Below are 115,001 nucleotides of genomic sequence, written 5' to 3' on the forward strand. Positions count from 1 at the left end.
AAATCACATCACAAATGGGGTTCTCAGAAATGAAACGGAATGCGAAAACGGTCATCGCAGGGGTCATTGCATTAGCGATATCGCATGCAGCAATGGCTGAGGATATTAAAGTGGCGGTCGTGGGGGCGATGTCCGGCCCGGTGGCGCAATGGGGAGACATGGAATTTAATGGTGCGCGTCAGGCCATTAAAGACATCAACGCCAAAGGCGGCATCAAAGGCGACAAGCTGGTTGGCGTTGAGTATGACGATGCCTGCGATCCGAAACAGGCCGTGGCGGTGGCGAATAAGATCGTCAACGACGGCATTCAGTATGTTATCGGCCACCTGTGTTCTTCTTCCACCCAGCCTGCATCTGACATCTATGAAGAAGAAGGTATTCTGATGATCACCCCGGGGGCGACGAACCCGGAGCTGACGCAGCGTGGCTATGAACACATTATGCGTACGGCAGGCCTGGACTCTTCTCAGGGACCGACCGCCGCCAAATACATTCTTGAAACCGTGAAACCGCAGCGTATCGCCATCATTCACGATAAGCAGCAATACGGCGAAGGGCTGGCGCGTTCGGTGCAGGACGGCCTGAAAGCGGGCAACGCCAATATCGTCTTTTTTGATGGGATCACGGCCGGAGAGAAAGATTTCTCTGCGCTGATCGCGCGTCTGCAAAAAGACAACATCGACTTCGTCTATTACGGCGGCTACTACCCGGAAATGGGCCAGATGCTGCGCCAGGCGCGTGCTGTCAGCCTGAAAACGCAGTTTATGGGACCGGAAGGCGTGGGTAATGCGTCATTGTCGAATATCGCGGGCGAGGCGGGGGAAGGCATGCTGGTGACGATGCCGAAACGCTATGACCAGGATCCGGCGAACAAAGCCATCGTGGATGAGCTGAAGGCAGAGAAAAAAGATCCGAGCGGCCCGTACGTGTGGATCACCTACGCTGCGGTTCAGTCGCTGGCGACGGCTCTGGAGCGTAGCGGCAGCAAAGCGCCGCTGGATTTGGTGAAAGATCTGAAAGCACACGGGGCTGATACCGTGATTGGGCCGCTGAAATGGGATGAAAAAGGCGATCTAAAGGGATTTGAATTTGGTGTCTTCCAGTGGCACGCCGACGGTTCTTCCTCGGTAGCCAAATAATCATCCCACCGCCCGGCGTTACCGGGCGGAATGAGAAAGGTAGTCTTATGTCCGAGCAGTTTCTCTATTTTCTGCAGCAGATGTTTAACGGCGTCACGCTGGGAAGCACCTACGCGCTGATCGCTATCGGTTACACGATGGTGTACGGCATTATCGGCATGATCAACTTCGCCCACGGCGAGGTGTACATGATCGGCAGCTATGTCTCTTTTATGATCATTGCCGCACTAATGATGATGGGCATTGATACCGGCTGGCTGCTGGTGGCCGCCGGGTTTGTTGGCGCCATTGTGATCGCCAGCGCCTATGGCTGGAGTATCGAGCGGGTGGCCTATCGGCCCGTACGCAGCTCCAAGCGCCTGATTGCGCTGATCTCCGCCATCGGGATGTCCATCTTTCTGCAAAACTACGTCAGCCTGACCGAAGGGTCGCGCGATGTGGCGCTGCCAAGCCTGTTCAACGGCCAGTGGGTTGTCGGGTCCAGCGAGAACTTCTCTGCCAGCATCACCACCATGCAGCTGGTTATCTGGATTGTCACCTTCGTGGCGATGCTGGCATTGACGCTGTTCATCCGTTATTCCCGTATGGGCCGCGCCTGTCGCGCCTGCGCAGAAGACCTGAAAATGGCGAGTCTGCTGGGGATTAATACTGACCGTGTGATTGCGCTGACCTTTGTGATCGGCGCGGCGATGGCGGCGGTGGCGGGTGTGCTGCTCGGACAATTTTACGGCGTCATCAACCCGTACATCGGCTTTATGGCCGGGATGAAAGCCTTCACCGCGGCGGTACTGGGCGGTATCGGCAGCATTCCAGGTGCCATGATCGGCGGCCTGATCCTCGGCGTTGCCGAAGCGCTCTCCTCTGCCTACCTGAGTACAGAATACAAAGATGTGGTGTCGTTTGCCCTGCTGATTCTGGTGCTGTTGGTGATGCCGACCGGTATTCTGGGTCGTCCGGAGGTAGAGAAAGTATGAAACCGATGCATTTTGCGATGGCGCTGCTCTCTGCCGCGATGTTCTTCGTGCTGGCGAGCGTTTTTATGGGCGTCCAGTTAGAGCTGGATGGCACTAAACTGGTGGTCGACACTGCGGGCGACATCCGCTGGCAGTGGGTGTTTATCGGCACGGCGGTGGTCTTTATCTTCCAGATGCTGCGCCCGACATTACAGAAGGGGCTGAAGAGCGTCTCCGGGCCGAAATTTATTCTGCCGGCCATTGACGGTTCAACCGCCAAACAGAAGCTGTTCCTTGTGGCATTGCTGGTTATCGCCGTGGCGTGGCCGTTTATGGTGTCGCGCGGGACGGTGGATATCGCCACCCTGACCATGATTTACATCATCCTTGGTCTCGGGTTGAACGTGGTGGTCGGGCTTTCTGGCCTGCTGGTGCTGGGTTATGGCGGCTTTTACGCTATCGGCGCTTACACCTTCGCGCTGCTGAACCACTATTACGGCCTCGGCTTCTGGACCTGTTTGCCGCTGGCGGGGCTGGTTTCTGCGGCGGCGGGCTTCCTGCTCGGTTTCCCGGTGCTGCGTCTGCGCGGCGACTATCTGGCGATTGTCACCCTGGGCTTTGGTGAAATCGTCCGTATTCTGCTGCTCAACAACACCGAAGTGACCGGCGGCCCGAACGGCATCAGCCAGATCCCGAAACCGACCTTTTTTGGTCTGGAGTTCAGTCGCACCGCCCGTGAAGGTGGCTGGGACACTTTCAGTAACTTCTTCGGCATGAAGTATGACCCGTCCGACCGCGTGATTTGGCTTTATCTGGTGGCGCTGTTGCTGGTGGTGTTCTCACTGTTCGTGATTAACCGTCTGCTGCGTATGCCGCTGGGCCGCGCATGGGAAGCGCTGCGTGAAGATGAAATCGCCTGTCGTTCATTGGGCTTAAACCCGACGCGTATCAAGCTGACGGCCTTTACCATCAGCGCCGCGTTTGCCGGTTTTGCCGGAACGCTGTTCGCCGCGCGCCAGGGCTTTGTCAGTCCGGAGTCGTTCACGTTTGCCGAATCGGCGTTTGTGCTGGCGATTGTGGTTCTGGGCGGCATGGGGTCGCAGTTTGCGGTGATCCTGGCGGCTATTCTGCTGGTGGTTTCGCGCGAGCTGATGCGTGACTTCAACGAATACAGCATGTTGATGCTGGGTGGCTTGATGGTACTGATGATGATCTGGCGTCCGCAGGGCTTGCTGCCGATGACCCGTCCACAGTTGAAACTGAAAAACGGGCAACCGAAAGGAGAGCAGGCATGAGTCAGCCATTATTATCTGTTAACGGTCTGATGATGCGCTTCGGCGGTTTGCTGGCGGTGAATAACGTCAACCTGGAGCTGCACCCGCAGGAAATCGTCTCCCTGATTGGTCCGAACGGTGCGGGCAAAACCACGGTCTTTAACTGTCTGACCGGTTTTTATAAACCCACGGGCGGCACCATCACATTACGTGACCAGCATCTGGAAGGGCTGCCGGGCCAGCAAATTGCCCGTATGGGCGTGGTGCGTACCTTCCAGCATGTGCGTTTGTTTCGTGAAATGACGGTGATTGAAAACCTGCTGGTAGCACAACATCAACAGCTGAAAACCGGCGTCTTTTCGGGGTTGTTCAAAACGCCATCCTTCCGCCGCGCCCAGAGCGAAGCGCTGGACCGCGCGGCGAGCTGGCTGGAGCGTATTGGTTTGCTGGAGCACGCCAACCGTCAGGCCAGTAACCTGGCGTACGGCGATCAGCGCCGTCTGGAGATCGCCCGCTGTATGGTAACGCAACCGGAGATCCTGATGCTTGACGAACCGGCGGCGGGTCTGAACCCGAAAGAGACCAAAGAGCTGGACGAGCTGATTGCTGAACTGCGTAACCATCACAACACCACGATTTTGCTGATTGAGCATGATATGAAGCTGGTGATGGGCATCTCTGATCGCATTTATGTGGTGAATCAGGGAACGCCGCTGGCGCACGGGACGCCGGAGCAAATTCGTAACAACCCGGACGTGATCCGCGCCTATTTAGGTGAAGCATAATGGTGGTGACGCATAAGATGGATAAAGTCATGTTGTCCTTTGACAAGGTCAGCGCCCACTACGGCAAAATTCAGGCGTTGCACGAGGTGAGCCTGCACATCAATCAGGGTGAAATCGTCACCCTGATTGGCGCGAACGGCGCAGGGAAAACCACCTTGCTGGGGACGCTGTGCGGCGATCCGCGTGCGACCAGCGGGCGGGTTGTGTTTGACGGCAAAGATATTACCGACTGGCAGACGGCGAAGATCATGCGCGAAGCGGTGGCGATTGTTCCGGAAGGGCGTCGCGTCTTCTCACGCATGACCGTGGAAGAGAACCTGGCGATGGGCGGCTTCTTTGCCGAACGCGACCAGTTCCAGCAGCGCATCAAGTGGGTGTACGAACTGTTCCCCCGTTTGCATGAGCGCCGCATTCAGCGTGCGGGCACCATGTCCGGCGGTGAACAGCAGATGCTGGCAATTGGTCGTGCGCTGATGAGCAACCCGCGCCTGCTGCTGCTGGACGAACCCTCGCTGGGTCTTGCGCCGATCATCATTCAGCAGATCTTCGACACCATCGAACAACTGCGCGAGCAGGGGATGACCATTTTCCTCGTTGAGCAGAACGCCAACCAGGCGCTGAAGCTTGCCGACCGCGGCTATGTGCTCGAAAACGGTCATGTGGTGCTATCCGATACCGGCGATGCGCTACTGGCGAATGAAGCGGTAAGAAGCGCCTATCTGGGCGGGTAATACCGCGATGTCATGAATCCCAGGCCGGGTAAGGTGATGCCACCACCCGGCTTTTTATTTGGCTTATACGTGCCTCAGCTCCCATTTTCCTGTCACCGTGCCTTCATCGTCTTGCCATCCCACTGACGCCTTACTATCTTTTTTTTGTAATCAAAACGTTATTTTTTTGTAATTCGAGCATGTCATGTTACTTCCGCGAACATAAAACGCGTGAAATCGCGCATTCGAAATAACAAGAGAGATAATCAATGAAACCGTTACGACATACAGCCTTAGGACTGGCGCTCAGCCTGGCATTGGCTGGCCAGGCACTGGCAGTGACTTCTATTCCATTCTGGCATTCAATGGAAGGGGAGTTAGGTAAAGAAGTTGATTCTCTGGCGCAACGTTTCAATGCCGCCAACCCGGATTACAAAGTGGTTCCCGTCTACAAGGGCAACTACGAACAGAACCTGAGTGCAGGTATTGCGGCATTCCGTACCGGTAACGCCCCGGCGATTTTGCAGGTCTATGAAGTCGGCACCGCCACCATGATGGCGTCGAAGGCGATTAAACCGGTCTATGAAGTGTTTAAAGATGCGGGCATCAGCTTTGATGAATCGCAGTTTGTGCCGACGGTTTCCGGTTATTACACCGATGGTAAAAGCGGGCACCTCCTTTCACAGCCGTTCAACAGTTCGACTCCGGTGCTCTACTACAACAAAGATGCCTTCAAAAAAGCGGGCTTAGATCCGGAGCAGCCGCCGAAAACCTGGCAGGATCTGGCGGCCTATACCGAGAAGCTGAAAGCGGCGGGTATGAAGTGTGGTTACGCCAGCGGCTGGCAGGGCTGGATCCAACTGGAAAACTTCAGCGCCTGGAACGGTTTACCCTTTGCGACTAAAAACAATGGTTTTGACGGCGCGGACGCGGTGCTGGAGTTCAACAAACCGGAGCAGGTGAAACATATTGCGCTGCTGCAGGAGATGAACAAGAAGGGCGATTTCAGCTACGTGGGTCGCAAAGATGAGTCCACCGAGAAGTTCTACAACGGGGATTGCGCCATTACGACGGCCTCGTCCGGATCGCTTGCCAACATTCGTCAATATGCCAAATTCAATTACGGCGTCGGCATGATGCCATACGATGGTGATGTGAAAGGCGCGCCGCAGAACGCCATCATTGGCGGGGCGAGCCTGTGGGTGATGCAGGGTAAAGACAAAGAGACCTACGCCGGTGTGGCGAAATTCCTCAACTTCCTGGCGCAGCCGGAAAATGCGGCTGAGTGGCACCAAAAGACCGGCTATCTGCCGATCACCACCGCAGCGTATGACCTGACCCGCGAACAGGGATACTACGATAAGAACCCTGGCTCAGATATCGCGACGCGTCAGATGCTGAACAAACCGCCGTTGCCGTACACCAAAGGGTTGCGTCTGGGCAATATGCCGCAAATCCGCACCATTGTGGATGAAGAGCTGGAAAGCGTGTGGACCGGCAAGAAAACCCCTCAGCAGGCGCTGGACTCCGCCGTTGAGCGCGGAAATCAGCTGTTGCGTCGTTTTGAACAGTCAACGAAATCTTAATGAGTGAAATGCCGGGTGGCGGCTTCGCCTTACCCGGCCTACACGAACCTGTAGGCCGGATAAGCGTAGCGTCATCCGGCGTTGTTCAGGAATCAACCCCTTATGTCTTCATCCCGTCCGGTGTTCCGCTCGCGTTGGTTGCCCTATTTGTTGGTCGCTCCGCAGTTGGTTATCACCCTTATTTTCTTTATCTGGCCTGCGGGTGAAGCGCTGTGGTATTCCCTACAAAGCGTCGATCCGTTTGGTTTCTCCAGCCGGTTCGTTGGGCTGGAGAACTTCGTCGCGCTGTTTCATGACAGCTACTATCTCGACTCCTTCTGGACGACGATAAAATTCAGCACCCTGGTCACCGTCAGCGGCCTGCTGGTCTCGCTGTTCTTCGCCGCGCTGGTGGAGTATATCGTGCGCGGTAGCCGTATTTATCAAACCTTGATGTTGCTGCCCTACGCTGTTGCGCCCGCAGTGGCCGCCGTGCTGTGGATCTTCCTGTTTAACCCCGGTCGCGGACTGATCACCCATTTTCTCGCCGAGTTTGGTTACGACTGGAACCACGCGCAATACAGCGGTCAGGCGATGTTCCTCGTGGTGTTCGCTTCTGTCTGGAAGCAGATTAGTTACAACTTCCTCTTCTTCTATGCCGCGCTGCAATCCATTCCTCGATCGCTTATCGAAGCGGCGGCCATTGATGGCGCAGGCCCGATTCGCCGCTTCTTTAAGCTCGCCCTGCCGCTGATTGCGCCGGTGAGTTTCTTCCTGCTGGTGGTCAATCTGGTGTACGCCTTCTTCGACACCTTCCCGGTGATCGACGCGGCCACCGCCGGGGGACCGGTGCAGGCGACGACGACGCTTATCTATAAGATCTACCGTGAAGGTTTTACCGGGCTGGATCTCTCAGCTTCCGCCGCGCAGTCGGTGGTGCTGATGTTCCTTGTCATTGTGCTGACGGTGGTGCAGTTCCGCTATGTCGAAAGTAAGGTGCGCTACCAATGATTGAGAACCGTCCGTGGCTGACAATATTCAGCCATACCATGTTGATTCTGGGGATCGCGGTGATCCTCTTCCCGCTGTATGTCGCGTTTGTGGCGGCGACGCTGGATGACCAGGCGGTGTTTGCCGCGCCGATGACGCTGATCCCCGGCAGGCATCTGTTGGAAAATATGCACACCATCTGGATCAACGGCGTCGGTGTGAACAGCGCGCCGTTCTGGCGGATGATGCTCAACAGCTTTGTGATGGCGTTCAGCATCACGGTGGGCAAAATCACGGTTTCGATGCTCTCGGCGTTCGCTATCGTCTGGTTCCGTTTTCCGCTGCGTAACCTGTTTTTCTGGATGATTTTTATCACCCTGATGCTGCCGGTTGAAGTGCGTATTTTCCCGACGGTGGAAGTGATCGCCAACCTGAAAATGCTCGACAGTTACGCCGGTCTGACGCTGCCGCTGATGGCGTCGGCCACCGCGACCTTTCTGTTCCGCCAGTTCTTTATGACGTTGCCGGATGAGCTGGTGGAAGCGGCGCGCATCGACGGCGCTTCGCCGATGCGCTTCTTTCGTGACATTGTCTTCCCGTTGTCGAAAACCAACCTCGCAGCGCTGTTCGTGATCACCTTTATCTACGGCTGGAACCAGTATCTGTGGCCGCTGCTGATTATCACCGATGTTGATCTCGGCACCGCCGTGGCGGGTATTAAGGGGATGATCGCCACCGGCGAAGGCACGACTCAATGGAATCATGTGATGGCGGCAATGTTGTTAACGCTTATCCCACCGGTGGTGGTTGTTTTAGTGATGCAGCGTGCCTTCGTACGCGGTTTAGTGGACAGTGAGAAATAAGATGGCTGGATTAACATTACAGGCAGTAACCAAAAGCTGGGATGGCAAAACCCAGGTCATTAAACCGCTGACGCTGGAAGTGGCAGACGGTGAATTTATCGTGATGGTGGGGCCTTCCGGCTGTGGGAAATCGACGCTGCTGCGAATGGTCGCCGGGCTGGAGCGGGCGACCAGCGGGGAGATCTGGATCGACGGCCAGTGTGTGACCGAACTGGAGCCGAAAGATCGCGGCATTGCGATGGTGTTCCAGAACTACGCGCTCTACCCCCATATGAGCGTGGAAGAGAACATGGCGTGGGGGCTGAAGATCCGTGGAATGGACAAAGGTCAGATTGCTGAACGCGTTAAAGAGGCCGCCCGCATTCTGGAACTGGACGGTTTGCTCAAACGTCGCCCGCGCGAGCTTTCCGGCGGCCAGCGCCAGCGTGTGGCGATGGGGCGCGCCATCGTGCGCGACCCGGCGGTGTTCCTGTTCGATGAACCGCTCTCTAACCTCGATGCCAAACTGCGCGTACAGATGCGTCTTGAACTGCAACAACTGCACCGCCGCCTGAAAACCACCTCACTGTACGTCACCCATGACCAGGTGGAAGCGATGACCCTCGCCCAGCGGGTGATGGTGATGAATAACGGTATTGCCGAGCAAATCGGTACGCCGGTGGAAGTCTACGAAAAACCCGCCAGCCTGTTTGTGGCGAGTTTTATCGGCAGCCCGGCGATGAATCTGCTGGCGGGGCGACTCAACAGCGAAGGCACTCACTTTGAGCTGGAAGGCGGCCTCGCACTGCCGCTTAACGGCGCGCATCGCCAACACGCCGGGCGTAAAATGACCCTCGGTATCCGCCCGGAGCATATTGCGCTAAGCTCGCAGGCAGAAGGCGGCGTGCCGCTGGTGGTGGAGACGCTGGAGATGCTGGGCGCGGATAACCTTGCGCACGGTCGCTGGGGCGAGCAGAAGCTGGTGGTGCGCCTCGCGCATCAGGAGCGTCCAACGGCTGGCAACACGCTGTGGCTCCATCTGCCGGACAATCATTTGCATCTTTTTGATGGTGAAACAGGACAACGACTATGAGTAACTGGCCTTACCCCCACGTTGCAGCCCATCGCGGCGGCGGCAAACTGGCTCCGGAAAACACCCTGGCGGCCATTGACGTGGGGGCGCGTTATGGGCACACCATGATCGAATTTGACGTTAAATTGTCGAAAGACGGCGAAATCTTCCTGCTGCATGATGACAATCTCGAGCGCACCAGCAACGGCTGGGGCGTGGCGGGGGAGCTGGCCTGGCTGGACCTCTTGCGCGTGGATGCGGGCGGCTGGTTCAGCGGCGAGTTCAAAGGCGAACCGTTACCGTTGCTCGCACAGGTGGCGGAGCGCTGCCGGAAATACGGCATGATGGCCAATATCGAAATTAAACCCACCACCGGCACCGGGCCGTTGACGGGAAAAGTGGTGGCGCTGGCAGCGCGCGCGCTGTGGGCGGATATGACGCCGCCGCTACTCTCTTCGTTTGAAATTGATGCGCTGGAAGCCGCGCAACGGGCCGCGCCGGAATTACCGCGTGGCCTGTTGCTGGATGAGTGGCGTGATAACTGGCGTGAACTGACCACGCGACTGGAGTGCGTCTCCATTCATCTTAATCATCATCTGCTGAATGAAGCGCGGGTCGAGAGCCTGCGCGAGGCGGGGCTGAAGATTCTGGTCTACACCGTCAACAAACCCCAGCGCGCCGCACAATTGCTGCGCTGGGGGGTGAACTGCATCTGCACCGATGCGATCGACGTTATTGGTCCGGACTTTACCGCTGCGAATTATTAAGCATATCGCCATTCTGACGCTGCGGCAGCATATGTTGCTGACCGCTGTCCTGAACTGTTCCGCCGTTCAGCATACCGCCGTTGGTATTCGGTAACGGTTGTTCGCGTACCTGACCTTGCTGGACTCGCTGGGTGTTATTGTTCATCTGCGTTTGCAGATGCTGTTGTTGAAGCTGAGTTTGTGTTTTCAACTGCTGGTTGAGCATCCCTTTCTGCTGGATTTGCTGCGACTGCATTTGCGTCTGCATGCGTTGCTGACTGGGTATCTGATAACCTTGCTGGTTCGGGTTATTCATGGTGTTGATGGGCTGTGCAAAAACAGCAAACGGCAGCAGCGCCGTTAAAATTAAGAACCGTTTCATCGTCTTTCCTCCTCTGGGGGGATCTCTTAAGTTTACTCCTTTCTTACCGTAACGATGGTTATTTCAGAGTTATGCACCAGGATTAGTGGGGGGCTGACCCCGGAACTTCTGGAGAATCATAATGATGAAACCGACGTTTTTTCGCCGGGTAGCGCTTGCTGCTCTGCTGTCAGGAAGCTGCTTTAGTGTTGTTGCTGCGCCGCCAGCGCCATCTCCGGTGTCATACGGCGTTGAAGAGGATGTGTTCCATCCTGTGCGGGCGACGCAGGGGATGGTGGCTTCAGTGGATGCGATGGCCACCCAGGTGGGGGTCGATATTCTTAAGCAGGGCGGTAACGCCGTGGATGCCGCAGTGGCGGTGGGCTACGCGCTGGCCGTCACCCATCCGCAGGCCGGTAATTTAGGTGGTGGCGGATTTATGCTGCTGCGCACCAAAGACGGTAATACCACGGCGATCGATTTTCGTGAAATGGCGCCTGCCGGTGCCACCCGTGACATGTTCCTCGATGATCAGGGCAATCCCGACAGCAATAAATCGCTGACCTCGCATCTGGCTTCCGGTACGCCGGGAACTGTCGCGGGCTTCTCGCTGGCGCTGGAGAAATACGGCACGATGCCGCTGAACAAAGTGGTGCGCCCGGCAATGAAACTGGCGGAAGAGGGGTTTATCGTTAACGATGCGCTGGCCGACGATCTGAAAACCTACGGCAGCGAAGTGATCCCTAATCATGAGAACAGTAAAGCGATTTTCTGGAAAGACGGCGAGCCGCTGAAAAAGGGTGACAAACTGGTGCAAAAAGATCTGGCGAAAAGTCTGGAACTGATTGCGGAAAACGGCCCGGATGCCTTTTATAAAGGGGCGATAGCAGACCAGATTGCACAAGAGATGCAGAAGAACGGCGGGTTGATGACCAAAGACGATCTGGCGGCCTATAAAGCGGTGGAACGCACGCCGATCGGCGGCGACTATCGTGGCTATCAGGTCTTCTCCATGCCGCCACCATCCTCCGGCGGTATTCATATCGTGCAGATCCTTAATATCCTTGAAAACTTCGATATGAAGAAATACGGATTCGGCAGCGCGGACGCCATGCAGGTGATGGCGGAAGCCGAGAAACATGCCTATGCCGATCGCTCGGAATATCTCGGCGACCCGGATTTTGTGAAGGTGCCGTGGCAGGCGTTGACGAATAAGGCGTATGCAAAATCCATTGCTGATCAGATAGATATCAATAAAGCTAAGCCGTCCAGCGAAATAAAACCGGGTAAACTTGCACCGTACGAAAGTAACCAGACCACTCACTTCTCAGTGGTGGATAAAGACGGTAACGCCGTGGCGGTGACCTACACCCTGAACACCACGTTTGGCACCGGGATTGTGGCCGGAAACAGCGGGATTCTGCTCAATAACGAGATGGACGACTTTTCTGCCAAACCGGGGGTGCCAAACGTCTACGGTCTGGTGGGCGGCGATGCCAATGCGGTGGGGCCGAAGAAACGCCCGCTGTCGTCCATGTCGCCAACCATCGTGGTGAAAGACGGCAAAACCTGGCTGGTGACCGGCAGCCCTGGCGGTAGCCGAATTATCACGACTGTGCTGCAAATGGTGGTCAACAGTGTCGATTTCGGAATGAACGTCGCTGAAGCAACCAATGCGCCGCGTTTCCATCATCAGTGGTTACCGGATGAGTTGCGCGTGGAGAAAGGGTTTAGCCCGGATACCGTCAAATTGCTGGAACAAAAGGGGCAGAAAGTCGTGCTGAAAGAGGCGATGGGCAGCACCCAGAGCATTATGGTGGGACCGGATGGCGCGTTGTATGGCGCGTCAGACCCGCGTTCAGTCGATGATTTAACGGCAGGATATTGATTTGAAATGCCCGGTGGCGCTACGCCTACCGGGCAAACATCATTTCACCCGCGCCATAAAATACGCATCCACATACTCACCATTGCGCAGACCGTATTTCTTCCCGGTGCCTTCAATCTCGAATCCCTGCTTTTTGTACACCGCGATCGCCGGGGCGTTATCGACAAACACCGTTAACTCGATGCGATCCACCCGCAGCCAGTTGTCGCACATGTCGATCATGGTACGGATCAGCGCACTGGCGACGCCGCGATTTTGCCACTGCGCACCGACGCAAATACCAAAATCGGCGACATGGCTACGGCGCGGGCGCTGGGCGACCGCAATGGAGAGATGCCCCACCACAATATCATCAATGCAGGCAACCAGTTGTTTGATGCCGGGGCGATCGGCTAGTCGCTCCTGCCACATTTCCATGGATGGATGAGGAACCTGTAGCGTGTTGTGATACACCTCTGGCTGGGCGTGGATTTGACGGATTGCGTCGTAATCTCTCGGTTCTGCATGGCGTATCACAATGTCACTCATTCCTTCGTCCTCTGTGGGGTAAATGTCCTGTTAAACATCATTGACTTTGAAATTTGAGTCAACCGTCTTTTTTTGCAAAAAGTATTGGACAAGTGCGAATGATAATGATTATTATTGCCGTGCGTTCAGGGAAACCCATGCGGAGAACCTGAAAGCACGACATTGCTCACATTGCTTCCAGTATTATTTTAGCCAGCGTATCGCTGGCTTTTTTTTTAGTGTGTTTCGGGCTAGTTTGCTTGCCAGCTTAATCCCGGGCTGTGCTCGCACAAAACGCATTGCGTTTTGAACGCACTTTAGTGCGGTCCCGAAGGGGTGAGCGAAGCGAATAATCCTCACGTACATTAAGTACGCTCCGGTTGCTGCGCGCAGGCTGTGAATAATCTGCCTGCGCCACTGACGCCCGAGGCGCGGGCATTTGTGAAAGTGGTGTGTGGGCATCTGTGTTTTGTAGGCCGGATAAGGTAACGCCGCCATCCGGCGCTGCACGGCTGTTGCCGGATGGCGCTGGCGCTTATCCGGCCTACAACGTTCAATGTTTTGTCCCTCTCCGCTTTGCGCTATGGTGTATGCAATCACCGTCAAAAGGACGCTTTCATGACCTTACACTGCGCATTCATCGGGTTCGGTAAAAGTACCACTCGCTACCACCTTCCGTATGTCCTCCATCGTAAAGACCGCTGGCACGTTGCACATATCTATCGTCGCAGCGCGAAGCCGGAGGAGCAGTATCCGCAGTACTCCCACATCCATTTCACCAGTGATCTCGATGACGTGTTTAACGATCCGCAGGTGACGTTGGTGATCGTATGTACCCATGCTGACAGCCACTTCGATTACGCCAGGCGCGCACTGGAAGCCGGGAAGAACGTGCTGGTTGAAAAACCGTTTACCCCGACGCTGGCGCAAGCGAAAGCGCTGTTTGAACTGGCGAAAAGCAAAGGGCTGACCATTACGCCGTACCAGAATCGTCGCTTTGATGCCTGTTTCCTGACCGCCAAAAAAGCGATCGAAAGCGACAAGCTGGGCGACATCGTGGAAATCGAAAGTCACTTTGACTACTATCGTCCGGTGGCGGAAACCAAACCCGGTTTACCGCAGGATGGTGCCTTTTACGGTCTTGGCGTGCATACCCTGGACCAAATCATCTCACTGTTTGGCCGACCGGATCATGTGGCCTACGACATCCGTAGCGTGCGCAACTGCGCTAACCCGGATGACACCTTTGAAGCGCACCTCTTTTACGGCAACCTCAAAGCCATCGTCAAAACCAGTCATCTGGTGAAAATAGAGTATCCGAAGTTTATCGTCCACGGGACGAAAGGCTCGTTTGTGAAATATGGTATCGACCAGCAGGAAACCAGCCTGAAGGCCAATATCATGCCCGGCGAACCCGGATTTGCGGCTGACGATTCGGTTGGTCGACTGGAGTATGTGAACGAAGACGGAATCACCGTAAGAGAAGAGATGACGCCAGAGCCCGGTGACTACGGGCGCGTCTATGATGCGTTGTATGAGACGTTAACCACCGGCAAACCGAACTACGTCAAGGAATCTGACGTTCTCACCAATCTGGAAATCCTCGAACGCGCATTCGAACAGGCTTCTCCAGCGACGATTACCCTCGCCAGATAAGTAAAATCGGCTCCTCTGTATTTGTTCATAATTTTTGAACAGAGGAGTCAATTTTCACCCTCTATGATCGCAGAAGGATTGGGTCCACACTGAGTCCATCGAAAACATCTGGGGGTGAATACAATGATCTACTTACGTAAAGCAAACGACCGTGGCCATGCCAATCATGGTTGGCTGGATTCCTGGCATACCTTCTCGTTTGCCAACTATTACGACGCGAACTTTATGGGATTCTCGGCGCTGCGTGTCATCAACGATGACGTGATTGAAGCCGGTCAGGGCTTTGGAACTCACCCCCATAAAGACATGGAAATCCTGACGTATGTTCTGGAAGGCGCGGTTGAACATCAGGACAGTATGGGCAATAAAGAGCAGGTTCCGGCGGGCGAATTTCAGATCATGAGCGCCGGGACGGGGATCCGTCACTCGGAGTACAACCCGAGCGACACTGAGAAGCTGCATCTGTATCAGATCTGGATCATGCCGCAGGAAAACGGGATTACGCCACGCTACGAACAGCGTCGTTTTGATGCCGTACAGGGCAAGCAACTGGTGCTGTCGCCGGATGCGCGTGACGGTTCGCTGAAGGTGTATCAGGATATGGAGCTGTATCGCTGGGCGTTGCTGAAAGATGAGCAGTCAGTGCATCAGATCTCCGCAGAGCGCCGCGTCTGGATCCAGGTGGTGAAAGGTAATGTCACCATTAACGGCACTCAGGCGTCGACCAGTGACGGTCTGGCAATCTGGGATGAGCAGGCAATCTCTATTCATGCCGACAGCGACAGCGAAGTGTTGTTGTTTGATCTGCCGCCAGTATAAAAATACACGTCATCACTTTACCTGGGCCGGATAAGACGCGTGAGCGTTGCCATCCGGCCTTCATCGTTTGTCATTAATTTTGCAAGTCCGTGATAAACTCAGGGGAATGATCCCCTTTTTGTACCTTTCAGGACGATGAAAAAGAAAAGACCCGTACTTCAGGATGTGGCCGACCGCGTGGGCGTGACCAAAATGACGGTCAGCCGTTTTTTGCGTAATCCAGAGCAGGTCTCTGTTGCGCTGCGGGGCAAGATTGCTGCTGCACTTGATGAACTGGGTTATATTCCCAATCGTGCTCCTGATATCCTTTCTAACGCCACCAGCCGTGCAATCGGCGTGCTGTTACCCTCTCTCACCAACCAGGTTTTTGCTGAAGTATTACGCGGAATTGAAAGCGTTACTGATGCTCACGGTTATCAGACAATGCTGGCGCACTATGGCTATAAACCTGAGATGGAACAGGAGCGTCTGGAATCGATGCTGTCGTGGAACATCGATGGCCTGATCCTCACTGAGCGTACCCACACGGCGCGTACCCTGAAGATGATTGAGGTGGCGGGTATTCCGGTTGTCGAACTGATGGACAGCCAGTCTCCGTGCCTGGACATTGCGGTGGGTTTTGACAACTTTGAAGCCGGGCGCCAGATGACTGCCGCGATTATCGCGCGGGGGCATCGCCATATCGCCTATCTGGGGGCGCGTCTCGACGAACGTACTATCATCAAACAGAAGGGCTACGAACAGGCGATGCTGGATGCTGGTCTGGTGCCTTACAGCGTGATGGTGGAACAGTCTTCCTCTTACTCTGCCGGTATTGAGCTGATTCGTCAGGCAAGACGCGAATATCCGCAACTGGATGGCGTGTTCTGTACCAACGATGACCTGGCTGTCGGTGCGGCGTTTGAGTGCCAGCGTTTAGGCCTCAAAATTCCTGATGATATAGCGATCGCCGGTTTCCACGGACATGATATCGGTCAGGTGATGGAACCCCGTCTGGCCAGCGTACTCACGCCACGTGAGCGAATGGGCAGCATTGGTGCAGAACGTCTGCTGGCGCGCATTCGTGGCGAAACAGTGACACCTAAAATGTTAGATTTAGGTTTCACCTTGTCACCGGGCGGATCTATTTAGCCCAACAAGTTTGAAGTAGCTCACACTTATTCACTTCTGGCACGAATGGATATTGCTTCTCTATTTGTCCGGCCGGACAATGTTACCGATAACAGTTACCCGTAACAATTCTCTGAACCTTGTACTGTGGGGGCCCACTTTGAGCACGACTAACCATGATCACCACGTTTACGTTCTGATGGGCGTATCAGGCAGCGGCAAATCCGCTGTCGCCAGCGAAGTGGCGCATCAACTGAATGCCGCGTTTCTTGATGGCGATTTTCTCCATCCGCGCTGCAACATCACGAAAATGGCGTCCGGCGAGCCGCTGAATGACGACGACCGTAAACCGTGGTTACAGGCGCTGAATGATGCTGCGTTCGCGATGCAGCGCACCAACAAGGTTTCGCTGATCGTCTGTTCCGCCTTGAAAAAACATTACCGTGACCTGCTGCGCGACGGTAACCCGAACCTCTCTTTCATCTATCTGAAAGGGGACTTTGACGTGATCGAAAACCGCCTGAAGGCGCGTAAAGGCCACTTCTTTAAAACGCAGATGTTGGTGACCCAGTTTGAAACACTGGAAGAACCGGGCGCTGACGAGAGCGATGTCCTGGTGGTAAATATCGATCAGCCACTGGAAGGTGTTGTCGCAAGCACCGTTGAGGTTATTAACAAAGGCAGTAAGTAGTGAGTACATTAACGCTTGTTTTAACAGCAGTAGGGTCTGTTTTACTGCTGTTGTTTTTAGTGATGAAGGCGCGTATGCACGCCTTCGTTGCTTTGATGGTGGTGTCTATTGGTGCAGGTCTCTTTTCCGGAATGCCGCTCGACAAAATCGCAGCGACGATGGAAAAGGGAATGGGGGGAACCCTGGGCTTCCTGGCGATTGTGGTCGCCCTGGGAGCCATGTTCGGCAAGATTTTGCATGAAACCGGGGCAGTCGATCAGATCGCCGTCAAAATGCTCAAATCTTTCGGCCACAGCCGGGCGCATTATGCGATTGGTCTGGCGGGTCTGATTTGCGCGCTGCCGCTATTCTTTGAGGTGGCGATCGTCCTGCTGATTAGCGTTGCGTTCTCTATGGCGCGTCACACCGGCACCAACCTTGTGAAGCTGGTGATCCCGCTGTTTGCGGGTGTGGCTGCCGCCGCCGCATTTCTGTTGCCAGGGCCTGCGCCGATGCTGCTGGCTTCTCAAATGCACGCCGATTTTGGCTGGATGATCCTGATTGGCCTGTGCGCGGCAATCCCCGGCATGATTATCGCCGGGCCGCTGTGGGGCAATTTCATCAGCCGTTATGTCGAGCTGAATATTCCTGATGACATTACCGAACCGCATCTGGGCGAGGGCAAAATGCCGTCCTTCGGCTTTAGCCTGTCGCTGATCCTGCTGCCGCTGGTGCTGGTCGGGTTTAAAACTATCGCGGCACGCTTTGTGCCGGTCGGGTCCGACGCTTACCAATGGTTTGAATTTATTGGTCATCCGTTCACCGCGATTCTGGTGGCGTGTCTGGTGGCGATTTACGGCCTGGCAATGCGTCAGGGCATGCCGAAAGACAAAGTGATGGAAATTTGCGGCCATGCGCTGCAACCGGCGGGGATTATCCTGCTGGTGATTGGTGCAGGCGGCGTGTTCAAACAGGTACTGGTCGATTCTGGCGTGGGTCCTGCTTTGGGCGAAGCGTTGACCGGTATGGGCTTACCGATTGCCATTACCTGCTTCGTGCTGGCGGCGGCGGTCCGTATCATTCAGGGTTCTGCTACCGTAGCCTGCCTAACGGCGGTGGGTCTGGTGATGCCGGTGATTGAACAACTGAATTTCTCTGGTGCGCAGATGGCGGCTCTGTCTATCTGCATCGCGGGTGGTTCAATCGTGGTCAGTCACGTTAACGACGCCGGTTTCTGGCTGTTCGGTAAGTTTACCGGTGCGACCGAAGCACAAACGTTGAAGACCTGGACGATGATGGAAACCATCCTCGGCACCGTCGGCGCGATTGTCGGTATGATTGCGTTCCAGCTTCTGAGCTGAGTCCGATGCCCGGTGGCGCTTGCGCTTACCGGGCCTGGATTCGTGCATATATTCAGACCGTAAGCCGGGTAAGCGCGAGCGCCACCCGGCTTTTTTACAGCATCACCACACCATTCTCGGTTTTCAACCAACGCGGCGCTTTCAGCGTATCGGCGAAATACCCCACCAGATCCTGTAGCAAATCACCTGCAACCCGTTCCATATCATCAGAAAGCGTTTTGCTCATCAGTAAGAGAGTTAATAACTGGCAGTAACGTCCCATTTGATCGGGTTCAGGCTCGAATAGGGGAGAACGGGTCGGTAATGTTTCCACCGTCAGGCTGGCTTGCAGGTGTTGCGGTACGGGTTCCGTCAGCGTCGGTTGCAATAACGCGAGACAGGCCGACAGACGCGCGCAAATCGCCAGTTTTTCAACCGGGTCATGACATTCTACAAGCCCTTCGACAAAACGCTCGCAGTTATCCGCCAGCTCGGTGAAATCCGTGGCATGGCTAAAGGGCAGGGTAAATAAAGCGTGTGAAAAGAGAGGGGTAGTAGCCATAAGGCAGCCTCCAGTATGTTTTATTTAAACCACCACCGGAGAGGCTAATCTCGCGGGTGGCGGAACCGAGCGGAGTTAGCCTTACCGGTCATACTGGATACCGGCGCGTCTTACGACGCCCCCGCCCGGTCCGCCATTGAGACGAAACCGGTCGCACGACATAGGAGTATATGTCGCCAGTATGATTTTCAGAAGGCTAATTCTGGCACCTGATTTTGCAGGTGCAGCGAGAAGATAATGCTTATCCGCGAGGCTGACAAGAGGGTATTCCGGAAGGCGCTTCGCAGAAATGAAAATACGTTTTTTCAGCGACTTAAATGCTTGAGGTGTTTCTTAAAAACACATTCACGTTGTTGATTGCCCGGTGGCGCTACGCTTACCGGGCCTACACACGAGCACATATCGACACCGTAGGCCGGGTAAGCGCAAGCGCCACCCGGCACAATGTTACCCCTTCATCCACATCCGAACGCCATCCAGGAACATCTGGGTCGCCATCATCACCAGAATCAGCCCCATCAGACGCTCCAGCGCGTTAACCCCTTTCTCGCCCAGCAGGCGCAAAAACAGCGACGATTGCAGCAAAATCACAAATGTTCCGCCCCAGGCGATCAGCAGGGCAATCACCAGATGCCCCATCTGATTCGGGTATTGGTGCGATAACAGCATCAACGATGCCAGGATCGTCGGGCCTGCAACCAGCGGGATCGCCAGCGGCACGATAAACGGCTCTTCACCCGCCGGAAGCCCGGCGCTGTTGCCTGACGCGCTGGGGAAAATCATCTTGATGGCGATCAGGAACAGAATGATGCCCCCGGAAATTGACACGGTTTCTGCACGCAGGTTAAGAAATGCCAGAATTTTCTCGCCCGCAAACAGGAATATCAGCATCACCAACAGCGCAATGAACAGCTCGCGAACCATAATTGCGCGTCGGCGTTTGGGTTCGGTATGTTTCAGTACGGACATAAAAATGGGCAGATTTCCGAGCGGATCCATAATCAAGATCAACAAAACTGCCGCCGAAATGATTTCATTCATAAGTCAAATTCCCAGATAATCAATACGGACTTTCTGCTTGTTTGCGCAGCGGGATAAGTCGCATTACTGATGGCTTCGCTATCATTGATTAATTTCACTTGCGACTTTGGCTGCTTTTTGTATGGTGAAGGATGTGCCGCAGGATACTGGCACACATACACAGCACACATCTCTGCAGGAAAAAAACGCTATGAAAAATGTTGGTTTTATCGGCTGGCGCGGTATGGTCGGCTCTGTACTCATGCAACGCATGGTTGAAGAGCGCGACTTCGACGCCATTCGCCCTGTTTTCTTTTCTACTTCCCAGCTCGGGCAGGCGGCACCGACGTTTGGTGCGACCTCCACCGGCATGCTTCAGGACGCGTTTGATCTGGAAGCGCTGAAGGCGCTCGACATCATTGTGACCTGTCAGGGCGGCGATTATACCAACGAAATCTATCCAAAGCTTCGTGAAAGCGGTTGGCAGGGTTACTGGATTGATGCCGCTTCCTCACTGCGTATGAAAGACGACGCCATCATCATTCTCGACCCGGTTAACCAGGATGTCATCACCGACGGCTTAAACAAAGGCATTAAGACCTTCGTCGGCGGCAACTGCACCGTGAGTCTGATGCTGATGTCGCTTGGCGGCCTGTTCGCCAACGATCTGGTTGACTGGGTTTCTGTCGCGACCTACCAGGCCGCTTCTGGCGGCGGCGCACGTCATATGCGCGAACTGCTGAGCCAGATGGGCCATTTGTATGGTCATGTGGCCGAGGAACTGGCGACCCCTTCTTCTGCGATCCTCGATATCGAACGTAAAGTCACCACCCTGAGCCGTAGCGGCGATCTGCCGGTGGATAACTTTGGCGTACCGCTGGCGGGCAGCCTGATCCCGTGGATCGACAAACAGCTTGATAACGGCCAGAGCCGTGAAGAGTGGAAGGGACAAGCGGAAACCAACAAGATCCTCAACACCGCTTCTGTGATCCCGGTTGATGGCCTGTGCGTGCGCGTGGGCGCGCTGCGCTGCCACAGCCAGGCGTTCACCATTAAACTCAAAAAAGATGTGTCTATTCCGACCGTGGAAGAACTGCTGGCGGCCCATAACCCGTGGGCGAAAGTAGTACCTAACGATCGTGAAATTACCATGCGTGAGTTAACCCCGGCGGCCGTTACCGGCACGCTAACCACACCAGTAGGGCGTCTGCGTAAGCTGAACATGGGACCCGAGTTCCTGTCAGCCTTTACCGTCGGCGATCAACTGCTGTGGGGCGCTGCAGAACCGCTGCGCAGAATGCTGCGTCAGTTGGCCTAACAGTGTGTTAAATATACAGGGGTGCTGAGTCACCCCTTTTTTGCGTAATACAGGAGTAAGCGCGATGTTTCATTATTTACCAGGAGTTAGATAAAGCATTGGCTATTCTTTAAGGGTGGCTAAATACGGTGCGTATTTAGACCTTGCCTGGAGGTAGGACGGAGCAGAAAGGATGCACATTGTGCTGCGCCGTTCAGGTCAAAGAAGTGTCGCTACCTGATGTCGAAGATCAGTTGGAAGGGGCGATACCATAAAACAGGATGACAACCATGTCCGTTCGTATCGATAGAGACGTGATTAATGCGCTTATTGCAGGCCACTTTGCGGATCCTTTTTCCGTACTCGGTATGCATCAAACTGACGCTGGCCTTGAAGTTCGGGCCCTATTACCTGACGCCACCGAAGTGTGGGTGATCGAACCTAAAACCGGGCGTAAAGTCGGCAATCTGGAATGCCTCGACTCACGGGGTTTCTTTTGCGGCGTAATGCCCCGGCGTAAAAATGTCTTCCGCTATCAACTCGCTGTTGTCTGGCATGGGCAACAGAATCTGATTGATGATCCTTATCGCTTTGGCCCTCTAATCCAGGAAATGGATGCCTGGTTATTATCTGAAGGCACCCATCTGCGTCCGTATGAAACCCTGGGGGCGCATGCAGATACGATGGACGGCGTTACCGGTACGCGTTTCTCCGTCTGGGCGCCTAACGCCCGGCGCGTCTCGGTGGTCGGGCAGTTCAACTACTGGGATGGTCGTCGCCACCCAATGCGTCTGCGCAAAGAGAGCGGCATCTGGGAGCTGTTTATCCCCGGTGCGCAAAATGGTCAGCTGTATAAATACGAAATGATCGACGCACATGGCCGCCTGCGCGTTAAAGCTGACCCCTATGCGTTTGAGGCGCAAATGCGCCCGGAGACGGCGTCGCTCATTTGCGGTTTGCCGGAAAAGGTCGTCCAGAGCGAGGCGCGCAAACAGGCCAATCAATTCGACGCGCCCATCTCCATTTATGAGGTGCATCTCGGCTCCTGGCGCCGTCACACCGACAATAATTTCTGGCTCAGTTATCGTGAGCTGGCAGATCAGTTGATTCCTTACGTGAAGTGGATGGGCTTCACGCATATTGAGTTACTGCCGATTAATGAACACCCGTTTGACGGCAGTTGGGGCTACCAGCCTACCGGCCTGTATGCGCCGACGCGTCGTTTTGGTACGCGCGACGACTTCCGTTACTTCGTCAATGCCGCGCATCAGGCGGGGCTGAACGTCATCCTCGACTGGGTGCCGGGGCATTTCCCGTCAGACGACTTTGGCCTGGCAGAGTTTGACGGCACCGACCTGTACGAACACAGCGACCCGCGCGAAGGCTACCATCAGGACTGGAACACGCTGATCTACAACTACGGTCGCCGCGAAGTCAGTAACTATCTGGTCGGTAACGCCTTGTACTGGATTGAACGTTTCGGGATTGATGCGCTGCGCGTGGATGCCGTCGCGTCGATGATTTATCGCGACTACAGCCGCAAAGAAGGCGAGTGGATCCCCAACGAATATGGCGGTCGCGAAAACCTCGAAGCGATCGAATTTTTACGCAATACCAACCGTATTCTGGGCGAACAGGTGCCCGGCGCGGTCAGTATGGCGGAAGAGTCTACGGATTTTCCGGGGGTTTCTCGCCCGCAGGACATGGGGGGGCTGGGCTTCTGGTTCAAATGGAACCTCGGCTGGATGCATGACACGCTGGACTATATGAAGCTGGATCCGGTCCATCGTCAGTATCATCACGATAAGCTGACCTTCGGCATGCTGTACAACTACACCGAAAACTTTGTTCTGCCACTGTCGCATGACGAAGTGGTCCACGGCAAAAAATCCATTCTTGATCGCATGCCTGGCGACGCCTGGCAGAAATTTGCCAACCTGCGTGCCTATTACGGCTGGATGTGGGCTTTCCCTGGCAAGAAACTGCTGTTTATGGGTAATGAGTTTGCCCAGGGTCGCGAATGGAACCACGACGCCAGCCTTGACTGGCATTTGCTGGAAGGCGGCGACAACTGGCACCACGGCGTCCAGCGCCTGGTCCGCGATCTGAACCACACCTACCGTCACCATAAAGCGCTGCATGAGGTTGATTTTGATGGGTATGGATTCGAATGGCTGGTGGTGGACGACAACGAACGTTCGGTGCTGATTTTTGCCCGTCGGGACAAAGCCGGTAACGAAATTATTGTCGCCAGCAACTTTACGCCGGTCCCACGTCCTGGCTATCGCTTCGGCATTAATCAGCCGGGGAAATGGCGCGAGATAGTGAATACCGACTCCATGCACTATCACGGCAGTAATACCGGCAATGGCGGAGCCGTACAAAGCGATGAAATTGCCAGTCACGGTCGCCAGCACTCACTGAGCCTAACCTTGCCGCCGTTAGCCACCATCTGGCTGATGCGGGAGGGGGAATGAGCCAACTGGCCATCGGTAACGCCACGCCGAATGGCGCAACCTACGACGGTCATGGCGTTAACTTTACGCTCTTTTCGGTGAATGCCGCGCGCGTAGAACTGTGCGTTTTCGATGCGCAGGGGAGCGAGAAGCGCTATGAACTACCGGGGCGGAGCGGTGACGTATGGCATGGTTATCTGGCCGATGCCAGGCCCGGTCTGCGTTACGGTTATCGAGTGTACGGTCCGTGGCAGCCTGAACAGGGGTTGCTTTTCAATCCGGCGAAATTGCTGATTGACCCTTATGCCCGCCGGGTGGAAGGCGATCTGAAAGATCATCCCGAGTTGCATGGCGGATATGACGCACCGGATCGCCGTGACAGCGCCGCCTTCGCGCCAAAATGCGTGGTGGTGGCCGACCATTATGACTGGGAAGACGATGCCCCGCCGCGCACGCCGTGGGGCAATTCGGTGATCTACGAGGCGCACGTGAAGGGGCTGACGTATCTGCATCCGGGGATCCCGGAGGAGATTCGCGGCACCTACAAGGCGCTCGGTCATCCGGTGATGGTGGCGTATTTCAAACAGTTGGGGATAACCGCGCTGGAATTGTTGCCAGTGGTGCATTTCGCCAGTGAACCGCGTTTACAACGGCTGGGGCTGTCGAACTACTGGGGCTATAACCCCATGGCGATGTTCTCGCTTCATCCGGCATATGCCTGCTCCCCGGAGACTGCGCTCGATGAATTTCGCGACGCGGTGAAAGCGCTGCATAAAGCCGGTATTGAAGTCATTCTCGACATTGTTCTCAATCATAGTGCGGAGTTGGATCTCGACGGTCCGTTCTTCTCTCTGCGCGGAATCGACAACCGTAGCTATTATTGGATTAAGGAGGATGGTGATTACCACAACTGGACCGGCTGTGGTAATACGCTCAATTTAAGCCATCCCGGCGTGGTGGAGTATGCGTGCGAGTGCCTACGTTACTGGGTTGAGACGTGCCATGTTGATGGTTTTCGTTTTGATCTGGCCTCCGTCATGGGGCGTACGCCTGAGTTTCGTCAGGATGCGCCGCTGTTTAACGCCATCAAAAACTGCCCGTTGCTTTCAAATATTAAGCTGATTGCTGAGCCATGGGATATTGGTGAAGGGGGATATCAGGTCGGTAATTTCCCGCCACCGTTTGCCGAGTGGAACGATCATTTCCGCGACGCGGCCCGGCGTTTTTGGTTGCAACGCAATTTGTCTCCGGGTGATTTTGCGCAGCGTTTTGCCGCCTCCAGCGATGTATTTAAACGCAATGGCCGTAAACCCAGCGCAACAGTAAATCTGGTTACGGCCCATGATGGATTTACGCTCAGAGACTGTGTTTGTTTCAATCAGAAACATAATGAGGCAAACGGTGAGGAAAATCGCGACGGCACCAACAACAATTATAGTAACAATCATGGTAAAGAAGGATTAGGCGGTACGTTAGACCTGATTGAACGGCGGCGCGACAGTATTCATGCCCTGTTGACGACGTTACTGCTCTCTCAGGGGACGCCGATGTTGCTTGCGGGCGATGAGCATGGTCACAGCCAGCATGGCAACAACAACGCTTACTGCCAGGATAATGCCTTAACCTGGCTGGACTGGCAGCAGGCGAACAGTGGGTTAACTCTGTTCACTGCCGCGTTGATTCATCTTCGCCAGAAGATCCCTGCGTTAACTCAGGATCGCTGGTGGGAAGAGAACGACGGCAATGTTCAGTGGCTTAATCAGTACGCACAACCCTTGAGTGCGGATGAGTGGCAAAACGGACCGAAACAGATGCAAATCTTGCTGTCGGGTCGTTTTCTGATCGCAATAAACGCCACGCTTGAGGTAACAGATATCGTTTTACCTGAAGGGGAATGGCGCGCTATTCCTCCATTTGCTGGAGAGGATAATCCAGTGATTACGGCTGTCTGGCAGGGACCTGCGCACGGACTGTGTGTGTTCCAAAGATGATAAAAAAGGAGTTAGTCATGGTGAGTTTAGATAAAAACGATCGTTTAATGTTGGCGCGCCAGCTGCCATTGAAATCTGTTGCCCTGATCCTGGCCGGTGGCCGTGGTACCCGTCTAAAAGACTTAACCAACAAACGCGCCAAGCCAGCCGTTCACTTTGGCGGCAAGTTCCGCATTATCGATTTTGCGTTATCCAATTGCATTAACTCTGGGATCCGCCGTATCGGCGTCATCACGCAGTATCAGTCCCATACCCTGGTGCAGCATATTCAACGCGGCTGGTCATTCTTCAGTGAAGAGATGAATGAGTTTGTTGACTTGCTGCCCGCCCAGCAAAGGATGCAGGGCGAAAACTGGTATCGCGGCACCGCAGATGCCGTCACCCAAAACCTGGACATCATTCGTCGCTATAAAGCGGAATATGTGGTGATCCTCGCGGGCGATCACATCTATAAGCAAGATTACTCTCGCATGCTGATAGACCATGTTGAGAAAGGGGCGCGTTGTACCGTGGCATGTATGCCGGTGCCTATCGAAGAAGCCAGCGCGTTTGGCGTGATGGCTGTTGATGAGACCGACAAAATTATCGAGTTCGTGGAAAAACCGGCGAACCCGCCAGCAATGCCAAACGATCCGACGAAGTCCCTCGCCAGTATGGGCATCTATGTTTTTGATGCTGATTACCTCTACGAACTGCTGGCAGAAGATGATGAGAATGACGCGTCCAGCCATGACTTCGGCAAAGATATTATTCCGAAAATTACCGAAGCTGGTCTGGCTTATGCGCATCCATTCCCATTGTCCTGCGTGCAGTCTGACGCGGATGCCGAGCCGTACTGGCGCGATGTCGGAACCCTGGAAGCGTACTGGAAAGCCAACCTCGATCTGGCCTCTGTCACGCCTGAGCTTGATATGTACGACCAGGAATGGCCAATCCGTACGCATATGGAACCGTTGCCGCCCGCGAAATTTGTGCAGGACCGCTCCGGCAGCCACGGGATGACGCTCAACTCGCTGGTTTCCGGCGGCTGTATTATTTCCGGTTCGGTGGTGGTGCAGTCGGTTCTGTTCCCACGGGTAAGGGTGAATTCGTTCTGTAACATTGATTCGGCAGTCTTGTTGCCAGAAGTTTGGGTCGGGCGTTCCTGCCGTTTGCGCCGTTGCATCGTCGATCGCGCTTGTGTGATCCCGGAAGGCATGGTGATTGGTGAAAACGCGGAAGAGGATGCGCGTCGTTTTTACCGTTCAGAAGAAGGCATTGTGCTGGTCACGCGTGAGATGCTGCGCAAACTGCAGGTCAACCAGGAGCGATAATGCAGGTTATACATGTATGTTCAGAGATGTTCCCTCTGTTGAAAACCGGGGGGCTGGCGGATGTGATTGGCGCATTGCCGGCGGCACAAATTGCGGATGGCGTGGATGCCCGTGTATTGCTTCCTGCATTTCCTGACATTCGTCGGGGGGTAACCGATGCAAAGGTGGTTACCCGACGCGACACCTTCGCAGGAAGGATCACGCTGTTGTTCGGTCATTACAACGGTGTCGGTATCTACCTGATTGATGCTCCCCATTTGTATGACCGTCCGGGTAGCCCGTATCACGACACCAACTTATTTGCGTACACCGATAACGTGCTGCGTTTTGCGTTGCTGGGGTGGGTCGGATGTGAAATGGCCTGCGGCCTTGATCCATTCTGGCGCCCGGATGTGGTGCATGCGCACGACTGGCATGCAGGTCTGGCACCGGCCTATCTGGCGGCGCGCGGCCATCCGGCGAAATCGGTGTTCACCGTACACAACCTGGCATATCAAGGCATGTTTTATGCAAAGCATATGGATGACATCCAATTGCCATGGTCGTTCTTTAATGTGCACGGACTGGAGTTTAACGGACAGATTTCATTCCTGAAGGCGGGGCTGTACTACGCCGACCATATCACGGCGGTCAGCCCGACCTATGCGCGTGAAATCACGGAAGCGCAGTTTGCCTACGGGATGGAAGGTTTGCTGCAGCAACGGCACCGTGAAGGACGTCTTTCCGGCGTGCTGAACGGTGTGGACGAAAATATCTGGAGCCCGGAAACCGATCTCCTGCTGGCGTCACGCTACACGCGTGATTCGCTGGAAGAGAAAGCGGAAAACAAACGGCAGTTGCAGATAGCGATGGGCTTAAAGGTCAATGACAAAGCCCCGTTGTTTGCGGTCGTCAGCCGCCTGACCAGCCAGAAAGGGCTGGATCTGGTGCTGGAAGCCTTACCGGGTTTGTTAGAGCAGGGCGGGCAACTGGCGTTACTCGGCGCAGGTGACCCCATCTTGCAGGAAGGGTTTCTTGCCGCCGCTGCAGAGCACCCGGGTCAGGTCGGCGTGCAGATCGGCTATCACGAGGCGTTCTCACATCGCATTATGGGTGGCGCGGATGTGATTTTGGTGCCCAGCCGCTTTGAACCTTGCGGCTTAACGCAATTATATGGACTGAAGTACGGCACGCTGCCGCTAGTGCGGCGCACCGGTGGGCTGGCTGATACGGTGTCTGATAGTTCGCTGGAAAACCTGGCGGACGGTATCGCCAGTGGGTTTGTATTTGAAGATAGTAACGCCTGGTCGCTATTAAGAGCGATTAGACGGGCTTTCGTGTTGTGGTCCCGGCCTTCGCTCTGGCGTTTTGTCCAACGACAGGCAATGGCTATGGATTTTAGCTGGCACGTCGCGGCGAAGTCGTACCGCGAGCTTTACTATCGTTTGAAATAGTTATCCAGGAATCACTTATATGAATGCTCCATTTTCTTATGCATCGCCCACACTCAGCGTAGAGGCCCTTAAGCATTCTATTGCCTATAAGCTGATGTTTACGATTGGCAAAGATCCGGTCATTGCCAACAAACATGAGTGGCTGAACGCCACATTGTTCGCGGTGCGCGATCGTCTCGTGGAGCGCTGGCTGCGTTCTAACCGTGCTCAACTGTCACAGGAAACCCGTCAGGTGTACTACCTGTCGATGGAGTTTCTGATTGGCCGCACCCTTTCCAATGCGCTGTTATCGTTAGGTATTTATGACGATGTCAAAGGTGCGCTGGAAGGCATGGGGCTAGACCTTGAGGAATTGATTGATGAAGAGAACGACCCGGGCCTCGGTAACGGCGGTCTGGGGCGTCTGGCGGCGTGTTTCCTCGACTCGCTGGCAACGTTAGGTCTGCCGGGTCGTGGGTACGGTATCCGCTACGACTACGGCATGTTCCGGCAGAATATTGTCGACGGGCGGCAGAAAGAGTCTCCGGACTACTGGCTGGAGTACGGTAACCCGTGGGAGTTCAAACGCCATAACAAACGCTATAAAGTGCGTTTTGGCGGACGTATTCAGCAGGAAGGCAAGAAGACGCGCTGGATTGAAACTGAAGAGATTCTGGCCGTCGCCTATGACCAGATCATTCCGGGTTACGACACCGATGCCACCAACACGTTACGTTTGTGGAATGCGCAGGCCAGCAGTGAAATCAACCTCGGTAAATTTAACCAGGGTGACTACTTCGCGGCAGTGGAAGACAAAAACCATTCCGAGAACGTTTCCCGCGTCCTCTATCCGGACGATTCGACTTACTCGGGGCGTGAGCTGCGTTTGCGCCAGGAGTACTTCCTGGTCTCTTCGACGATACAGGACATCCTGAGTCGCCACTACCAACTGCACAAAACCTACGACAATCTGGCGGATAAAATTGCTATCCACCTCAACGACACCCACCCGGTGCTGTCGATTCCTGAAATGATGCGTCTGCTTATCGACGACCATAAGTTCAGTTGGGATGATGCGTTTGAAGTGTGCTGCCAGGTCTTCTCCTACACCAACCACACGTTGATGAGTGAGGCGCTGGAAACCTGGCCGGTCGATATGCTGGGTAAAATTCTGCCGCGTCATTTGCAGATAATCTTTGAGATCAACGACTACTTCCTGAAAACCTTGCAGGAACAGTACCCCAACGATACTGCGCTGCTGGGACGCGCGTCGATCATTGACGAGTCCAACGGTCGTCGCGTGCGCATGGCGTGGCTGGCGGTGGTGGTGAGCCACAAAGTTAACGGCGTCTCCGAACTGCACTCCAACCTGATGGTACAGTCGCTGTTTGCCGATTTTGCGAAGATCTTCCCGACGCGATTCTGCAATGTCACTAACGGTGTGACGCCGCGCCGCTGGTTGGCGCTGGCGAACCCGCCGCTCTCCGACGTGCTGGATGAGAACATTGGCCGCACCTGGCGTACCGATCTCAGCCAGTTGAGCGAGCTTGAACAGCACTGCGATTTCCCGCTGGTCAACCATGCGGTGCGTCAGGCGAAGCTGGAGAACAAAAAACGTCTGGCGCTGCTTATCGCTCAGAACCTGAATGTGGTGGTGAATCCGAAAGCGCTGTTTGATGTGCAGATCAAACGTATTCACGAGTACAAACGCCAGTTGATGAACGTGCTGCATGTGATCACCCGTTACAACCGTATCAAGGCTGAGCCTGATGCCGAGTGGGTGCCGCGTGTGAATATTTTCGCGGGGAAAGCGGCTTCCGCTTACTACATGGCGAAACACATCATTCACTTGATCAACGATGTCGCGAAGGTGATCAACAACGATCCGCAGATTGGCGACAAGCTGAAGGTGGTCTTTATCCCTAACTACAGCGTCAGCCTGGCGCAGGTGATCGTTCCTGCCGCCGACCTGTCTGAGCAGATTTCACTGGCAGGAACAGAAGCGTCCGGCACCAGTAATATGAAATTTGCCCTCAACGGCGCGCTGACGATCGGTACGCTGGACGGTGCCAACGTCGAGATGCTGGAGCATGTGGGTGCGGAAAATATCTTTATCTTTGGTAATACGGCGGAAGAGGTCGAGGCGCTGCGCAGTAAGGGCTACAAACCTCGCGAGTATTACGAGAAAGACGAAGAGCTGCACCAGGTACTGACGCAAATTGGCAGCGGCGTGTTCAGTCCGGACGAACCAGGCCGTTATCGTGACCTGGTGGACTCGCTGATTAACTTTGGCGACCACTATCAGGTGCTGGCGGATTATCGCAGCTATGTTGACTGTCAGGATAAGGTCGACGAACTGTATCTGCGTCCGGAAGAGTGGACCGCTAAGACCATGCTCAACATCGCCAATATGGGGTATTTCTCCTCCGACAGGACGATCAAAGAGTATGCCGACACCATCTGGCATATTGATTCGGTGCGGTTGTAATGAAGAAAGGCCCGGTAGTTTTACCGGGCCTGCGGGTTAATGCCGTTCTGTAGGCCGGAAAAGCGAAGTCGCCATCCGGCCTTTTTATTAAGACGCTAACGACAGTTGGCGTTTATCCAGGTATTCCGCCAGCCAGTGGGTGATGCGGGACTGCTGTTCGGCGTTGAGCCACATCCCTTCTTTGGTGCGACGCCACAGCGCATCGTCTGCGCGGCGTACCCACTCGTGCTCGACCAGATACTTCAGCTCCGCTTCGTAGAATTCGTGACCAAAATCTTCACCTAAGTCTGCAATCGAGGTGGCGTCACCCAGGATCCATTCCGTGTTGCTGCCATAGGTGCGCGAGTAGTGGCGCGCCAGCGATTCCGTCAGGAAAGGGTAACGGCGGCGCAGTTTTGCCGCATAATCTTCACGATCATTGCCAATTTCGCCGCCTGGCAGGATGCACTCTTTGGTCCAGGCCGGGCCAATACCCTGATAGTAAGATGACAGTTTTTCCACTGCGTGTTCGGCCAGCTTACGGTAGGTGGTCAGCTTGCCGCCAAACACAGACAGCAGCGGGGCTTTGCCGTTTTCGTCGTGAATATCCAGCGTGTAGTCACGCGTGATGGCCTGTGGCGAATCGGATTCGTCATCACACAGCGGGCGTACGCCAGAGTAAGTCCAGACGATATCGTCGCGTCCCAGTTGTTTCTTAAAGTGCGCGTTGTAAACCTTCAGCAGGTAATTGATTTCACTTTCGTCAATTTTCACCGCTTTCGGGTCGCCATTATATTCAACGTCGGTGGTGCCGATTATTGAGAACTCATCCATCCACGGGATCACAAACACAATGCGTTTGTCTTCGTTTTGCAGGATGTAAGCCTGCTTCTGCGTGTGGACGCGCGGCACCACGATGTGGCTGCCTTTGATCAGGCGGATACCGTACGGTGAAGGCAGATGCATGCCGTCGTCGAAGAACTGTTTCACCCACGGGCCCGTCGCGTTGACCAGACCACGCGCCTGCCAGCTGTATTTTTTGCCGGTATCGATGTCTTCCGCTTCTACGATCCACAACCCGTTTTCGCGGCGGGCGGAGGTTGCACGGGTACGGGTTAATACTTCCCCCCCTTTGCGGACCACCATTTGGGCGTTTGCCAGAACCAGTCGCGCATCGTCTACCCAGCAGTCAGAATATTCGAAACCGCGCACAATCTCGGGTTTCAGCACAGAATCTGCGCCAAAACGCAAACCGGTTGAACCAGGTAAACTGGTGCGTTTGCCCAGGTGATCGTACATAAAAAGACCTACACGAATCATCCATGCCGGACGCAGGTGCGGGCGGTGAGGTAGACGAAAACGCATCGGGAAGGCGATATGTGGCGCCATTTTCAACAGCACTTCACGCTCGGCCAGCGCTTCGCTGACCAGGCGGAATTCGTAGTGTTCCAGGTAGCGCAAGCCACCGTGGATGAGTTTAGAACTTGCAGAGGAGGTGGCGCAGGCTAAATCCTGCGCTTCCAGCATCAGCACGGATAAACCACGTCCAGCGGCGTCTGCCGCGATACCGGCACCGTTAATGCCCCCGCCTATCACAATCAGATCTTTGGTTTCCATGCTGCCCTCTTGCGCTTTCGTTATAGCTCATAAATGTTCGTTATCGAACATAATAGCAAAGAAACGCGCCATTGGTAACATCGAAAAAACATTTTAGAGTGATACATATAACATTATGGTGTTTACCTGCCGTCTGAACGTACACTGGGCGTTACTATGGCTTACCGGCAATAAAAGAAAGAGAGTCTATGGATCAGTTTGAATGTATTAACGTAGAAGAAGCTCACCAGAAACTGCATCACGGAAAAGCGGTACTGGTCGATATCCGCGATCCGCAAAGCTATGCAATGGGGCATGCGCCGCAAGCGTTTCATTTGACCAATGACACGCTGGGAACGTTTATGCGCGAACATGACTTCGATAGCGTGGTGATGGTGATGTGCTACCACGGAAATAGCAGCAAAGGGGCGGCGCAGTATCTTCTCCAGCAAGGCTATGACGCGGTCTACAGTATTGATGGCGGCTTTGATGCATGGCACCGCCATTTCCCCTCAGAGGTGGCATACGGCTCGTAAGCCTTTATACTGTTCTCTTTTGTGTGGACTAAGCGACAGCAACGATGTTGATGATTACCTCTTTTGCTAACCCCCGCGTGGCGCAGGCATTTGTTGATTATATGGCGACGCAGGGCGTTATCCTGACGATTCAACAACATGACCAAAGCGACGTCTGGCTGGCGGATGAATCCCAGGCCGAGCGCGTCCAGGCGGAGCTGGCGCGATTCCTCGAAAACCCGGGCGATCCGCGTTATCTGGCGGCGAGCTGGCAGTCCGGTCATACCGACAGCGGACTCCACTATCGCCGTTTCCCGTTTATTGCCACGCTGCGTGAACGGGCAGGTCCCGTTACCTGGCTTGTCATGGCGGCATGCATCCTGGTGTTTCTCGCGATGAACATCATGGGCGATCAGAACGTGATGCTTTGGCTGGCCTGGCCGTTTGACCCGTCGCTGAAATATGAGTTCTGGCGCTATTTCACCCATGCGTTTATGCACTTCTCGCTGATGCACATTCTCTTTAACCTGCTGTGGTGGTGGTACCTTGGCGGGGCGGTCGAAAAACGTCTGGGCAGCGGCAAACTGGTCGTCATTACGGTGATCAGCGCACTGCTGAGTGGCTATGTGCAGCAGAAATTTAGCGGTCCGTGGTTTGGCGGGCTTTCGGGTGTTGTTTACGCATTGATGGGTTATGTCTGGCTGCGCGGTGAACGCGATCCGCAAAGTGGTATATACCTTCAGCGTGGTTTGATTATTTTTGCGTTGATTTGGATAGTAGCCGGCTGGTTTGACATGTTTGGGATGTCGATGGCGAATGGCGCACACATCGCCGGGCTGGCGGTAGGTTTGGCAATGGCATTGGCTGATACGGTTAATGTGCGAAAACGAACATAGAAATTCCAGGGAATCAGAATGAAACAAACACAACGACATGACGCGATCATTGAACTGGTAAAAAAACAGGGATACGTCAGCACCGAGGAGCTGGTGGAGCATTTCTCCGTCAGCCCGCAGACGATTCGCCGCGATCTCAACGAACTGGCCGATCAGAATATGATTCTGCGCCACCACGGTGGTGCGGCGCTGCCTTCCAGTTCCGTGAACACGCCGTGGCACGATCGAAAAGCAACGCAAACGGCGGAAAAAGAGCGTATCGCGCGTAAAGTCGCCACGCAAATACCGAATGGTTCCACGCTGTTTATCGACATCGGTACAACGCCGGAAGCGGTCGCGCATGCGCTGCTGGACCACAGCAATCTTCGCATTGTGACCAACAACCTCAACGTGGCGAACACGCTGATGGTGAAAGAGGATTTTCGCATTATTCTGGCCGGCGGTGAGCTTCGCAGCCGTGATGGCGGGATCATTGGCGAAGCAACGCTCGATTTTATCTCCCAGTTCCGCCTCGACTTTGGCATTTTGGGGATAAGCGGCATCGACAGCGATGGCTCATTGCTGGAGTTTGATTATCACGAAGTGCGTACCAAGCGCGCGATCATTGAAAATTCACGCCACGTCATGCTGGTGGTGGATCACTCGAAGTTTGGTCGTAATGCGATGGTGAACATGGGCAGCATTAGTCTGGTCGATGCGGTCTATACCGATACCATGCCACCCGCTGGCGTGATGCAGGTGATTGCCGAGCACCACATTCAGCTGGAGCTGTGCTAATGACGTTTGCCGGATGACGGCTAACGCTGGATCCGGCCTACAAAATCACCCGCCCTCGTAGGCCCGGTAAGCGTTAGCGCCACCGGGCAAAATCACACCCCATAACCCATCATCTTCAACAATTGCTGCGCGTGCTGCACCGCATCCTGCCGGTGCGCGACGCCAAGTTTCTGATACAGGTTGCGAATGTGCGTTTTGATGGTGGTTGCGGCGACTGCCAGCTCGCCCGCGATCTGTTCATTGCTGTAACCAGAATAGATAAGCCCCAGAACCTGCCATTCGCGTTGCGTGAGCGGGCTGGTGCGGATCAGTTCCGGCACTTCCGGGTGCGTGAGCAGACGCTCAACGAAACCCTCGTCAAAATGGGCGAACTTATGTCGGTGGTGCTGGTTAATCTCCCGCAGGATACGCTGTGCCCGGTGTTGATCGAGTTCCGGTAACGTGTTGAGCTGAAGCAGTTGGCGAAGTTGCTGCGCCATCGCTTCCCCTTCAATCACAAAGTGGCTGATGAAACCGGTACGATTCGCCAGTTGCAGCGCCTCAAGCAGCACGCGCTGGGCATCGTTTTTACGTCCTGCCTGCCAGTACAGTTGATTGAGCAGCAGCAGGTTGCGGTTCAGGTCGCTCATCAGACGTAGACTACGTGCATTTTCGTTCAGCTCTTCCAGCACAATTTCTGCGGGTTCGAACTCGCCTAACAGGATCTGCACCCTGGCGATGTTGCGCCACTGGCTTTGCAGGAAGTGGTTGTTGGCAAACGCCGGTTTTGGTGTGTGTCGCAGCCAGTGAGCGGCCGATTTTTTATCGCCGGTCATCTGCCAGTAAATCACCCGGACTTTATCCGCATTGGAGATCCAGTCACTGTGATATTGGCCGTTGCCCAGCAGGTTTTCCAGCCGGTTCAACTGGCTACGGGCATTATCCAGATCGCCACGCGCCAGCGAGCATTGCACAAGGAGCGCCAGACACTGCAACTGCTGTTGCGGCTGGAAGCCAGAGAGCACATCAATGCCGCTACGGGCTGAGGCTTCAGCCTCATCCAGACGCGCCCACGCCCACAGGAGCTGCGCGCGAATGCGTACCAGGAATTCGTGCATCGGTAACTGTTCCAGGTGTTGATCTTTGATCAACTGGAACGCTTTCTCTTGCGTTTCCCAGGCCGCTTGCAGGAAGCCCTGGGCAAACAGAATTTCGCTTTGTTGGATAAGGCTCCACAGCGCGTAGTGCCAGACATCATGGTGGCGCGCCATTTGCTCCGTTTGCTGCATTAATGACAGCGATTGGGCAAGATCGCCTTTACAGTGCAGAACTTCACCGTGTACGGACGTGGCGACAATCCGGCTATAGAACCAGGCAATCGGCAGTTCGTCCAGCGCCAGTTTTGCCAGCCGCTCTGCTTCATCCGGGTTGCCGTCGTTGATCGCCACCTGTGCGCGCAATGCGTTAAATTCCGCATGCAGTGTTCCGTCCATCACGCCGTTGATCTCTTGCTCGGCGCGCGCCAGCAGGGTGTTGACCTCGCTGTAACGGTGTTGGCTCTGCATCAGCCAGGCTTGCAGCAGCACCAGTCGTGGATTTTCCAGCAGGCTTTCCCACGGCAGCGCTTTCAGTGACTCTTCCAGTAACGCCAGTTCGCTGTGGTTGAACAGACCCCACGCATGGTTAAGCAGGATGTCGCGCAGCATATGCGCGTCGCCAGCCGCCAGCGCATGGTGAATGGCCTCGCTGGGGAACCCTTGCGCCATCCAGCTTTCGGCGGCGGCGCGGTGAATTTCCGGCAGTTCGGTTGCCAGTTCCCACTGGCAACGCTGACGTAAAAAGTTGCCGAACAGCGGGTGATAACTAAACCATTCGCCGGTGTCATCCATCCGTTGCAGGAACAAGCCCTGGCGCTCAATCTCTTCCAGGCGCATTTGGCCGTTTTCTTCGCCGGTAACACGGGCGATGAGAGCGTCGTTCATGGAGCGTAAAACAGCGCTTTTTAACAGGAAGTGACGGGTGGCGACATCGACGCTGTCCAGCACTTCATCCACCAGATAATCAGACAAGTGGCTGGCGTTGATCCCCGCCAGACGGCGTGCCGACTGGTGAGCGGGGCTATTGTTCTGGCGGGCGGAAAGGGCGATAAGCTGTAGCGCCGTTGCCCAGCCTGCAACGTCGTCACACATCCGACTGCTTTCAGCGGCTTCAATCGGGGAGGATAAACGACGGTCAAAAAACTGTTTGGCTTCCTGGTGGTTGAAGGCTAATTGCTGACTGCCTATTTCCAGGAGCTGATCGCGTACGCGCAGATTAGCGATGCCCAACTGCGGTAAGTTGCGCGACAGAACCACCAGCGTGAGGTTTTCTGGCTGATGGCGCAGGAAGAAGCGCATCGACTCATGGATAACCGGGTTGGAGATCAGGTGGTAATCGTCAATGACCAGATACAGCGGACGATGCCACTCTGCCAGTTCAATAAACAGCTGGGCAAACAGTGACGTCAGGCTGGCGTATTGGCGCTTTTGCACCATCACTTCACTGGTCGAGCAATGCCCGCCAGTGGCTTGCTGGATGGCGGCAATCAGATAGCTGGCAAATCGCTCTTGCTGATTGTCACCTTCATCCAGTGAGAACCAACCTAACTCATTTTTTCCGGCTGCCCATTGTGAAATGAGCGTGGTTTTCCCGTAACCAGCAGGACTTGTGATTAGGGCTAACCTGAAATTGTTCGCGCCGGAAAGTTTAGCCAACAGGCGCTCACGAACCACTGTATGGTCGAGTCGAACCGGACGACTTAATTTAGACGGAATCAACATAGTTAATCACTTCACTGTGAGGAAATGGGGAAAAACGATTTTTTTTGCGCTTCGTAATTAATAGATATAAGGTCGGACAGAAACCGGTTTAATGCAAGTTAAGCGGACTTTTTGTGCTTCTGAATTTGCACTCTGTCACAAATATAAATATATCTGGTTGGAAACTCACTTTTATCGTCTGAATGTGCGTGGGGACTGGATTGGCACCTCATTCTGGCTGTTTCAGAGCATGTCATAAGCGCTGTATGGCGACTGCGGTTTTAATGAAAATCGTCATTTTCCCTGCATGAAAAATAAACATTTACGAAAGAGTGATAAATCAGGGAGTTATTTTAGGTTAGAAACTATTTCCGTATTTACATGTTCTTTCTAAATGATATTCCACAATTTTTCCTGGCCTCTGTTTATTCCCTTCGATAATGCGTAAAACAATATATGGCTTGCAGGGATCTGTGTGGTCATTCTGAGCATTGACGGGTCATCGCACTATCATTAAGTGGTGGCGATCACACTTTTATGCTCATCCCCACTACTCCTCCCCGCCTAATCCCCGGTGGGAGGAGGAAGGTCAACAACGAGCCAGGCAAACTAGCAATAACGTTGTTTTATTACCTGAGGACCCGGAATTCCTATGTCACAGCCTACCTTTAATAAAGAGCAATTTCAGGCTGCCCTGACGCGTCAGTGGCAGCGTTTCGGTTTACTGTCGGCTGCCGAGATGACCTCTCGTCAATGGTGGCAGGCTGTTAGCGGCGCACTGGCTGAGTTACTCAGCGCACAACCCGCGGCAAAACCGGCGAAAAATCAGCGCCATGTTAACTACATCTCGATGGAGTTTCTGATTGGCCGTCTGACAGGTAACAACCTGCTTAACCTGGGCTGGTATCAGGAGGTGAGCGACGCGTTGAAAGCACATGACATCAACCTGAGCGACCTGCTGGAAGAAGAAGTCGATCCGGCGCTGGGTAACGGCGGTCTGGGACGTCTGGCTGCATGCTTCCTTGACTCGATGGCCACCGTGGGGCAGTCCGCGACAGGCTATGGCCTGAATTACCAGTACGGCCTGTTCCGTCAGTCTTTTGCCGATGGGCAGCAAATGGAAGCGCCAGATGACTGGCATCGCGGCAGCTACCCGTGGTTTCGCCATAACGAAGCACTGGATGTCCAGGTCGGCATTGGCGGCAAGGTGAGTAAAGACGGCCACTGGGAACCGGGCTTTGTGATCACCGGTCAGGCGTGGGATCTGCCGGTGCTTGGCTATCGCAATGGGATGGCGCAACCGCTACGTCTGTGGCAGGCGACCCATGCACATCCGTTCAATCTGACCAAATTTAACGATGGCGATTTCTTGCGGGCGGAACAGCAGGGCATCGACGCGGAAAAACTGACGAAAGTGCTGTATCCGAATGACAACCACACCGCAGGCAAAAAGCTGCGCCTGATGCAGCAATACTTCCAGTGTGCGTGCTCGGTGGCTGACATTCTGCGTCGCCATCACCTGGCGGGTCGCAAGCTGCATGAGCTGGCCGATTTCGAAGTGATTCAACTGAACGACACCCACCCGACTATCGCCATTCCTGAACTGCTGCGCGTGCTGCTCGACGAGCACCAGATGAGCTGGGACGAGGCGTGGGCGATCACCAGCAAAACCTTCGCTTACACCAACCACACGCTGATGCCGGAAGCGCTCGAGTGCTGGGATGAAAAACTGGTGAAAGTGCTGCTGCCGCGTCATATGCAGATCATCAAAGAGATTAACGACCGCTTTAAGACGCTGGTGGATAAGACCTGGCCGGGCGACAAAGCGGTGTGGGCGAAGCTGGCGGTGGTCCACGACAAACAGGTGCGCATGGCAAACATGTGTGTGGTGAGTGGCTTTGCGGTCAACGGCGTGGCCGCGCTGCACTCGGATCTGGTAGTGAAAGATCTCTTCCCGGAATATCACCAGCTGTGGCCGAATAAATTCCATAACGTGACCAACGGTATTACGCCGCGTCGCTGGATCAAACAGTGCAACCCTCAACTTGCCGCGCTGCTCGACAAGTCGCTGAAGAAAGAGTGGGCCAACGATCTCGATCAACTGATCAATCTGGAGAAATTTGCCGACGACGCAAAATTCCGTCAGACGTATCGCGAGATTAAACAGGCGAACAAAGACCGTCTGGCCGAGTTTGTGAAGGCGCGGACCGGGATTGAAATTAACCCGCAGGCGATTTTTGATATCCAGATTAAGCGCCTGCACGAATACAAACGCCAGCATCTGAACCTGCTGCATATTCTGGCCCTCTACAAAGAAATCCGTGAGAACCCGAAAGCAGACCGTGTGCCGCGCGTGTTCCTGTTTGGCGCGAAAGCGGCGCCGGGTTATTACCTGGCGAAGAACATTATCTTTGCGATCAATAAGGTGGCGGAAGCTGTCAATAACGATCCAAAAGTGGGTGACAAACTGAAAGTGGTCTTCCTGCCGGATTACTGTGTCTCGGCGGCGGAAATGCTGATCCCGGCGGCGGATATCTCCGAGCAGATCTCGACGGCCGGTAAGGAAGCGTCTGGCACCGGTAATATGAAGCTGGCGCTGAACGGTGCGCTGACCGTTGGTACGCTGGACGGGGCAAACGTCGAAATCGCCGAGAAAGTGGGCGATGAGAACATCTTTATTTTTGGTCATACCGTGGAAGAGGTGAAAGCGCTGAAAGCCAAAGGTTACGACCCGGTGAAATGGCGTAAAAAAGACAAAGTGCTGGATGCGGTACTCAAAGAGCTGGAAAGCGGGAAGTACAGCGGTGGTGATAAACACGCGTTTGACCAGATGCTGCACAGCATGGGCAAGCAGGGTGGTGACCCGTATCTGGTAATGGCGGACTTTGCTGCCTACGTTGAGGCGCAAAAGCAGGTCGATGTGCTGTATCGCGACCAGGAAGCCTGGACCCGTGCGGCGATTCTGAATACGGCGCGTTGCGGCATGTTCAGCTCGGATCGTTCCATCCGTGATTATCAGACCCGTATCTGGCAGGCAAAGCGCTAAGGAAACGCGATGGAAAGCAAACGTCTGGATAATGCCGCGTTAGCGGCGGGGATCAGCCCCAATTATATCAATGCCCACGGTAAACCGCAGTCGATTGGCGCCGAAACCAAACGGCGTTTGCTTGACGCCATGCATCGCACCACCGCCGCCACGAAGGTGGCGGTGACACCCGTGCCAAATGTGATGGTGTATACCGCAGGCAAAAAGATGCCGCTGGCGGTCGAAGGGAGTGGGGAGTTTACCTGGATACTGACCACCGAAGAGGGGGCGCAGCACAAAGGGCACGCTACGGGCGGCAAAGCATTTCATCTTCCGGCAAAGCTGCCGGAGGGCTATCACACGCTGACATTAACCCAGGGCGAACAGCGTTCGCACTGCCGGATCATTGTGGCGCCGAAGCGCTGCTACGAACCGCAGGCGCTGCTGACGGGCCAAAAGCTGTGGGGTGCATGTGTACAGCTCTACACCCTGCGTTCAGAGCTTAACTGGGGGATTGGCGATTTTGGCGATCTCAAGGCCATGCTGGTAGACGTGGCGAAACGCGGTGGTTCCTTCATTGGATTGAATCCCATTCATGCGCTCTATCCTGCGAATCCCGAGAGCGCCAGTCCGTACAGCCCTTCTTCACGCCGCTGGCTGAATGTTATTTACATTGATGTGAACGCAGTAGAAGACTTCCGCCAGAGCGAAGAGGCGCAGGCATGGTGGCAGAAGCCCGCTACGCAGAAAGCGCTGAAACAGGCGCGGGACGCCGAATGGGTGGATTACACAACTGTGACGGCGCTGAAAATGACGGCGCTGCGTATGGCATGGCGTGGTTTCGCCGTTCGTGATGACGAGCAGATGGCTGAGTTTCGTCACTTTGTCGAACAGGAAGGCGAAAGCCTGTACTGGCAGGCCGCGTTCGACGCGCTGCATGCTTATCAGGTGAAAGAGGACGCATTGCGCTGGGGCTGGCCGGTGTGGCCGAAGGCATATCAGTCGGTGGATTCTCCACAGGTCAAACAGTTCTGCGAACAGCATCAGGATGAGGTGGATTTCTATCTCTGGCTACAGTGGCTGGCGTATACCCAATTCGCCGCCTGTTGGCAAACCAGTCAGGGATTCGACATGCCGATCGGTCTGTATCGTGATCTGGCTGTGGGCGTCGCGGAAGGCGGTGCGGAAACCTGGTGTGACCGGGAGCTGTATTGCCTGAAAGCCTCTGTCGGCGCGCCGCCGGATATCCTCGGCCCGCTCGGTCAGAACTGGGGATTGCCGCCAATGGATCCCCACATTATCACCGCGCGTGCCTATGAGCCGTTTATCGAGCTACTGCGCGCCAATATGCAAAACTGCGGCGCGCTGCGTATCGACCATGTGATGTCGATGCTGCGTTTGTGGTGGATCCCCTACGGTGAAACGGCGGATCATGGCGCTTATGTCCATTATCCGGTGGACGATCTGCTCTCCATTCTGGCGCTGGAAAGTCAACGTAATCACTGTATGGTGATTGGCGAAGATTTGGGTACCGTGCCGGTGGAGATCGTCAGCAAACTGCGTAATAGCGGCGTCTATTCTTACAAAGTCCTCTATTTTGAAAATGACCATGAGAAGACCTTCCGTGCACCGAAAGCGTACCCGGAACAATCAATGGCTGTCGCGACGACGCATGACCTTCCTACGCTGCGTGGCTATTGGGACAGCGGCGATCTGACGCTCGGCAAAACGCTGGGGCTTTACCCGGATGAGGCGGTTCTGCGTGAGTTGTATCAGGATCGCGAGCAGGCGAAACAAGGTCTGCTGGATGCGTTGCACAAGTATGGCTGTTTGCCAAAACGCGCAGGGCATAAGGCATCGCTGATGTCGATGACGTCGACGCTTAATCGCGGCCTTCAGCGTTATATTGCAGACAGTAATAGCGCTTTACTGGGGTTGCAGCCGGAAGACTGGCTGGACATGGCTGAGCCGGTCAACATTCCGGGCACCAGCGAACAGTACAAGAACTGGCGGCGTAAACTGGCTATCCCTCTTGAACAGATGTTTGCCGATGATGAGGTGAACAAGTTGATTAAGGATTTGGATAAGCGGCGAAAAGCGGCAACGAAGAAGAAGTAAAAACCAAAACGCCGGGACAAGCCCCGGCGTTTTCTTATCTGTAGCGCGGGCCGATCGACATCGTTGTAGGCCGGATAAGGCAAAGCCGCCATCCGGCAATGTTCCGTATCACGTCTGATGGTGCTTCGTTTATCAGGCCGACACGGTGAACGCTAAGCATAAAAAAAGCCGGGGAAATCCCCGGCTTTTTAGTCTGGAACGTGCGGTGTTAAACCACCATACCCAGCAGCAGACACCCGACCAGGCCGCAGACAGAGATAATGGTTTCCAGCATGGACCATGATTTGATGGTCTCGCCGATGGTCAGGTTGAAATACTCTTTGAACAGCCAGAAGCCCGGATCGTTCACGTGGGAGAAAATCACGCTACCAGAACCTACGGCAATAACCATCAGCTCAGGGCTGACGCCAGTGGTGGCAATCAGCGGTGCCACGATACCACCCGCAGTAATGGCGGCAACTGTTGCTGAACCCAGCGCGATACGCAGGACGGCAGCGATAGACCACGCCATCAGAATCGGGGAGATGTTGGTTTCGTGCATCATGGAAGCGATGTACTTATCAACGCCGCTATCAACCAGAACCTGTTTGAACGCACCGCCACCGCCGATGATCAACAGCATCATGGCAATGATTTTGATGGAAGAGGACAGGGTCTCGTTAATCTGATCCATAGAGCGACCACGGTTCAGACCGAAGGTGAACATCGCAATCAGGACCGCAATCAGCGTCGCCATTACCGGGTCGCCGAGGAATTCTGCGACAGCCAGGAAAGGGTGACCTTTCGGCAGGCTCATCTCTGCAACGGCGCGGAACGCCATCAGGATCACTGGCACCAGGGAAGTCCAGACGCTGACGCCGAAGCCAGGCATCTCTTCTTCAGTAAAGGTTTTGGCGCTGTACAGACCTTCCGGAATTGGTTTGTCGATACCTTTCAGGCAGCGAGCAAAAACAGGACCGGCCAGAATAACGGTTGGGATTGCCAGAATGGTACCGAACAGCAGGGTTTTACCCATATCTGCATGGAAAATGGTCGCAATCGCAGTTGGGCCCGGGTGCGGCGGCAGGAAGCCGTGGGTCACGGAAAGCGCGGCCGCCATCGGTACACCGACAAACAGCAGCGGGATATTGGCAGCAGCAGCGATGGTGAACACCAGCGGCAGCATCAGCACGAAGCCCACTTCGTAGAACAGGGCAAAACCCACGGTGAAGCCGGTTAACACGACAGCCCACTGGATGTGTTTTTTACCAAATTTGGCAATCAACGTGGTGGCGATACGCTGCGCGCCGCCACAATCTGCCAGCATTTTGCCCAACATGGCGCCGAAACCCATAATCAGGGCGAGGCTGCCCAGGGTTCCACCAACACCAGCCTTGATGGAGCTAATCACTTTAACCAACGGCATGCCTTGCATCAGACCGACTGCAAGCGCTACCAGGACGAGAGCGATAAATCCGTTCATTTTGAAGCGGATCATCAGAAGAAGTAACAAGATGACACCGATAGCAACGATGACTAATGGCATGATTTACCTGGCCTTTACTTTGTTATGGGTAACGTCAGTGTTTAGATGACAAAATCCGGTTTTCCCAACGGGGAACAGAACCGTAGCGGCACCAGTACTGAGTGCCTTCGAAACTCTTTAGTTTAGTCGGCTGTTATGGGGTGGTTAGGTGCCCATACGAATGATACGGGTAACATGTATGGGTTGAGAATCACCCAGGCAGGCAAAATTTGAATTATGAGACGCAGGTCATGTTATGAGGTCGGATCTTTCAGGAAGGAGAAGGCAAATACAGGCCCGGTGAGCATGGTGTCACCGGGCAAAGGCAGGCTCTTAGTAGTAAGAGTGCTCACCGCGCTGGTGTTCGGTCAGATCGCGAACGCCTTTCAGTTCAGGGAACTCGTTCAGCAGCTGTTTTTCGATGCCTTCTTTCAGGGTGACATCGACCATAGAACAGCCGTTACAGCCGCCGCCAAACTGCAGAATGGCGTAGCCTTCGTCGGTTATCTCCATCAGCGTCACGCGGCCGCCGTGGCCCGCCAGCTGTGGGTTGATCTGCGACTGGATTGCGTATTCCACGCGCTCCATCAGCGGCGCATCATCAGCGACTTTACGCATTTTCGCGTTTGGCGCTTTCAGCGTCAGCTGAGAACCTAACTGGTCGGTCACAAAATCAATTTCGGCATCTTCCAGATACGGCGCGCTCAGCTCATCGACATAGGCGGTGAGCAAGTCAAATTTGATGGGCGTGTCGGTTGCTTCCACGGCGTCCGGCGGACAATAAGAAACGCCACACTCAGCGTTAGGCGTACCGGGATTGATCACAAATACGCGGATTTGTGTCCCTTCTTCCTGATTTGCCAGCAGTTTGGCAAAGTGCGCTTGTGCAGCCTCGGAAATATGGATCATAGTAATGGCCTAATAGTTGACTATTTTAGTTGGTTATAATACGCCCATCATCGAGGCTCTACAAGGTTCGACACAGGCACCATACCTGGACAGTCGCTGCGCCGTTGCGTAAAAGCAGTTGCGCGATCTCCGCGACGGTACTTCCGGTAGTGACGACATCATCCACAATAACCATATGGAGTCCCCGCACCGGCAATTCAAGGCGAAATGCGTTTTTCAGGTTACGTTTGCGTAATCTGGCGCTGAGATGGTGCTGGGTGGCCGTCGCCCGGACCCGCGTCACGGACTGACTATCCCAGGCGCATCCCAGCCAACGCGCCAGCGGGCGGCATAAGAGATCGCTTTGGTTAAATCCCCTGCGCCAGTGGCGGCGCTGCCAAAGCGGTACGCTGACTATCCGGTCAGGTAACCGGAGACCAGTGGCGCGGCGAGCCAGTAATACCTCTTGCAATAGCAGTCGCGAAAGGGCGAGGGCGATTTCACAGCGGCGGGAAAATTTAAGCTGGTGGATGAGCGAACTCAGCGGCGGGGTATAGTCGCTAACGGTGACCAGTCGTTGCCAGGGGGGCGATTTTTGCAGACAACGTCCGCAGGGGAGAGTGGCATGTGTGGCCGGTAAACCGCACTGCGGACACAGGCAAACGCGGCAGCGTACCGACTGCGCGCATACCGAACAAATTCCCCAATGACCGAGCGCCAGCGGCATTCGGCATAGCCAGCATAAACCCGGTACTGTTAGCATATGCGCATCCTTGTTGGCTAAAAGAGAACAGTAACTGATGAATGACATCTGGTGGCAGACCGAAGGTCAGGGAAATTGTCATCTTGTGCTGCTGCACGGATGGGGATTGAACGCAGAAGTCTGGCATTGCATAAGCGCGGAACTGGCTTCGCATTTCACCCTGCATCTCGTTGACTTACCGGGTTTTGGCCGGAGTCAGGGATTTGGCGCAATGACGCTCGAGGCGATGGCGGAATGCGTACTGAAACAGGCGCCGGATAAAGCCGTTTGGCTCGGTTGGAGTCTGGGCGGGCTGGTCGCCAGTCAGGTGGCGCTAACGCATCCTGAACGCGTTCAGGCGTTGGTCACCGTGGCCTCATCACCACGCTTTAGCGCCCATGAAGAGTGGCCGGGCATCAAACCGGAAATTTTAGCCGGTTTTCAACAGCAACTGAGTGAAGACTTCCAGCGTACGGTGGAACGTTTTCTGGCGCTGCAAACGCTGGGAACGGAGACGGCGCGTCAGGATGCGCGGGCATTGAAAAAAGCCGTACTGGCGCTGCCGATGCCGGAGGTCGAAGTGCTGAACGGCGGTCTGGAAATCCTCAAAACTGCCGATCTCCGTGAGCCACTAAAAGCACTGACCATGCCGTTTTTGCGTCTGTACGGTTATCTGGATGGTCTGGTGCCGCGTAAAGTGGTGCCGATGCTGGATGCGTTATGGCCGGAAAGTGAGTCTGAAGTTTTTGCGAAAGCGGCACATGCGCCGTTTATCTCGCATCCTGATGCGTTTTGTCAGGTGCTAATCGCCGTGAAGGATAAGCTGTAACAGCGGCGTGCCGCCCGGCGATGTGATTTTCGCCGGGCCGTGTGCGGTGAACTACCGTAACGTCCACCACTCGCGCAGGCACGCTTTCCCCTCCGGGCAGCTCTTACAACTTCCGGAGAGACACCCGTCGGTGTCCTCCTGAATGCGCACGGCTTTACCCATGTTCTCTAGCTGACTCAGCATCGCATCAATCATAGGCTGCGGAGTATGAAGTGTGTGGCTAATTTGTTTAGCCTCCATCCGTCCCCGCAGCGCCAGTAAATCACGAACCTGAATAAGTGAAGCCATTATTTGCAGCCTTAGTGGCAGTCGCCCGTTGAGCTGGCGCAGCAGGAACTTGCCGTTTTACGCGTGGCCAGCAATTCGATATCCACGCGGCTACGGGCGCGACGCAGCAGACCCAGAACCACAATGTTGAACAGGATGACGGCCAGAATGCAGACCAGACTGTAGGTCGGGTGCTGGCTGTAGCTGGCCACCTGATAAAACAACGTCGACAGTGAGTAGGCGATGTTCAGACCCCACAGAATGGAGAAGCCCATCCAGCCGCGACTGGATTCACGAGAAATAGCGCCCATCACCGAGATGCACGGTACATACAGCAGGACGAAAATCAGATAGCTGTAGGCTGCCGCCGCGCTACCGAATTTGGCACCCATCACGCCCATTGCGCCTGTCGCCATTTCGCCGTCGCCTTTGCTGGCTTCAATCGGGTTCGCCAGTACGCTGAGGCTGAAGGTATCTTTCAGGCTCTGCCAGGTTTCGTCTACCGCGCCCATCAACTCGTCACCGAGGTTGAACTCTGCGGGGTTGAACTCCTCTTCCTGGATGTTTTCTGCGGTATAGAGCGTGTTGAGCGTACCGACCACGACCTCTTTCGCCATTGCACCGGTAAACAGCCCTACCGTTGCCTGCCAGTTATCTTCATGAACGCCAATCGGTTTAAAGATGGGGGTGATCACGCGGCTCACGGAGGCGAGGGCAGAGTCGTTGATGTTGTCGACGATTTTCCCGCTCAGGGAGAAGCTGTTAAAGGCACTGAGGAAAATACTGACGATGATGATCACTTTACCGGCGCGCAGGACGAAGCCTTTCAGGCGCTGCCAGGTTTGAATGACCAGACTCTTAATGTGCGGAACATGATAGACCGGCAGTTCCATAACAAACGGAGAGGCTTCGCCACGCATGATGGTGTGTTTGAGCATCAGACCGGTCAACACCGCCATCACAATACCGAGCACGTAAAGTGAGAAGACCGCCAGCGCACCATTCTGCCCAAAGAAGGCAGCAGCAAACACCGCAAAAATCGCCAGGCGTGCGCCGCAGGACATAAACGGCGCCATCATGATGGTCATCAGACGTTCACGTGGTGCATCCAGAGTACGCGCGCCCATCACCGAGGGGACGTTGCAACCAAAGCCCACAATCAGCGGCACGAATGACTTACCCGGCAGCCCCAGTGCTTGCATCAACCGGTCCATCACAAACGCTGCGCGCGCCATGTAACCGGAGTCTTCAAGGAAGGAGAGGAACAAGTACATCATCCCGATCTGCGGCACCAGCGGCAGAACGGTGTTGATCCCACCGCCAAGGCCCTGGGCCAGGAAAATAGTTAACCACTCCGGGAAGTGAAGGGTGTAGCCAATCCACTGGATACCATGCACAAACAGTGCGACCGAGCCGACGTCAAACAGCGGCTGTAAAGCACCACCGATGTTAATGGCAAGCAGGAACATCAGGTACATGACGAACAGGAAAATCGGCAGACCGAGGAAGCGGTTAAGGATGATTTTATCCACTGCCGTGGTGAAACGGCTGGGTTCGGCGGTCAGCGTATTGCTCACCACGTCGCAGATGGCGGCGATACACTGGTAACGCGCGTCGGCGATGTGCAGCGCCGGATCATCCATCGTCTCGCTTAAGCGCGCTATTGAGGCGTCAAGACGTTGCGCGGCGTCACCGGCATACGCGCGGCTATAGATATCGCCTTCCAACATTTGCAGACCAAGCCAGCGGCGCTGTTGCAACGGCATATCCGTAGACATCGCGTCAGCCAGCGAATGGGCTTCACGTAAAAGCGGCTGGGCATAATGCACCAGCTCAACGCTGTCATTTGCCTGATGGCGGTCGATGGCTAATTTCAGCGCTTCAATCCCACGACCCCGTGTGGAAACCAGCGGGACCACAGGACAGCCAAGGCGTGCGGACAGGGCATCAATATCAATACGGATCTGCTGTTTTTCAGCAATATCCAGCATGTTGAGCGCCACAATGCAGGGAATGCCTAATTCAAGCAGTTGTAACGTCAGGTAGAGGTTGCGCTCGAGGTTAGAGGCATCGACCACGTTGATCAGCAGGTCTGCGTCGCCGCTCAGAATGTAATGGCAGGCAATTTGCTCATCAAGCGAGGTTTGCGACGAAATGGTGGTTAGCGAATAGGTGCCGGGTAAATCGACCAGCGTGACCTGATTATCGGTCGTGGCGAACTGACCCTCTTTACGTTCGACGGTAACGCCAGCCCAGTTGCCCACACGCTGACGCGCACCGGTGAGCTGGTTAAATAAGGTTGTCTTGCCGGAATTTGGATTGCCAATTAAACCAATGGTTAATTTTTTCATTTTTATAGACTCACTGTATTAACAGGAAACCGCTTCCACTTCTAATAAGGCCAGATCTTTTTTACGCAATACCAGGCTAACACGACGCGTTTCGATATGAATGGGGTCGCCTAAGGGCGCAACGCGCACCACATTAAAAGAAGAGCCGGGCAGCATGCCGAGGGAAAGCAGTTTCTGACGGTACGCCGGACTGATTTCACGGGCAAAACCGGTAATTTTCCACGCAGTGTCTGGAGTGAATTGCATAGGGACCTACTTTGTTTCTCGCTAACTGGATGTTTACCTCATGCGGTGCGCCAGAGCGGAGGGCATGAGACCAGATGATTAGCCAACGAAGGAAAGATTAAATAATCAACAGTACAATGATAATGAGAATAGTTTCTATCATCAATACTTAAAATGTGACCGAATGTGGTTTTGTATAATAAATTGAACCAATCTTGATATGGCTCAACATTTATTCCCCTTACGGACAGGTAATACTCTTCGGCAATAATTACCCATTCTTAATGTTTAATTAACGTTTTATATGTTAACAGTGTGATAATTAATGGTGTCATCCTCACCTGATGAAATTAATTAACAGATTCATTCTGCAGACGTTAATTGTTAAACCGTAAATGGATTTGCTTGTCGGGAAGAAAGGGGGAAAAGCTTGGGGATCCAAAAAAAACGGAAGGCTGCTTCTGGCACGAGAGCCGTGCCAGAAGCAGGAAGACGCAAACAAAACCGGCGTTAGCGTTTTTTACCCATCGCTGCGGCCAGTGCGTCCATCATGGCGCTGTTACCGGCAGGTTGAGCGTCGCGACCGCGTGGTTTTGCCGCTTTTGCCGCCGGGCGATTGCCCTGGGCACGTTCGTTACTGCCGCTACTGCGACGGGCGTTCGTTTCACCGGGCTGTTCGTCCAGACGCATGGTCAGGGCAATACGCTTACGTTGCAGATCCACTTCCAGCACCTTCACTTTAACGATGTCGCCCGCTTTCACCACGGTATGAGGATCTTCGACGAACTTGTTCGACAGGGAAGAGATATGCACCAGACCGTCCTGATGGACGCCGATATCCACAAATGCGCCAAAGTTGGTCACGTTGGTGACTGCGCCTTCCAGGATCATGCCAGGCAGCAGATCGTTCATGGTCTCCACACCATCGGCAAACTGAGCGGTTTTAAACTCCGGACGCGGGTCGCGACCCGGTTTTTCCAGCTCTTTGATGATATCGGTGACGGTCGGCACCCCGAAGCGTTCGTCAGTAAAGTCAGACGCTTTCAGGTTACGCAACTCGCTGCTGTTGCCCATCAGGTCGCGCAAGGACTGTTCGGTGGCCGCCAGAATGCGTTCGACGATAGGGTACGCTTCCGGGTGAACCGTGGACGCATCCAGTGGGTTATCGCCATGGTTGATACGCAGGAAGCCCGCGCACTGTTCAAAGGCTTTTGGCCCCAGACGGCTTACCTTCAGCAACTGTTGGCGGTTCTGGAACTGGCCGTTCTCATCACGCCAGCTCACGATATTCTGCGCCATCATCCGGGTCAGACCTGCCACGCGGGTTAACAGCGGCACGGAAGCCGTGTTCAGATCGACGCCAACGGCGTTTACGCAGTCTTCGACCACGGCGTCCAGTTTACGGGCGAGCTGAGTCTGGCTGACGTCATGCTGGTACTGGCCCACACCAATGGATTTCGGATCGATTTTTACCAGTTCGGCCAGCGGATCTTGCAGACGTCGGGCGATAGAAACCGCACCGCGCAGCGAAACGTCGAGGTCCGGGAACTCCAGTGCCGCCAGTTCGGAAGCTGAGTAAACGGATGCGCCGGCTTCGCTGACGATCACCTTCTGCGCGGTCACTTTCGGGAACTGTTTCTGTACGTCGAGGAAGAAACGCTCCGTTTCGCGCGATGCGGTACCGTTGCCGATGGCGACCAGCTCAACGTTGTATTTTTCGCACAGCGCGGCAACCGCGACGGCGGCTTTGGCTGCCTGACCGGTATGCGGATAAATGGTGTCGGTGGCGACCAGTTTACCGGTACCGTCAACAACGGCGACCTTCACGCCGGTACGCAGACCCGGATCGAGACCCATGGTGGCGCGCAGACCGGCTGGCGCTGCCATCAGCAGATCGTGCAGGTTACGGGCGAAGACGTTAATTGCTTCATCCTCTGCGCGCTCGCGCACGGTTCCCATCAATTCGGTTTCGAGGTGCATCAGCACTTTAATACGCCATGTCCAGCTCACTACGCCTTTACGCCAGCTGTCCGCCGGGGCGTTGTTCAGGCGCAGGCCGAGGTGGTCCTGGATAATCTGTTCGCCGTGGCTCTCTTTCGGCGGCTCATCGAACTGCGGATCGGCATTCAGCGAGAGCTGTAATATGCCTTCGTTACGACCGCGGAACATCGCCAGTGCGCGGTGAGACGGAACGGAGGAGATCGGTTCGTGATGGTCGAAGTAGTCGCGGAATTTCGCGCCTTCTTCCTCTTTGCCTGCCACCACGGTCGCCACGATGTGGGCGTTTTTCCACAGATAATCACGTACTTTCGCCAGCAGGGCGGCGTCTTCGGCAAAACGCTCCATCAGGATGTAGCGCGCTCCGTCGAGTGCCGCTTTGGTGTCAGCCACGCCTTTTTCGGCGTCGATGTATTTGGCGGCTTCTGCTTCCGGGTCGTTGGACGGGTCGGTCCACAGCAGATCGGCCAGCGGCTCAAGGCCTGCTTCGATAGCTATTTGTCCACGGGTACGGCGCTTCGGTTTATAAGGCAGGTAGAGGTCTTCGAGTTCGGTCTTACTTAACGTACCGTTGATGGCATTTGCCAGCTCATCGGTCAGTTTGCCTTGCTCGGAAATAGATTTGAGGATCGACTGACGTCTGTCTTCCAGTTCGCGTAAATACCCCAGACGCGTTTCCAGGTTACGCAGTTGCGTATCATCCAGACCGCCGGTGATTTCCTTACGATAACGTGCGATAAACGGCACGGTGTTCCCTTCGTCAAGCAGGCGAACGGCAGCTTCTACCTGTTCGGCGCGTGCCTGAATTTCGCCCGCAATAATGCGGCAGAAAGAATCATTCATCATGGATTGGCTTCATCTACTGAGTAAAAATCAGGGAATAGTTATACGGACAGACTGGCAAAAATGCCAGTCATCCACAGGGGCTTCGGATTGTTCCTGCTCATTTTACGTATTCGATCGTATTAACGTACCAGCTCGCTTCTCCCGCAGGCGTGTTCACCACGGCGAGATCGCCCACCTCTTTTTTCAACAACGCGCGTGCCATCGGCGAGTCGATAGAGATGTAATCCTTACGGCCGAAAATTTCATCATAACCGACGATACGAAAGCGACGGGTATCACCGTCGTCGTTTTCGATTTCCACCCACGCGCCGAAGAACACTTTGCCTTCCTGCTGCGGGGAGTAGTCGACAATTTTGAGATTTTCCATGCATTTGGTGAGATAACGGACGCGGCGGTCGATCTCACGCAGTCGCTTTTTATTATACTGGTAGTCGGCATTCTCGCTGCGGTCGCCAAGACTTGCGGCCCAGGTCACTTTTTTGGTGACTTCAGGGCGCTCTTCACGCCAGAGATAATTTAGCTCTTGTTTGAGTTTTTCGTACCCTTCCCGGGTAATCAGGGGCGTTTTCATCTTATTGATTTACCTTCGACGCTGTGATTATGCGCACAATTAGTATTACGCGACGTAATCAACAGAATAAATAATGTGCCGCAAGTTTCATTGTATACTTAAGCTGCTGTTAAATATGCTTTGTAACAATTTAGCCTGGAATTCATACCAGAATTCACTGGTGACGAACGTGAGCTTTCTTAAGAATACACACTTACAATTGTTGCGAACCTTTGGGAGTACAAACAATGCAAGAGAATTATAAGATTCTGGTGGTAGATGACGACATGCGTTTGCGCGCGCTTCTGGAGCGTTATCTGACCGAGCAGGGCTTCCAGGTTCGAAGCGTCGCCAACGCTGAGCAGATGGATCGTCTGCTAACCCGCGAATCCTTCCATCTCATGGTACTGGATTTAATGTTGCCAGGTGAAGATGGCCTGTCAATTTGCCGTCGTCTGCGTAGCCAGAGCAACCCGATGCCGATCATCATGGTGACCGCCAAAGGTGAGGAAGTTGACCGCATTGTGGGGCTGGAAATCGGTGCTGACGACTATATTCCTAAACCGTTTAACCCGCGTGAACTGCTGGCGCGTATTCGCGCAGTGCTGCGTCGTCAGGCGAACGAGTTGCCTGGCGCCCCTTCTCAGGAAGAAGCGGTCATTGCTTTCGGTAAGTTCAAACTGAATCTGGGCACCCGCGAAATGTTCCGCGAAGATGAGCCGATGCCGCTGACCAGCGGTGAGTTTGCGGTTCTTAAGGCGCTGGTGAGCCACCCGCGTGAGCCGCTGTCGCGCGACAAACTGATGAACCTGGCGCGTGGTCGTGAATACTCCGCAATGGAACGTTCCATCGATGTGCAGATTTCGCGTTTGCGTCGCATGGTGGAAGAAGATCCGGCGCACCCACGTTATATTCAGACCGTTTGGGGTCTGGGCTATGTCTTTGTGCCGGACGGTTCTAAAGCATGAGGCGAATGCGCTTCTCGCCACGAAGTTCATTTGCCCGCACGTTGCTACTCATCGTCACTTTGCTGTTTGTCAGCCTGGTGACGACCTATCTGGTGGTGCTGAACTTTGCGATTCTGCCGAGCCTCCAGCAGTTTAATAAGGTCCTGGCCTACGAAGTTCGTATGCTGATGACGGATAAACTGCAACTGGAGGACGGCACGCAGCTCGTTGTGCCTCCCGCGTTCCGCCGGGAAATTTACCGTGAGCTGGGCATTTCTCTTTACTCCAACGAAGCCGCCGAAGAGGCTGGCCTTCGTTGGGCGCAACACTATGAATTCTTAAGCCATCAGATGGCGCAGCAGTTGGGTGGCCCCACGGAAGTACGCGTCGAGGTCAACAAAAGCTCGCCCGTCGTTTGGCTAAAAACCTGGCTATCGCCCAACATTTGGGTGCGTGTGCCGCTGACTGAAATCCATCAGGGCGATTTCTCCCCACTGTTTCGCTATACGCTGGCGATAATGCTCATGGCGATAGGTGGCGCATGGCTGTTTATTCGTATCCAGAACCGACCGCTGGTGGATCTCGAACATGCGGCGTTGCAGGTCGGGAAGGGCATTATTCCACCGCCGCTGCGTGAGTATGGCGCGTCGGAGGTGCGCTCCGTGACCCGAGCCTTTAACCATATGGCGGCGGGCGTGAAGCAACTGGCCGATGACCGCACGTTGCTGATGGCGGGGGTGAGTCACGATCTGCGTACACCGCTGACGCGTATTCGTCTGGCCACTGAGATGATGGGCGAAGAGGACGGTTACCTCGCGGAGTCCATCAACAAAGATATCGAAGAGTGCAACGCCATTATCGAGCAGTTTATCGACTACCTGCGTACCGGGCAGGAAATGCCGATGGAGATGGCCGATCTTAATGCCGTGCTGGGCGAAGTCATTGCCGCGGAAAGCGGTTACGAGCGCGAAATCGACACTGGGTTACAGCCAGGCACTATTCTGGTGAAGATGCATCCGCTGTCGATTAAGCGTGCGGTCGCCAATATGGTGGTCAACGCGGCACGCTATGGTAATGGCTGGATTAAAGTCAGTAGCGGGACGGAACCTCATCGCGCCTGGTTCCAGGTTGAGGATGACGGTCCGGGGATTAAGCCGGAGCAGCGCAAACACCTGTTCCAGCCGTTTGTACGCGGCGATAGCGCCCGCAGCACCAGCGGTACCGGGTTGGGTCTGGCGATTGTGCAGCGTATCGTTGATAACCATAACGGCATGCTGGAGATTGGCACCAGTGAGCGGGGCGGACTCTCTATTCGCGCCTGGCTGCCGGTTCCGATGGCTCGCATTCCGGCGTCAATCAAGGATGTGTAGAACTGACGTGTAAAAAAGGGAGGCTAAATGCCTCCCTTTGTTTATTGCTGAACATTAAATCTCATGTTTTAAATCATCTTTAATTGATTGATGATAAAAGGATTAGCCTGGAGCAGAAGGAGTAGTTTTCTCGGGGCCCCGGTAGGTTGACGTCGTTTTGTTTCCCAGCTTTTAACCAGGTCATAACTCACGCCAACGGCGACGGCAAAATCTTGCTGACGTAATCCGGTTGCTTCACGGATGGCTTTGACATCAATCTCACTAAAGGTATGCACACATTCCGGTTTGGGGGTTTCTTCGCCCTTTTCGATACGTACCATTTCTTCTGCACTGGCCAGCAGATCGGCAAATAATTCGTCTTTCATCTGTCTCTCATTGCCCTTGTTGACACCACACTCAGGACTTTTCCCATGGTGGGAGTAACAGAACCTCTGCGTTAAAGCAGCATATCGGATAGTTGCTTCAGAATTTTTTTCTGTTCTGCGGTTAAATCATCCTGCTCATTTTTGGGGTAGACCAGTGCCAGATAAATTCGACCGTTGCGCATCACGTTATAATAGATTATCCGAACACCGCCACGCTTACCCATACCAGAACGGCTCCAGCGGATTTTTCTAAATCCTCCTGTATCGGCGATGGTATCTCCAGTTTCAGGATCTTCAATGAGCATCTCCTGGAAAGCGCGGAACTCATCATCAGGTAACAGTATCTGACGTCGCTTACTGAATCCATGTAGTTCGATAAAAGTGAACATGACGCTTCCTGCGTATAGTGATGCTCACCAGGATTATAGGTGTACAGTGTACATTTCAAAAGGGTTCTCGCAATAAAAAAGCCCCTAATCCTGAAGGAAAAGGGGCTGGGTCATTATCTTAAAAATTTACAGCTTCGGACCGGCGCTCACCAGCGCTGCACCTGCTGGGGTATCGGTGTATTTCTCGAAGTTTTCAATGAACAGTTTTGCCAGCGCGGATGCTTTTTCCTGCCACTGTTCTGGTGACGCGTAGGTATTACGTGGATCAAGAATGCGCGTGTCCACGCCCGGCAGTTCGGTAGGGATTGCCAGGTCAAACATCGGCAGACTGAAGGTTTCCGCGTCGTCCAGGGAACCATTCAGGATGGCATCGATGATGGCGCGAGTATCTTTGATGGAGATACGTTTGCCGGTACCGTTCCAGCCGGTGTTCACCAGGTATGCCTGTGCACCTGAGGCTTGCATACGTTTTACCAGCACTTCTGCGTACTGTGTCGGGTGCAGCGACAGGAATGCTGCGCCGAAGCAGGCGGAGAAGGTCGGCGTGGGTTCAGTAACGCCGCGCTCAGTCCCTGCCAGCTTAGCGGTAAAGCCAGACAGGAAGTGGTACTGCGTCTGGTTTGCAGTCAGACGGGAAACCGGCGGCAGCACGCCGAACGCATCAGCGGTCAGGAAGATAACTTTAGTGGCATGACCCGCTTTGGAGATTGGCTTGACGATGTTATCGATGTGATAGATCGGGTAAGAAACGCGGGTGTTCTCGGTTTTGGAACCATCATCAAAATCAATGGTGCCGTCGTTGCGGACCGTCACGTTTTCCAGCAGCGCATCACGGCGGATTGCGTTATAGATCTCCGGTTCAGCGTCTTTAGACAGCTTGATGGTCTTCGCGTAGCAACCGCCTTCAAAGTTAAACACGCCGTCGTCATCCCAGCCGTGTTCGTCATCGCCAATCAGACGACGTTTCGGGTCGGTAGAGAGGGTGGTTTTGCCAGTGCCGGAAAGACCAAAGAAGACCGCGACATCGCCTTTCTCGCCCACGTTGGCGGAGCAGTGCATGGACGCAATGCCTTTCAGCGGCAGCAGGTAGTTCATCACTGAGAACATCCCTTTCTTCATTTCACCGCCGTACCAGGTACCGCCAATCAACTGAATGCGTTCGGTCAGGTTGAATGCCACGAAGTTCTCAGAGTTTAATCCCTGTTCTTTCCATTGCGAGTTGGTGCATTTCGCGCCGTTCATCACGATAAAGTCAGGTTTGAAGCTGACCAGTTCTTCATCGCTCGGGCGGATAAACATGTTTTTGACGAAGTGAGCCTGCCAGGCAACTTCCGTAATAAAGCGCACAGAAAGGCGGGTATCGGCGTTGGCACCGCAGAAGGCATCAACGATGAACAGACGCTTGCCAGAGAGTTGTTGGGTCACCAGACCTTTCAGATGCTGCCAGGTTTCCTGAGCGAGCGGTTTGTTGTCGTTCTTCCCTTTGCCTTTGTCGGACCACCAGAGCGTATCACGCGTGGTGTCATCACGAACAATGTACTTATCCTTTGGCGAACGTCCGGTAAAGATACCGGTATCAACAGCAACGGCGCCGAGGTTCGTTAGCACACCACGCTCATAGCCTTCCAGGGAAGGGTCGAGCTCTTCCTGGTAAAGCGTTTCGTAGCTTGGGTTGTAAACGATATCCTGAACGTCATTGATACCATAAGCCTTGAGATCTTGCGGGGTTAAACTGTTCACACGCATTTCACTGCTCCTTAGCCAAGATGTATTACCTGAAATATTAAGGTTTTTTAGGGTTTATTTAACGCGACAAGGCTCATAGATTTACGCATCTGGAAAAAATCACGAGTGACTGAAAACGCTGCAACTCCTGTCACGAAGCGGCGATTATTATGGCAGGAAACACTTTTTTGTTGTGGAAAATGTTCTTAAAACGTTAAACAGAAGTGTATTTGGCGGGAATATTGTGACTGTAATCGCATTCATAGAAGAAAATTACGTAACAACAAAATTTAAATTATCGATTCACGTCGAAATAATAGGTGAGAGGCAGCGAGAAAAATGTGAGGAATGCCGGGCGATGTTACCGCACACCCGGCCTTTAAGAGACTCTGTCGCGTCGCCAACCGGCGTTTTACACGCGATTAATGGACTTGCGGATCGGCAGGAGAGGCGTTGTTGCGGATCTCAGTAATGTCCATCGCGTTGAACAGATAGTGGCTGCCGCAATAATCGCAGTGCATATCGATCTCGCCTTCTTCAGAAATGATGCTGTCGACCTCTTCATCCGGCAGTGTTCTCAGCGCGCCCGCACAACGTTCACGTGAACAGGTGCATTTGAACTCAACGTCCTGCGGATCGTAGAGCGTGACCTCTTCTTCGTGATACAGACGCCACAGTATTTCGGTTGCAGGCAGCGTCAATAACTCTTCAGTTTTGATGGTTTCCGTCAGCGTCGCCAGATGATCAAAATCAGTCGTTTGGGCATTCTGTGCTGGCATCACCTGCAACAGCATACCGCCCGCCGCCGGTTTACCTTCGATGTCGCCCGTGCGAATAAACAGGCGTGTGGGTAACTGCTCCGAGCGCTGGAAATAGTCTTCCAGGCATGCCGCCAGCGTGTCGCCTTCCAGACCAACCACGCCCTGGTAACGTTCGCCTTCTTCTGGCGTGATGGTGATGACCAGATAACCGTTGCCGACCAATGTTTTCAGATCAGCATTTTCAGGAATGTCGCCCTGAATGCGGGCGACGCCACGCATCTGTTGGTTGTTGTTTCCGTTGATCACCGCCAGGCTCATCGGACCGTCACCCTGCAGTTGCACGGTGATATCACCTGCAAATTTCAGCGTTGCGGTGAGCAGGCTGGTCGCAACCAGCAGTTCGGCCAGCACGGTTTTCACCGGCTGCGGATAACTATGATTCTCGAGGATCTGTTGCAGGGTTTCCGATACGGTCACCAGCTCGCCGCGTACGGCAAAGTTTTCAAACAGATAACGGTGTAATTGGTCATGTTGCGGCATAATCATCTCTCTTGCAGGTGACAGTCACTCACTGTCGCCGTGTTTAAATCGTAACAGGTCGCGGCGTTCTTTTTTATCCGGGCGCCTGTCCGGGTGCGGCATGGTCAACGCATTAAGCTTACGCGCCAGCGCGACTTTTTCGCGTTTTTCTACGCTTTCTGCCGTCTCTTCGTACAGCGCGACGGCTTCGCTTGCCGGGCGGCGTTGCTCGGTAATCGCTTTGATGATGACCGTGCGCGCGTCATTACCCTGGCGCAGCGTCAGGGTGGCATTCAGCTCGACAATTTTACTCGGCTTACTGCGCTGCCCGTTATAGTGCACCTTACCGCCTTCCACCATTTCACGAGCGATGGCGCGGGTTTTATAAAAACGGGCAGCCCACAGCCATTTATCCAGCCTGACCTCAACAGAGGGCTTCTCTTTCATGGCGACTCCTTCACATCAGCGAGGGGATCAATCGGCGGTAGTCATTCAGTGACGGATGGCGAGTATACTGCTTTTCCGCGATGCCGGAGTCGGGATTGGTCACACCGAGGCAGTAACGAATGCCAAATTGGGCGGCGGCGTCGAGAATCGGCTCGCTGTCATCGATAAACAACGTTTTCTCCGCGTTCATTCCCGTCTCTTCAGCCACAGCGTGCCATAACCGCTGATCCTCTTTGGGATAACCAAATGTGTGGGTGGAAAGTAATAAATCAAGGTGTGAGGCCAGACCGGTATGCTCAAGCTTCACCGCCAGGTTGTGTGGATGCGCATTGGTGAGCAAAATACGGCGTTTACCGCTTGCTTTTAACGCATCCAAAAACGGAACGGTATCATCGCGCAGAACGGCGCGCGGTCCCTGTTCCGTCGTCATGGCGCAGATATCCAGCCCCAGCCGTTCGCTCCAGTAATCCAGGCAGTACCAGTTTAACGTATGCTGTACGTCTTGATACTGCTGGCGAATAAATTGCTGGGCTTCTTGTGGAGAGATTCCGTGCTGTGCGCCGTAGGTTTCCGGCACTAGTTTTTGCCAGAAATAGTTATCGAACGCGAGATCAAGCAGCGTGCCGTCCATATCCAACAAAACGGTGTCCACGTCCTGCCAGGCGATATCAATGTGCATGGGTTCTCTCCTGAGTGAAGCAATTTGCGCGACAGGGTAGCATACCCTGCCGCACGGGCGTGTTATCAGATGAGGCTTTCAGGGGAAGCGATCAGTTTCGGGTTCAGGCAGCTTTCGTAGTATTGCTGAATTTCGGTCATGCGGGTGCGATTACGCTGATAGCGTCTGAATGCCTGTATGCCGTTGTATATCGCGCTGCCCAGCATACCCAGCATCAGCAGCGTCGTACCGAGGTAGCGCCACAGGCCTGAACGGTCTGGAATACGGTGCAGGCTGATGTGCTTCGTTCCGTTGGCGTCGGTATAAATACTGGTGACAATCCCTTCAGCGCTAAACGGCGTTTGCATGAGCATTTGGGCCAACCGCTGGAAGGCACCCCATTGCTCCTGAGCCGGGTGGTCATACAGTGAAACGGCGGGGTAAGTCTGGTCGACCAGATCGCTACCTTCGTCACTGATAATCAGGAATCCTCCCGGCGCGGGGCTGTTTAGCGACTGGGCAGCACGCGCGGTTTCACGCGAAATAAACGGCGCTGTCGAGGTGGTCACCAGATTATCCAGCGACTCTGCGCTGACAGGGCGCAGCAGAACATTGACTCCATTGAGCTTACCGGCGTTGGCGCGTTTAACCAGCGCATTCCAGTCTTTGCTATTGCCGAGGTTCACCAGGGCATTTTTAAGGCGTATGCACTCATCATCAGCAGAGCACAGGTCAGCCGTTTTCAGCACGATGTCACCGAAGTCATCCAATAATACCATGCCAGATTTTTGAATCGCCGAGCGTAACGAGGCGCTGACACGCGAATCATCTTCGGGTTTGGGGTGCAATTGCCGGCTGATGGCTTGATTTAGCGCTGTCGCTTTATTGACAAGTTCGGACTCTGGCAGCGGCAGAGCCTTGGCGTCATTCCAGATAATTTGCGAGCAATCAAAGGGCATGAACGGGGAACCCGGCTGCGCGGTCCAGCTTCCGGGCGTATGGATATTACACATGCCTTTACCGCTCAGATGCAGGGTATCACCAACGCGAACCCCGGCTTCTTCGAGTTTTTTCACACTGGTGGCTTCAATGGTTTGGGCACCTTTCATCCACGACAGCGTGAATTTGATGGGCATATCCAGCGGGATCCAAAACAGCAGCATCAGCAGCACCAGCAGAGACCCTCCGGAGATGATCATACTGCGCAACCAGTGCTGTAGCGGGAAGTTTTTGACTTCGTCATGCAGGGATAAAAAGCGGCCCTGGCGTACAACGTGGCGATCCAGATAGATATCAATATCGGTTTGCTGACCGAGATCCTGCGCGATGTAAGGCTGCCAGTGAGCAGGGTAAATCAGGTCAATGATCCCCAGCGAGATGTTGTTGATTTGCTCCTGGTTATTTTCACCGAACAGCCCCCAGCGACGCGGGGTGCCTCTCAGGCAGTGGATTTCCCGTAACGCGGTTTTCGATGGCGGCGCAAGCAATCCCCAGAGCCCCGCGGCCGACAACAAAATAGCCCCACCGGCCATCCAGGGAACAAAGACATCTGGCGTTATCAGGCAGAAGAAAAACAACAGGAAAGAGGCGACAATCAGCAACGCCTCACGAAGACCCGCAGGACGGCTCAACGCATACTCTTCATGCGTTTCCTGGCGAATGTTCAGCAGTTCAATTTGTTCACTCTCTTCACCGCGGATCGATGCCTGAGTGGAGGCGGTGTGCTGCAAGGCATAGCCACGCGTCTCTTGCATATACTCCTGCAGCGTGTGACCGTTCAGTGAGATAACCAAAGGCAGCTTGTCGGTATGGATCAGTTCAACGTTATTTTCGTCATTGATGTACTGTTCCCAGAAAGGCGGCAGATGAACCTCAACCGAGTCGAGATAGTATCGCCATTTGTTGGGATCGTCGGTGGTAATGCCGTAACGCGTAATCGAATGCGTCAAAACGATAACGTTGTTGCTCTCAGCATTGAGTGTGAGTGACACAGGCGCGGCGCTGGCGCCTGTGGGTCCTGGCACTTGTTGGATTTGGCTGAGATTGTCGAGATAGTTCTCAACGGCGCTGCGCTCTTCGGGCGTCAGCTTACGCGTGGCTGCCTCCGGGAAAGCATTGATCCAGGGCAGGCTTCGCCGCCTGGCGCGTGTCCTGAGTAGCCATCCTGCCAGTAGACAGCAGGCCAGCAAAGCAGCTACAAAAATCAAAATGGTGCTCATGCTTTCCCCATCTTACTAAGTCTGTCAGGCGTGGTCAGTCGCACCCTGTCCAATAAACGTGATTTTGCGGTTGGCTATCGGCAAGTGTGGAGTTGAACTTGAGCATTTTTAAGCGCATCCCATTGAATGCAAATCATAGCAAAACCACCAAATGCGGAATATCAGCAAATTCCTGGAGTTATTTCAACCTATTGACTTTTAATTTGAAATAAGAATTAATTTTAAGTGCGTTGCATAAATGTAAATAAATGGCAATTCACATTGCCGAAACCGTGCTGCATATCGCACAATGGCGTCAGATTTCACTGCAAAGACTCTCACGATGAGCAAATCATTACAAAAACCCACCATTTTGAAAGTAGAAACTGTCGCACAATCGCGCCTGTTCAACGTTGAAAGCGTGGACCTTGAGTTCAGCAATGGTGTGCGACGTGTCTATGAGCGTATGCGTCCGTCCACCCGCGAAGCGGTAATGATTGTACCTATCGTTGACGATCACCTGATTCTTATCCGTGAATATGCGGTGGGAACGGAGTCCTACGAACTGGGTTTTTCCAAAGGGCTGATCGATCCCGGAGAGAGTGTGTTTGAGGCAGCGAACCGCGAATTAAAAGAAGAGGTTGGCTTTGGTGCGCAGGATCTGACGTTTTTAAAGAAACTGAGCATGGCGCCTTCCTATTTTTCAAGCAAAATGAACATCGTGGTGGCTGAAGGCCTCTATCCGGAATCGCTGGAAGGCGACGAGCCCGAACCCCTGCCGCAGGTACGCTGGCCGCTGCTGTATTTGATGGACCTGCTGGAAGAGCCAGACTTTAATGAGGCGCGTAACGTGAGCGCTTTGTTTCTGGTACGCGAGTGGCTGAAAGGGCAGGGACGACTGTAGGTCGTCACCCGGCAGCGCAACGCAGTAAAAACAAAAAAGGCGCCGAAGCGCCTTTTTTTGATCAGAACAGTTCCTGCGACTCACCATTGTCGATAATGGTTGTTCCCACCTCATGCACCGCGTGCTGTGTTGGCTGGGTGCCTTCGATGAAATACTCTTCGCGACTGTTACCGCCACTGGCCAGTTGACCGGTACTGCGATCGATATTGACCGTCACAATCCCTGGCGGCGGCGTCAGCGGTTGCTCAGGTACGCCTTCCAGAACGGACTTCATATACGCGTCCCATGCCGGTTGCGCACTCTTCGCTCCGCCTTCATAGCCGGAGACCTGATCTTTGATCGCCCCGGATGCCGTCGTGCGTCCCAGATCGCGGCGGTGATCGTCAAAACCAATCCACACCGACGTTACCACGCCAGGACCGTATCCGGAGAACCAGGCATCTTTCGAGCTGTTGGTGGTACCGGTTTTACCGCCGATGTCCCGACGCTGCAGGTCGCGGCCCGCTCGCCAACCGGTGCCCATCCAGCCGGGTTCGCCGAAGATATTGGTGTTCAGCGCGCTTTTCATCAGGAACGCCAGCGGCGTGTTAATCACGTGCGGGGCATACTCCTGTGTACCGCTTTGGGCAACCAGCGCCTGGTTTGCCTGTTCAAGCTGTGGCATCGGCACAGTGGCGTTTTGCTGCTCCTGAGAAATGGCGACATCTTCGACGTTGCTGTTCTCCAGGACGTTCGATTTTTGCGTATCGCCATAAATGACTGGAATATCACACTCCGGGCAGGCAATTTTCGGCTTCGCTTCAAATATGACGCCGCCCTGGTCGGTTTCAATCTTACTGATGAACCAGGGATCGACCAGGAAGCCGCCATTTGCCATAACGGCATAGCCCCGCGCTACCTGCATTGGCGTGAAGGATGCGGAACCCAGCGCCAGCGATTCAGTATGCACAATGTTTTGCGCCGGGAAGCCAAAGCGTTGCAGATATTCTGCTGCGTAATCGACGCCCATTGCGCGCATGGCACGCACCATAACCACGTTCTTCGACTGACCGAGACCCTGACGTAAACGGATCGGACCGGCGTACTGCGGCGGTGAGTTTTTGGGGCGCCAGTCAGAACCGGCACCGGCATCCCAGCGTGAAATGGGCACGTCGTTCAACATGCTCGCCAGGGTTAAACCTTTATCCATCGCGGCAGTATAGAGGAACGGCTTGATATTCGATCCCACCTGACGCAGCGCCTGGGTGGCACGGTTAAATTTGCTCTGATTGAAGTCAAAACCACCGACCAGCGCCATTACCGCACCATTTTGCGGATTAATGGAAACCAGCGCGGAGTTAACGTCCGGCACCTGCGCCAGCCACCAGGCATCGCCTACCTGACGAACCCAGACTTGCTGGCCTGCTTGTACTGCATCAGTCACTTTACGCGGCGTGGGGCCCTGCTGTGTATCTGAGCGGTACGGACGCGCCCAACGAATGCCTTCCATACGCAGTGATACCGACGTACCGTCCGCCAGCGTTGCCGTGGCTTCTTGCACAGTGGCGCTGGTGATCGCGGCCGGGAGCAAGGGTCCGTAGGTCGGCAGCGCTTTCAGCGTGTCAGTAATTTTTTTGCTGTCCCAGGCGGTTTCACCCACTTTCCACAAAACACTCGACGGGCCGCGATAGCCGTGGCGCATGTCGTAGTCCAGTACGTTGTTGCGGACAGCTTGTTGAGCCGCCTGTTGGACTTTGCGGGTGATGGTGGTGTAAATGCGATAGCCATCTTCATAGGCATTTTCACCGTACCGGCTGTACATTTCCTGGCGCACCATTTCTGACAAATAGGGGGCAGAAAACGCGATTTCCGGCGCATGGTAATTCGCATCAATGGCTTCGTTACGCGCCTGATCGTACTGATTCTGGGTGATATACCCTTCGCTCAACATACGCGACAGAACCACGTTACGTCGCGCTGTGGCGCGATCCATGGAATAAAGCGGGTTAAACGTAGAAGGGGCTTTTGGCAGGCCGGCAATGACCGCCATTTCACTCAGACTAAGCTGGTCAACGGTTTTACCAAAATAGACCTGTGCTGCGGCACCTACGCCGTAGGCACGGTAACCGAGGTAGATTTTGTTCAGATAGAGTTCGAGGATTTCGTCTTTACTCAGAAGTTGCTCAATGCGGATGGCAAGGAACACTTCCTTGATTTTACGCATTAGCGTCCGTTCCGGACTGAGGAAGAAGTTTCTCGCCAACTGCTGAGTAATGGTGCTCGCCCCCTGCGACGCATGGCCAGAGAACAGCGCGACGCTTGCCGCACGGAAGATCCCGACAGGGTCAACACCGTGGTGCTCATAAAAGCGGCTGTCTTCCGTGGCGATGAAGGCTTTCACCATGACGGGCGGCATTTGGTTGAGCGTGACCGGAATTCGACGTTTCTCGCCATACTGCGCGATCAGTTCACCCTCCGCGCTATAAACCTGCATCGGAATCTGCAAACGCACGTCTTTTAACGTCGCGACGTCAGGTAGTTGCGGCTCGATATAGCGATAGAGACCATAAATCGAGCCTGCTCCCAGCAGGATGCAACATACTGCAAGGATCAATAAATACTTTACGAACTTCACTGGAGATTTCCCATTTAGTGTCATTTGGGCAGTTTATAAACAAACGCGCGGTAGTATAAAGGCAAGCCAGACGCATTGATATACCCGTTAGAGTGACGGGTGATAAGGAGATCATCAGCTATGGCTTTCCGGTTCTGGCAAATAGGCCTTCATATTCAACCGCATGAGGTACTGGCGGTTGCCGTTGTTCGCGGCGCATCGGGCTGGCTTTTACAGCGCTGGTGGCGTATGCCGCTCGACCAGCTAGTCCTCAAAGAGGGTTACATTTGCAATCCTGAACAGCTTGCTGCGGTACTTCAACCGTGGAGCCGGGAGCTTCCTCATCAGCACGCCATCCACCTTTCATTTCCCTCCAGCAGAACACTGCAAAGACGCTTTCCGCGCCCTGCGATGGCGCTGCGGGAACGCGAACAGACAGCATGGTTAACCGGTTCGATGGCGCGTGATCTGGACATGGATCCCGACTCCCTACGTTTTGACTATAGCGAGGATACGTTAAGTTCGTCGTTCAATGTGACTGCCGCGCAAAGCAAGGAGGTCTCGACGTTGCTGACACTCATGCAAACGCTAAAGGTGCGGGTGACGGCTGTCACGCCGGATGCCTGTGCATTACAACGATTTATTCCGTATTTAGCCTCGGGCCAGCAGTGTCTGGTGTGGCGCGATGACGTGCAGTGGTTGTGGGCGACACGTTATGCCTGGGGGCGTAAAACCGCCGAAGAAATTAGCCGTCTTGATGATCTCGCTGCGGCCTTGTCCATGCCTCCCGACACGCTGGTGATGTGCGGCGAAGATGGCTTTGATCCCTGGGAAGCCGTTTCCGTGCGCCAGCCCCCTATTCCGCCGCAAGGGCATGCTTTTGCGATCGCCCTCGGTCTTGCGATGGGGGAGATACGTTGATGAGCCCACCAATCAATTTTATGCCCTGGCGTTGTTCACGACGGATGGCGTGCCTGCGATGTTGGGCTGTTATGTTTGGCGGTTCACTGTTCTTATTCATCGTTATTGCGCTGAGTGTTTGCAGTGTTACGGGGCAGGAAGCCCGAACCAACACGGTTCTGCTGGAGGCTGAACAAACAAGGGCCGCCGCGCTGATGGCGAGAAAACGGGGGCTGGAACAACAGCACCAGCAGCGCCAGCAAGCGTTGCAGAGACAAATGCTGCGTGCCCAGATGCGTCGCTGGCAGTCGGTGCTGGACGTGATTTCGCACCAGATGCCTGATCAGGCATGGTTCACCAGGATGGCCTACCAACAGGAGACGCTTGAACTGGAAGGAAATGCGCTGAGCTTTACCGCGTTACGTTCGCTGGAAGCGATGTTGCGTCATTTGCCGATGTTCGAGCTAAGCAACACCGGCGCAACCCGGCAGGACGCAGAGGGGCGCTGGCAGTTTCACTATCAGTTAAAAAAGAGCGTGATGCATGAACGCCCTCTTTGATATCTGGTGCGCGTTAACGCCCCGAACCCGAATTCTCTGCTGGAGTGCCGGAAACGTCTGTCTGGGGATCCTGCTCCTTATTTGTCTGTTTTATCTGGGCGGGCCAGCGCTTCGCGTACAGCGAGAAGCATTGGTTGTGCAGCGGGCAACCGTGCAGCAGCAGTGGCGTGCGCAGTACCGGCTGATGGTATCGGCCGGTGAAGCCCACATTGCTCCAGATGAAAAGCGTCTTCCCTTTTCTCCGCTGGAATTTCAGACGTCACATCGACGTCTTGTTCACTGGTTGCCTTCTGCCGAAGGCGGTGAGATGGCGTTGGCCTCGGTCTGGGAGGCAGTTCCTGACGTCTTTGTTCGACTGGCGGCATGTGGGATGAACGTACGTCGGTTTTCACTGAGCGTGGAAATGTCGGAGTTACTCCTGACGCTGGAACTGGAGCGTCTGAATGAGGGGTAAACGCTGGCTGTTGGTTTGTTTTTCTCTGTTGACGCTGACCGGTATGCGCGATCCTTTCAAACCACCAGAAGACCGCTGCAAGACAGGCGAGCTCTTGCAATGGCGCTTTCAGGGGGCGGTAAGTCGGGGCGAAAAGCTGATCGGCATCGTCAAAGACAGTCAGCAGAAATGGCGTCGGGTGGAACCTCTCGAGCCACTGGATAACGGGTGGAGAGTCGCCCAACTGACCACGCAAACGTTAACGCTCGAGCTCGGTGAAAACTGTGAGCCATTACAGTGGCAGTGGCAACGACAAGGAGAAAAGGATGAAGCTATGGATAGCCGCGACGCTGATGATTATCATGCAGACAGCGCAGGCGGGAAAAGCGCAAAACGTCACGCTAATGGTGGATGACGTTCCGGTGGCTCAGGTATTGCAGGCGCTTGCTGAACAGGAGCGGAAAAATATGGTGATCTCACCGGATGTGAGTGGCTCGGTGTCACTCCATCTGACGGATGTACCGTGGATGCTAGCTCTGCAAACCGTTGCGAAAAGCGCCGGACTGGTATTACGCCAGGAAGGGGCGATTTTGCATGTTCAGACGGCGGCCTGGCAGCAAGAAATGATGACGCGTCAGGAGGCTGAACGGGCGCAGCAGCAGGCAACAATGCCACTGGAAAACCGCAATATTTCTTTGCAATACGCCGATGCGGCAGAGTTGGCGAAAGTCGGTGAAAAACTGCTGAGTGCAAAAGGCAGCATCACGGTGGATAAGCGTACCAACAGGCTATTGCTTCGCGATAACACTGTTGCGTTGGCCACGTTAGAGAAATGGGTGGAACAGATGGACTTGCCCGTCGCGCAGGTTGAACTGGCTGCGCATATTGTCACCATTAACGAAAAAAGTTTACGTGAGCTGGGCGTTAAATGGACGCTTGCGGATGCCCAGCAGGCAGGAGGCGTGGGAGATGTGACCACGATGACCACCGATCTCTCCGTTGCCACGGCGACGACGCGCGTGGGATTTAACATCGGACGCATTAACGGGCGACTGTTGGATCTTGAGCTTTCGGCGCTGGAGCAAAAACAGCAACTCGATATTATCGCCAGCCCACGTCTGCTCGCTTCGCATTTACAACCGGCCAGTATCAAGCAGGGGAGTGAGATCCCCTATCAGGTTTCCAGCGGTGAAAGCGGCGCGACCTCTGTGGAATTTAAAGAAGCGGTGTTGGGGATGGAGGTAACGCCGACGGTGTTACAGAAAGGGCGCATTCGTTTGAAGTTACGGATTAGTCAGAATATGCCCGGCCAGGTGTTGCAACAGGCGGATGGCGAAGTGTTGGCTATCGATAAGCAGGAGATCGAAACCCAGGTCGAGGTGAAAAACGGTGAAACGTTGGCGCTGGGCGGTATTTTTTCTCAAAAGAAAAAATCAGGCAAGGATAGTGTCCCGCTGTTAGGGGATATTCCCTGGCTCGGCCATTTTTTTAGCCACGATGGTAAAGAAGATGAGCGACGTGAACTGGTGGTGTTCATCACGCCCAGGCTGGTATCGACCGAGTGATTTATGCATAAAATACCGTTGTTTTTACGCTGAACACGTTTCAGGGATTTGACGTGGGGGTGTATTTAGCATACAAGGAGTACCGATTTGAGAGTCAGTACTTTTCGTTGCTTACGCACCCGTGATTACTCTTCGCCTTTCAAGCGGCAAAATAGTTGGCTGGTTTCGTGTTATCTGACTTCGCGATGCGTCGCTGGGTCTGGTGTTTATGAGACTGCTGGTTTGTCGCGACCGGAAATGCACGGGGTTTGGTAATTTATTCAGTTGCCAAACCTGCTTGAGTATTGAGATAATTTTCAACCTGACTCTCGCAATATCTTATGAGGTTTCAGTTCATGTCCTGCTGCGCTGGGTATCTGCGAAGCGGGTTTATCATTAACGAATAGTCTTAGTAGTACCGAAAAAATGGCAGAGAAACGCAATATCTTTCTGGTTGGGCCTATGGGTGCCGGAAAAAGCACTATTGGGCGCCAGTTAGCTCAACAACTCAATATGGAATTTTACGATTCTGATCAAGAGATTGAGAAACGAACCGGAGCTGATGTGGGCTGGGTCTTCGATGTAGAAGGTGAAGACGGCTTCCGCGATCGTGAAGAGAAAGTCATCAACGAGTTGACGGAAAAGCAGGGTATTGTGCTGGCAACCGGCGGTGGCTCTGTAAAATCACGTGAAACCCGTAATCGTCTCTCCGCGCGTGGCGTCGTGGTCTATCTTGAAACGACGATCGAAAAACAACTTGCGCGTACGCAGCGCGATAAAAAACGTCCGCTGTTGCAGGTCGAAGCTCCGCCTCGTGAAGTTCTGGAAGCGTTGGCCGACGAACGCAATCCTCTGTATGAAGAGATTGCAGACGTGACCATTCGTACCGACGATCAGAGCGCCAAAGTCGTAGCAAACCAGATTATTCACATGCTGGAAAGCAACTGATTCTGGCTTAATACACACTTGCCTGCGGGTACAAGCCATTAAGGTGGATATCGCGTCATGGAGAGGATTACAGTCACTCTCGGGGAACGTAGTTACCCTATCACCATCGCGGCTGGTTTGTTTAACGAACCAGCTTCATTCTTACCGCTGAAATCGGGCGAGCAGGTTATGTTGGTGACCAACGAAACCCTGGCTCCTCTTTATCTTGATAAGATTCGCGACGTACTTGAACAGGCGGGTGTTAACGTTGATAGCGTTATTCTTCCCGATGGCGAGCAGTATAAAAGCCTGACGGTGCTTGATACGGTCTTTACGGCCCTGCTGCAAAAACCGCACGGTCGCGATACCACGCTTGTAGCCCTCGGTGGCGGCGTGATTGGCGATCTGACCGGTTTTGCGGCGGCGAGCTATCAGCGCGGCGTTCGTTTTATCCAGGTTCCAACAACCCTGTTGTCTCAGGTTGACTCCTCCGTTGGCGGGAAAACCGCTGTAAACCATCCCCTCGGTAAAAACATGATTGGCGCGTTCTACCAGCCTGCTTCCGTGGTGGTGGATCTCGACTGTCTGAAAACGCTTCCTGCGCGTGAGCTGGCTTCGGGTCTGGCGGAAGTGATCAAATACGGCATCATTCTGGATGGGGCGTTCTTTACCTGGCTGGAGGAAAATCTGGATGCGCTGTTGCGTCTGGATGGCACGGCGATGGCGTACTGTATTCGCCGTTGTTGTGAGCTGAAAGCAGAAGTTGTTGCCGCAGACGAGCGAGAAATGGGCTTACGTGCTTTACTGAATCTGGGGCACACGTTTGGCCATGCTATCGAAGCCGAAATGGGTTATGGCAATTGGTTACACGGTGAAGCGGTCGCTGCAGGTATGGTGATGGCTGCTCGCACGTCAGAACGTCTGGGTCAGTTTAATGCAACTGACACACAGCGTATTATTACGCTGCTTGCGCGTGCTGGCTTACCTGTTAACGGACCCCGCGAGATGTCCGCGCAGGCTTATTTGCCGCACATGCTGCGTGATAAAAAAGTGTTGGCGGGTGAAATGCGTTTAATTCTCCCGTTGGCAATAGGGAAGAGTGAAGTTCGCGGCGGAGTGTCGCACGAGGTGGTTCTTAGCGCGATTGCTGATTGTCAGCAGGCGTAACAACAAGAAAGGTCAGACCGCAATTATTGGGTCTTTTAGCTTCAGGTTAACTGCAACGTTGTAAGCATTAACCTTTGAGTGGGGTGTTAAATGGATGAATTCAAACCAGAAGACGAGCTGAAACCCGATCCCAGCGATCGTCGTACTGGTCGTTCTCGTCAATCTTCTGAACGTGGTGAGCCGCAGATCAACTTTGATGATGTTGATCTGGATGCGGACGATCATCGCCCGACACGTGCGCGTAAAGACCGCAATGAGGAGCAAGATGTCGAGCCTGAAGAAGATTACGAATCCGATGATGATGCGGTGGATGATGACGAAGAACGTGTAGAGCGTCGTCCGCGCAAGCGCAAAAAAGCGGTCAGTAAACCGGCTTCCCGTCAGTACATGATGATGGGTGTTGGTGTTCTTGTGCTGCTGCTGCTGATTATCGGAATCGGCTCCGCGCTGAAGGCACCTTCAACCTCCTCTTCAAGCGAGCAAACTGCTTCTGGCGAGAAGAGTATCGATCTTTCAGGCAATACCGCCGATCAAGCGAATGCAACCCAGCCTGCGCCGGGTGCAACATCTGCTGAGCAAACCGCCGGTACTGCACCGCAGCAAGAAGTTTCCTTGCCGCCAATTTCGTCCACGCCGACCGAAGGACAAGCGCCTGCAGCGACCGAAGGTCAGCAACGTGTTGAAGTTCAGGGCGACCTGAACAATGCGCTCTCGCAGCCGCAAAATCAGAGCCAGGTTAACAATGTGGTGGTTAACTCCACACTGCCGACTGAACCGGCCACGGTTGCGCCAATCCGCAACGGTAATGCGTCGCGTCAGGAGACAAAGGAACCTGCGGCTCCTGCCACAACCACTCGTCCGGAACGCAAACAGGCTGTGATTGAGCCGAAGAAACCGCAGACGACAGCGAAATCGACGGTAACTGAGCCGAAACCTGTCGCTCAGGCAAAACGTACGGAACCAACGGCTCCGGCGACAACCGCGAAAGCCCCTGCAGCAACATCTGCACCGACAACAACGGTAGCCCCGAAAGCAACCGCCAGCACGACGTCTGCGCCTGCTCAAACGACACAGCCTGCGCAAACTGCGCCGACGGCTGCAGCGACACCAGGCGCGGCCGGTGGGAAAAGTGCAGGCAACGTTGGGTCGTTAAAATCTGCACCGGGCAGCCATTACACCCTGCAGCTCAGCAGTTCTTCTAACTACGACAACCTGAACAGTTGGGCGAAGAAAGAGAACCTGAAAAACTTTGTTGTGTATCAGACGACGCGTAACGGCCAACCGTGGTATGTTCTGGTCACGGGCGTGTATGCCTCGAAAGACGATGCGAAACGTGCGGTGTCTACGCTGCCAGCCGATGTGCAGGCGAAAAACCCGTGGGCAAAACCGTTGCATCAGGTTCAGGCCGATCTGAAGTAATGTTATTAAAGCGCAGGATGCTGTCGGAGCTTTCTCCACAGCCGGAGAAGGTGTAATTAGTTAGTCAGCATGAAAAAAAATCGCGCTTTTTTGAAGTGGGCAGGGGGAAAATACCCCCTGCTTGAAGATATAAAACGGCATTTGCCACCGGGTGAGTGTCTGGTTGAACCCTTCGTGGGTGCCGGGTCGGTGTTTCTCAACACCGACTTTTCTCGTTATATCCTCGCCGATATCAACAGCGACCTCATCAGTCTCTATAACATCGTGAAGTCACGTACCGATGCGTATGTGCAGGCTTCCCGTGAGCTGTTTACCCCTGAGACAAATCAGGCTGAGGTTTACTATCAGTTCCGCGAGGAATTCAACGCGTGTCAGGATCCGTTCCGCCGTGCGGTACTGTTTTTGTATCTGAACCGTTTTGGCTACAACGGACTGTGCCGCTATAACCTGCGCGGGGAATTTAACGTGCCGTTTGGCCGTTACAAAAAGCCCTACTTCCCGGAAGCGGAGTTGTATCACTTTGCCGAAAAAGCGCAGAATGCAGAGTTCCATTGCCTCTCCTATGAAGAGTGTATGGATCGTGCGGATGCAGACTCTGTGGTCTATTGTGACCCGCCTTATGCGCCGCTTTCTGCGACGGCGAATTTTACCGCTTATCATACCAACAGCTTCAGCCCCAGAGAGCAGGCGCATCTGGCAGAGATGGCAGAAAAGCTGGTCAGTAAGCGGATCCCAGTGTTAATTTCAAACCATGACACGCCCGATACCCGTGAGTGGTACAAAGCGGCGAAACATTTTCAGGTTAAAGTGCGGCGCAGTATAAGCAGCAACGGCGGCACACGAAAAAAGGTGGACGAACTGCTGGCTCTGTACCAACCAGGAGTCGTTTCGCCCGCGAAAAAATAATTCTCAAGGAGAAGCGGATGAAACAGTATTTGATTGCCCCCTCAATTCTGTCGGCTGATTTTGCTCGCCTGGGTGAGGACACCGCGAAAGCACTGACTGCCGGTGCTGATGTCGTGCATTTTGACGTCATGGACAACCACTATGTGCCGAACCTGACGATCGGACCGATGGTGCTGAAATCCCTGCGTAAATACGGTATTACCGCACCTATCGACGTGCATCTGATGGTGAAGCCGGTTGACCGTATTGTGCCGGATTTCGCCGCCGCAGGCGCCAACATCATTACTTTTCATCCGGAAGCCTCCGAACACGTCGACCGCACCTTGCAACTGATTAAAGAGCACGGCTGCAAAGCCGGCCTGGTATTCAACCCGGCCACGCCGCTTAGCTATCTGGACTATGTAATGGACAAGCTGGATGTGATCCTGTTGATGTCCGTTAACCCGGGCTTCGGCGGTCAGTCCTTCATTCCACAGACGCTTGAGAAACTGCGCGAAGTGCGTCGTCGTATCGATGAATCCGGCTACGACATCCGTCTGGAAGTGGATGGCGGCGTCAAGGTGGACAACATCGGTGAAATCGCCTCGGCTGGCGCGGATATGTTTGTGGCAGGCTCTGCCATCTTTGACCAGCCAGACTACAAAAAAGTGATAGATGAAATGCGCCGTGAACTGGCGAAGGTAAGTCATGGATAAATTGCAGAATATTCGAGGCGTTGCATTTGACCTCGACGGGACGCTGGTCGACAGCGCACCGGGATTAAGCGCTGCGGTAGATATGGCGTTGTATGCGCTGGAACTGCCGACGGCAGGCGAAGAGCGTGTTATTACCTGGATTGGTAACGGCGCAGATGTGCTGATGGAACGCGCACTGACCTGGTCTCGCCAGGAACGTGCGATGCAGCGTAAAACAATGGGCAAACCGCCTGTTGATGACGACATCCCTGCTGAAGAACAGGTGCGTATTTTGCGTAAGCTGTTCGACCGTTATTATGCGGATGTGGCGCAAGAGGGGACGTTCCTGTTCCCCAACGTAGTGGATACGCTGGGTGCGCTACACGCCAACGGGTTGCCGTTAGGTCTGGTCACCAACAAGCCGACGCCGTTTGTTGCGCCTCTGCTGGAAGCGCTGGATATCGCCAAATATTTTAGCGTGGTCATCGGTGGTGACGACGTGCAAAACAAAAAACCGCATCCGGACCCGCTACTGCTTGTCGCGAGCCGCATGGGTATTGCGCCTGAGCAAATGCTTTTCGTGGGTGATTCACGAAATGACATTCAGGCCGCGGTTGCCGCAGGCTGTCCGTCTGTGGGACTTACCTATGGCTATAACTACGGTGAAGCGATTGACCTTAGCCAGCCAGACGTTGTTTACGACAGTATTAATGACCTTCTGCCCGCTCTCGGGCTTTTGCAAAGCGAAAATCAGGAATTGAAAAATGACTAAGCCCATCGTTTTTAGTGGCGCACAGCCCTCAGGTGAATTGACCATTGGCAACTACATGGGTGCGCTGCGTCAGTGGGTGAACATGCAAGATGATTTCCACTGCATCTACTGCATCGTTGACCAGCATGCCATCACCGTGCGTCAGGATGCGCAGCAGTTGCGTAAAGCGACGCTGGATACGCTGGCGCTCTACCTTGCGTGCGGTATCGATCCTGAGAAAAGCACCATCTTCGTTCAGTCCCACGTGCCGGAACATGCACAACTGGGTTGGGCATTGAACTGCTACACCTATTTCGGCGAACTGAGCCGTATGACGCAGTTCAAAGATAAATCTGCGCGTTATGCAGAAAACATTAACGCCGGTCTTTTTGATTATCCGGTTCTGATGGCGGCGGACATTCTGCTGTACCAAACCAACCAGGTTCCGGTCGGTGAAGATCAGAAACAGCACCTGGAGCTGAGCCGCGACATCGCGCAGCGTTTTAACGCCATCTACGGCGATATCTTCAAAGTGCCAGAGCCGTTCATTCCGAAATCTGGCGCGCGCGTGATGTCGCTGCTGGAGCCGACCAAAAAGATGTCTAAGTCGGACGACAACCGCAACAATGTGATCGGCCTGCTGGAAGACCCGAAATCCGTCGTGAAGAAAATCAAACGCGCGATGACCGACTCCGAAGAGCCGCCGGTTGTGCGTTACGATGTGAAAGAAAAAGCGGGCGTGTCCAACCTGCTGGATATCCTCTCTGCAGTGACCGGCGAGAGCATTCCTGAACTGGAACAACGCTTTGAAGGCAAAATGTACGGTCATCTGAAAGGTGAAGTAGCGGACGCGGTTTCCGGCATGCTGACCGAGTTGCAGGAGCGTTATCACCGTTACCGCAATGATGAAGCATTCCTGCAGAAAGTGATGAAAGAGGGTGCCGAAAAAGCCAGCGCCCGCGCTTCTGTCACCCTGAAAGCGGTGTACGAAGCGATCGGCTTTGTCGCGAAACCGTAATTCAACGATGTCGCTAAAAACCGGGTAAATCCCGGTTTTTTTTCGCCTGTCTTTTATGTGACCAATAAAAAGTGTGAAGCGCCTCGCCGTTTGCACATCTCGCCATTGCGCTATATATTCAATTTAATGAAGATATAAATATTCAATTTACTGAAAATATATGATGCGTCGGACATTTATCAAGAAAGAAGGGGTTGTCTTAACAACTCTGGCCCGTTACCTGTTGGGTGAAAAGTGTGGTAACCGTTTGAAAACCATAGATGAACTGGCAAGTGAATGCCACTCATCTGTCGGATTAACGCAGGCCGCGCTGAAAACGCTGGAATCCTCAGGGGCAATCCGCATTGAGCGTCGCGGGCGTAATGGTAGTTTCCTGGTAGAAATGGATAACAAAACGCTGTTGACGCATGTGGATATCAACAACGTGGTATGTGCCATGCCGTTGCCTTATACCCGTCTGTACGAAGGGTTGGCGAGCGGTCTGAAAGCGCAATTTGAGGGGATCCCCTTTTATTACGCGCACATGCGTGGGGCAGATATTCGTGTGGAATGTTTACTGAACGGCGTCTATGACATGGCGGTGGTCTCCCGTCTGGCGGCAGACAGTTATCTGGCGCAGAACGGGTTGCGCATCGCGCTGGAGCTGGGGCCACATACTTATGTGGGCGAGCATCAGCTCATTTGTCGCAAAGGTGAGGCTGAAAATGTGAAACGCGTGGGTCTGGATAACCGCTCGGCGGATCAGAAAATCATGACGGAAGCCTGTTTTGGCGACAGCGACGTGGAGTTGGTAGACCTTTCCTACCACGAAAGCCTTCAGCGTATTGTGAAAGGGGACGTGGATGCGGTGATCTGGAACGTCGTGGCGGATGCTGAACTGGCGATGCTGGGATTAGAAGCGACCCCGCTCACCCGCGATCCCCGATTCTTACAGGCAACGGAAGCCGTCGTACTGACGCGCGCGGATGATTATCCGATGCAGCAATTACTGCGTGCGGTGGTGGACAAACAGGCGCTGCTCGCCCACCAGCAACGGGTGGTTAAAGGTGAGCAGGAACCCAGCTATTAAGTTAAGGGCATTTTGATGGAATACCGACTGAACCTGCTATGCGAAGCGGGTGTGATTGATAAGGATATCTGCAGCGGCATGCTGCAGGTTGTTGAACGGTTGAGCAATGAGTGGCATCTGCCGGTTCACTCCGAGCAAGGGACGATGGCGATGACGCACATGGCGAGCGCGTTAATGCGCAGCCGCCGGGGGGAAGTGATTGGGCCGCTGGATGACGAATTATTGGCTGAAATGGCGCAATCAAATCTCTGGCCAACCATTTTGCTGGTACACCAGACATTGCTGAAAGAGTTTGCGGTGACGCTTCATGCAAATGAAGAGGGGTATCTGCTGGCGAACCTGTACGGATTGTGGATGGCGGCAGAAGAAGGCGTTTGAAAGAGATGGAATAGCAATGTCCTTCACCTTAAATATTCAAAAAAATGAATATTTAAATCAGGGATTGGAAACGAGGCTAAAAGATGTTTATACACGCACTGAAACGGCAGAACCCTGCGCTTATTACCGCCGCGCTCCGGCTATGGCAACAGGGGAAGATTGTCCCCGATAGCTGGGTGATTGATGTTGACCAGGTTCTGGAAAATGGTAAGCGGCTGATTGAGGTCGCGCAGCAACACGGCATCACGTTGTATCTGATGACCAAGCAGGTTGGGCGAAATCCCTGGCTGGCGGAAAAGCTGTTGGCGCTGGGTTATGCCGGGATTGTCGTGGTGGACTATAAAGAGGGCCGAACCCTGCGCCGCGCCGGATTACCGATTGCGCATCAGGGGCATTTGGTGCAGATCCCGTCTCGACTCGTTGATGCAGCAGTAGAACAAAATACGGATGTCATCACGCTGTTTTCGTTAGAGAAAGCGCGGGAAGTTTCTGCGGCCGCAGTGAAAGCCGGGCAGACGCAGGCGGTGATGCTCAAGGTGTATGGCGAAAACGACTTTCTTTATCCCGGGCAGGAAAGCGGCTTCCCACTGGCCGATCTGGATGAGGTTGTTGCACAGGTTCAACGGTTACCGGGTCTGCATCTGAGCGGATTAACGCATTTTCCTTGTCTGCTCTGGGATGAGGCGGCAGGTGAAACCGTTCCGACGCCCAATCTGCACACGCTGGTCGATGCGCGACGCCAGGTGGAAGCGTCGGGCGTCGCTATCGAACAGTTGAATGCCCCATCTGCGACCAGCTGCGCCTCTTTGCCGCTGCTGGCAACGTACGGCGTTACTCACGCAGAGCCTGGTCATGCGTTGACGGGCACGATTCCTTCTAATCAACAGGGCGACCAACCTGAGCGCATTGCGATGCTTTGGCTGAGCGAGATCTCCCACCATTTTCACGGCGACAGCTATTGCTATGGCGGCGGTTATTACCGTCGCGGGCATGCGCGTAATGCGCTGGTGTTTACCCATGAAAATGACGCGCCGGTTGAGACGCAACTGAAACCTGTCGATGACAGCAGTATTGATTATTACCTGCCGCTTGCAGGGGAATTCCCGGTAAGCAGTGCCGTTGTGCTCTGTTTTCGCACGCAAATCTTTGTGACGCGCAGTGACGTTGTGCTGGTGTCCGGTATTCAGCGCGGCGCGCCTGAGATTGTCGCCCGTTATGACAGCCTCGGAAACCTTCTGGAGGACTAATGGCTCGTTTCGTGGTGGTAGTGATCGATAGCTTCGGCGTCGGGGCAATGAAGGATGTCGCGCAGATCCGACCGCAGGATGCTGGCGCGAATACCTGCGGGCATATCCTGAGTCAGCAGCCGCAGCTGCGTTTGCCAACGCTGGAAAAGCTGGGGTTGATGAATGCGCTGGGGTACACGCCGGGCGTGATGAAACCGTCCGCATCAGCGGTATGGGGCGTCGCGGAATTGCAACATGAAGGGGGCGATACCTTCATGGGGCATCAGGAAATTTTAGGCTCGCGACCCCAGGCGCCGCTACGCATGCCGTTTAGCGAGGTGATTGGGCGCGTTGAACAGGCGCTGAAAGCCGCAGGTTTGCAGGTGGAGCGGCGTGGCGATGGGCTGGCGTTTCTGTGGGTGAATCAGGCGGTCGCCATTGGCGATAACCTCGAAGCGGATTTGGGGCAGGTCTACAACATTACCGCCAACCTTTCCGTCATTGACTTCGATGAGGTGGTGAAAATTGGCCGCATCGTGCGTGAGCATGCGCAGGTTGGGCGGGTCATTGCTTTTGGCGGCACGCTGAAAGACAGCCAACAGATTCTGGATGCCGTTGAGACAAAAGCGGAACGCTTCATCGGCATCAATGCGCCGCGCTCGGGGGCGTATGAAAACGGTTTTCAGGTGGTTCACATGGGCTATGGCGTTGATGCGCAGGTTCAGGTTCCGCAGAAGCTGCATGAGGTCGGCGTGCCAACCGTACTGGTCGGAAAAGTAGCTGATATTGTCAGCAACCCACATGGTCGCAGCTGGCAAAACCTGGTCGATAGCCAGCGCATTATGGATATCACTCGAGATGAATTTAACGCCGAACGGACCGTGTTTATTTGCGCCAACATCCAGGAAACCGATCTCGCTGGTCATGCCGAGGATGTCGCACGTTATGCGGAACGCCTGCAGGTCGTCGACAGTAATCTAACGCGCCTTCTTTCTGATATGGGTCCGGATGATTACCTGGTCGTCATGGCCGATCACGGCAACGACCCCACGATTGGTCACAGTCACCACACCCGTGAAGTGGTGCCGGTGCTGGTATATCGACAGGGGCTGGAACCCGCTCAGTTAGGCGTTCGCGCCACGCTGTCAGATGTGGGCGCCACAGTATGCGAATTCTTTGGCGCTGCAGCCCCGCAAAACGGCACCTCTTTTCTTTCGGCATTACGGCTCACAGGAGACGCGTTATGAGCATTGATACTTCAGGCTACACCTACGCCCACGAGCATCTGCATATCGATCTCTCCGGGTTCAAAAACAACCTCGACTGCCGGTTCGATCAGTACGATCTCATCTGCCAGGAGATGAACGTTCTGATGGCGTTGGGCGTGCGCAACATCATTGAGATGACCAACCGTTACATGGGGCGTAACCCACAATTTATGCTCGATCTAATGCGTGATACGGGAATGAATGTGGTGGCCTGCACGGGGTATTACCAGAATCAGTTTTTCCCGGAACATGTCGCGACCCGCAGCGTGGAGCAACTGGCCCAGGAGATGGTCGATGAAATTGTCGGCGGAATCGATGGCACTGAACTGAAAGCCGGGATCATCGCTGAAATCGGCTCCAGCGAAGGCGTAATCACGCCGCTGGAAGAAAAGGTCTTTATTGCTGCCGCACGTGCCCACAATGAAACCGGGCGCCCGATCTCGACGCACACCTCGTTCGGCACCATGGGCCTGGAACAGTTGGCCTTACTGAAAACGCAGGGCGTCTCCCTCTCGCGAGTGGTGATTGGTCACTGCGATCTCAAAGATAATCTCGACAATATCTTGCGCATGATCGATCTCGGCGCGTATGTGCAGTTCGATACTATCGGTAAAAACAGCTACTACCCGGACGAGAAACGTATTGGGATGCTGCATATGCTTCGCGATCGCGGTTTGCTCAACCGCGTGATGCTCTCAATGGATATTACCCGCCGGTCACATTTGAAAGCGAACGGCGGTAATGGCTACGACTACCTGTTAACCACCTTTGTCCCACAACTGCGCCAGTCAGGGTTCAGTCAGGTCGATGTGGACATGATGCTGCGTGATAACCCTGCTCGTTTCTTCCAGTAGGTCGGTTTGATTGAGACAGCGCGCGTTGAGGGTAGGCGTTTTTAATAACGTATTAGCGATAGAAATAAATCAATAAGGAAACAGACAATGAAAATCGTGATTGGTGGTCAGATTGAGAAAGACAAAATAGCTGAAACAGTCCGCCGTGAAGCGGGCGATCGTGCCACCTCAGTCACTGTCATGGGGGACATTGAAGCGGCCATGGCATTAAAAAGCGGAGCGGCAGACTACTATTTCGGCGCGTGCAATACCGGTGGCGGTGGGGCGCTGGCAATGGCGATTGCGATTGCGGGGGCCAGCCAATGTATTACCGTCGGCATGCCGGGAAAAATTCTGTCAAATGAAGAGATTATTGCAGGCGTAAACGCAGGGAAAAAAGCCTTCGGTTTCACGGGGCAGGACACTGAAATCGTTGTCCCGGTAATTATCAAGGCAATCCTGGGCGCATAGGAGGAAAAATGGAACATGAGTTTCTGATGCGCCTGTTAACCATCGATCCCATGAAGGCAGGATTAATCGCGCTCATTGGCGGGCTGTCTGCCATGATGGCCAACCGGGGGATTGCGGTTTTTCATGATGGCCTGCGGCCATTGATGCCTGAATATCTCGAAGGGAGAATGGATCACAAAACGCTGGCGGCAACCAGCTTTGCACTGAGCTTCGGGTTGGTCATCGGATTTGGACTGCCATTTTCACTGACCGCGCCGATTATTCTGGTGCATAGCCTGCTGCTGGGAACTGATGTGGTGGGCACATGGTGTAACAATAGCCGCCGTGGCTTCCTGCTCTCCGGCGTCATTGGTGCCCTTTATGGTGTGGCGCTGATGGTTGGACTGCGTTCAGTGGTTGATCTGTTCAACATGATGCCCGTAAATTTTATGAATAACCTCAGCCAGGTGGGAGACCCGATTATTGTCTGTTTCGCCCTCTTTCCTGCATTGGTTGTCGGTTATCAGTACGGATACAAAAAAGGGATGTGGGTGCTGGTCGCGACACTGGTGGGGTATCTGGTCGCGCACTCTTTTGGCAGCATCAGTTTTGGCGGACGCATTGAAAAACCCGTCAAGCTTGACCCGAACGGAATTGCGCTATTGCTCGCGATGATCGCGATGTTCTATTTCACCATGCAAGAGCGTCCTGCGACGTCAGAAAATGCGGATGGGGTAAAGACGAAAGGCGCGAATGAGATGCTGGTGGGCCTCTTTTCGGCACGTATAGAACGCATTCAGAAGAACAAATGGCTGTTGGTGTTCAGCGGTGGCTTATGCGCGATGGCCGGTTCGATGTCATTCAGTTTGCTGGCAGAAGGCCCTGTTTCGCTGCAACTGATGGCGCAGGGAGAGCAAACAAGTGCCATGCTGGTGGCACTGGCGCGAGCGATCAGCTTTATCCCTCTGGTCGGTATGACGGCCATTGCGACAGGTGTCTATAGCCCGGAAGGCATGAAGTTTGTTTTTGTTGCAGGCCTGGCGACCAATAACCCTTTGATAGCGTTCATTGCGGGCGGCGTCATTATGTTCCTGGAGATTAGACTGCTCGCCAGAACGGCGATCTGGCTGGACAAATATCCTGGCGTCAAAGCGTGTGGTGATCATATCCGTACCGCGATCACACGAATGCTGGAAGTGTCGCTGCTGGTGGGTGGGATGATTGCGTCTAACGCCATTTTGCCGGGTATGGGATTCATGATCGTCGCAGGAATTTATCTGCTTAACCGAACCTCCCGTAGACCGCTGGTGGAGATGTCTATTGGCCCGGTTGCCACGATTGCCGTCGGGATACTGGCTAACCTCTTCTACTTTATCGGGATTGTGTAACCCTAAGGTCATCGCCATGGAAACCTATCCATTACAAAGCCTGACGCTGATGGAGGCTCAGGAGAAGCAATTTGCGCTGGTGGACACACTGTGCCGCCATTTTCCCGGTGCTGATTTTTTGGCGGGCGGCGATTTAGGGCTTGTGCCGGGGCTAAACCAGCCCCGGGTAACGCAGCGTGTCGAGCAGGTCCTGGCCGATGCGTTTCACGCCGAGGCGGCCGTGTTGGTGCAGGGCGCGGGTACCGGTGCTATTCGCGCAGGGTTGTGCGCGTTGCTCAAACCCGGTCAGCGGCTACTGGTACATGATGCGCCGGTGTATCCGACCACTGCGTGCATCATAGAACAGATGGGCGTTGAACTCATTCGCGCCGATTTCAATACTCCCGGCGCGATAACGCAGGCCATTGAACAGCACCGTCCTCAGGCGGCGCTGGTTCAGCACACACGCCAGCAGCCCCGGGACAGCTACTCGCTGACGGTGGTGCTGGAGGAAATCGCGCACAGCGGGGTTCCTACGCTGACTGATGACAACTATGCGGTCATGAAAGTGGGCAGCATCGGGTGTGAATGCGGGGCCACGCTCTCTACGTTCTCCTGCTTTAAACTCTTCGGGCCTGAAGGTGTGGGGGCGGTTGTTGGGGAGGCCGACGCTATCGCTAAAATCCGGTCTACTCTGTATTCCGGCGGTAGCCAGATCCAGGGCGCGCAAGCGCTGGAAGTGCTGCGTGGACTGGTTTTTGCGCCCGTGATGCATGCCGTGCAGGCTGGGGTATCCGAGCGTATACTCGCGCGGCTCAATGGAGGGAGTCTGCCGGAGGTGAAGCAGGCGGTGATTGCCAACGCGCAGTCGAAAGTATTGATCGTGGAGTTCAATCACCCGATTGCCGGGAGAGTGCTGGAAGAAGCGCACAAACGCGGGGCGCTGCCTTACCCGGTGGGGGCGGAATCAAAATATGAGATCCCACCTCTGTTTTATCGCCTCTCCGGGACGTTTCGCGAAGCCGCTCCGGGTCTGGAACAGTACGCGATCCGTATTAATCCAAACCGTAGCGGCGAGGAGACGGTGCTGCGTATATTGCAGGAAAGCATCGGGCAGGTCATGGCTGGCTAGCGCCCGGCGACGACAGGCATAAAAAAACCGGGAAATTCCCGGTTTTTTTACATTAATGGTTCGAGAACCAGTTCAGCTTATCGCGCAGAGCAACCACTCTACCGACAATAATTAACGCCGGGCTCTCAACACGCTGCGCCAGGTCGCCTAACTGCGACAGCTCCCCGTTAACCACGCGTTGTTTCACGGCAGTTCCATTCTCAACCAGCGCAACCGGCATATCAGCCTGCATGCCGAACTCAATCAGTTTTTCCTGGATAGTCGCCGCCTGATTCAGCCCCATGTAGAACACCAGCGTCTGCTTCTCGGCCGCCAGGTTCTCCCAGTCAAGCTCGCCACCGGTTTTCAAATGCCCGGTGACCAGACGGACGCTTTGCGCGTAGTCGCGGTGGGTCAGTGGGATCCCGGAGTACGCTGAACAGCCTGAAGCCGCCGTAATCCCCGGCACCACAGAGAATGGGATCCCTGCGTGGCATAAGGTTTCCAGCTCCTCGCCGCCGCGACCAAAAATAAACGGATCGCCGCCTTTCAGACGCACGACGCGTTTACCCTGCTGGGCTTCACGCAGCAGGATCTGGTTAATCTCTTCCTGCGGTACGCAGTGATATCCCGCCCGTTTGCCCACAAAAACGCGGTCAGCATCGCGGCGGACCAGGTTCATGATGTCGTCGGAAACCAGGCGGTCATACACCACCACATCGGCCTGTTGAATTTGCTGCAATCCTTTCAGGGTGAGCAGACCGGCGTCGCCAGGTCCGGCACCAACCAGCACCACTTCACCACGGTGATCCAGCGGTTCGCTGAGCATTTGTTCCGTGGTTTGTTCAATGGCCTGGCGATCGTCGTTGGCGAGCGACTGCGCCAGACGGTCGTTGACAAAGAGTTTCTCCCAGAAACGACGGCGTTCGCCCATCGTGGCGAATTGTTGTTTCACCCGGGAACGAAGTTGTCCGGCGTACTGCGCAACCTGGCCTAAATGCTGGGGCAACATCGCCTCAAGCTTCTCACGCAGTAAGCGTGCGAGAACCGGCGATGTGCCGCCCGAGGAGACGGCTACCATCAGCGGCGAACGGTCAATAATCGAGGGCATAATAAAGCTGGCGGCTTTCGGCGCATCGACCACATTGCAGAAAATGCGGCGAGTTTCGGCAGCGCGGCTAACGCGTTGATTCACTTCATCGTCATCGGTTGCCGCGATGGCCAGCCAGCAGGGGTCGAGGAGCGCTTCGTCGAACGGCCCCTCCACCAGGGTCAACATGCCTTCATTTGCCCATACGGTAAACTGTGGAATAAACGCCAGTGCGTTGACCGTGAGTCTGGCTCCGGCTTCCAGCAGTAACCGCGCTTTGCGTTCTGCGACATCACCCCCGCCGACGATCAGGCAGTCGCGGTCACGTAGTTGACAAAATATAGGCAAATGATCCACGACATTACCCCTTAATTATTGGCAGCAGCCTCAGTTTGGTTGATTTTTGCCGGAGCCGGACGCTCCGATTTCGGCGTAGCATACCAATAACCCCATCCCATGAACACGACACCGGACAAAGTATTACCTAGTGTTACCCACAACAAATTGTGACCGATCCCGGACAGGGTATAGGCATCACTGTGATGGCCAAACCAGGAGAGGGCAAACAGGGTCATGTTGGCAACGGAGTGCTCATAGCCCGAGGCGATAAACGCCAGCAGACACCACCAGATGGCGATGAACTTCGCGGCGCCTTCGGTACGGATTGCCATCCAGATTGCCAGACAAACCAGCCAGTTACACAGCGCGCCTTTGAAAAAGAGCACGGTGGCCGGGGCGGCCGTTTTGGCGAGGGCAACCGAGTGCACAATGCTGGTATCGACCGGCAGCAGGCTACCGCCGCCCCAGCTATACAGCAGCGCGACGAACACCGACCCCACCAGGTTGCCCAGCCAGGTTTGCGGCAGAATGGCCCACATTTGCCCGTGGCTGATGGTACCTGCTTTGACGCCGAGCGTCAGAAACATGGTGTGGCCCGTGAAGAGTTCAGAACCGGCAATAATCACCAGCGTCAACGCAATACCAAAGGTTGCACCCATTACCAGCGGGCGGATAGAAGGATCGAGCAGATTCCCGAGGGTGAAAATAAGGATAATACCGAGACCGACATAGGCCCCCGCCATTGCAGAGCTAACCCAGAAGCCGATCGGGTTTTTCGCCGACAGGCGTGCGATGCGCGCAGCGTTAGCCGCACACTTGTTAATAGTGTCTGTGAACATGTGTTTGATTACCCTTGAAATATAAATAATAAAAAAAACAATCGTACGTAGGCCGGATAAGGTATTTATGCCGCCATCCGGCAATGTGCTTATGCCATTTGCCTGATGGCGCTACGCTTATCAGGCCTACGAAAAAAGGCCTACCAAATACGTCAAATAAGGGAGGCGTTGCACCTCCCGTTCATGCATTAACCGCGCAGTTGTACGATGCCGTCTTTGACACGGGCTTCGTAGTGCGCCACGGAGTGACTTTCGTCCTCCATGCACAGGCCATCGCGCAGGCGGAAGCGCTGTTTTTTCAGCGGGCTGGCGACCCACAACTCCCCCTGGTGCTCTGCAATCAACCCGCGAGACAACACGCTGGATTCGAAAAAGGGATCGATGTTGCTGATCGCAAACACCTGGTCGCTATGGTAAGGACGGAAAATAGCGACTTGCTCTTCGCCTAACAGCGCACAGACGCCGGTTGCAGGCAGAATGTCATCGATTTTGCAGATGTTTTTCCACTGGCTCATGCGTTCTCCTCCACCAGAGTTACCGGAATGCGTTCGTACGGTGTTGCCGGACGATGCTGCTCACGTTCAGGAACGACCTGCACGTTCGGGTCGCGTTTATCGCTGTTGATAAAGTGTTTGAAGCGGACCTGCGCAGACGGCGTGTTGACGGTTTCTGTCCACTCGCAGATGACGGCTTCGCGCAGACGCGCCATCTCTTCTTCCAGGTGTTCGTTGAGACCCAGTTTGTCGTCGATGATGACGGACTTCAGGTATTCAATACCGCCTTCCAGGCTATCTAACCACGGTGCGGTACGCGTCAGTTTGTCTGCCGTACGGATGTAGAACATCATGAAACGATCGAGATATTTGAGCAGCGTTTCGCGGTCGATATCTGCCGCCAGCAGATCGGCGTGGCGCGGTTTCATCCCGCCGTTGCCGCAGACGTACAGGTTCCAGCCTTTTTCTGTCGCAATAATACCGACATCTTTACCCTGGGCTTCCGCGCACTCACGGGTACAGCCGGAAACGCCGAATTTCATTTTGTGCGGGGTGCGGATGCCTTTGTAGCGGTTTTCCAGTTCAACGCCGAAGCCGACGCTGTCGCCCACGCCGTAACGACACCAGGTGCTGCCGACGCAGGTTTTCGCCATACGTAGTGCTTTCGCGTACGCATGACCGGTTTCGAAGCCCGCGTCAATCAGCTGACGCCAGATCTCCGGCAGGTCGTCTTTCTGTGCGCCAAACAGGCCAATACGCTGAGACCCGGTGATCTTGGTATACAGATTGAATTCACGGGCGATACGGCCAACCGCCACCAGACCTTCCGGGGTAATTTCACCGCCCGCGGAACGTGGGATCACGGAGTAGGTGCCGTCTTTCTGAATGTTGGCCAGGAAGTTGTCGTTGGTATCCTGTAGCGGCGTGTGCTGCGGCTTCAGAATGTATTCATTCCAGCAGGAGGCCAGCAGGGAGCCAACGGTGGGTTTACACACTTCGCAACCGTAGCCTTTACCGTGTTTCGCCAGCAGTTCTTCAAAGGTTTTGATGCCTTCCACCCGGATGAGATGGAACAGCTCCTGGCGAGAGTACGGGAAGTGCTCGCACAGGTTGTTGTTCACTTCAATGCCTTGTTTCGCCAGTTCGGCATTCAGTACCTGAGTCACCAGTGGGATACAACCCCCGCAGCCAGTACCCGCTTTGGTTTCCGCTTTCAGGGCGGCAACGGTGTGGCAACCTTTGTTGATGGCGGCGACCAGCATACCTTTCGTGACGTCGAAGCAGGAGCAGATCTGCGCGCTGTCCGGCAGTTTATCTACGCCGATGGACGGCTTACCGCTGCCCGCGTGAGCTGGCAGGATCAGCGAATCCGGGTTCTCCGGCAGTTCGATGGCGTTCAGCACCAGTTGCAGCAGGTTGCCGTAATCGCTGGTGTCACCGACCAGAACCGCGCCGAGCAGTGTTTTGTTGTCTTTACTCACGATCAGGCGTTTGTAGACTTCTTTGCTTTCATCAAGATAGACATAGCTACGTGCGCCAGGCGTGCGGCCATGCGCATCGCCGATACCGCCTACGTCGACGCCCAGCAGTTTCAGCTTGGCGCTCAGATCCGCGCCTTCAAAGGCGTTTTCATTTTTGAGAATATGGTCAACGGCGACCTGCGCCATTTTGTAGCCTGGTGCGACCAGACCGTATACGCGGTCGTTCCAGCTGGCGCATTCGCCAATCGCGTAGATATCCGGGTCAGAGGTCTGGCAGGTGTCGTTAATCACGATGCCGCCGCGCTGAGCGACGTCCAGACCACACTGGGTAGCCAGCTTGTCACGGGGGCGAATACCGGTGGAGAAGACGATAAAATCCACTTCCAGTTCGCTACCGTCGTCAAAACGCATAGTTTTGCGCGCTTCAGTTCCTTCCTGAACGATCTCTTTGGTGTTTTTGCTGGTGTGCACGCGCACGCCCATGCTTTCAATTTTGCGGCGTAACTGCTCGCCACCCATGTGATCCAGCTGTTCAGCCATCAACATCGGGGCAAATTCGATCACATGCGTTTCGACGCCGAGGTTTTTCAGGGCGCCAGCGGCTTCCAGACCCAGCAGACCACCGCCAACAACGGCCCCACGTTTGCTGCGACGGGCGCAGGACTCAATGGCGTTGAGGTCTTCAATGGTGCGGTAAACAAAGCAATCCTGAGTTTCGGAACCTTTAATCGGCGGGATCCACGGATAGGAACCGGTCGCCATGACGAGCTTATCGTAATAGACCGTACGCCCGGCGCTGGAGTGGATGACCTTCTCCTGGCGGTTAATGGTGATGGCGCGCTCGCCCACCAGAACTTTCACACCGTGCTTTTCATAAAACCCTTCACGCACCAACGACAGCTCTTCAGCCGTGTGGTGGGAGAAGTAAGAAGACAGGTGGACACGGTCGTATGCTTTGCGGGGTTCTTCACAGAAGACGGTAATATCAAACTGGGTCGCGTCAGCTTTATCAAGAAGATCCTCAATAAAGCGGTGGCCGACCATACCATTACCGATAATAGCGAGTCTGACTTTGCTCATTTTTGCCTCGATTTCTTTTCTATTACTGCCTACCTTAACGATTCAGCAACCCCGCTTATTGATGTAAATCAAATTCACCTTTATATACTCCTTTAGAGGTATATTGCTGATTTGTCAGCATTTTTATAAGTCACGGAATTGTCTGGCTTTTCGTGTTTGTACAAATAACATACAAATTGAAGGGTTTTAGGGAGTTAGCAGCTACCACAGGCGATTTTGAGATTTACGCCTTCAGGAGGAGGGGAGAAGAAGCCCCTTTTCAGGACGAAAAGGGGCAGGAGAACTTAGTGGGCTGCCGGGACGTTATGTTGACGATGACGGGTGACGAATCCGAGGATAAAACACATCGCAAAGACGACCGCATACAGACCATTCGCGGTGATCAACGCCGCCTGCGGGCCGCTGTGCGCCACAATTGGCCCCGTAACCACAAAGGTCAACATCGTGCCGATAGTGCCGCAGGTCAGAATAAAGTTAACCAGCTTTGGCGAGGCGACTTTGGTCTGCTGTGAACCGAGTGTGATGATGGTGGTATAAATGGCGCTGGAGAAGAAGCCCAGCGTCAATATAAACCACGGCATATGTTCTGGCGTGCCGGTAATAAACAGGTACATCAGCACGGTTGCCAGACCTGCCAGCACCGTCAGAATGCGCTGCAGGTCAAAGAAACGCAGAATGAAGCTGAATCCCCACATCCCGAACATGTACGACATCCAGAAATCGCTGACCAGCGTACCGGCATCATTCAGGCTCATGCCCAGGCTTTTGGCGTATTCCGGCACCCAGGAGATAAAACACAACTGACCAAGGATATAGCACAGGGCTGCAATGGCCAGGAACAGCACGCCGATGCCCCATTTTTCTTTCGCCACAGGGGTTTCGGTTTGCTGTGCATGTTTACCCAGCGCCGGGAATTCACACCCGAAGGTCAGAATGAAAATGGCCGCATAGACCAGACCGATGCAGGCATAAACCCAGTACCACTCAATGCTGCGTGCCAGCAGGTAGGCGGCGACCATCGGGAAAATCATTCCCGCCATGCTAAAGAAAGAGTCGGTAAACAACAGTCGTGAACCACGTTGACGACCTTCGTACATCTGCGTGATCAGGAACGTACCGATCGACATGGTGATGCCGCTGACCAGCCCCAGAACAAACATGGCGGCAGAAAACAGCGCCAGACTATGGCCGAACATCAGTCCGGCAACCGCCAGTAGCATCAGGATAAATCCAAAACGCAGCTGTGTTTTCAGCGGGACAATTTCCATCAGCCAGGCATTGAGGAAGATAGAGATCAAAATACCGGCATTGAGGAAGGTGAAAGTGTTGCTCATACTGGAAACAGGCAGATGGAAGTAATCTGCAATGTTTCCCATCACCATACCGGTGACAATTACCAACGCCCCTGTCAGGGCGTAGGAGAGAAAGCTAATCCATGTGAGCTTGATACGATTGCTGTTAGTCATGACTGGCCTGTGTATAGAGGTGTAAAGCGCGTTGACAGCGCAATGGGCGGGCAGATTTTAGGCGTTTTAGTGACGCATTTAAATATTTATTAGTAATTGATTCGGCTGTTGCATTTTTTAAAGTGACATTTGTCACAAAAAATTAGGTGGCCTGACATGACAGGGGGATTCGATACGTAAAATTAAGTAAAGGGATGGCCTTGTCATGGAAGGCTCTTTAGAATCAATCCACTTGCTTTTGTTTCTGCTCCCGTTAAGGAAATCTCATGCTCAAATCGACTCTGGCGGCTGTTGCAGCTGTTCTCGCTCTTTCCGCTCTCTCTCCTGCAGCGCTGGCAGCGAAAGGTGATCCACACGTTCTGCTGACAACCTCTGCCGGTAATATTGAGCTGGAGCTGAATAGCCAGAAAGCGCCTGTTTCAGTGCAAAATTTTGTCGATTATGTAAACAGTGGTTTCTACAATAACACCACGTTTCACCGTGTGATCCCCGGCTTTATGGTCCAGGGCGGCGGTTTTAACGAACAAATGCAGCAGAAGAAACCTAACCCGCCAATCAAAAATGAAGCGGATAACGGTTTACGTAACACCCGTGGCACCATTGCGATGGCGCGTACGGCCGACAAAGACAGCGCCACCAGCCAGTTCTTTATCAACATCGCGGACAATGCTTTCCTCGATCACGGCCAGCGTGACTTCGGCTATGCCGTTTTCGGTAAAGTCGTGAAAGGCATGGATGTGGCGGACAAAATCTCTCAGGTCCAGACCCACGACGTGGGCCCTTATCAAAATGTTCCGTCAAAACCGGTTGTTATCCTTTCCGCGAAAGTTCTGCCGTAATCGCATTTTGCGCGGGTTGTTGATACCCGCGCTATTCCCGACCTCTGCGTAACCCGAAATTGCTGCTTATACTTGTGGCAAGTGAAGGCGCATTCAGGGAGGTCACGTGAAAAAGCTCACCGATAAACAAAAATCTCGTCTCTGGAAACATCTGCGAAACGCCAATTTCCAGGCCAGTCGCCGTCTTGAAGGTGTTGAAATCCCCCTGGTTACTCTGACCGCAGAGGAAGCTCTTGTACGTCTTGAGGCGTTGAGGAGGCACTATGAGCGATAAATTCGGTGAAGGACGCGACCCCTATCTTTACGACGGTCTCGATGTCATGCGTAACCGTTTAGGCATCCACCAGGTTCAGCGTCTGGAGCAGGCGGCATATGAACTGACGGCGTTACGCGCCGCGACCATCGAACTGGGGCCGCGGGTCCGTGGTTTACCCTACCTGTGTGCTATTCATCGCCAACTTTATCAGGACATTTTCGACTGGGCGGGAAAGTTACGTGAAGTGGATATCTATCAGGGGGACACGCCTTTTTGCCATTTTGCCTGGATCGAAAAAGAGGGCAATGCCCTGATGCAGGATCTGGAAGAAGAAGGGTATCTGTCCGGATTGCCAAAAGAGAAATTCGTCGTCAGGCTCGCGCATTACTATTGCGAGATCAATATGCTGCATCCGTTTCGTATTGGCAGTGGTCTGGCTCAGCGCATCTTCTTTGAACAACTGGCGATTCATGCTGGTTACACGCTGACCTGGGACGGTATTCAGGTGGATGAATGGAATCAGGCCAACCAGAGTGGCGCCATGGGCGACCTTTCGGCATTGCAGGCAATATTTCGTAAAGTGGTGAGCGAAGCTGAGGAAACTGAGTAGAATAGCGCGGTTCTAACGTACCGGAGCCGCCATGATCCTGCTAATCGACAACTACGATTCTTTCACCTGGAACCTCTACCAGTATTTTTGCGAGCTTGGCGCTGACGTGCTGGTCAAACGGAATGACGAGTTGACGCTGGCACAAATCGACGCACTCAATCCGCAAAAGATCGTGATTTCTCCTGGCCCTTGTACGCCCAACGAGGCCGGAATTTCGCTGGATGTGATTCGCCATTATGCCGGACGGCTGCCCATCCTGGGCGTGTGTCTGGGCCACCAGGCCATGGCGCAGGCGTTTGGCGCGACCATCGTTCGGGCAGCGAAAGTCATTCATGGTAAAACCTCGCCGATAACCCATACCGGTCAGGGGGTTTTCCTGGGGTTGCCGACGCCATTATGTGTGACGCGTTACCATTCTCTGGTGATTGACCCGGCCACGCTACCCGCCTGTTTTGACGTCACCGCCTGGAGTGAAACCCGGGAAATTATGGGCATTCGCCATCGGGAATGGGATCTGGAAGGTGTCCAGTTTCATCCAGAAAGCATTCTCAGCGAGCAGGGGCATCAGCTACTGGCAAATTTCCTCCAGCGCTGATTTGTGGTTGCTATCTAATGATTTTTTATGCATATTTTGTGATTATAATTTCACGTTAATTTCTGCATAACTGGGTGGTCATAAGATGGCAACTGAACAAACTGCAATTACACGCGCGACTTTTGATGAGGTTATTCTGCCGATTTATGCACCGGCGGAGTTTATTCCGGTAAAAGGCAAAGGCAGCCGCGTTTGGGATCAACAAGGAAAGGAATACGTTGATTTTGCTGGCGGGATTGCAGTAACAGCGTTGGGGCATTGTCACCCGGCGCTGGTTGAGGCGCTGAAAACCCAGGGCGAAACGTTGTGGCACACCAGTAACGTCTTCACGAATGAACCGGCGCTACGACTGGGGCGTAAGCTTATCGACGCGACGTTTGCAGAACGCGTGCTGTTCATGAACTCGGGTACAGAAGCGAATGAGACGGCCTTCAAACTGGCGCGTCACTACGCCTGCGTGCGTCACAGTCCGTTCAAAACCAAAATCATCGCCTTCCATAACGCGTTTCACGGTCGCTCACTGTTCACCGTAACGGTTGGCGGCCAGCCGAAGTATTCCGATGGTTTTGGACCGAAACCGGCCGACATCGTCCATGTTCCCTTTAACGATCTCCATGCGGTGAAAGCTGTGATGGATGACCATACCTGCGCGGTGGTGGTGGAGCCCATCCAGGGGGAAGGGGGATTAACGGCGGCAACCCCCGAGTTCCTGAAAGGTCTGCGCGAATTGTGCGACCAGCATCAGGCATTGCTGGTCTTTGATGAGGTGCAGTGCGGTATGGGGCGCACAGGCTCCCTGTTTGCGTATATGTACTATGGCGTGACGCCGGATATTCTGACCAGCGCCAAGGCGCTTGGCGGCGGGTTCCCGGTGAGCGCCATGCTGACCACGCAGGAGATTGCCTCTGCGTTTCACGTCGGTTCCCATGGTTCCACCTACGGTGGTAACCCGCTGGCCTGCGCGGTTGCTGGCGCAGCGTTCGATATTATTAACACGCCAGACGTGCTGGACGGCATTCAGACGAAACGGCAGAAATTTGTTCAGCATTTGCAGAAAATTGACGAGCAGTACGACGTTTTCAGCGACATTCGCGGGATGGGATTGCTGATTGGGGCAGAGTTGAAGCCGCAATATCAGGGACGAGCGCGTGAGTTTCTTTATGCGGGCGCGAATGAAGGCGTGATGGTGCTGAATGCCGGTCCGGATGTGATGCGCTTCGCCCCTTCGCTGGTGGTGGAAGAGGCGGATATCGACGAGGGAATGCAGCGTTTCGCGCAGGCCGTCGCGAAAGTCGTTAGCTCTTAATATCCCGTAACCGACGGCTGAGCCAGATCCCGTGGTGAGGCCGTTGACGCCAGGCGACCGACGAAATGGTGTGCATGGTGTTCAGGTGGCCCAGTATGCGCTGCAGGTGTTGTTCCAGGGTACTTAATGGCCCATGGGAGAGCGTCTCTGGCGCTTCCAGAATATTCACATCGCCAGAACTGCCCGGTCCGTCATACTCCAGACGCTGCTGGCAGCGCTGGAGCGCAATTTCGCACGATTCCAGATAGCGTTGCGCAAGGTCTGGCGTCAGCATCGTATGTTCCCGCGCCAGTGTGGTCATTGCATTGATGTGCTCGACAATAAACTGGCTGTGCGTTACCCACAGTTTCATATCTGCCAGATAGTGCGCGTTAAATCCGGGTTCCTGCATGGACTGATTCAGCGAGTTGTACAGCGTGTTGTGCGCCTGATTGACACGCATACGCTGATACGCGAGCGGCGTTGCCTGTGGATTGCTGCTGAGGATCAGGCGGATGGCTTCCTGGTCAGCTTCCAGCGCGTCGTGGGCGTTTTTGCGCAACAGACCGCTCTGCCACTGCGGCCAGAGCCAGACCGTTCCGCCAAACGCGATCAGGCAGCCAATCACCGTATCAATAAACCGCGGCACAATGTACTGCTCGCCATTTAACGTCAGCAATTGCAGGGTATACACCGCAGTGACCGTAAACCCAACCGTTGCCCAGCCGTAGTTTTTACGAATGATCAGATAACTCACCAGCGTAATGACCAGCATGCCCGCCAGCGTGAAGCCTTCAGGGATGTGGAAGTGTAGCGTCACACCCGCAATCACCAGTCCAACCAGCGTGCCCGCCGAACGGTGTAGTATGCGAACCCGCGTCGCGCCGTAGCCGTTTTGCGTTACAAACAGCACCGTCATCAGGATCCAGTACGGTTTCGGCAGATGTAACGCGCTGCCCATCAGGCTGGCGATACTCAGCATTACGCTGATGCGCCCGGCATTTCGCAAAGCGGGCGATTTGAAGGACAGATAGTTTTTTAGGGCCGGGATCAGCGGGAGTCGGCGTTGTTTATCCGCCATCAGGTCGCGGGCATAGAGTGGGCGTTGGGTCCGCAATACACGGGCAATGCGGCTAAAGTGCCAGTAACAGAACTGACCCACCGGGTTATCGGGATGCTGGTTGGCGATTTTCTCCAGCGCGCCAATCTGCTTTTCCATGCTAAAGCGAGTCGGCAGGCGGTGATACAGAATGTCATCCGCCAGGATGCGCAAGCGCGCAGCGACCGTTTGCGCGTTCCAGCGAATCACCTGCTCCGCATGGCTGCGTTCGACCAGCTTTTGCACCTCTTCTGGCTGATGCAGACTGACGGAGATATGTTCCTGTAAGTCCAGCGCTTCCTGGAAGGCCCGCAGCAGGCGTTTATATTCATTATTGTGATGTGCCGACAGCATGTGCATTTGCTGGTAACACTGGGTGATGAGATCCACCGCCTTCTGTTGGCGTACCAACAAGGGCGGCAGCGCTTTTTCAGGATCGGCATGCTGGGTGAGCAGACTGTATTTGGCTTCGCAGTAGTCGGCCAGCTCGCGGTACAACAAACTGAGTGACTCGCGTAGCGGTTGTTCACGCCAGAGCCAGAACCAAAACCAGTTAAAAAGCCCGTACCACAGGGTGCCCAGGGCATAGATCAGCAACGGCTCCCAGACGGGCATGTTACCGGCCAGGCTTAGCGTGAAAATAGCGGCGATAAGCGAGGCAGGCAGGAGTCGGGCATGCAAGGCGCTGAGTTCCGCCGTCACGCCAAGAATCAGCGTTAAACCCGTCAGAATCAGCGGTAGCGGTATTGCTTGCGCGAGCAGTAGCTGCATGGCCAGGCTGCATCCGGCAAACAGCGATGCGCCAATGACTAAGCGTTTGAAAAAGCGTTTGTGGGGAGTATCAAGCCCGGCAATGTTGCAGCAGGCGGGAACGAGAGAAAAGAGCAATCCCAGATGCAACTGGCCAATGATAAGGCCGATCGCCACAGGCAAACACAGCACCAGCGTTTGCCGCAGTGCGTAGTTGATTTCAGGGTGATAAATCAGTCTTCGCCACATCGGTGCCAACAAAAATGGCGCATTACAGGGTAATACGCCATTTCGACGGGGTTAACGAGTGCCGTAGACGACGATGGTCTTACCGTGCGCGGAGATCAGGTTCTGATCTTCCAGCATTTTCAGAATACGACCAACGGTTTCGCGAGAACAGCCAACGATCTGACCGATCTCCTGACGGGTGATTTTGATTTGCATGCCGTCCGGGTGAGTCATCGCATCGGGTTGCTTCGCCAGGTTCAGCAGAGTCTGAGCGATACGACCAGTTACGTCGAGGAAGGCAAGGTTGCCGACTTTTTCGGACGTAACTTGCAGGCGACGAGCCATCTGGGAAGACAGGCGCATCAGAATATCCGGGTTCACCTGGATCAGTTGGCGAAATTTTTTGTAGGAGATTTCAGCGACTTCACAGGCCGTTTTTGCACGTACCCATGCACTGCGTTCCTGGCCTTCTTCAAACAGGCCTAATTCGCCAATGAAATCGCCCTGATTCAGATAAGAAAGGATCATCTCTTTCCCTTCTTCGTCTTTAATCAGCACTGCCACTGAGCCTTTAACGATGTAGTACAACGTTTCTGCTTTTTCACCCTGGTGAATCAGCGTGCTCTTCGACGGGTACTTATGAATGTGGCAATGAGACAAGAACCATTCGAGAGTCGGGTCTGTTTGCGGTTTGCCAAGCACCATGCGCGGTTATCCTCTGTTATAAGCTGTCTCCAGAGCCAGAAAACGACGCTGTCTCTGGGGTTGCCAAAATATGCTTCCCGCTGCCAGGGAAGGGGGCTGCTAAAAATGTACTGCAGCCTGTAATGTGATGTCCTCTGCATACATGCAGTACGTCAATGTATTACTGTAGCATCCTGACTGTTTTAGCATAGCTTTCGCCGTGTGTCTCCTGGTGTCTCGCTTCAGCATGATGCAGGTCGCCTTCCATTGCGAGATTTGTTATGTCCGCGTAATCTGTCAGGAAAATTGAAACATTGGAGTTACGAAATATGCAAGCGCGTGTGAAATGGGTCGAAGGGCTAACCTTCCTGGGAGAGTCTGCTTCCGGCCACCAAATTTTGATGGATGGTAACTCCGGTGATAAAGCGCCGAGTCCGATGGAAATGGTGTTAATGGCCGCGGGTGGCTGCAGTGCGATTGATGTGGTGTCTATTCTGCAAAAGGGACGCCAGGATGTGACCAACTGCGAAGTGAAGCTCACTTCCGAGCGTCGTGAAGAGGCGCCGCGCCTGTTCACGCATATCAATCTGCATTTCATTGTGACTGGCAATGACCTGAAAGACGCCGCCGTTTCGCGCGCTGTTGATCTTTCTGCAGAAAAATATTGTTCTGTTGCGTTGATGCTGGAAAAAGCGGTGAATATCACGCACTCATACGAAGTGATTGCCGCGTGATCTCAGGTTGCCGGAGGGCGTGACGCTTATCCGGCAACGCTGCGCATTATTCGATTTTTTTGCCTTCCATCAGTCGCTGAACCAGCGGCAGCATAATCAACTCCATCGCCAGTCCCATTTTGCCGCCCGGCACGACTAATGTATTGATGTGGGAAATGAATGAACCCTGAAGCATCGCCAGCAACCAGGGAAAATCGATCCCTTCCAGATTACGAAAATGAATAACGACAAAGCTCTCGTCTAATGACGGGATGCCTTTTGCCGCAAAGGGATTCGAGGTGTCTACCGTGGGTACACGCTGGAAGTTAATATGCGTACGGGAGAACTGCGGGGTGATGTAGTTGATGTAATCATCCATTGAGCGAACCACCGAATCCATCACCGCCTCGCGGGAGTGTCCGCGCTCGCTGGTGTCGCGGATCAGTTTTTGTATCCACTCCAGGTTCACGATCGGTACTACGCCAACCAGTAAATCCACATGGCGCGCCACGTTATGGTGCGGCGTCACTACGCCGCCGTGCAGCCCTTCATAGAACAGGACGTCGGTCGGTTCAGGCAAGGGTTGCCACGGCGTGAAGGTTCCCGGCACCTGATTCCACGGTACTGCTTCATCGTAGGTATGCAGATATTTCCGCGACTGGCCTTTGCCCACTTGTCCGTACTCGCTGAACGTTTGTTCCAGCAGGCCAAAATCATTGGCTTCGGGGCCGAAATAACTGATATGCCGCCCGGCGTCCCGCGCTTTGCGGATCGCCATGTCCATTTCCGGGCGGGTATAGCGGTGAAAACTGTCGCCTTCCACCTCGGCGGCACGCAGATTTAACTGTGAAAAAATTTTACGGAACGCGAGGCTGGTGGTGGTGGTCCCCGCGCCGCTGGACCCTGTTACCGCAATCACTGGATGTTTGGCAGACATAACAACTCCATGAATAAACACTCGTTTTAGTATAGTCGGCCCTCAGCGGGGGATTACTCGTGCAACTGCTTTTTGGGCATAATATTGACCGTTTCGTGGAGTTCGGACCACACCAGAACGGCCTCGCCACACTGTAGCTGACGTTTGACGTCGGCGACTTTTTGCGCAAGCGAACGTTCATGTTCACCATAATCGGTGCCTTCGCGCAATACAAAGCTTTCAATCAGGTTATCCAGCGTTTCAGGGGACAACTCCTGCCAGGGGATCATCATGATTATGCTTCCAGATACGTGGTGAGCCAGTCAGGGATACGCGATTCAAGCCACATTTCAGGGCGGCGCAGCGTCCCGCCGATAAAGCCGACATGCCCGCCATGCTCGGTTAATTGATACTCTACCTGCGGCGGCAGATTCTCGGGGTTCGGGATCACATGACTGTCCATAAACGGATCGTCTTTCGCGTGAATAATCAGCGTGGGTTTGGCGATCTGATTGAGCAACGGCATGGCGCTACATTGACGATAATAGTCTATCGCATCAGCAAAACCGTGAATTTTAGCAGTAATAAGATCATCAAAATCACGGATACGCCGTACCGCTTTTAACTGCGCCAGATTGACAGGGAGCGTGCCGGGATAGGCCGCCAGTTTGCGTGACGCGTTGGCTTTGAGCAGATTGAGCAGGTAGCGCTGGTAAACGCGCGAAAACCCTTTTTCCATGTGATAGCTGCAGGCTTCAAGCACGAAAGGTGCGGAGACAATCACTGCCGCATCGACAGGAATCCCCCGACCTTCTTTCGCCAGCAGGCAGGCCAGCATATTGCCGCCGAGCGAATAGCCAACCGCAGCGGTGGGAACACGACCAAACTCGCGTTGTAACCACTGTAAAAACCAGGTGCCGTCTTCCGTTTCCCCGGAGTGATAAATGCGATTCAGGCGATTGGGTTCGCCGCTGCAACCGCGAAAGTGCATCACGACACCCAGCCATCCACGCTTTTGCGCGGCCTCTATGAGTCCGTGGGCATACGGGCTGTTCAGACTACCTTCAAGACCATGAAACACCACCAGACGCGGTTTGTGTTTCGCCTGATGCGGATCTTCACTCCATGCCAGATCGACAAAATCGCCGTCGGGTAATTCCAGGCGTTGCCAGTGTGGGCTGAACTGCACTTTACGGCGGATCAGTCGTGGGAGCATCGTTTGTAGATGGCGATTGCTGATGCCGCGCATCGGGCGGAACTCATACGAATCAGCGTCGGTCGGGGTCATTTCTGTGGGGGTGATTTCAACCATAGCACCAGAGCAATTAATCATCGGGAAGAATAACTATACCGCGCACACGGCTGGCAGGTTAGCCAATATGTGATTTTACGCTTAGTCAGTCAGGAGGTTACGTGAGAAAAGATGGATGTCCACCCCGGGTTTACGCCGCCAGAGACGGGCTTTACGCGTGCCTGTTGCCGCACTTTCCCCTGTCTCTTCAAACATGCCCGACGCCTCAAAACGGCGAATCAGACTTTTACGCTGAATGGCCTGACCCAGAATGATTTCGGTCGCCTCCTGCAACTGACCCTGGGTAAACGACGCCGGCAGACAGTAGACGGGCAGTAACGAGTACATCGTTTTTTGCCGTAGGCGATGCAGCGCTGAGGCAATGATTTTCTCGTGGTCGAACGCCAGAGGATATTCGGCAAGCTTGTCGAGCGGTACCCAGCGAGCGTCGCTAACACTGGCGATATGCGGCGCGCAATCGGCCCAGGCGATCAGCGCGAACCAGGTGACGGTCAGGCTCCAGCCGCGCGGGTCGCGGTCGGGTCCGGAGACGGTATCCAGTTGCTCCAGCCATGAAGGGGAAACCCCTGTTTTTTCTGTCAGCTTACGTAACGCCGTCGCGCGGGTGGAATCATCGCGTGCCATATCAATAAAACCGCCAGGCAATCCCCAGCGCCCTTTCTGCGGCTGCTTTGCCCGTTCGACCAGCAGGACACACAGCGTTTGTTCATGCAGGGTGAACAACACGCTATCCACTGTGACCAGGGGAGAAGGAAAGCGGCTGGCATCGTACTGGTTCAGATAGTCGGCTTCGGTTGTCATAAGGCACTCACGGTGATGTGGAACGTTCACAAGTGTACCAGCACGACATCAGGCGGCAAGGCGCGTTTTTTTCCATTACTTATCAGCTGATTAACTTCTCTGCGAAAAATTAATCAATTTTGCGCTTGCTTAATATGTGTCTTAGGGACATTATTAATTGTGTCGAAGGGACATAATTAAGGGGCGGGATGAGATATGAGCGAAAAATTGACATTAACGCTGGATGAGCAGGTCTACGCCATTGCCAGCGGTGTTTTTCCGGATGGCGCTGTCTGGCTGAAGGTGACGGAGACGTTACCGCCCTCCGCTCGTCTGATGCGCATTCGCGCAGCGGCGATGCGTGATATGAACGATTTCATGCTGCTGGCGCAACTGGTTGAGGCGGTACGTCATCAGACGGATGTGTTGGTGAGTCATCTTGAACTTCCCTGGCTGCCGTGGGCGCGTCAGGACCGCCATATGGTTACCGGTGACAGCTTTGCACTGAAAGTCTTTGCCCGTCAGCTCAACACGCTGAAGTTCGACAAGGTGAAAGTGCTCGACCCGCATAGCGACGCTGCAGCGGCGGCGATAGATAACATGATCGCTGTGCCACAGGAAGCCTGCCTGATGCAAAGCGCGACTCTGCGCCGTCAGTTTCAACAACATGCGCTGATGCTGGTGGCGCCGGACGCCGGGTCACTGAAGAAAATCGATGCTGTGGCCAGAGTCGCAGGGGCAGCGGAGTACGCCATCCTGAGTAAAAAACGCGATGTGGCGAGCGGCAATCTGACCGGCTTTTCGCTGGTGGCGGGGGACGTGAAGGACCGGGATGTGCTGATTGTCGACGACCTGTGCGACGCAGGCGGCACCTTCATTGGTTCGGCGCAGGTATTACGTGATGCCGGAGCGCGCAGTGTCAGTCTGTACGTGACGCATGGCATCTTCTCGAAAGGTGTGGAACACCTGTTTGCCAATGGCATTGATGCCCTCTACACGACCACCTCGTTGGCTGCACCGACGCTGGCGCATCCGCAGTTTGAACTTATCGACATTGACGCGATTTACCGCTGAGGGAGACAACATAATGAAAATGAATCCAATTCTGGCTATCGACGGCTATAAAGTCTCCCACCGCGTGCAGTATCCGCAGGGAACCACCCGGGTGTATTCCAACTTCACACCGCGCAGCGATCGCTATTTTCAGTCGCCGCTGCCGGACGGCAAGCTGGTGTTCTTTGGTCTGCAGGGCTTTTTACAGTGGTTCCTGGTCGATCTGTTTAACGAGGCCTTCTTTGTCCGTCCGGAAGACGAGGTGGTCAACGAATATAAGCAGGTGATGGACAGTTATCTCGGTCGCGATGCCGTCGCGGTCGATCATATTCGCGCGCTGCATCAGTTGGGCTACTTGCCGTTGCATATTAAGGCGCTGGATGAAGGCACTAAAGTGCCAATGGCGGTACCGGTTCTCACCATTATCAACACCAAACCCGAGTTTTTCTGGTTGGTGAATTACCTGGAAACCGTACTGTCGGCGGAACTCTGGAAAGCCTCAACGAACGCCACCATTGCTCACCATTACCGCAAAATTTGTGAGAGTTGGGCACAGAAAACCTGTAGCGACCTGACGCACCTCGACTTTCAATGCCATGATTTTTCGTTTCGCGGCATGGCCGGTCTTCAGGACACCATGCAGGCGGGCAGTGGACATCTGTTGAGTTTTAAAGGCACGGATAGCATTCCGTCGCTGTTGTATGCCCGTGATTACTACACCGACGGCGACGCGTATTTTATCGGCGCCAGTATTCCGGCGACCGAACACAGTGTGATGTGCATGGGCGAGCGTGAACATGAGATTGAAACGTTCCGTCGGTTGATTGTCGATCTTTACCCGCAGGGTTTTGTGTCGATAGTGTCTGATACCTGGGACTACTGGCAGGTGCTGACGGAGTATACCCGTGAACTCAAAAATACCATTCTGGCGCGGGAAGGGCGGGTGGTCTTTCGCCCCGACAGCGGTGATCCGGTGGAGATCCTTTGCGGCACCGGAATGGACGAGAATGATCGCGCTGACCGCAGCCCACAAGAGAAAGGATCGGTGGAAGTGCTGTGGGAGATTTTCGGCGGCACAATCAATGAGAAAGGTTATAAGGTGCTCGACCCGCACGTCGGGTTGATTTATGGCGACTCCATCACCCTTGAACGGGCGAATGAGATCCTGCGGCGGCTGGAGGCGAAAGGGTTTGCCAGTTCAAATGTGGTCTTCGGAGTCGGTTCTTTCACCTATCAGTACAACACGCGCGACACCTTTGGTTTTGCGATGAAAGCGACCTGGGGAGAGGTCTACGGCAACGGCCGTACGATCTTTAAAGCGCCGAAAACCGATAATGGACTGAAACGCTCTGCCCGCGGTTTGCTGCGCGTTGCGCGTGATGAGCAGGGCGAATTACGTCTGCACGATGAACAAAGCTGGGTTCAGGAGCAGGAGGGTGAACTGAAGACGCGTTTCCTCGATGGGGCACTGTTCAACCGCGAACATTTTGAACAAATCCGCCAGCGGCTGGCGACGCAACGCTGATTCACCTCACCCGGTTTTCAGGTAGCAGACCGGATGGCGACGCTTCAACGTCGCTATCCGGCAATCACGGCTACTCGGCCAGCATCTGTTCGAGCTGTTCCTGTATTTCAAGCCAGGCCATTTCACACTCTTCCAGCCCTGATTTGGCGCTGGCTTGCTGTTGCAGACAGGCTGTCAGCTCGGCTTTTCTGCTCTGATCGTACAATTCGCTGTCGCCCAGTTTTTCTTCCGCCTGCGCCAGTTGCGCGTTCAGTTTCTCCATCTCTTTTTCCAGTCGCGCAATTTCTTTACGCAGTGGCTGAGTTTGCGTGCGTAGCTCCGCTTCACGGCGTTTCTGATCTTTACGCGCTTGCGCGCTATTGGCGTTGTCTTTCGGCGCGTCATCAGGCTGACTTTCCTGCTTCTGCACGTCGCTCAGCCATTGTTGATAATCTTCCAGATCGCCATCGAACGGCTCGACTTTACGGTCATGAACCAGATAGAGATCGTCAGTGGTTGAGCGCAGCAGGTGACGGTCGTGCGAAACGACAACCAGGGCCCCTTCAAAGTCGATCAAGGCTTCGGTCAGTGCCTGACGCATATCCAGATCCAGGTGGTTGGTCGGTTCATCGAGCAGCAGCAGGTTCGGACGCTGCCAGACGATCAGCGCCAGCACCAGACGGGCCTTTTCACCGCCGGAGAAACGCTGGGTTTCTTCGGTGACTTTATCGCCCTGGAAACCAAAGCCGCCGAGATAATCCCGCAGCTTCTGTTCCAGTTCCTGTGGCGCCATTCGTGTCAGATGCTGCAACGGTGATTCGTCTGCGCGCAGGAACTCCAGCTGATGCTGAGCGAAATACCCCAGTTTGATGCCTTTTGCCAGACCGATCTCCCCGCTGACAGGGTCGAGTTCGCCCGCCAGCAATTTGATCAGCGTCGATTTCCCTGCGCCGTTGCGTCCTAACAGTCCGATACGTGAGCCGGGAACCAGATTGAGTTTGATGGAGTCGAGAATAACGCGCTCGCCATATCCGGCGCTCACTTTCTCCATTTTCAACAGCGGGTTGGGCAGGCTTTCTGGCGCCCGGAAGCTGAAGTGGAACGGGTTGTCGACGTGTGCCGGAGCGATAAGCTCCATGCGTTCCAGCATCTTGATGCGGCTCTGTGCTTGTTTCGCTTTGGTCGCTTTGGCGCGGAAACGGTCGATATAGCTTTGCAAGTGCGCGACACGCTCCTGCTGGCTTTCGTACATCGATTGTTGCTGCGCCAGGCGTGTGGCTCGCTGAATTTCAAACGCGCTGTAGTTGCCGGTGTACTCGAACATCGTTTGTTGTTCGATATGAATAATTTTATCGACCACCGGATCGAGGAAGTCGCGGTCGTGGGAGATAAGGATCAGTGTCCCCTGATAGCTCTTCAGCCATTTCTCCAGCCAGATGACGGCGTCCAGATCAAGGTGGTTGGTGGGTTCATCGAGCAGCAGCAAATCTGAGCGGCAGATCAGCGCCTGGGCCAGGTTAAGACGCATGCGCCAGCCGCCGGAGAAGTCGCTGACCGGGCGCTCAAGTTGCTCATTGGAGAAACCGAGACCGTGGAGCAGACTGGCGGCGCGGGACCGTACGGTCCAGGCGTCGATGGCGTCCAGTTTGCCATGCACGGTGGCAATCGCGTGTCCGTCGTTACGTTCGTTGGCGTCGTTCAACTGCGCTTCCAACTGGCGATACTCACGGTCGCCGTCAATAACGTATTCCAGCGCAGGCTGCGGAAGCGCAGGCGTTTCCTGATTCACCCACGCCAGTTGCCAGTTGCCGGGGAAGGAATAATTGCCGCCATCGGCGCTGATTTCATTTTTTAGCAATGCCAGCAGGGTAGATTTTCCGCAGCCATTTTTACCCACCAGACCGACTTTCTGACCAGGATTGATGGTCGCTGTAGCATTGTCCAGCAAGACGCGTACGCCGCGGCGAATTTGTAACGAGGAGAAAACAATCATAAGGCGCCGTATGTTCAGACTATGTTAATTTATCATTATGATAATGTAGTGTGTGTGGGCGTACTGCCGCACTGGAGCGCAATGGTAGCCCAAAACAACGACTATACACAAAAACCGGGAGGGGGATGATGTCCCAGCCAGCGAAAGTTTTGCTGCTGTATGCCCATCCGGAATCTCAGGACTCGGTCGCCAATCGGGTTCTGCTTAAGCCGGCCATGCAGCTCAGTAATGTGACAGTGCACGATCTTTACGCGCACTACCCTGATTTTTTTATCGATATTCCGCATGAGCAGGCGCTATTGCGTGAACACGATGTGATTGTTTTTCAGCACCCTTTGTATACCTACAGTTGCCCGGCACTGCTCAAAGAGTGGTTCGACCGGGTGTTGAGCCGCGGTTTTGCCAGCGGTCCCGGAGGAAATCAACTGGCGGGAAAGTACTGGCGAAGCGTGATCACTACCGGCGAGCCGGAAAGTGCTTATCGCTATGACGCGCTGAACCGTTATCCGATGAGCGACGTGTTGCGCCCCTTTGAACTGACGGCGGCGATGTGTCGTATGCATTGGATGAGTCCAATCATTATTTACTGGGCCAGGCGACAAAGTGCGCAGGAATTAGCCAGTCATGCCAGGGCGTATGGTGAGTGGCTGGCAAACCCTGTTGCTGCGGGAGGTCGCTGATGGAAGGTTCCGATTTAATGCTGGCAGGCGTGTTGTTTCTCTTCGCGGCAGTGGTTGCGGTGCCGTTGGCTGCACGGCTGGGTATCGGCGCGGTCCTGGGCTACCTGCTGGCCGGGATCGCTATCGGTCCGTGGGGGCTGGGGTTTATCAGCGACGTTGATGAGATCCTGCATTTCTCTGAGTTGGGCGTTGTCTTCCTGATGTTTATCATTGGCCTGGAGCTGAATCCCGCAAAACTCTGGCAGTTACGGCGTTCTATTTTTGGCGTCGGGGCAGCGCAGGTGATGTTAAGCGCGGCGGTGCTGGCGGGGTTACTGATGCTGACCCGCTTCTCGTGGCAGGCGGCAGTGGTCGGGGGGATCGGTCTGGCGATGTCGTCGACCGCCATGGCATTGCAGCTGATGCGTGAAAAAGGGATGAATCGCAGTGAATCCGGGCAACTGGGTTTTTCTGTGCTGCTGTTTCAGGATCTGGCGGTGATCCCGGCGCTGGCGCTGGTGCCGCTGCTGGCGGGTTCCGCAGATGAACATTTTGACTGGATCAAAGTGGGCATGAAGGTGCTGGCATTTGCGGGCATGCTGATTGGCGGACGTTATCTGCTGCGCCCCGTGTTTCGCTTTATCGCTAGCTCGGGCGTGAGGGAGGTTTTCACCGCTGCCACCCTGCTGTTGGTGCTGGCTTCGGCGCTGTTTATGGATGCGCTGGGGCTATCGATGGCGCTGGGGACGTTTATTGCGGGTGTGTTACTGGCGGAAAGCGAATATCGCCATGAGCTGGAAACCGCCATCGATCCCTTTAAAGGCTTGCTGCTGGGGCTGTTCTTTATTTCGGTCGGGATGTCGTTAAATCTTGGTGTGCTCTACACCCATCTGTTGTGGGTCGTGATGAGCGTCGTCATCCTGGTGGCCGTCAAGACGCTGGTGCTCTATTTGCTGGCTCGCGTGTATGGCGTGAGGAGTTCGGAGCGAATGCAGTTTGCGGGCGTGTTGAGTCAGGGGGGCGAGTTTGCTTTTGTGCTCTTTTCTACTGCCTCTTCTCAGCGATTGTTCCAGGGCGATCAGATGGCGTTACTGCTGGTGACCGTCACGCTGTCGATGATGACAACCCCCTTGTTAATGAAGCTCATTGATAAATGGCTTTCCAGGCAGATCAATGGCCCGGAAGAGGAAGACGAAGCGCCCTGGGTGGATGATGATAAGCCGCAGGTGATTGTGGTGGGGTTTGGGCGATTCGGTCAGGTGATTGGGCGTTTGTTGATGGCGAACAAGATGCGTATTACGGTACTTGAGCGGGATATCAGTGCCGTCAACCTGATGCGTAAATATGGCTACAAAGTGTATTACGGTGATGCCACCCAGGTGGATCTCCTGCGCTCGGCAGGGGCGGAAGCGGCGGAATCGATTGTGATCACCTGTAATGAGCCTGAAGACACCATGAAGCTGGTGGAACTGTGCCAGCAGCATTTCCCGCATTTGCATATTCTTGCGCGGGCGCGCGGACGTGTAGAAGCACATGAGTTATTACAGGTGGGGGTGACACAGTTTTCTCGTGAAACCTTTTCCAGTGCGCTGGAGTTGGGGCGCAAAACGCTGGTGTCATTAGGGATGCATCCGCATCAGGCGCAGCGGGCGCAACTGCACTTTCGTCGCCTGGACATGCGTATGTTACGGGAGTTGATCCCGATGCATACCGATACGGTTCAAATCTCACGCGCCACGGAAGCCCGACGCGAGCTGGAGGAGATCTTCCAGCGAGAGATGCAGAAAGAACGGCGCCAGCTGGATGGCTGGGATGAATTTGAGTAGGGGAGCAGTATGGCAATTCGTAAACGTTTTATTGCAGGTGCAAAATGCCCATCTTGCCAGGCGCAAGATTCTCTGGCGATGTGGCGCGAAAATAATGTTGATATTGTTGAATGCGTTAAGTGTGGTCATCAGATGCGTGAAGCCGATAAAGCGGCGCGCGAGCATGTTCGCAAAGAAGAGCAAGTGATCGGGATTTTTCATCCGGACTAGCGATATGTCGCAGGTTTTTTTAAGCTAGTGGGTACACGAGTGCAGAATTCCGCTACAATCTGCGCCACTATTCTTCCCATGCTCAGGAGATATCATGAAAGTAGCAAAAGACCTGGTGGTCAGCCTGGCCTATCAGGTACGTACAGAAGACGGTGTGTTGGTTGATGAGTCTCCGGTAAGTGCGCCGCTGGACTACCTGCATGGTCACGGTTCCCTGATCTCTGGCCTGGAAACGGCGCTGGAAGGTCACGATGTTGGCGACAAATTTGACGTTGCTGTAGGCGCTAACGACGCTTACGGTCAGTATGATGAAAACCTGGTGCAGCGCGTTCCTAAAGACGTGTTCATGGGTGTTGACGAACTGCAGGTTGGCATGCGCTTCCTGGCGGAAACCGACCAGGGTCCGGTACCGGTAGAAATTACCGAAGTGGAAGACGACCACGTTGTGGTTGACGGTAACCACATGCTGGCTGGCCAGAACCTGAAATTCAACGTGGAAGTTGTCGCGATTCGTGAAGCAACCGAAGAAGAGTTGGCTCATGGCCACGTTCACGGTGCTAACGGTCATGACCACGACCACGAAGGTTGCTGCGGCGGCCACGGCCACGACCATGACCATGGTCATGAGCACGGCAAAGGTGGTTGTGGCGGAAATGGCGGCTGCGGTTGCCATTAATCGTCATGCTGGCCCGGTAAGCGTAGCGATACCGGGCGCAAAAAAAGCGGGGAAACCCGCTTTTTTTACGTCTCAATAATGTGGCGGTGGCGTCTCTTCGGACTGAGAGGCAATGTTTGACGGTTGGCTGGCTTTGAGTTTATCCGTCAGCAAACGCAGATGATCGCGTAGTTTAGCCATTTCCATCTCATGAGCGGTCACTGTCACATTGAGTTCTTCAATGGTGATCTCCTGAAAAGCCAGGCGACTCTCCAGTTCAGCCAGGCGAGCTTCCATCGTTATATCCTGCATGATTCACCTCTTTTGTTGTTCCCGGCCGCGGATTCTACTTAACTTTACGGGATTGCACAGTACTCATTAACCTTTCAGGAAACTAAATTAAACAAAAAGAGTCTGAAAAGGGGTGATAATAGGGCGTGTTCGTATGTTGATTTGTTCTACAACGCTTTATAGTACGTTTCTTGTGTAAGTTAACCCTGGGGTGAGATGCCCCGGCCCTGGAGATATGGATGAAATCACTGTTTAAAGTAACGCTGCTGGCGACCACAATGGCCGTTGCTCTGCACGCTCCGATCACTTTCGCTGCTGATGCTGCAAAACCTGCGGCAACTGCCGACAGCAAAGCTGCGTTCAAAAATGACGATCAGAAATCAGCGTATGCGCTGGGTGCTTCTCTGGGTCGTTACATGGAAAACTCCCTGAAGGAACAGGAAAAATTAGGCATTAAACTGGACAAAGATCAGCTGATCGCGGGTGTTCAGGATGCGTTTGCAGACAAGAGCAAATTGTCTGACCAGGAAATCGAACAAACGCTACAGGCGTTTGAAGCTCGCGTGAAGAGCTCCGCTCAGGCGAAGATGGAAAAAGACGCGACTGAAAACGAAACCAAAGGCAAAGCATTCCGCGAGAAATTCGCTAAAGAGAAAGGGGCTAAAACCTCTTCTACTGGCCTCGTCTATAAAGTAGAAAAAGCCGGTACGGGTGATGCGCCGAAAGACAGCGATACTGTGGTGGTGAATTACAAAGGTACGCTGATTGACGGTAAAGAGTTCGATAACTCTTACACCCGTGGTGAGCCGCTCTCTTTCCGTCTGGATGGTGTGATCCCTGGCTGGACTGAAGGTCTGAAGAACATCAAGAAAGGCGGTAAGATCCAACTGGTTATCCCACCGGATCTGGCTTACGGCAAAACTGGCGTTCCGGGCATCCCGGCTAACTCTACGCTGGTATTCGACGTAGAGCTGCTGGACATCAAACCGGCACCGAAAGCGGATGCCGCAGCGCCAGCAGAAGCTGACGCTAAAGCAGCAGATGCTGCTAAAAAATAAAAACTGAGAACCGCCGCCACTATGGCGGCGGTTTTTTAATTGCAGGCCGGATATAATTAGTACTGGAAAGCGGAACGTCCGCTGTATTAATTTAGTTGTCCGCGTAAATAATGAGCCTGCCCTGAAAACATACCGACAGGCTCCTGAAAAGGAGTGTTTTTTTTCATGTCCAGGTCGCTTTTAACCAACGAAACCAGTGAGCTTGATTTACTGGATCAACGTCCTTTCGATCAAACCGACTTCGATATTCTGAAATCCTACGAAGCGGTGGTGGACGGGTTAGCGATGCTCATTGGTTCCCATTGTGAAATCGTATTGCACTCTTTGCAGGATTTGAAATGCTCGGCAATTCGCATTGCTAACGGTGAACACACGGGCCGCAAAATTGGCTCGCCGATTACTGATCTTGCGTTGCGCATGCTGCATGATATGACGGGTGCGGACAGCAGCGTGTCGAAGTGCTACTTTACACGCGCGAAAAGCGGTGTCTTGATGAAGTCGGTGACGATTGCTATTCGCAACCGCGAGCATCGTGTGATTGGTCTACTGTGCATCAACATGAACCTTGATGTACCGTTCTCACAGATTATGAATACCTTCATTCCACCGGAAACGCCGGAAGTGGGTTCCTCCGTTAACTTTGCCTCCTCGGTAGAAGATTTGGTCACGCAAACGCTGGAGTTCACGATTGAAGAAGTGAACGCTGACCGAAACGTGTCTAACAATACGAAGAACCGCCAGATTGTGCTCAACCTCTACGAGAAAGGCATCTTCGATATCAAAGATGCGATTAACCAGGTGGCTGACCGCCTGAACATCTCCAAGCACACGGTATACCTCTACATACGTCAGTTCAAAAGCGGCGATTTTCAGGGACAGGATACTAAGTAATGCGTTTCGCCATTGTGGTCACTGGGCCTGCTTACGGCACACAGCAGGCGAGCAGCGCCTTGCAGTTTGCCCAGGCGGTGCTCAATGAGGGGCACGAACTGAGCAGTGTCTTTTTCTACCAGGACGGTGTCTATAACGCCAACATGCTGACGTCGCCTGCCAGTGACGAATTTGACGTGGTACGTGCCTGGCAACAGCTGAACCAAACGCAGGGTGTGACATTAAACATCTGTGTTGCGGCGGCGTTGCGCCGGGGGATTGTGGATGAAACGGAGTCTGCCAGACTAGGCCTGGCTGCGGCTAACTTACAGCCAGGTTTCATTCTCAGTGGGCTTGGAGCTCTGGCGGAAGCATCGCTGACCTGCGATCGCGTGGTGCAATTTTAATGAAACGCATTGCTTTTGTATTTTCTACTGCGCCGCACGGTAGCGCATCGGGCCGTGAAGGGCTGGATGCGTTGCTGGCAACATCTGCATTAACAGAAGCGCTTGGCGTCTTTTTTATTGGCGATGGCGTTTTTCAGATACTTCAGGGGCAAAAACCTGATGTGGTGTTGGCGCGCGACTACATTGCCACCTTTAAACTGCTGGAACTCTACGACATTGAACAGTGTTGGATCTGCGCCGCCTCTATGCGTGAACGTGGCCTGTCGGAAGACACGCGCTTTGTCATTGATGCGACACTGCTTGAGCCTGAAGCGTTGCGCAATGAGCTTGATGGCTATGACGTTATCCTGAGGTTCTGAGTCCCTTATGTCTATATTGCACACTTTACATCGCTCTGCGTGGCATTCGGATCTCTCCTCTCTTCTTCGTCTGCTCAAAGAAGGGGATGAGATTTTGTTGCTACAGGATGGCGTGATGACCGCTATCGAAGGCAGCCGTTTCCTTGAAAGTTTGCTGAATGCCCCCATTAAGATATACGTGCTGGAAGAAGACATTAAAGCTCGCGGTTTGGGTGGTCAAATTTCAGACAGCGTCGTCAGGGTTGACTATACTGACTTCGTCAGACTTGTGGCGAAACATCCCCGCCAGATGACCTGGTAATTGCGGGATTGTTGTATATTTCTTGACACCTTTTCGACGTCGCCCTAAAATTCTGCGTCCTCATATTGTATGAGGGCGTTTTATTACGTGTTTACGAAGCAAAAGCTAAAACCAGGAGCTATTTAATGGCAACAGTTAACCAGCTGGTACGCAAACCACGCGCACGCAAAGTTGCAAAGAGCAACGTGCCTGCGCTGGAAGCATGCCCGCAGAAACGTGGCGTATGTACTCGTGTATATACTACCACTCCTAAAAAACCGAACTCCGCACTGCGTAAAGTATGTCGTGTTCGTTTGACTAACGGTTTTGAAGTGACTTCCTACATCGGTGGTGAAGGTCACAACCTGCAGGAGCACTCCGTGATCCTGATCCGTGGCGGTCGTGTAAAAGACCTCCCGGGTGTTCGTTACCACACCGTTCGTGGTGCGCTTGACTGCTCCGGCGTTAAAGACCGTAAGCAATCACGCTCCAAGTATGGCGTGAAACGTCCTAAGGCTTAATGGTTCTCCGTTAAGTAAGGCCAAACGTTTTAAATTAATGTCAAACTAAACTCGTAGAGTTTTGGACAATCCTGAATTAACAACGGAGTATTTCCATGCCACGTCGTCGCGTCATTGGTCAGCGTAAAATTCTGCCGGATCCGAAGTTCGGATCAGAACTGCTGGCTAAATTTGTAAATATCCTGATGGTAGATGGTAAAAAATCTACTGCCGAAACTATCGTATACAGCGCGCTTGAGACCCTGGCTCAGCGTTCTGGTAAAAACGAACTGGAAGCTTTCGAAGTAGCTCTCGAAAACGTGCGCCCGACTGTCGAAGTTAAGTCTCGCCGCGTTGGTGGTTCTACTTATCAGGTACCAGTTGAAGTCCGTCCGGTTCGTCGTAATGCTCTGGCAATGCGTTGGATCGTTGAAGCTGCTCGTAAACGCGGTGATAAATCCATGGCTCTGCGCCTGGCGAACGAACTTTCTGATGCTGCAGAAAACAAAGGTACTGCAGTTAAGAAACGTGAAGACGTTCACCGTATGGCAGAAGCCAACAAGGCGTTCGCACACTACCGTTGGTAATCCCTTCGGAGTAATAGTTACCAGGCGGGCGCTTCTTGCAAGCAGCCCGCTTTGGGCTACTTAAATTGAACGCCTAAAAGATAAACGAGGAATCAAATGGCTCGTACAACACCCATCGCACGCTACCGTAACATCGGTATCAGTGCGCACATCGACGCCGGTAAAACCACCACTACCGAACGTATTCTGTTCTACACCGGTGTAAACCATAAAATCGGTGAAGTTCATGACGGCGCAGCTACCATGGATTGGATGGAGCAGGAGCAGGAACGTGGTATTACTATCACTTCCGCAGCGACTACTGCATTCTGGTCAGGTATGGCTAAGCAGTATGAGCCGCATCGCGTAAACATCATCGACACCCCGGGGCACGTTGACTTCACTATCGAAGTAGAACGTTCCATGCGTGTTCTTGATGGTGCGGTAATGGTTTACTGCGCAGTTGGTGGTGTTCAGCCGCAGTCTGAAACCGTATGGCGTCAGGCAAACAAATATAAAGTTCCACGCATTGCGTTCGTTAACAAAATGGACCGCATGGGTGCGAACTTCCTGAAAGTTGTTGGTCAGATCAAAACCCGTCTGGGCGCGAACCCGGTTCCGCTGCAGCTGGCAATTGGTGCTGAAGAAGGTTTCACCGGTGTTGTTGACCTGGTGAAAATGAAAGCCATCAACTGGAACGAAGCAGACGCAGGTGTAACCTTCGAATACGAAGATATCCCGGCTGACATGCAGGAACTGGCTGAAGAATGGCACCAGAACCTGATTGAGTCCGCTGCGGAAGCGTCTGAAGAGCTGATGGAAAAATACCTGGGCGGCGAAGAGCTGACCGAGGAAGAAATCAAGAAAGCTCTGCGTCAGCGCGTTCTGAACAACGAAATCATCCTGGTAACCTGCGGTTCTGCGTTTAAGAACAAAGGTGTTCAGGCGATGCTGGATGCGGTAATCGATTACCTGCCGGCTCCGACTGATGTTCCTGCGATCAACGGTATCCTGGACGACGGTAAAGATACTCCGGCTGAGCGTCACGCAAGTGATGACGAGCCGTTCTCTGCGCTGGCGTTCAAAATCGCTACCGACCCGTTCGTAGGTAACCTGACCTTCTTCCGTGTGTACTCCGGTGTGGTTAACTCTGGTGATACCGTACTGAACTCCGTGAAATCTGCACGTGAGCGTTTCGGTCGTATCGTTCAGATGCACGCTAACAAACGTGAAGAGATCAAAGAAGTTCGCGCAGGCGACATCGCTGCTGCGATCGGTCTGAAAGACGTGACTACTGGTGATACTCTGTGTGATCCGGACAAACCGATCATTCTGGAGCGTATGGAATTCCCTGAGCCGGTAATCTCCATCGCAGTAGAACCGAAAACCAAAGCTGACCAGGAAAAAATGGGTCTGGCTCTGGGTCGTCTGGCTAAAGAAGACCCGTCATTCCGCGTATGGACTGACGAAGAATCTAACCAGACCATCATCGCCGGTATGGGTGAACTGCACCTCGACATCATCGTTGACCGTATGAAGCGTGAATTCAACGTTGAAGCGAACGTCGGTAAACCTCAGGTTGCTTACCGCGAAGCGATTCGTGCGAAAGTTACCGATATCGAAGGTAAGCACGCGAAACAGTCTGGTGGTCGTGGTCAGTATGGTCACGTCGTTATCGACATGTACCCGCTGGAGCCGGGCTCTAACCCGAAAGGTTACGAGTTCGTCAACGACATTAAAGGTGGTGTAATTCCTGGCGAATACATCCCTGCCGTTGATAAAGGCATCCAGGAGCAGTTGAAGTCTGGTCCGCTGGCTGGTTACCCGGTAGTAGACATGGGTGTTCGTCTGCACTTCGGTTCTTACCATGACGTTGACTCCTCTGAACTGGCGTTTAAACTGGCTGCTTCTATCGCCTTTAAAGAAGGCTTTAAGAGAGCAAAACCTGTTCTGCTTGAGCCGATCATGAAGGTTGAAGTAGAGACTCCGGAAGAGAACACTGGTGATGTTATCGGTGACTTGAGCCGTCGTCGCGGTATGCTGCGCGGTCAGGAATCTGAAGTAACTGGCGTTAAGATCCACGCTGAAGTTCCGCTGTCTGAAATGTTCGGATATGCAACTCAGCTGCGTTCTCTGACCAAAGGTCGTGCATCATACACGATGGAATTCCTGAAGTATGATGATGCGC

At 54.1% G+C, this 115,001-nt stretch carries 105 protein-coding genes and 1 pseudogene (1 of these 106 only partly in view); 71 read left to right on the forward strand and 35 right to left on the reverse strand.

Annotation, left to right across the window (positions count from 1 at the left end):
• The first annotated feature begins 29 nt into the window (after positions 1–29).
• The 10 genes from livK (at position 30) to ugpQ (ending at position 10,097) form a co-directional block, all read left to right on the forward strand.
• Positions 30–1,139 (forward strand): high-affinity branched-chain amino acid ABC transporter substrate-binding protein LivK, encoded by a 1,110-nt coding sequence (gene livK / locus AC07NP_RS04470; protein ID WP_192614233.1) that lies wholly within the window; start codon positions 30–32, stop codon positions 1,137–1,139.
• 47 nt (positions 1,140–1,186) lie between these two features.
• Complete coding sequence (livH, locus tag AC07NP_RS04475) at positions 1,187–2,113, forward strand: high-affinity branched-chain amino acid ABC transporter permease LivH (RefSeq protein ID WP_192614234.1); 927 nt, start codon at positions 1,187–1,189, stop codon at positions 2,111–2,113.
• A complete protein-coding gene (livM, locus tag AC07NP_RS04480) occupies positions 2,110–3,387 on the forward strand; it encodes a branched chain amino acid ABC transporter permease LivM (RefSeq protein ID WP_203359694.1) in 1,278 nt (425 codons plus the stop codon). Before livH ends, livM begins: the two co-directional genes overlap by 4 nt.
• A complete protein-coding gene (gene livG / locus AC07NP_RS04485) occupies positions 3,384–4,151 on the forward strand; it encodes a high-affinity branched-chain amino acid ABC transporter ATP-binding protein LivG (RefSeq protein WP_192614236.1) in 768 nt (255 codons plus the stop codon). The genes livM and livG overlap by 4 nt, the downstream gene beginning before the upstream one ends.
• Before the next feature lie 17 nt (positions 4,152–4,168).
• Positions 4,169–4,882: a high-affinity branched-chain amino acid ABC transporter ATP-binding protein LivF gene (gene livF, locus AC07NP_RS04490; RefSeq protein ID WP_494659773.1), complete on the forward strand. Its 714-nt coding sequence runs from the start codon at positions 4,169–4,171 to the stop codon at positions 4,880–4,882.
• Positions 4,883–5,130: 248 nt separating this feature from the next.
• Positions 5,131–6,447 (forward strand): sn-glycerol-3-phosphate ABC transporter substrate-binding protein UgpB, encoded by a 1,317-nt coding sequence (gene ugpB / locus AC07NP_RS04495; RefSeq protein ID WP_276293601.1) that lies wholly within the window; start codon positions 5,131–5,133, stop codon positions 6,445–6,447.
• Positions 6,448–6,549: 102 nt separating this feature from the next.
• On the forward strand, positions 6,550–7,437 hold the full coding sequence (ugpA, locus tag AC07NP_RS04500; protein WP_203359696.1) for a sn-glycerol-3-phosphate ABC transporter permease UgpA: 888 nt from the start codon (positions 6,550–6,552) through the stop codon (positions 7,435–7,437).
• The gene (gene ugpE, locus AC07NP_RS04505) at positions 7,434–8,279 is read left to right on the forward strand and encodes a sn-glycerol-3-phosphate ABC transporter permease UgpE (protein ID WP_203359697.1); all 846 of its coding nucleotides are present in this window, start codon (positions 7,434–7,436) and stop codon (positions 8,277–8,279) included. Before ugpA ends, ugpE begins: the two co-directional genes overlap by 4 nt.
• A gap of 1 nt (position 8,280) precedes the next feature.
• Entirely contained in the window at positions 8,281–9,351 is a 1,071-nt protein-coding gene (locus AC07NP_RS04510) for a sn-glycerol-3-phosphate import ATP-binding protein UgpC (protein ID WP_494659702.1), read from the forward strand.
• Positions 9,348–10,097, forward strand: a complete 750-nt coding sequence (gene ugpQ, locus AC07NP_RS04515) for a glycerophosphodiester phosphodiesterase (protein WP_494659703.1) — start codon at positions 9,348–9,350, stop codon at positions 10,095–10,097. The genes AC07NP_RS04510 and ugpQ overlap by 4 nt, the downstream gene beginning before the upstream one ends.
• Here the strand turns inward: ugpQ and AC07NP_RS04520 are convergent.
• The gene (locus tag AC07NP_RS04520) at positions 10,078–10,458 is read right to left on the reverse strand and encodes a DUF2756 family protein (RefSeq protein WP_494659704.1); all 381 of its coding nucleotides are present in this window, start codon (positions 10,456–10,458) and stop codon (positions 10,078–10,080) included. The two genes, ugpQ and AC07NP_RS04520, sit on opposite strands and share 20 nt — an antisense overlap.
• Before the next feature lie 121 nt (positions 10,459–10,579).
• Between AC07NP_RS04520 and ggt the strand changes: the two genes are divergently transcribed.
• A complete protein-coding gene (gene ggt / locus AC07NP_RS04525; RefSeq protein ID WP_494659705.1) occupies positions 10,580–12,325 on the forward strand; it encodes a gamma-glutamyltransferase in 1,746 nt (581 codons plus the stop codon).
• Between the two features lie 39 nt (positions 12,326–12,364).
• On the opposite strand, the gene yhhY is transcribed toward ggt, so the two are convergent.
• Complete coding sequence (gene yhhY, locus AC07NP_RS04530; RefSeq protein WP_494659706.1) at positions 12,365–12,853, reverse strand: N-acetyltransferase; 489 nt, start codon at positions 12,851–12,853, stop codon at positions 12,365–12,367.
• Positions 12,854–13,450: 597 nt separating this feature from the next.
• Between yhhY and AC07NP_RS04535 the strand changes: the two genes are divergently transcribed.
• From AC07NP_RS04535 to gntU, 5 genes are all read left to right on the forward strand, one after another.
• A complete protein-coding gene (locus AC07NP_RS04535; RefSeq protein ID WP_494659707.1) occupies positions 13,451–14,488 on the forward strand; it encodes an oxidoreductase in 1,038 nt (345 codons plus the stop codon).
• A 123-nt stretch (positions 14,489–14,611) separates the two neighbouring features.
• The gene (gene yhhW, locus AC07NP_RS04540; protein WP_494659708.1) at positions 14,612–15,307 is read left to right on the forward strand and encodes a quercetin 2,3-dioxygenase; all 696 of its coding nucleotides are present in this window, start codon (positions 14,612–14,614) and stop codon (positions 15,305–15,307) included.
• Positions 15,308–15,442: 135 nt separating this feature from the next.
• Positions 15,443–16,438, forward strand: a complete 996-nt coding sequence (gntR, locus tag AC07NP_RS04545; protein WP_494659709.1) for a gluconate operon transcriptional repressor GntR — start codon at positions 15,443–15,445, stop codon at positions 16,436–16,438.
• 139 nt (positions 16,439–16,577) lie between these two features.
• Positions 16,578–17,108, forward strand: coding sequence for a gluconokinase (gene gntK / locus AC07NP_RS04550; protein ID WP_276293610.1), 531 nt, complete (start codon positions 16,578–16,580; stop codon positions 17,106–17,108).
• Entirely contained in the window at positions 17,108–18,448 is a 1,341-nt protein-coding gene (gene gntU, locus AC07NP_RS04555) for a gluconate transporter (protein ID WP_192614253.1), read from the forward strand. The genes gntK and gntU overlap by 1 nt, the downstream gene beginning before the upstream one ends.
• A 94-nt stretch (positions 18,449–18,542) precedes the next feature.
• On the opposite strand, the gene AC07NP_RS04560 is transcribed toward gntU, so the two are convergent.
• Both AC07NP_RS04560 and yhgN read right to left on the reverse strand, forming a co-directional pair.
• Positions 18,543–18,989 carry a hypothetical protein gene (locus AC07NP_RS04560; protein ID WP_494659710.1) on the reverse strand — a complete coding sequence of 149 codons (447 nt, stop codon included), beginning with the start codon at positions 18,987–18,989 and terminating at the stop codon, positions 18,543–18,545.
• 447 nt (positions 18,990–19,436) lie between these two features.
• Entirely contained in the window at positions 19,437–20,030 is a 594-nt protein-coding gene (gene yhgN, locus AC07NP_RS04565; RefSeq protein WP_494659711.1) for an NAAT family transporter YhgN, read from the reverse strand.
• A gap of 190 nt (positions 20,031–20,220) precedes the next feature.
• Here yhgN and asd point away from each other — a divergent pair, with 190 nt between their 5' ends.
• The 6 genes from asd to glgP all read left to right on the forward strand — a co-directional run bounded on the left by asd (position 20,221) and on the right by glgP (position 30,966).
• Positions 20,221–21,327, forward strand: a complete 1,107-nt coding sequence (gene asd / locus AC07NP_RS04570) for an aspartate-semialdehyde dehydrogenase (protein ID WP_276293612.1) — start codon at positions 20,221–20,223, stop codon at positions 21,325–21,327.
• 269 nt (positions 21,328–21,596) lie between these two features.
• Positions 21,597–23,783: a 1,4-alpha-glucan branching enzyme gene (gene glgB / locus AC07NP_RS04575; RefSeq protein WP_203359709.1), complete on the forward strand. Its 2,187-nt coding sequence runs from the start codon at positions 21,597–21,599 to the stop codon at positions 23,781–23,783.
• Positions 23,780–25,753: a glycogen debranching protein GlgX gene (glgX, locus tag AC07NP_RS04580; protein WP_494659712.1), complete on the forward strand. Its 1,974-nt coding sequence runs from the start codon at positions 23,780–23,782 to the stop codon at positions 25,751–25,753. The genes glgB and glgX overlap by 4 nt, the downstream gene beginning before the upstream one ends.
• A gap of 17 nt (positions 25,754–25,770) precedes the next feature.
• Positions 25,771–27,066 (forward strand): glucose-1-phosphate adenylyltransferase, encoded by a 1,296-nt coding sequence (gene glgC, locus AC07NP_RS04585; protein ID WP_494659713.1) that lies wholly within the window; start codon positions 25,771–25,773, stop codon positions 27,064–27,066.
• Entirely contained in the window at positions 27,066–28,499 is a 1,434-nt protein-coding gene (glgA, locus tag AC07NP_RS04590) for a glycogen synthase GlgA (RefSeq protein ID WP_192614260.1), read from the forward strand. Before glgC ends, glgA begins: the two co-directional genes overlap by 1 nt.
• 19 nt (positions 28,500–28,518) lie before the next feature.
• The gene (gene glgP / locus AC07NP_RS04595) at positions 28,519–30,966 is read left to right on the forward strand and encodes a glycogen phosphorylase (protein ID WP_203359712.1); all 2,448 of its coding nucleotides are present in this window, start codon (positions 28,519–28,521) and stop codon (positions 30,964–30,966) included.
• Positions 30,967–31,053: 87 nt separating this feature from the next.
• Here glgP and glpD read toward each other — a convergent pair whose 3' ends face one another.
• Positions 31,054–32,562 carry a glycerol-3-phosphate dehydrogenase gene (gene glpD, locus AC07NP_RS04600; RefSeq protein WP_494659714.1) on the reverse strand — a complete coding sequence of 503 codons (1,509 nt, stop codon included), beginning with the start codon at positions 32,560–32,562 and terminating at the stop codon, positions 31,054–31,056.
• A 188-nt stretch (positions 32,563–32,750) separates the two neighbouring features.
• Here glpD and glpE point away from each other — a divergent pair, with 188 nt between their 5' ends.
• From glpE to AC07NP_RS04615, 3 genes are read left to right on the forward strand one after another with little or no spacing between them, the layout of a single operon-like run.
• Positions 32,751–33,077 carry a thiosulfate sulfurtransferase GlpE gene (gene glpE, locus AC07NP_RS04605; protein WP_494659715.1) on the forward strand — a complete coding sequence of 109 codons (327 nt, stop codon included), beginning with the start codon at positions 32,751–32,753 and terminating at the stop codon, positions 33,075–33,077.
• 44 nt (positions 33,078–33,121) lie between these two features.
• Positions 33,122–33,952: a rhomboid family intramembrane serine protease GlpG gene (gene glpG / locus AC07NP_RS04610; protein ID WP_494659716.1), complete on the forward strand. Its 831-nt coding sequence runs from the start codon at positions 33,122–33,124 to the stop codon at positions 33,950–33,952.
• Positions 33,953–33,970: 18 nt separating this feature from the next.
• Positions 33,971–34,729, forward strand: coding sequence for a DeoR/GlpR family transcriptional regulator (locus AC07NP_RS04615; RefSeq protein ID WP_192614265.1), 759 nt, complete (start codon positions 33,971–33,973; stop codon positions 34,727–34,729).
• Positions 34,730–34,821: 92 nt separating this feature from the next.
• On the opposite strand, the gene malT is transcribed toward AC07NP_RS04615, so the two are convergent.
• Complete coding sequence (gene malT, locus AC07NP_RS04620) at positions 34,822–37,527, reverse strand: HTH-type transcriptional regulator MalT (protein WP_203359716.1); 2,706 nt, start codon at positions 37,525–37,527, stop codon at positions 34,822–34,824.
• Positions 37,528–38,158: 631 nt separating this feature from the next.
• Here malT and malP point away from each other — a divergent pair.
• Together malP and malQ are read left to right on the forward strand one after the other, a co-directional pair.
• A complete protein-coding gene (malP, locus tag AC07NP_RS04625) occupies positions 38,159–40,552 on the forward strand; it encodes a maltodextrin phosphorylase (RefSeq protein WP_494659717.1) in 2,394 nt (797 codons plus the stop codon).
• 9 nt (positions 40,553–40,561) lie between these two features.
• Positions 40,562–42,649 carry a 4-alpha-glucanotransferase gene (gene malQ / locus AC07NP_RS04630; RefSeq protein ID WP_494659718.1) on the forward strand — a complete coding sequence of 696 codons (2,088 nt, stop codon included), beginning with the start codon at positions 40,562–40,564 and terminating at the stop codon, positions 42,647–42,649.
• A 208-nt stretch (positions 42,650–42,857) separates the two neighbouring features.
• On the opposite strand, the gene gntT is transcribed toward malQ, so the two are convergent.
• From gntT to gntX, 3 genes are all read right to left on the reverse strand, one after another.
• Complete coding sequence (gntT, locus tag AC07NP_RS04635; RefSeq protein WP_203359719.1) at positions 42,858–44,174, reverse strand: gluconate transporter; 1,317 nt, start codon at positions 44,172–44,174, stop codon at positions 42,858–42,860.
• Positions 44,175–44,486: 312 nt separating this feature from the next.
• The gene (nfuA, locus tag AC07NP_RS04640) at positions 44,487–45,062 is read right to left on the reverse strand and encodes a Fe-S biogenesis protein NfuA (protein ID WP_192614270.1); all 576 of its coding nucleotides are present in this window, start codon (positions 45,060–45,062) and stop codon (positions 44,487–44,489) included.
• Positions 45,063–45,120: 58 nt separating this feature from the next.
• Positions 45,121–45,804, reverse strand: coding sequence for a DNA utilization protein GntX (gntX, locus tag AC07NP_RS04645; protein WP_494659719.1), 684 nt, complete (start codon positions 45,802–45,804; stop codon positions 45,121–45,123).
• Between the two features lie 37 nt (positions 45,805–45,841).
• Between gntX and bioH the strand changes: the two genes are divergently transcribed.
• A complete protein-coding gene (gene bioH, locus AC07NP_RS04650) occupies positions 45,842–46,612 on the forward strand; it encodes a pimeloyl-ACP methyl ester esterase BioH (RefSeq protein ID WP_494659720.1) in 771 nt (256 codons plus the stop codon).
• 51 nt (positions 46,613–46,663) lie between these two features.
• On the opposite strand, the gene feoC is transcribed toward bioH, so the two are convergent.
• The 5 genes from feoC to greB form a co-directional block, all read right to left on the reverse strand.
• Positions 46,664–46,900 carry a [Fe-S]-dependent transcriptional repressor FeoC gene (feoC, locus tag AC07NP_RS04655; protein ID WP_494659721.1) on the reverse strand — a complete coding sequence of 79 codons (237 nt, stop codon included), beginning with the start codon at positions 46,898–46,900 and terminating at the stop codon, positions 46,664–46,666.
• A gap of 11 nt (positions 46,901–46,911) precedes the next feature.
• A complete protein-coding gene (gene feoB, locus AC07NP_RS04660) occupies positions 46,912–49,230 on the reverse strand; it encodes a Fe(2+) transporter permease subunit FeoB (RefSeq protein WP_494659722.1) in 2,319 nt (772 codons plus the stop codon).
• A gap of 18 nt (positions 49,231–49,248) precedes the next feature.
• On the reverse strand, positions 49,249–49,476 hold the full coding sequence (gene feoA, locus AC07NP_RS04665; RefSeq protein WP_162380549.1) for a ferrous iron transporter A: 228 nt from the start codon (positions 49,474–49,476) through the stop codon (positions 49,249–49,251).
• Between the two features lie 489 nt (positions 49,477–49,965).
• Complete coding sequence (locus AC07NP_RS04670) at positions 49,966–52,299, reverse strand: Tex family protein (RefSeq protein WP_494659723.1); 2,334 nt, start codon at positions 52,297–52,299, stop codon at positions 49,966–49,968.
• A 97-nt stretch (positions 52,300–52,396) separates the two neighbouring features.
• A complete protein-coding gene (greB, locus tag AC07NP_RS04675) occupies positions 52,397–52,870 on the reverse strand; it encodes a transcription elongation factor GreB (protein WP_192610720.1) in 474 nt (157 codons plus the stop codon).
• A gap of 227 nt (positions 52,871–53,097) precedes the next feature.
• Here greB and ompR point away from each other — a divergent pair, with 227 nt between their 5' ends.
• A complete protein-coding gene (gene ompR, locus AC07NP_RS04680) occupies positions 53,098–53,817 on the forward strand; it encodes an osmolarity response regulator transcription factor OmpR (protein WP_001157751.1) in 720 nt (239 codons plus the stop codon).
• A complete protein-coding gene (gene envZ, locus AC07NP_RS04685) occupies positions 53,814–55,166 on the forward strand; it encodes a two-component system sensor histidine kinase EnvZ (protein WP_276293634.1) in 1,353 nt (450 codons plus the stop codon). The genes ompR and envZ overlap by 4 nt, the downstream gene beginning before the upstream one ends.
• Before the next feature lie 68 nt (positions 55,167–55,234).
• On the opposite strand, the gene nadS is transcribed toward envZ, so the two are convergent.
• The 7 genes from nadS to igaA form a co-directional block, all read right to left on the reverse strand.
• A complete protein-coding gene (gene nadS / locus AC07NP_RS04690) occupies positions 55,235–55,531 on the reverse strand; it encodes a NadS family protein (RefSeq protein WP_490469430.1) in 297 nt (98 codons plus the stop codon).
• A gap of 71 nt (positions 55,532–55,602) precedes the next feature.
• Positions 55,603–55,920, reverse strand: a complete 318-nt coding sequence (locus AC07NP_RS04695; RefSeq protein WP_494659724.1) for a type II toxin-antitoxin system RelE/ParE family toxin — start codon at positions 55,918–55,920, stop codon at positions 55,603–55,605.
• A gap of 126 nt (positions 55,921–56,046) precedes the next feature.
• Positions 56,047–57,666, reverse strand: a complete 1,620-nt coding sequence (pckA, locus tag AC07NP_RS04700; RefSeq protein WP_494659725.1) for a phosphoenolpyruvate carboxykinase (ATP) — start codon at positions 57,664–57,666, stop codon at positions 56,047–56,049.
• Positions 57,667–58,067: 401 nt separating this feature from the next.
• Positions 58,068–58,946 carry an Hsp33 family molecular chaperone HslO gene (hslO, locus tag AC07NP_RS04705; RefSeq protein ID WP_490469433.1) on the reverse strand — a complete coding sequence of 293 codons (879 nt, stop codon included), beginning with the start codon at positions 58,944–58,946 and terminating at the stop codon, positions 58,068–58,070.
• Between the two features lie 24 nt (positions 58,947–58,970).
• Complete coding sequence (gene hslR, locus AC07NP_RS04710; protein WP_276293637.1) at positions 58,971–59,372, reverse strand: ribosome-associated heat shock protein Hsp15; 402 nt, start codon at positions 59,370–59,372, stop codon at positions 58,971–58,973.
• A gap of 10 nt (positions 59,373–59,382) precedes the next feature.
• Entirely contained in the window at positions 59,383–60,051 is a 669-nt protein-coding gene (yrfG, locus tag AC07NP_RS04715) for a GMP/IMP nucleotidase (protein ID WP_494659726.1), read from the reverse strand.
• A gap of 65 nt (positions 60,052–60,116) precedes the next feature.
• Positions 60,117–62,249, reverse strand: a complete 2,133-nt coding sequence (gene igaA / locus AC07NP_RS04720; RefSeq protein ID WP_494659727.1) for an intracellular growth attenuator protein IgaA — start codon at positions 62,247–62,249, stop codon at positions 60,117–60,119.
• A gap of 322 nt (positions 62,250–62,571) precedes the next feature.
• Between igaA and nudE the strand changes: the two genes are divergently transcribed.
• Positions 62,572–63,132, forward strand: coding sequence for an ADP compounds hydrolase NudE (nudE, locus tag AC07NP_RS04725; RefSeq protein ID WP_494659728.1), 561 nt, complete (start codon positions 62,572–62,574; stop codon positions 63,130–63,132).
• A gap of 61 nt (positions 63,133–63,193) precedes the next feature.
• On the opposite strand, the gene mrcA is transcribed toward nudE, so the two are convergent.
• Positions 63,194–65,746 (reverse strand): peptidoglycan glycosyltransferase/peptidoglycan DD-transpeptidase MrcA, encoded by a 2,553-nt coding sequence (mrcA, locus tag AC07NP_RS04730; protein WP_494659729.1) that lies wholly within the window; start codon positions 65,744–65,746, stop codon positions 63,194–63,196.
• Positions 65,747–65,866: 120 nt separating this feature from the next.
• Between mrcA and AC07NP_RS04735 the strand changes: the two genes are divergently transcribed.
• The 20 genes from AC07NP_RS04735 (at position 65,867) to AC07NP_RS04830 (ending at position 83,747) form a co-directional block, all read left to right on the forward strand.
• Positions 65,867–66,646 carry a DNA utilization protein HofM gene (locus AC07NP_RS04735; RefSeq protein ID WP_494659730.1) on the forward strand — a complete coding sequence of 260 codons (780 nt, stop codon included), beginning with the start codon at positions 65,867–65,869 and terminating at the stop codon, positions 66,644–66,646.
• The gene (locus AC07NP_RS04740) at positions 66,646–67,185 is read left to right on the forward strand and encodes a PilN domain-containing protein (protein WP_494659731.1); all 540 of its coding nucleotides are present in this window, start codon (positions 66,646–66,648) and stop codon (positions 67,183–67,185) included. The genes AC07NP_RS04735 and AC07NP_RS04740 overlap by 1 nt, the downstream gene beginning before the upstream one ends.
• A complete protein-coding gene (locus tag AC07NP_RS04745; RefSeq protein ID WP_494659732.1) occupies positions 67,169–67,639 on the forward strand; it encodes a HofO family protein in 471 nt (156 codons plus the stop codon). The genes AC07NP_RS04740 and AC07NP_RS04745 overlap by 17 nt, the downstream gene beginning before the upstream one ends.
• The gene (locus AC07NP_RS04750) at positions 67,629–68,033 is read left to right on the forward strand and encodes a HofP DNA utilization family protein (RefSeq protein WP_494659733.1); all 405 of its coding nucleotides are present in this window, start codon (positions 67,629–67,631) and stop codon (positions 68,031–68,033) included. The genes AC07NP_RS04745 and AC07NP_RS04750 overlap by 11 nt, the downstream gene beginning before the upstream one ends.
• On the forward strand, positions 67,945–69,183 hold the full coding sequence (hofQ, locus tag AC07NP_RS04755) for a DNA uptake porin HofQ (protein WP_494659734.1): 1,239 nt from the start codon (positions 67,945–67,947) through the stop codon (positions 69,181–69,183). The genes AC07NP_RS04750 and hofQ overlap by 89 nt, the downstream gene beginning before the upstream one ends.
• A 405-nt stretch (positions 69,184–69,588) precedes the next feature.
• Complete coding sequence (aroK, locus tag AC07NP_RS04760; protein ID WP_042322869.1) at positions 69,589–70,110, forward strand: shikimate kinase AroK; 522 nt, start codon at positions 69,589–69,591, stop codon at positions 70,108–70,110.
• A gap of 57 nt (positions 70,111–70,167) precedes the next feature.
• On the forward strand, positions 70,168–71,256 hold the full coding sequence (gene aroB / locus AC07NP_RS04765) for a 3-dehydroquinate synthase (RefSeq protein WP_276293647.1): 1,089 nt from the start codon (positions 70,168–70,170) through the stop codon (positions 71,254–71,256).
• A 90-nt stretch (positions 71,257–71,346) separates the two neighbouring features.
• Positions 71,347–72,675: a cell division protein DamX gene (gene damX / locus AC07NP_RS04770; RefSeq protein WP_494659735.1), complete on the forward strand. Its 1,329-nt coding sequence runs from the start codon at positions 71,347–71,349 to the stop codon at positions 72,673–72,675.
• Positions 72,676–72,744: 69 nt separating this feature from the next.
• A complete protein-coding gene (dam, locus tag AC07NP_RS04775; protein WP_494659736.1) occupies positions 72,745–73,581 on the forward strand; it encodes an adenine-specific DNA-methyltransferase in 837 nt (278 codons plus the stop codon).
• A gap of 17 nt (positions 73,582–73,598) precedes the next feature.
• Positions 73,599–74,276 carry a ribulose-phosphate 3-epimerase gene (gene rpe, locus AC07NP_RS04780; RefSeq protein WP_162380530.1) on the forward strand — a complete coding sequence of 226 codons (678 nt, stop codon included), beginning with the start codon at positions 73,599–73,601 and terminating at the stop codon, positions 74,274–74,276.
• Positions 74,269–75,027, forward strand: coding sequence for a phosphoglycolate phosphatase (gene gph / locus AC07NP_RS04785; RefSeq protein WP_494659737.1), 759 nt, complete (start codon positions 74,269–74,271; stop codon positions 75,025–75,027). Before rpe ends, gph begins: the two co-directional genes overlap by 8 nt.
• A complete protein-coding gene (gene trpS / locus AC07NP_RS04790) occupies positions 75,020–76,024 on the forward strand; it encodes a tryptophan--tRNA ligase (RefSeq protein WP_203359741.1) in 1,005 nt (334 codons plus the stop codon). The genes gph and trpS overlap by 8 nt, the downstream gene beginning before the upstream one ends.
• A 163-nt stretch (positions 76,025–76,187) precedes the next feature.
• Positions 76,188–77,093, forward strand: a complete 906-nt coding sequence (yhfZ, locus tag AC07NP_RS04795) for a GntR family transcriptional regulator YhfZ (protein WP_494659774.1) — start codon at positions 76,188–76,190, stop codon at positions 77,091–77,093.
• A gap of 15 nt (positions 77,094–77,108) precedes the next feature.
• Positions 77,109–77,471 carry a PRD domain-containing protein gene (locus AC07NP_RS04800; protein WP_494659738.1) on the forward strand — a complete coding sequence of 121 codons (363 nt, stop codon included), beginning with the start codon at positions 77,109–77,111 and terminating at the stop codon, positions 77,469–77,471.
• An 83-nt stretch (positions 77,472–77,554) separates the two neighbouring features.
• Positions 77,555–78,718: a YhfX family PLP-dependent enzyme gene (locus AC07NP_RS04805; RefSeq protein WP_494659739.1), complete on the forward strand. Its 1,164-nt coding sequence runs from the start codon at positions 77,555–77,557 to the stop codon at positions 78,716–78,718.
• Positions 78,718–79,944 carry a phosphopentomutase gene (locus AC07NP_RS04810; RefSeq protein WP_494659740.1) on the forward strand — a complete coding sequence of 409 codons (1,227 nt, stop codon included), beginning with the start codon at positions 78,718–78,720 and terminating at the stop codon, positions 79,942–79,944. The genes AC07NP_RS04805 and AC07NP_RS04810 overlap by 1 nt, the downstream gene beginning before the upstream one ends.
• A complete protein-coding gene (locus AC07NP_RS04815; RefSeq protein WP_494659741.1) occupies positions 79,941–80,819 on the forward strand; it encodes a phosphotriesterase-related protein in 879 nt (292 codons plus the stop codon). Before AC07NP_RS04810 ends, AC07NP_RS04815 begins: the two co-directional genes overlap by 4 nt.
• Positions 80,820–80,906: 87 nt before the next feature.
• Positions 80,907–81,269: a DUF2620 domain-containing protein gene (locus AC07NP_RS04820; protein ID WP_490469453.1), complete on the forward strand. Its 363-nt coding sequence runs from the start codon at positions 80,907–80,909 to the stop codon at positions 81,267–81,269.
• Positions 81,270–81,277: 8 nt separating this feature from the next.
• A complete protein-coding gene (locus AC07NP_RS04825; protein ID WP_203359747.1) occupies positions 81,278–82,636 on the forward strand; it encodes a YhfT family protein in 1,359 nt (452 codons plus the stop codon).
• Between the two features lie 16 nt (positions 82,637–82,652).
• Positions 82,653–83,747, forward strand: a complete 1,095-nt coding sequence (locus AC07NP_RS04830) for an aminotransferase class I/II-fold pyridoxal phosphate-dependent enzyme (protein ID WP_494659742.1) — start codon at positions 82,653–82,655, stop codon at positions 83,745–83,747.
• A gap of 52 nt (positions 83,748–83,799) precedes the next feature.
• Here AC07NP_RS04830 and cysG read toward each other — a convergent pair whose 3' ends face one another.
• From cysG to tsgA, 5 genes are all read right to left on the reverse strand, one after another.
• Positions 83,800–85,173: a siroheme synthase CysG gene (cysG, locus tag AC07NP_RS04835; protein WP_494659743.1), complete on the reverse strand. Its 1,374-nt coding sequence runs from the start codon at positions 85,171–85,173 to the stop codon at positions 83,800–83,802.
• A gap of 11 nt (positions 85,174–85,184) precedes the next feature.
• Entirely contained in the window at positions 85,185–85,994 is an 810-nt protein-coding gene (gene nirC, locus AC07NP_RS04840; protein ID WP_494659744.1) for a nitrite transporter NirC, read from the reverse strand.
• Positions 85,995–86,182: 188 nt separating this feature from the next.
• Complete coding sequence (gene nirD / locus AC07NP_RS04845; RefSeq protein WP_301700493.1) at positions 86,183–86,509, reverse strand: nitrite reductase small subunit NirD; 327 nt, start codon at positions 86,507–86,509, stop codon at positions 86,183–86,185.
• Positions 86,506–89,049 carry an NADPH-nitrite reductase large subunit gene (gene nirB, locus AC07NP_RS04850; protein ID WP_494659745.1) on the reverse strand — a complete coding sequence of 848 codons (2,544 nt, stop codon included), beginning with the start codon at positions 89,047–89,049 and terminating at the stop codon, positions 86,506–86,508. The genes nirD and nirB overlap by 4 nt, the downstream gene beginning before the upstream one ends.
• Positions 89,050–89,333: 284 nt before the next feature.
• On the reverse strand, positions 89,334–90,515 hold the full coding sequence (gene tsgA / locus AC07NP_RS04855) for an MFS transporter TsgA (protein ID WP_203359752.1): 1,182 nt from the start codon (positions 90,513–90,515) through the stop codon (positions 89,334–89,336).
• Between the two features lie 266 nt (positions 90,516–90,781).
• On the opposite strand from tsgA, the gene ppiA reads away from it, so the two are divergent.
• From ppiA to argD, 5 genes are all read left to right on the forward strand, one after another.
• Entirely contained in the window at positions 90,782–91,354 is a 573-nt protein-coding gene (ppiA, locus tag AC07NP_RS04860) for a peptidylprolyl isomerase A (protein WP_162383502.1), read from the forward strand.
• Between the two features lie 106 nt (positions 91,355–91,460).
• On the forward strand, positions 91,461–91,628 hold the full coding sequence (gene ficA / locus AC07NP_RS04865) for a FicA/YhfG family antitoxin (protein WP_494659746.1): 168 nt from the start codon (positions 91,461–91,463) through the stop codon (positions 91,626–91,628).
• Positions 91,618–92,220 carry a putative adenosine monophosphate-protein transferase Fic gene (locus tag AC07NP_RS04870; protein ID WP_494659747.1) on the forward strand — a complete coding sequence of 201 codons (603 nt, stop codon included), beginning with the start codon at positions 91,618–91,620 and terminating at the stop codon, positions 92,218–92,220. Before ficA ends, AC07NP_RS04870 begins: the two co-directional genes overlap by 11 nt.
• A 31-nt stretch (positions 92,221–92,251) precedes the next feature.
• The gene (gene pabA / locus AC07NP_RS04875; protein ID WP_494659748.1) at positions 92,252–92,815 is read left to right on the forward strand and encodes an aminodeoxychorismate synthase component 2; all 564 of its coding nucleotides are present in this window, start codon (positions 92,252–92,254) and stop codon (positions 92,813–92,815) included.
• An 85-nt stretch (positions 92,816–92,900) separates the two neighbouring features.
• The gene (argD, locus tag AC07NP_RS04880; RefSeq protein WP_494659749.1) at positions 92,901–94,121 is read left to right on the forward strand and encodes a bifunctional acetylornithine/succinyldiaminopimelate transaminase; all 1,221 of its coding nucleotides are present in this window, start codon (positions 92,901–92,903) and stop codon (positions 94,119–94,121) included.
• On the opposite strand, the gene AC07NP_RS04885 is transcribed toward argD, so the two are convergent.
• Both AC07NP_RS04885 and crp read right to left on the reverse strand, forming a co-directional pair.
• Positions 94,111–96,198 (reverse strand): YccS/YhfK family putative transporter, encoded by a 2,088-nt coding sequence (locus AC07NP_RS04885; RefSeq protein ID WP_494659775.1) that lies wholly within the window; start codon positions 96,196–96,198, stop codon positions 94,111–94,113. The genes argD and AC07NP_RS04885 overlap by 11 nt on opposite strands.
• 51 nt (positions 96,199–96,249) lie before the next feature.
• Positions 96,250–96,882, reverse strand: coding sequence for a cAMP-activated global transcriptional regulator CRP (gene crp / locus AC07NP_RS04890; protein ID WP_000242758.1), 633 nt, complete (start codon positions 96,880–96,882; stop codon positions 96,250–96,252).
• A gap of 308 nt (positions 96,883–97,190) precedes the next feature.
• Between crp and AC07NP_RS04895 the strand changes: the two genes are divergently transcribed.
• On the forward strand, positions 97,191–97,595 hold the full coding sequence (locus tag AC07NP_RS04895) for an OsmC family protein (RefSeq protein ID WP_192614277.1): 405 nt from the start codon (positions 97,191–97,193) through the stop codon (positions 97,593–97,595).
• Positions 97,596–97,641: 46 nt separating this feature from the next.
• Here AC07NP_RS04895 and AC07NP_RS04900 read toward each other — a convergent pair whose 3' ends face one another.
• The 4 genes and pseudogenes from AC07NP_RS04900 to AC07NP_RS04915 all read right to left on the reverse strand — a co-directional run bounded on the left by AC07NP_RS04900 (position 97,642) and on the right by AC07NP_RS04915 (position 100,603).
• Entirely contained in the window at positions 97,642–98,511 is an 870-nt protein-coding gene (locus AC07NP_RS04900; protein WP_203359757.1) for a phosphoribulokinase, read from the reverse strand.
• Between the two features lie 53 nt (positions 98,512–98,564).
• Positions 98,565–98,783 carry a YheU family protein gene (locus tag AC07NP_RS04905; protein ID WP_203359758.1) on the reverse strand — a complete coding sequence of 73 codons (219 nt, stop codon included), beginning with the start codon at positions 98,781–98,783 and terminating at the stop codon, positions 98,565–98,567.
• A gap of 2 nt (positions 98,784–98,785) precedes the next feature.
• Positions 98,786–99,848 (reverse strand): annotated as a pseudogene (locus AC07NP_RS04910) (hydrolase).
• Between the two features lie 35 nt (positions 99,849–99,883).
• Positions 99,884–100,603 carry an NUDIX domain-containing protein gene (locus AC07NP_RS04915; protein ID WP_494659750.1) on the reverse strand — a complete coding sequence of 240 codons (720 nt, stop codon included), beginning with the start codon at positions 100,601–100,603 and terminating at the stop codon, positions 99,884–99,886.
• Between the two features lie 195 nt (positions 100,604–100,798).
• Between AC07NP_RS04915 and prs the strand changes: the two genes are divergently transcribed.
• Complete coding sequence (prs, locus tag AC07NP_RS04920; RefSeq protein ID WP_494659751.1) at positions 100,799–101,656, forward strand: ribose-phosphate diphosphokinase; 858 nt, start codon at positions 100,799–100,801, stop codon at positions 101,654–101,656.
• Positions 101,657–101,669: 13 nt separating this feature from the next.
• Positions 101,670–103,160, forward strand: coding sequence for a nicotinate phosphoribosyltransferase (locus AC07NP_RS04925; protein ID WP_494659752.1), 1,491 nt, complete (start codon positions 101,670–101,672; stop codon positions 103,158–103,160).
• Positions 103,161–103,230: 70 nt separating this feature from the next.
• On the opposite strand, the gene AC07NP_RS04930 is transcribed toward AC07NP_RS04925, so the two are convergent.
• On the reverse strand, positions 103,231–105,132 hold the full coding sequence (locus tag AC07NP_RS04930; protein ID WP_494659753.1) for an ABC transporter ATP-binding protein: 1,902 nt from the start codon (positions 105,130–105,132) through the stop codon (positions 103,231–103,233).
• Positions 105,133–105,260: 128 nt separating this feature from the next.
• Here AC07NP_RS04930 and kefG point away from each other — a divergent pair, with 128 nt between their 5' ends.
• The 4 genes from kefG to slyD all read left to right on the forward strand — a co-directional run bounded on the left by kefG (position 105,261) and on the right by slyD (position 108,503).
• Complete coding sequence (kefG, locus tag AC07NP_RS04935) at positions 105,261–105,812, forward strand: glutathione-regulated potassium-efflux system ancillary protein KefG (protein WP_494659776.1); 552 nt, start codon at positions 105,261–105,263, stop codon at positions 105,810–105,812.
• Positions 105,812–107,617, forward strand: a complete 1,806-nt coding sequence (gene kefB, locus AC07NP_RS04940) for a glutathione-regulated potassium-efflux system protein KefB (protein WP_203359764.1) — start codon at positions 105,812–105,814, stop codon at positions 107,615–107,617. Before kefG ends, kefB begins: the two co-directional genes overlap by 1 nt.
• A gap of 9 nt (positions 107,618–107,626) precedes the next feature.
• Positions 107,627–107,827, forward strand: coding sequence for a YheV family putative zinc ribbon protein (locus tag AC07NP_RS04945; RefSeq protein ID WP_192610765.1), 201 nt, complete (start codon positions 107,627–107,629; stop codon positions 107,825–107,827).
• A 94-nt stretch (positions 107,828–107,921) separates the two neighbouring features.
• Positions 107,922–108,503, forward strand: coding sequence for a peptidylprolyl isomerase (gene slyD / locus AC07NP_RS04950; RefSeq protein ID WP_494659754.1), 582 nt, complete (start codon positions 107,922–107,924; stop codon positions 108,501–108,503).
• Between the two features lie 72 nt (positions 108,504–108,575).
• Here slyD and AC07NP_RS04955 read toward each other — a convergent pair whose 3' ends face one another.
• A complete protein-coding gene (locus AC07NP_RS04955) occupies positions 108,576–108,794 on the reverse strand; it encodes a protein SlyX (protein WP_162383486.1) in 219 nt (72 codons plus the stop codon).
• Between the two features lie 218 nt (positions 108,795–109,012).
• Between AC07NP_RS04955 and fkpA the strand changes: the two genes are divergently transcribed.
• From fkpA to fusA, 8 genes are all read left to right on the forward strand, one after another.
• Entirely contained in the window at positions 109,013–109,831 is an 819-nt protein-coding gene (gene fkpA, locus AC07NP_RS04960) for an FKBP-type peptidyl-prolyl cis-trans isomerase (protein WP_271443968.1), read from the forward strand.
• Between the two features lie 165 nt (positions 109,832–109,996).
• Positions 109,997–110,722 (forward strand): helix-turn-helix transcriptional regulator, encoded by a 726-nt coding sequence (locus AC07NP_RS04965; protein ID WP_192610769.1) that lies wholly within the window; start codon positions 109,997–109,999, stop codon positions 110,720–110,722.
• The gene (gene tusD / locus AC07NP_RS04970; protein WP_494659755.1) at positions 110,722–111,108 is read left to right on the forward strand and encodes a sulfurtransferase complex subunit TusD; all 387 of its coding nucleotides are present in this window, start codon (positions 110,722–110,724) and stop codon (positions 111,106–111,108) included. Before AC07NP_RS04965 ends, tusD begins: the two co-directional genes overlap by 1 nt.
• Positions 111,108–111,467 carry a sulfurtransferase complex subunit TusC gene (gene tusC, locus AC07NP_RS04975; protein WP_494659756.1) on the forward strand — a complete coding sequence of 120 codons (360 nt, stop codon included), beginning with the start codon at positions 111,108–111,110 and terminating at the stop codon, positions 111,465–111,467. The genes tusD and tusC overlap by 1 nt, the downstream gene beginning before the upstream one ends.
• 13 nt (positions 111,468–111,480) lie before the next feature.
• Positions 111,481–111,768, forward strand: a complete 288-nt coding sequence (gene tusB, locus AC07NP_RS04980; protein ID WP_494659777.1) for a sulfurtransferase complex subunit TusB — start codon at positions 111,481–111,483, stop codon at positions 111,766–111,768.
• A gap of 125 nt (positions 111,769–111,893) precedes the next feature.
• Complete coding sequence (gene rpsL, locus AC07NP_RS04985) at positions 111,894–112,268, forward strand: 30S ribosomal protein S12 (RefSeq protein WP_003023654.1); 375 nt, start codon at positions 111,894–111,896, stop codon at positions 112,266–112,268.
• A gap of 95 nt (positions 112,269–112,363) precedes the next feature.
• Positions 112,364–112,834: a 30S ribosomal protein S7 gene (gene rpsG, locus AC07NP_RS04990; RefSeq protein WP_003023657.1), complete on the forward strand. Its 471-nt coding sequence runs from the start codon at positions 112,364–112,366 to the stop codon at positions 112,832–112,834.
• Positions 112,835–112,930: 96 nt separating this feature from the next.
• Positions 112,931–115,001 carry the 5' portion of an elongation factor G gene (gene fusA / locus AC07NP_RS04995; protein WP_203359769.1) on the forward strand. 44 nt of this gene lie beyond the right edge of the window, so the window shows 2,071 of its 2,115 coding nt (coding positions 1–2,071); its start codon is at positions 112,931–112,933; its stop codon lies beyond the right edge, outside the window.

The organism is Citrobacter sp. GW821-FHT07H02, assembly GCF_059418505.1.

Excerpts from the sequence above, each read along its gene's own strand:
- livK (WP_192614233.1), top strand. The coding sequence starts at position 30 with ATGAAACGGAATGCGAAAACGGTCATCGCAGGGGTCATTGCATTAGCG.
- livH (WP_192614234.1), top strand. The coding sequence starts at position 1,187 with ATGTCCGAGCAGTTTCTCTATTTTCTGCAGCAGATGTTTAACGGCGTC.
- livM (WP_203359694.1), top strand. The coding sequence starts at position 2,110 with ATGAAACCGATGCATTTTGCGATGGCGCTGCTCTCTGCCGCGATGTTC.
- livG (WP_192614236.1), top strand. The coding sequence starts at position 3,384 with ATGAGTCAGCCATTATTATCTGTTAACGGTCTGATGATGCGCTTCGGC.
- livF (WP_494659773.1), top strand. The coding sequence starts at position 4,169 with ATGGATAAAGTCATGTTGTCCTTTGACAAGGTCAGCGCCCACTACGGC.
- ugpB (WP_276293601.1), top strand. The coding sequence starts at position 5,131 with ATGAAACCGTTACGACATACAGCCTTAGGACTGGCGCTCAGCCTGGCA.
- ugpA (WP_203359696.1), top strand. The coding sequence starts at position 6,550 with ATGTCTTCATCCCGTCCGGTGTTCCGCTCGCGTTGGTTGCCCTATTTG.
- ugpE (WP_203359697.1), top strand. The coding sequence starts at position 7,434 with ATGATTGAGAACCGTCCGTGGCTGACAATATTCAGCCATACCATGTTG.
- AC07NP_RS04510 (WP_494659702.1), top strand. The coding sequence starts at position 8,281 with ATGGCTGGATTAACATTACAGGCAGTAACCAAAAGCTGGGATGGCAAA.
- ugpQ (WP_494659703.1), top strand. The coding sequence starts at position 9,348 with ATGAGTAACTGGCCTTACCCCCACGTTGCAGCCCATCGCGGCGGCGGC.
- AC07NP_RS04520 (WP_494659704.1), bottom strand. The coding sequence starts at position 10,458 with ATGAAACGGTTCTTAATTTTAACGGCGCTGCTGCCGTTTGCTGTTTTT.
- ggt (WP_494659705.1), top strand. The coding sequence starts at position 10,580 with ATGATGAAACCGACGTTTTTTCGCCGGGTAGCGCTTGCTGCTCTGCTG.
- yhhY (WP_494659706.1), bottom strand. The coding sequence starts at position 12,853 with ATGAGTGACATTGTGATACGCCATGCAGAACCGAGAGATTACGACGCA.
- AC07NP_RS04535 (WP_494659707.1), top strand. The coding sequence starts at position 13,451 with ATGACCTTACACTGCGCATTCATCGGGTTCGGTAAAAGTACCACTCGC.
- yhhW (WP_494659708.1), top strand. The coding sequence starts at position 14,612 with ATGATCTACTTACGTAAAGCAAACGACCGTGGCCATGCCAATCATGGT.
- gntR (WP_494659709.1), top strand. The coding sequence starts at position 15,443 with ATGAAAAAGAAAAGACCCGTACTTCAGGATGTGGCCGACCGCGTGGGC.
- AC07NP_RS04560 (WP_494659710.1), bottom strand. The coding sequence starts at position 18,989 with ATGGCTACTACCCCTCTCTTTTCACACGCTTTATTTACCCTGCCCTTT.
- yhgN (WP_494659711.1), bottom strand. The coding sequence starts at position 20,030 with ATGAATGAAATCATTTCGGCGGCAGTTTTGTTGATCTTGATTATGGAT.
- asd (WP_276293612.1), top strand. The coding sequence starts at position 20,221 with ATGAAAAATGTTGGTTTTATCGGCTGGCGCGGTATGGTCGGCTCTGTA.
- glgB (WP_203359709.1), top strand. The coding sequence starts at position 21,597 with ATGTCCGTTCGTATCGATAGAGACGTGATTAATGCGCTTATTGCAGGC.
- glgX (WP_494659712.1), top strand. The coding sequence starts at position 23,780 with ATGAGCCAACTGGCCATCGGTAACGCCACGCCGAATGGCGCAACCTAC.
- glgC (WP_494659713.1), top strand. The coding sequence starts at position 25,771 with ATGGTGAGTTTAGATAAAAACGATCGTTTAATGTTGGCGCGCCAGCTG.
- glgA (WP_192614260.1), top strand. The coding sequence starts at position 27,066 with ATGCAGGTTATACATGTATGTTCAGAGATGTTCCCTCTGTTGAAAACC.
- glgP (WP_203359712.1), top strand. The coding sequence starts at position 28,519 with ATGAATGCTCCATTTTCTTATGCATCGCCCACACTCAGCGTAGAGGCC.
- glpD (WP_494659714.1), bottom strand. The coding sequence starts at position 32,562 with ATGGAAACCAAAGATCTGATTGTGATAGGCGGGGGCATTAACGGTGCC.
- glpE (WP_494659715.1), top strand. The coding sequence starts at position 32,751 with ATGGATCAGTTTGAATGTATTAACGTAGAAGAAGCTCACCAGAAACTG.
- glpG (WP_494659716.1), top strand. The coding sequence starts at position 33,122 with ATGTTGATGATTACCTCTTTTGCTAACCCCCGCGTGGCGCAGGCATTT.
- AC07NP_RS04615 (WP_192614265.1), top strand. The coding sequence starts at position 33,971 with ATGAAACAAACACAACGACATGACGCGATCATTGAACTGGTAAAAAAA.
- malT (WP_203359716.1), bottom strand. The coding sequence starts at position 37,527 with ATGTTGATTCCGTCTAAATTAAGTCGTCCGGTTCGACTCGACCATACA.
- malP (WP_494659717.1), top strand. The coding sequence starts at position 38,159 with ATGTCACAGCCTACCTTTAATAAAGAGCAATTTCAGGCTGCCCTGACG.
- malQ (WP_494659718.1), top strand. The coding sequence starts at position 40,562 with ATGGAAAGCAAACGTCTGGATAATGCCGCGTTAGCGGCGGGGATCAGC.
- gntT (WP_203359719.1), bottom strand. The coding sequence starts at position 44,174 with ATGCCATTAGTCATCGTTGCTATCGGTGTCATCTTGTTACTTCTTCTG.
- nfuA (WP_192614270.1), bottom strand. The coding sequence starts at position 45,062 with ATGATCCATATTTCCGAGGCTGCACAAGCGCACTTTGCCAAACTGCTG.
- gntX (WP_494659719.1), bottom strand. The coding sequence starts at position 45,804 with ATGCTAACAGTACCGGGTTTATGCTGGCTATGCCGAATGCCGCTGGCG.
- bioH (WP_494659720.1), top strand. The coding sequence starts at position 45,842 with ATGAATGACATCTGGTGGCAGACCGAAGGTCAGGGAAATTGTCATCTT.
- feoC (WP_494659721.1), bottom strand. The coding sequence starts at position 46,900 with ATGGCTTCACTTATTCAGGTTCGTGATTTACTGGCGCTGCGGGGACGG.
- feoB (WP_494659722.1), bottom strand. The coding sequence starts at position 49,230 with ATGAAAAAATTAACCATTGGTTTAATTGGCAATCCAAATTCCGGCAAG.
- feoA (WP_162380549.1), bottom strand. The coding sequence starts at position 49,476 with ATGCAATTCACTCCAGACACTGCGTGGAAAATTACCGGTTTTGCCCGT.
- AC07NP_RS04670 (WP_494659723.1), bottom strand. The coding sequence starts at position 52,299 with ATGATGAATGATTCTTTCTGCCGCATTATTGCGGGCGAAATTCAGGCA.
- greB (WP_192610720.1), bottom strand. The coding sequence starts at position 52,870 with ATGAAAACGCCCCTGATTACCCGGGAAGGGTACGAAAAACTCAAACAA.
- ompR (WP_001157751.1), top strand. The coding sequence starts at position 53,098 with ATGCAAGAGAATTATAAGATTCTGGTGGTAGATGACGACATGCGTTTG.
- envZ (WP_276293634.1), top strand. The coding sequence starts at position 53,814 with ATGAGGCGAATGCGCTTCTCGCCACGAAGTTCATTTGCCCGCACGTTG.
- nadS (WP_490469430.1), bottom strand. The coding sequence starts at position 55,531 with ATGAAAGACGAATTATTTGCCGATCTGCTGGCCAGTGCAGAAGAAATG.
- AC07NP_RS04695 (WP_494659724.1), bottom strand. The coding sequence starts at position 55,920 with ATGTTCACTTTTATCGAACTACATGGATTCAGTAAGCGACGTCAGATA.
- pckA (WP_494659725.1), bottom strand. The coding sequence starts at position 57,666 with ATGCGTGTGAACAGTTTAACCCCGCAAGATCTCAAGGCTTATGGTATC.
- hslO (WP_490469433.1), bottom strand. The coding sequence starts at position 58,946 with ATGCCGCAACATGACCAATTACACCGTTATCTGTTTGAAAACTTTGCC.
- hslR (WP_276293637.1), bottom strand. The coding sequence starts at position 59,372 with ATGAAAGAGAAGCCCTCTGTTGAGGTCAGGCTGGATAAATGGCTGTGG.
- yrfG (WP_494659726.1), bottom strand. The coding sequence starts at position 60,051 with ATGCACATTGATATCGCCTGGCAGGACGTGGACACCGTTTTGTTGGAT.
- igaA (WP_494659727.1), bottom strand. The coding sequence starts at position 62,249 with ATGAGCACCATTTTGATTTTTGTAGCTGCTTTGCTGGCCTGCTGTCTA.
- nudE (WP_494659728.1), top strand. The coding sequence starts at position 62,572 with ATGAGCAAATCATTACAAAAACCCACCATTTTGAAAGTAGAAACTGTC.
- AC07NP_RS04735 (WP_494659730.1), top strand. The coding sequence starts at position 65,867 with ATGGCTTTCCGGTTCTGGCAAATAGGCCTTCATATTCAACCGCATGAG.
- AC07NP_RS04740 (WP_494659731.1), top strand. The coding sequence starts at position 66,646 with ATGAGCCCACCAATCAATTTTATGCCCTGGCGTTGTTCACGACGGATG.
- AC07NP_RS04745 (WP_494659732.1), top strand. The coding sequence starts at position 67,169 with ATGAACGCCCTCTTTGATATCTGGTGCGCGTTAACGCCCCGAACCCGA.
- AC07NP_RS04750 (WP_494659733.1), top strand. The coding sequence starts at position 67,629 with ATGAGGGGTAAACGCTGGCTGTTGGTTTGTTTTTCTCTGTTGACGCTG.
- hofQ (WP_494659734.1), top strand. The coding sequence starts at position 67,945 with ATGAAGCTATGGATAGCCGCGACGCTGATGATTATCATGCAGACAGCG.
- aroK (WP_042322869.1), top strand. The coding sequence starts at position 69,589 with ATGGCAGAGAAACGCAATATCTTTCTGGTTGGGCCTATGGGTGCCGGA.
- aroB (WP_276293647.1), top strand. The coding sequence starts at position 70,168 with ATGGAGAGGATTACAGTCACTCTCGGGGAACGTAGTTACCCTATCACC.
- damX (WP_494659735.1), top strand. The coding sequence starts at position 71,347 with ATGGATGAATTCAAACCAGAAGACGAGCTGAAACCCGATCCCAGCGAT.
- dam (WP_494659736.1), top strand. The coding sequence starts at position 72,745 with ATGAAAAAAAATCGCGCTTTTTTGAAGTGGGCAGGGGGAAAATACCCC.
- rpe (WP_162380530.1), top strand. The coding sequence starts at position 73,599 with ATGAAACAGTATTTGATTGCCCCCTCAATTCTGTCGGCTGATTTTGCT.
- gph (WP_494659737.1), top strand. The coding sequence starts at position 74,269 with ATGGATAAATTGCAGAATATTCGAGGCGTTGCATTTGACCTCGACGGG.
- trpS (WP_203359741.1), top strand. The coding sequence starts at position 75,020 with ATGACTAAGCCCATCGTTTTTAGTGGCGCACAGCCCTCAGGTGAATTG.
- yhfZ (WP_494659774.1), top strand. The coding sequence starts at position 76,188 with ATGCGTCGGACATTTATCAAGAAAGAAGGGGTTGTCTTAACAACTCTG.
- AC07NP_RS04800 (WP_494659738.1), top strand. The coding sequence starts at position 77,109 with ATGGAATACCGACTGAACCTGCTATGCGAAGCGGGTGTGATTGATAAG.
- AC07NP_RS04805 (WP_494659739.1), top strand. The coding sequence starts at position 77,555 with ATGTTTATACACGCACTGAAACGGCAGAACCCTGCGCTTATTACCGCC.
- AC07NP_RS04810 (WP_494659740.1), top strand. The coding sequence starts at position 78,718 with ATGGCTCGTTTCGTGGTGGTAGTGATCGATAGCTTCGGCGTCGGGGCA.
- AC07NP_RS04815 (WP_494659741.1), top strand. The coding sequence starts at position 79,941 with ATGAGCATTGATACTTCAGGCTACACCTACGCCCACGAGCATCTGCAT.
- AC07NP_RS04820 (WP_490469453.1), top strand. The coding sequence starts at position 80,907 with ATGAAAATCGTGATTGGTGGTCAGATTGAGAAAGACAAAATAGCTGAA.
- AC07NP_RS04825 (WP_203359747.1), top strand. The coding sequence starts at position 81,278 with ATGGAACATGAGTTTCTGATGCGCCTGTTAACCATCGATCCCATGAAG.
- AC07NP_RS04830 (WP_494659742.1), top strand. The coding sequence starts at position 82,653 with ATGGAAACCTATCCATTACAAAGCCTGACGCTGATGGAGGCTCAGGAG.
- nirC (WP_494659744.1), bottom strand. The coding sequence starts at position 85,994 with ATGTTCACAGACACTATTAACAAGTGTGCGGCTAACGCTGCGCGCATC.
- nirD (WP_301700493.1), bottom strand. The coding sequence starts at position 86,509 with ATGAGCCAGTGGAAAAACATCTGCAAAATCGATGACATTCTGCCTGCA.
- nirB (WP_494659745.1), bottom strand. The coding sequence starts at position 89,049 with ATGAGCAAAGTCAGACTCGCTATTATCGGTAATGGTATGGTCGGCCAC.
- tsgA (WP_203359752.1), bottom strand. The coding sequence starts at position 90,515 with ATGACTAACAGCAATCGTATCAAGCTCACATGGATTAGCTTTCTCTCC.
- ppiA (WP_162383502.1), top strand. The coding sequence starts at position 90,782 with ATGCTCAAATCGACTCTGGCGGCTGTTGCAGCTGTTCTCGCTCTTTCC.
- AC07NP_RS04870 (WP_494659747.1), top strand. The coding sequence starts at position 91,618 with ATGAGCGATAAATTCGGTGAAGGACGCGACCCCTATCTTTACGACGGT.
- pabA (WP_494659748.1), top strand. The coding sequence starts at position 92,252 with ATGATCCTGCTAATCGACAACTACGATTCTTTCACCTGGAACCTCTAC.
- argD (WP_494659749.1), top strand. The coding sequence starts at position 92,901 with ATGGCAACTGAACAAACTGCAATTACACGCGCGACTTTTGATGAGGTT.
- AC07NP_RS04885 (WP_494659775.1), bottom strand. The coding sequence starts at position 96,198 with ATGTGGCGAAGACTGATTTATCACCCTGAAATCAACTACGCACTGCGG.
- crp (WP_000242758.1), bottom strand. The coding sequence starts at position 96,882 with ATGGTGCTTGGCAAACCGCAAACAGACCCGACTCTCGAATGGTTCTTG.
- AC07NP_RS04895 (WP_192614277.1), top strand. The coding sequence starts at position 97,191 with ATGCAAGCGCGTGTGAAATGGGTCGAAGGGCTAACCTTCCTGGGAGAG.
- AC07NP_RS04900 (WP_203359757.1), bottom strand. The coding sequence starts at position 98,511 with ATGTCTGCCAAACATCCAGTGATTGCGGTAACAGGGTCCAGCGGCGCG.
- AC07NP_RS04905 (WP_203359758.1), bottom strand. The coding sequence starts at position 98,783 with ATGATGATCCCCTGGCAGGAGTTGTCCCCTGAAACGCTGGATAACCTG.
- AC07NP_RS04915 (WP_494659750.1), bottom strand. The coding sequence starts at position 100,603 with ATGACAACCGAAGCCGACTATCTGAACCAGTACGATGCCAGCCGCTTT.
- prs (WP_494659751.1), top strand. The coding sequence starts at position 100,799 with ATGAGCGAAAAATTGACATTAACGCTGGATGAGCAGGTCTACGCCATT.
- AC07NP_RS04925 (WP_494659752.1), top strand. The coding sequence starts at position 101,670 with ATGAAAATGAATCCAATTCTGGCTATCGACGGCTATAAAGTCTCCCAC.
- AC07NP_RS04930 (WP_494659753.1), bottom strand. The coding sequence starts at position 105,132 with ATGATTGTTTTCTCCTCGTTACAAATTCGCCGCGGCGTACGCGTCTTG.
- kefG (WP_494659776.1), top strand. The coding sequence starts at position 105,261 with ATGTCCCAGCCAGCGAAAGTTTTGCTGCTGTATGCCCATCCGGAATCT.
- kefB (WP_203359764.1), top strand. The coding sequence starts at position 105,812 with ATGGAAGGTTCCGATTTAATGCTGGCAGGCGTGTTGTTTCTCTTCGCG.
- AC07NP_RS04945 (WP_192610765.1), top strand. The coding sequence starts at position 107,627 with ATGGCAATTCGTAAACGTTTTATTGCAGGTGCAAAATGCCCATCTTGC.
- slyD (WP_494659754.1), top strand. The coding sequence starts at position 107,922 with ATGAAAGTAGCAAAAGACCTGGTGGTCAGCCTGGCCTATCAGGTACGT.
- AC07NP_RS04955 (WP_162383486.1), bottom strand. The coding sequence starts at position 108,794 with ATGCAGGATATAACGATGGAAGCTCGCCTGGCTGAACTGGAGAGTCGC.
- fkpA (WP_271443968.1), top strand. The coding sequence starts at position 109,013 with ATGAAATCACTGTTTAAAGTAACGCTGCTGGCGACCACAATGGCCGTT.
- AC07NP_RS04965 (WP_192610769.1), top strand. The coding sequence starts at position 109,997 with ATGTCCAGGTCGCTTTTAACCAACGAAACCAGTGAGCTTGATTTACTG.
- tusD (WP_494659755.1), top strand. The coding sequence starts at position 110,722 with ATGCGTTTCGCCATTGTGGTCACTGGGCCTGCTTACGGCACACAGCAG.
- tusC (WP_494659756.1), top strand. The coding sequence starts at position 111,108 with ATGAAACGCATTGCTTTTGTATTTTCTACTGCGCCGCACGGTAGCGCA.
- rpsL (WP_003023654.1), top strand. The coding sequence starts at position 111,894 with ATGGCAACAGTTAACCAGCTGGTACGCAAACCACGCGCACGCAAAGTT.
- rpsG (WP_003023657.1), top strand. The coding sequence starts at position 112,364 with ATGCCACGTCGTCGCGTCATTGGTCAGCGTAAAATTCTGCCGGATCCG.